At 38.9% G+C, this 115343-nt stretch carries 102 protein-coding genes and 1 tRNA gene (2 of these 103 running past the window's edge); 71 read left to right on the top strand and 32 right to left on the bottom strand.

All coding sequences use genetic code 11. The features are described 5' to 3' along the window. Window positions 1-2135, bottom strand: partial view of an aminomethyl-transferring glycine dehydrogenase gene (gene gcvP / locus V7S75_RS05490; protein WP_459512040.1) — the 5' portion only. The gene continues 742 nt to the left of window position 1, outside the view; 2135 of the gene's 2877 nt are visible here — the first part of the coding sequence; the start codon lies at window positions 2133-2135; its stop codon lies beyond the left edge, outside the window. 105 nt (window positions 2136-2240) lie between these two features. On the opposite strand from gcvP, the gene V7S75_RS05485 reads away from it, so the two are divergent. Further along, entirely contained in the window at window positions 2241-3839 is a 1599-nt protein-coding gene (locus tag V7S75_RS05485; protein WP_459512038.1) for a M28 family peptidase, read from the top strand. A gap of 397 nt (window positions 3840-4236) precedes the next feature. Here V7S75_RS05485 and V7S75_RS05480 read toward each other — a convergent pair whose 3' ends face one another. The 9 genes from V7S75_RS05480 to V7S75_RS05440 all read right to left on the bottom strand — a co-directional run bounded on the left by V7S75_RS05480 (window position 4237) and on the right by V7S75_RS05440 (window position 13665). Continuing rightward, the gene (locus V7S75_RS05480) at window positions 4237-6384 is read right to left on the bottom strand and encodes a DUF4954 family protein (RefSeq protein WP_459512037.1); all 2148 of its coding nucleotides are present in this window, start codon (window positions 6382-6384) and stop codon (window positions 4237-4239) included. Then, entirely contained in the window at window positions 6381-6764 is a 384-nt protein-coding gene (gene gloA2 / locus V7S75_RS05475; protein ID WP_459512334.1) for an SMU1112c/YaeR family gloxylase I-like metalloprotein, read from the bottom strand. Before gloA2 ends, V7S75_RS05480 begins: the two co-directional genes overlap by 4 nt. Before the next feature lie 211 nt (window positions 6765-6975). After that, the gene (locus V7S75_RS05470) at window positions 6976-8031 is read right to left on the bottom strand and encodes a glycoside hydrolase family 130 protein (protein ID WP_459512035.1); all 1056 of its coding nucleotides are present in this window, start codon (window positions 8029-8031) and stop codon (window positions 6976-6978) included. Between the two features lie 294 nt (window positions 8032-8325). Then, a complete protein-coding gene (locus tag V7S75_RS05465) occupies window positions 8326-8616 on the bottom strand; it encodes an MmcQ/YjbR family DNA-binding protein (RefSeq protein WP_459512033.1) in 291 nt (96 codons plus the stop codon). A 44-nt stretch (window positions 8617-8660) separates the two neighbouring features. Then, window positions 8661-9611: a phytanoyl-CoA dioxygenase family protein gene (locus V7S75_RS05460; protein ID WP_459512031.1), complete on the bottom strand. Its 951-nt coding sequence runs from the start codon at window positions 9609-9611 to the stop codon at window positions 8661-8663. 61 nt (window positions 9612-9672) lie between these two features. Beyond that, window positions 9673-10305 carry a hypothetical protein gene (locus V7S75_RS05455; RefSeq protein WP_459512029.1) on the bottom strand — a complete coding sequence of 211 codons (633 nt, stop codon included), beginning with the start codon at window positions 10303-10305 and terminating at the stop codon, window positions 9673-9675. Then, window positions 10305-11150 carry an ABC transporter permease gene (locus V7S75_RS05450; RefSeq protein ID WP_459512027.1) on the bottom strand — a complete coding sequence of 282 codons (846 nt, stop codon included), beginning with the start codon at window positions 11148-11150 and terminating at the stop codon, window positions 10305-10307. Before V7S75_RS05450 ends, V7S75_RS05455 begins: the two co-directional genes overlap by 1 nt. Beyond that, window positions 11147-12055, bottom strand: coding sequence for an ABC transporter ATP-binding protein (locus V7S75_RS05445; protein WP_459512025.1), 909 nt, complete (start codon window positions 12053-12055; stop codon window positions 11147-11149). Before V7S75_RS05445 ends, V7S75_RS05450 begins: the two co-directional genes overlap by 4 nt. A gap of 35 nt (window positions 12056-12090) precedes the next feature. Next, complete coding sequence (locus tag V7S75_RS05440; RefSeq protein WP_459512023.1) at window positions 12091-13665, bottom strand: hypothetical protein; 1575 nt, start codon at window positions 13663-13665, stop codon at window positions 12091-12093. 128 nt (window positions 13666-13793) lie between these two features. On the opposite strand from V7S75_RS05440, the gene V7S75_RS05435 reads away from it, so the two are divergent. The 19 genes from V7S75_RS05435 (at window position 13794) to V7S75_RS05345 (ending at window position 31442) form a co-directional block, all read left to right on the top strand. Continuing rightward, window positions 13794-14360 (top strand): ArsR family transcriptional regulator, encoded by a 567-nt coding sequence (locus V7S75_RS05435; RefSeq protein ID WP_459512021.1) that lies wholly within the window; start codon window positions 13794-13796, stop codon window positions 14358-14360. A 10-nt stretch (window positions 14361-14370) separates the two neighbouring features. Next, the gene (locus V7S75_RS05430) at window positions 14371-14793 is read left to right on the top strand and encodes a sugar 3,4-ketoisomerase (protein ID WP_459512020.1); all 423 of its coding nucleotides are present in this window, start codon (window positions 14371-14373) and stop codon (window positions 14791-14793) included. Next, window positions 14793-15209 carry a sugar 3,4-ketoisomerase gene (locus V7S75_RS05425; RefSeq protein ID WP_459512018.1) on the top strand — a complete coding sequence of 139 codons (417 nt, stop codon included), beginning with the start codon at window positions 14793-14795 and terminating at the stop codon, window positions 15207-15209. The genes V7S75_RS05430 and V7S75_RS05425 overlap by 1 nt, the downstream gene beginning before the upstream one ends. Further along, on the top strand, window positions 15202-15675 hold the full coding sequence (locus V7S75_RS05420) for an acyltransferase (protein ID WP_459512016.1): 474 nt from the start codon (window positions 15202-15204) through the stop codon (window positions 15673-15675). The genes V7S75_RS05425 and V7S75_RS05420 overlap by 8 nt, the downstream gene beginning before the upstream one ends. Then, window positions 15668-16768, top strand: a complete 1101-nt coding sequence (locus V7S75_RS05415; RefSeq protein ID WP_459512014.1) for a DegT/DnrJ/EryC1/StrS family aminotransferase — start codon at window positions 15668-15670, stop codon at window positions 16766-16768. The genes V7S75_RS05420 and V7S75_RS05415 overlap by 8 nt, the downstream gene beginning before the upstream one ends. A gap of 126 nt (window positions 16769-16894) precedes the next feature. After that, complete coding sequence (locus V7S75_RS05410) at window positions 16895-18340, top strand: lipopolysaccharide biosynthesis protein (protein WP_459512012.1); 1446 nt, start codon at window positions 16895-16897, stop codon at window positions 18338-18340. A 40-nt stretch (window positions 18341-18380) separates the two neighbouring features. Further along, entirely contained in the window at window positions 18381-19373 is a 993-nt protein-coding gene (locus V7S75_RS05405) for a methyltransferase domain-containing protein (RefSeq protein ID WP_459512010.1), read from the top strand. A 19-nt stretch (window positions 19374-19392) separates the two neighbouring features. Further along, window positions 19393-20433 carry a hypothetical protein gene (locus tag V7S75_RS05400; RefSeq protein WP_459512009.1) on the top strand — a complete coding sequence of 347 codons (1041 nt, stop codon included), beginning with the start codon at window positions 19393-19395 and terminating at the stop codon, window positions 20431-20433. A 7-nt stretch (window positions 20434-20440) separates the two neighbouring features. Further along, complete coding sequence (locus V7S75_RS05395) at window positions 20441-21694, top strand: glycosyltransferase (RefSeq protein ID WP_459512007.1); 1254 nt, start codon at window positions 20441-20443, stop codon at window positions 21692-21694. A gap of 6 nt (window positions 21695-21700) precedes the next feature. Continuing rightward, the gene (locus V7S75_RS05390; RefSeq protein WP_459512005.1) at window positions 21701-22819 is read left to right on the top strand and encodes a DegT/DnrJ/EryC1/StrS family aminotransferase; all 1119 of its coding nucleotides are present in this window, start codon (window positions 21701-21703) and stop codon (window positions 22817-22819) included. A 1-nt stretch (window position 22820) separates the two neighbouring features. After that, entirely contained in the window at window positions 22821-23594 is a 774-nt protein-coding gene (gene rfbF, locus V7S75_RS05385) for a glucose-1-phosphate cytidylyltransferase (protein ID WP_459512004.1), read from the top strand. 3 nt (window positions 23595-23597) lie between these two features. Further along, a complete protein-coding gene (gene rfbG, locus V7S75_RS05380; protein WP_459512003.1) occupies window positions 23598-24698 on the top strand; it encodes a CDP-glucose 4,6-dehydratase in 1101 nt (366 codons plus the stop codon). Beyond that, window positions 24649-25146 (top strand): dTDP-4-dehydrorhamnose 3,5-epimerase family protein, encoded by a 498-nt coding sequence (locus tag V7S75_RS05375; protein ID WP_459512001.1) that lies wholly within the window; start codon window positions 24649-24651, stop codon window positions 25144-25146. The genes rfbG and V7S75_RS05375 overlap by 50 nt, the downstream gene beginning before the upstream one ends. After that, a complete protein-coding gene (locus V7S75_RS05370; RefSeq protein ID WP_459511999.1) occupies window positions 25137-26021 on the top strand; it encodes a glycosyltransferase family 2 protein in 885 nt (294 codons plus the stop codon). The genes V7S75_RS05375 and V7S75_RS05370 overlap by 10 nt, the downstream gene beginning before the upstream one ends. Before the next feature lie 38 nt (window positions 26022-26059). After that, entirely contained in the window at window positions 26060-27004 is a 945-nt protein-coding gene (locus tag V7S75_RS05365) for a class I SAM-dependent methyltransferase (RefSeq protein WP_459511998.1), read from the top strand. A gap of 58 nt (window positions 27005-27062) precedes the next feature. Next, complete coding sequence (locus V7S75_RS05360; protein WP_459511996.1) at window positions 27063-28295, top strand: hypothetical protein; 1233 nt, start codon at window positions 27063-27065, stop codon at window positions 28293-28295. Window positions 28296-28323: 28 nt separating this feature from the next. Next, window positions 28324-29370, top strand: coding sequence for a glycosyltransferase family 4 protein (locus V7S75_RS05355; protein ID WP_459511994.1), 1047 nt, complete (start codon window positions 28324-28326; stop codon window positions 29368-29370). Window positions 29371-29379: 9 nt separating this feature from the next. Then, a complete protein-coding gene (locus tag V7S75_RS05350) occupies window positions 29380-30555 on the top strand; it encodes a glycosyltransferase (protein WP_459511992.1) in 1176 nt (391 codons plus the stop codon). Beyond that, window positions 30555-31442, top strand: a complete 888-nt coding sequence (locus tag V7S75_RS05345; RefSeq protein WP_459511991.1) for an NAD-dependent epimerase/dehydratase family protein — start codon at window positions 30555-30557, stop codon at window positions 31440-31442. Before V7S75_RS05350 ends, V7S75_RS05345 begins: the two co-directional genes overlap by 1 nt. Here V7S75_RS05345 and glmS read toward each other — a convergent pair whose 3' ends face one another. Next, entirely contained in the window at window positions 31443-33278 is a 1836-nt protein-coding gene (glmS, locus tag V7S75_RS05340; protein ID WP_459511989.1) for a glutamine--fructose-6-phosphate transaminase (isomerizing), read from the bottom strand. Window positions 33279-33546: 268 nt separating this feature from the next. Between glmS and V7S75_RS05335 the strand changes: the two genes are divergently transcribed. From V7S75_RS05335 to V7S75_RS05310, 6 genes are all read left to right on the top strand, one after another. Beyond that, complete coding sequence (locus V7S75_RS05335) at window positions 33547-35391, top strand: glycoside hydrolase family 13 protein (protein WP_459511987.1); 1845 nt, start codon at window positions 33547-33549, stop codon at window positions 35389-35391. A gap of 86 nt (window positions 35392-35477) precedes the next feature. Next, window positions 35478-36134 (top strand): hypothetical protein, encoded by a 657-nt coding sequence (locus tag V7S75_RS05330; RefSeq protein WP_459511985.1) that lies wholly within the window; start codon window positions 35478-35480, stop codon window positions 36132-36134. 12 nt (window positions 36135-36146) lie between these two features. Further along, complete coding sequence (locus V7S75_RS05325; protein WP_459511983.1) at window positions 36147-37133, top strand: hypothetical protein; 987 nt, start codon at window positions 36147-36149, stop codon at window positions 37131-37133. A gap of 3 nt (window positions 37134-37136) precedes the next feature. Beyond that, the gene (locus V7S75_RS05320; protein WP_459511981.1) at window positions 37137-38147 is read left to right on the top strand and encodes a LamG domain-containing protein; all 1011 of its coding nucleotides are present in this window, start codon (window positions 37137-37139) and stop codon (window positions 38145-38147) included. A 76-nt stretch (window positions 38148-38223) separates the two neighbouring features. After that, the gene (locus V7S75_RS05315; protein WP_459511979.1) at window positions 38224-40143 is read left to right on the top strand and encodes a sensor histidine kinase; all 1920 of its coding nucleotides are present in this window, start codon (window positions 38224-38226) and stop codon (window positions 40141-40143) included. Window positions 40144-40145: 2 nt separating this feature from the next. Next, complete coding sequence (locus tag V7S75_RS05310; protein WP_459511977.1) at window positions 40146-40751, top strand: response regulator transcription factor; 606 nt, start codon at window positions 40146-40148, stop codon at window positions 40749-40751. A gap of 565 nt (window positions 40752-41316) precedes the next feature. On the opposite strand, the gene V7S75_RS05305 is transcribed toward V7S75_RS05310, so the two are convergent. From V7S75_RS05305 to V7S75_RS05295, 3 genes are read right to left on the bottom strand one after another with little or no spacing between them, the layout of a single operon-like run. Beyond that, the gene (locus tag V7S75_RS05305) at window positions 41317-41523 is read right to left on the bottom strand and encodes a GDCCVxC domain-containing (seleno)protein (protein ID WP_262899966.1); all 207 of its coding nucleotides are present in this window, start codon (window positions 41521-41523) and stop codon (window positions 41317-41319) included. Window positions 41524-41525: 2 nt separating this feature from the next. Next, complete coding sequence (gene merTP, locus V7S75_RS05300; protein WP_223143226.1) at window positions 41526-42125, bottom strand: mercuric transport protein MerTP; 600 nt, start codon at window positions 42123-42125, stop codon at window positions 41526-41528. Beyond that, complete coding sequence (locus V7S75_RS05295) at window positions 42122-42496, bottom strand: ArsR/SmtB family transcription factor (protein WP_223143227.1); 375 nt, start codon at window positions 42494-42496, stop codon at window positions 42122-42124. The genes merTP and V7S75_RS05295 overlap by 4 nt, the downstream gene beginning before the upstream one ends. Before the next feature lie 1025 nt (window positions 42497-43521). On the opposite strand from V7S75_RS05295, the gene V7S75_RS05290 reads away from it, so the two are divergent. From V7S75_RS05290 to V7S75_RS05245, 10 genes are all read left to right on the top strand, one after another. Beyond that, window positions 43522-44121, top strand: coding sequence for a DUF3347 domain-containing protein (locus V7S75_RS05290; RefSeq protein ID WP_459511975.1), 600 nt, complete (start codon window positions 43522-43524; stop codon window positions 44119-44121). Next, the gene (locus V7S75_RS05285) at window positions 44118-44681 is read left to right on the top strand and encodes a helix-turn-helix domain-containing protein (protein ID WP_127804766.1); all 564 of its coding nucleotides are present in this window, start codon (window positions 44118-44120) and stop codon (window positions 44679-44681) included. Before V7S75_RS05290 ends, V7S75_RS05285 begins: the two co-directional genes overlap by 4 nt. A gap of 109 nt (window positions 44682-44790) precedes the next feature. Continuing rightward, on the top strand, window positions 44791-45228 hold the full coding sequence (locus V7S75_RS05280; RefSeq protein ID WP_223143228.1) for a hypothetical protein: 438 nt from the start codon (window positions 44791-44793) through the stop codon (window positions 45226-45228). A 69-nt stretch (window positions 45229-45297) separates the two neighbouring features. After that, window positions 45298-46011 carry a heavy-metal-associated domain-containing protein gene (locus V7S75_RS05275; protein WP_127804762.1) on the top strand — a complete coding sequence of 238 codons (714 nt, stop codon included), beginning with the start codon at window positions 45298-45300 and terminating at the stop codon, window positions 46009-46011. 18 nt (window positions 46012-46029) lie between these two features. Continuing rightward, entirely contained in the window at window positions 46030-48285 is a 2256-nt protein-coding gene (locus V7S75_RS05270; protein ID WP_459511972.1) for a multicopper oxidase domain-containing protein, read from the top strand. Window positions 48286-48349: 64 nt separating this feature from the next. Then, window positions 48350-48910, top strand: a complete 561-nt coding sequence (locus V7S75_RS05265; protein ID WP_109323757.1) for a DUF2911 domain-containing protein — start codon at window positions 48350-48352, stop codon at window positions 48908-48910. Window positions 48911-49023: 113 nt separating this feature from the next. Continuing rightward, a complete protein-coding gene (locus V7S75_RS05260; protein WP_377975375.1) occupies window positions 49024-49341 on the top strand; it encodes a DUF6660 family protein in 318 nt (105 codons plus the stop codon). Window positions 49342-49574: 233 nt separating this feature from the next. Continuing rightward, entirely contained in the window at window positions 49575-53972 is a 4398-nt protein-coding gene (locus V7S75_RS05255; protein ID WP_109323756.1) for a CusA/CzcA family heavy metal efflux RND transporter, read from the top strand. A gap of 1 nt (window position 53973) precedes the next feature. Next, complete coding sequence (locus tag V7S75_RS05250) at window positions 53974-55215, top strand: efflux RND transporter periplasmic adaptor subunit (RefSeq protein ID WP_459511970.1); 1242 nt, start codon at window positions 53974-53976, stop codon at window positions 55213-55215. Between the two features lie 311 nt (window positions 55216-55526). Then, window positions 55527-57560, top strand: a complete 2034-nt coding sequence (locus tag V7S75_RS05245; RefSeq protein ID WP_109323750.1) for a heavy metal translocating P-type ATPase — start codon at window positions 55527-55529, stop codon at window positions 57558-57560. An 18-nt stretch (window positions 57561-57578) separates the two neighbouring features. Here the strand turns inward: V7S75_RS05245 and V7S75_RS05240 are convergent, their stop codons facing one another. The 3 genes from V7S75_RS05240 to V7S75_RS05230 form a co-directional block, all read right to left on the bottom strand. Next, entirely contained in the window at window positions 57579-57992 is a 414-nt protein-coding gene (locus V7S75_RS05240; RefSeq protein WP_459511968.1) for a hypothetical protein, read from the bottom strand. Between the two features lie 432 nt (window positions 57993-58424). Continuing rightward, a complete protein-coding gene (locus V7S75_RS05235) occupies window positions 58425-59042 on the bottom strand; it encodes a recombinase family protein (RefSeq protein WP_223143233.1) in 618 nt (205 codons plus the stop codon). Window positions 59043-59157: 115 nt separating this feature from the next. Continuing rightward, complete coding sequence (locus V7S75_RS05230; RefSeq protein ID WP_459511966.1) at window positions 59158-59403, bottom strand: hypothetical protein; 246 nt, start codon at window positions 59401-59403, stop codon at window positions 59158-59160. A gap of 346 nt (window positions 59404-59749) precedes the next feature. Here V7S75_RS05230 and V7S75_RS05225 point away from each other — a divergent pair, with 346 nt between their 5' ends. From V7S75_RS05225 to V7S75_RS05195, 7 genes are all read left to right on the top strand, one after another. Then, window positions 59750-60991, top strand: coding sequence for a BT4734/BF3469 family protein (locus V7S75_RS05225; protein ID WP_459511964.1), 1242 nt, complete (start codon window positions 59750-59752; stop codon window positions 60989-60991). Between the two features lie 128 nt (window positions 60992-61119). Further along, on the top strand, window positions 61120-61869 hold the full coding sequence (locus tag V7S75_RS05220; RefSeq protein WP_269014319.1) for a hypothetical protein: 750 nt from the start codon (window positions 61120-61122) through the stop codon (window positions 61867-61869). Window positions 61870-61972: 103 nt separating this feature from the next. Next, window positions 61973-63496, top strand: a complete 1524-nt coding sequence (locus tag V7S75_RS05215) for a DNA methyltransferase (RefSeq protein WP_223143237.1) — start codon at window positions 61973-61975, stop codon at window positions 63494-63496. Between the two features lie 63 nt (window positions 63497-63559). Continuing rightward, the gene (locus V7S75_RS05210; RefSeq protein ID WP_459511962.1) at window positions 63560-63787 is read left to right on the top strand and encodes a hypothetical protein; all 228 of its coding nucleotides are present in this window, start codon (window positions 63560-63562) and stop codon (window positions 63785-63787) included. Window positions 63788-63864: 77 nt separating this feature from the next. Continuing rightward, window positions 63865-64122: a hypothetical protein gene (locus V7S75_RS05205; RefSeq protein ID WP_459511959.1), complete on the top strand. Its 258-nt coding sequence runs from the start codon at window positions 63865-63867 to the stop codon at window positions 64120-64122. A 149-nt stretch (window positions 64123-64271) separates the two neighbouring features. Then, window positions 64272-64640 carry a hypothetical protein gene (locus tag V7S75_RS05200; protein ID WP_459511957.1) on the top strand — a complete coding sequence of 123 codons (369 nt, stop codon included), beginning with the start codon at window positions 64272-64274 and terminating at the stop codon, window positions 64638-64640. Window positions 64641-64645: 5 nt separating this feature from the next. Further along, window positions 64646-66172: a tyrosine-type recombinase/integrase gene (locus V7S75_RS05195; RefSeq protein ID WP_459511955.1), complete on the top strand. Its 1527-nt coding sequence runs from the start codon at window positions 64646-64648 to the stop codon at window positions 66170-66172. A 106-nt stretch (window positions 66173-66278) separates the two neighbouring features. Here V7S75_RS05195 and V7S75_RS05190 read toward each other — a convergent pair. The 3 genes from V7S75_RS05190 to V7S75_RS05180 all read right to left on the bottom strand — a co-directional run bounded on the left by V7S75_RS05190 (window position 66279) and on the right by V7S75_RS05180 (window position 68700). Next, window positions 66279-66350: transfer RNA gene (locus tag V7S75_RS05190), tRNA-Arg, on the bottom strand. A 12-nt stretch (window positions 66351-66362) separates the two neighbouring features. Then, window positions 66363-67079, bottom strand: coding sequence for an RluA family pseudouridine synthase (locus tag V7S75_RS05185; RefSeq protein WP_377975361.1), 717 nt, complete (start codon window positions 67077-67079; stop codon window positions 66363-66365). Between the two features lie 328 nt (window positions 67080-67407). Beyond that, complete coding sequence (locus V7S75_RS05180; protein ID WP_459511953.1) at window positions 67408-68700, bottom strand: anhydro-N-acetylmuramic acid kinase; 1293 nt, start codon at window positions 68698-68700, stop codon at window positions 67408-67410. A gap of 75 nt (window positions 68701-68775) precedes the next feature. On the opposite strand from V7S75_RS05180, the gene lhgO reads away from it, so the two are divergent. The 12 genes from lhgO (at window position 68776) to V7S75_RS05120 (ending at window position 83225) form a co-directional block, all read left to right on the top strand. Further along, complete coding sequence (gene lhgO, locus V7S75_RS05175) at window positions 68776-69975, top strand: L-2-hydroxyglutarate oxidase (protein ID WP_459511952.1); 1200 nt, start codon at window positions 68776-68778, stop codon at window positions 69973-69975. A 211-nt stretch (window positions 69976-70186) separates the two neighbouring features. Continuing rightward, window positions 70187-71935, top strand: coding sequence for an ABC transporter ATP-binding protein (locus tag V7S75_RS05170; RefSeq protein ID WP_459511951.1), 1749 nt, complete (start codon window positions 70187-70189; stop codon window positions 71933-71935). Window positions 71936-72035: 100 nt separating this feature from the next. Then, window positions 72036-73712 carry a dihydroxy-acid dehydratase gene (gene ilvD / locus V7S75_RS05165; RefSeq protein WP_459511949.1) on the top strand — a complete coding sequence of 559 codons (1677 nt, stop codon included), beginning with the start codon at window positions 72036-72038 and terminating at the stop codon, window positions 73710-73712. An 85-nt stretch (window positions 73713-73797) separates the two neighbouring features. Continuing rightward, on the top strand, window positions 73798-75540 hold the full coding sequence (gene ilvB, locus V7S75_RS05160; protein ID WP_459511947.1) for a biosynthetic-type acetolactate synthase large subunit: 1743 nt from the start codon (window positions 73798-73800) through the stop codon (window positions 75538-75540). Between the two features lie 4 nt (window positions 75541-75544). Next, window positions 75545-76075 (top strand): acetolactate synthase small subunit, encoded by a 531-nt coding sequence (gene ilvN / locus V7S75_RS05155; RefSeq protein WP_459512332.1) that lies wholly within the window; start codon window positions 75545-75547, stop codon window positions 76073-76075. Window positions 76076-76107: 32 nt separating this feature from the next. Then, entirely contained in the window at window positions 76108-77151 is a 1044-nt protein-coding gene (gene ilvC, locus V7S75_RS05150; protein WP_459511946.1) for a ketol-acid reductoisomerase, read from the top strand. A gap of 89 nt (window positions 77152-77240) precedes the next feature. Next, window positions 77241-78239 (top strand): threonine ammonia-lyase IlvA, encoded by a 999-nt coding sequence (gene ilvA / locus V7S75_RS05145; protein WP_459511944.1) that lies wholly within the window; start codon window positions 77241-77243, stop codon window positions 78237-78239. A 60-nt stretch (window positions 78240-78299) separates the two neighbouring features. After that, window positions 78300-79406: an SGNH/GDSL hydrolase family protein gene (locus tag V7S75_RS05140; protein ID WP_459511943.1), complete on the top strand. Its 1107-nt coding sequence runs from the start codon at window positions 78300-78302 to the stop codon at window positions 79404-79406. A 59-nt stretch (window positions 79407-79465) separates the two neighbouring features. Further along, complete coding sequence (locus V7S75_RS05135) at window positions 79466-81331, top strand: carbamoyltransferase family protein (protein ID WP_459511942.1); 1866 nt, start codon at window positions 79466-79468, stop codon at window positions 81329-81331. Between the two features lie 14 nt (window positions 81332-81345). After that, on the top strand, window positions 81346-81495 hold the full coding sequence (locus tag V7S75_RS05130) for a DUF5989 family protein (protein ID WP_459511940.1): 150 nt from the start codon (window positions 81346-81348) through the stop codon (window positions 81493-81495). A gap of 3 nt (window positions 81496-81498) precedes the next feature. After that, window positions 81499-81864 (top strand): SxtJ family membrane protein, encoded by a 366-nt coding sequence (locus tag V7S75_RS05125; protein WP_459511938.1) that lies wholly within the window; start codon window positions 81499-81501, stop codon window positions 81862-81864. A gap of 221 nt (window positions 81865-82085) precedes the next feature. After that, the gene (locus V7S75_RS05120) at window positions 82086-83225 is read left to right on the top strand and encodes a 2-isopropylmalate synthase (RefSeq protein WP_459511937.1); all 1140 of its coding nucleotides are present in this window, start codon (window positions 82086-82088) and stop codon (window positions 83223-83225) included. On the opposite strand, the gene V7S75_RS05115 is transcribed toward V7S75_RS05120, so the two are convergent. Both V7S75_RS05115 and V7S75_RS05110 read right to left on the bottom strand, forming a co-directional pair. Continuing rightward, entirely contained in the window at window positions 83226-84704 is a 1479-nt protein-coding gene (locus tag V7S75_RS05115; protein WP_459511935.1) for a hypothetical protein, read from the bottom strand. Beyond that, complete coding sequence (locus tag V7S75_RS05110; protein WP_459511933.1) at window positions 84701-85774, bottom strand: mechanosensitive ion channel family protein; 1074 nt, start codon at window positions 85772-85774, stop codon at window positions 84701-84703. Before V7S75_RS05110 ends, V7S75_RS05115 begins: the two co-directional genes overlap by 4 nt. A 50-nt stretch (window positions 85775-85824) precedes the next feature. Between V7S75_RS05110 and V7S75_RS05105 the strand changes: the two genes are divergently transcribed. Together V7S75_RS05105 and lptC are read left to right on the top strand one after the other, a co-directional pair. Continuing rightward, the gene (locus tag V7S75_RS05105) at window positions 85825-87198 is read left to right on the top strand and encodes a hypothetical protein (protein ID WP_459511931.1); all 1374 of its coding nucleotides are present in this window, start codon (window positions 85825-85827) and stop codon (window positions 87196-87198) included. Window positions 87199-87202: 4 nt separating this feature from the next. Beyond that, on the top strand, window positions 87203-87748 hold the full coding sequence (gene lptC, locus V7S75_RS05100; RefSeq protein ID WP_459511929.1) for an LPS export ABC transporter periplasmic protein LptC: 546 nt from the start codon (window positions 87203-87205) through the stop codon (window positions 87746-87748). On the opposite strand, the gene V7S75_RS05095 is transcribed toward lptC, so the two are convergent. From V7S75_RS05095 to recN, 4 genes are read right to left on the bottom strand one after another with little or no spacing between them, the layout of a single operon-like run. After that, window positions 87745-88152, bottom strand: a complete 408-nt coding sequence (locus V7S75_RS05095) for a c-type cytochrome (protein ID WP_459511928.1) — start codon at window positions 88150-88152, stop codon at window positions 87745-87747. The two genes, lptC and V7S75_RS05095, sit on opposite strands and share 4 nt — an antisense overlap. Further along, window positions 88152-88781 (bottom strand): SCO family protein, encoded by a 630-nt coding sequence (locus tag V7S75_RS05090; protein ID WP_459511926.1) that lies wholly within the window; start codon window positions 88779-88781, stop codon window positions 88152-88154. Before V7S75_RS05090 ends, V7S75_RS05095 begins: the two co-directional genes overlap by 1 nt. Next, window positions 88756-89145, bottom strand: coding sequence for a hypothetical protein (locus V7S75_RS05085; protein WP_459511925.1), 390 nt, complete (start codon window positions 89143-89145; stop codon window positions 88756-88758). The genes V7S75_RS05090 and V7S75_RS05085 overlap by 26 nt, the downstream gene beginning before the upstream one ends. Continuing rightward, window positions 89135-90802, bottom strand: a complete 1668-nt coding sequence (gene recN, locus V7S75_RS05080) for a DNA repair protein RecN (protein ID WP_459511923.1) — start codon at window positions 90800-90802, stop codon at window positions 89135-89137. The genes V7S75_RS05085 and recN overlap by 11 nt, the downstream gene beginning before the upstream one ends. A gap of 141 nt (window positions 90803-90943) precedes the next feature. Between recN and sucD the strand changes: the two genes are divergently transcribed. The 12 genes from sucD to priA all read left to right on the top strand — a co-directional run bounded on the left by sucD (window position 90944) and on the right by priA (window position 105199). After that, window positions 90944-91822, top strand: coding sequence for a succinate--CoA ligase subunit alpha (gene sucD / locus V7S75_RS05075; RefSeq protein WP_377975330.1), 879 nt, complete (start codon window positions 90944-90946; stop codon window positions 91820-91822). 10 nt (window positions 91823-91832) lie between these two features. Then, a complete protein-coding gene (locus V7S75_RS05070) occupies window positions 91833-93023 on the top strand; it encodes a hypothetical protein (protein ID WP_459511921.1) in 1191 nt (396 codons plus the stop codon). A gap of 91 nt (window positions 93024-93114) precedes the next feature. Then, on the top strand, window positions 93115-93906 hold the full coding sequence (locus V7S75_RS05065; RefSeq protein WP_459511919.1) for a uroporphyrinogen-III synthase: 792 nt from the start codon (window positions 93115-93117) through the stop codon (window positions 93904-93906). 96 nt (window positions 93907-94002) lie between these two features. Next, complete coding sequence (locus V7S75_RS05060; protein WP_459511917.1) at window positions 94003-94971, top strand: PorP/SprF family type IX secretion system membrane protein; 969 nt, start codon at window positions 94003-94005, stop codon at window positions 94969-94971. A 161-nt stretch (window positions 94972-95132) separates the two neighbouring features. After that, entirely contained in the window at window positions 95133-96260 is a 1128-nt protein-coding gene (porK, locus tag V7S75_RS05055) for a T9SS ring complex lipoprotein PorK/GldK (RefSeq protein ID WP_459511915.1), read from the top strand. A 27-nt stretch (window positions 96261-96287) separates the two neighbouring features. After that, window positions 96288-97046, top strand: coding sequence for a type IX secretion system motor protein PorL/GldL (porL, locus tag V7S75_RS05050; RefSeq protein WP_459511914.1), 759 nt, complete (start codon window positions 96288-96290; stop codon window positions 97044-97046). A gap of 28 nt (window positions 97047-97074) precedes the next feature. Next, a complete protein-coding gene (porM, locus tag V7S75_RS05045) occupies window positions 97075-98664 on the top strand; it encodes a type IX secretion system motor protein PorM/GldM (protein ID WP_459511912.1) in 1590 nt (529 codons plus the stop codon). Between the two features lie 10 nt (window positions 98665-98674). Further along, window positions 98675-99577: a type IX secretion system ring subunit PorN/GldN gene (gene porN / locus V7S75_RS05040; protein WP_459511910.1), complete on the top strand. Its 903-nt coding sequence runs from the start codon at window positions 98675-98677 to the stop codon at window positions 99575-99577. Between the two features lie 211 nt (window positions 99578-99788). After that, window positions 99789-101258, top strand: a complete 1470-nt coding sequence (gene pyk, locus V7S75_RS05035) for a pyruvate kinase (RefSeq protein WP_459511908.1) — start codon at window positions 99789-99791, stop codon at window positions 101256-101258. 16 nt (window positions 101259-101274) lie between these two features. Next, a complete protein-coding gene (locus tag V7S75_RS05030; RefSeq protein WP_459511907.1) occupies window positions 101275-102045 on the top strand; it encodes a lysophospholipid acyltransferase family protein in 771 nt (256 codons plus the stop codon). A 2-nt stretch (window positions 102046-102047) separates the two neighbouring features. Next, window positions 102048-102653, top strand: coding sequence for a gliding motility lipoprotein GldD (gene gldD / locus V7S75_RS05025; RefSeq protein ID WP_459511905.1), 606 nt, complete (start codon window positions 102048-102050; stop codon window positions 102651-102653). 44 nt (window positions 102654-102697) lie between these two features. Continuing rightward, window positions 102698-105199, top strand: coding sequence for a replication restart helicase PriA (gene priA / locus V7S75_RS05020; protein WP_459511902.1), 2502 nt, complete (start codon window positions 102698-102700; stop codon window positions 105197-105199). Here the strand turns inward: priA and V7S75_RS05015 are convergent. The 3 genes from V7S75_RS05015 to V7S75_RS05005 all read right to left on the bottom strand — a co-directional run bounded on the left by V7S75_RS05015 (window position 105196) and on the right by V7S75_RS05005 (window position 111087). Further along, window positions 105196-105921, bottom strand: a complete 726-nt coding sequence (locus tag V7S75_RS05015; protein ID WP_459511901.1) for a nitroreductase family protein — start codon at window positions 105919-105921, stop codon at window positions 105196-105198. The two genes, priA and V7S75_RS05015, sit on opposite strands and share 4 nt — an antisense overlap. A 97-nt stretch (window positions 105922-106018) precedes the next feature. After that, window positions 106019-107797 carry a RagB/SusD family nutrient uptake outer membrane protein gene (locus V7S75_RS05010; protein WP_459511899.1) on the bottom strand — a complete coding sequence of 593 codons (1779 nt, stop codon included), beginning with the start codon at window positions 107795-107797 and terminating at the stop codon, window positions 106019-106021. Window positions 107798-107832: 35 nt separating this feature from the next. Next, window positions 107833-111087 (bottom strand): SusC/RagA family TonB-linked outer membrane protein, encoded by a 3255-nt coding sequence (locus V7S75_RS05005; RefSeq protein WP_459511897.1) that lies wholly within the window; start codon window positions 111085-111087, stop codon window positions 107833-107835. Window positions 111088-111322: 235 nt separating this feature from the next. Here V7S75_RS05005 and V7S75_RS05000 point away from each other — a divergent pair, with 235 nt between their 5' ends. Beyond that, window positions 111323-111895, top strand: a complete 573-nt coding sequence (locus V7S75_RS05000; protein ID WP_459511895.1) for an adenylate kinase — start codon at window positions 111323-111325, stop codon at window positions 111893-111895. 112 nt (window positions 111896-112007) lie between these two features. Further along, window positions 112008-113093, top strand: a complete 1086-nt coding sequence (obgE, locus tag V7S75_RS04995) for a GTPase ObgE (RefSeq protein WP_459512330.1) — start codon at window positions 112008-112010, stop codon at window positions 113091-113093. Window positions 113094-113127: 34 nt separating this feature from the next. Here the strand turns inward: obgE and V7S75_RS04990 are convergent, their stop codons facing one another. The 3 genes in view from V7S75_RS04990 to V7S75_RS04980 are tightly spaced (each overlapping or abutting the next) and all read right to left on the bottom strand, a layout consistent with a single transcriptional unit that may run on beyond the window. After that, window positions 113128-114030: an SDR family oxidoreductase gene (locus tag V7S75_RS04990; RefSeq protein WP_459511894.1), complete on the bottom strand. Its 903-nt coding sequence runs from the start codon at window positions 114028-114030 to the stop codon at window positions 113128-113130. Next, window positions 114027-114962 (bottom strand): hydroxymethylbilane synthase, encoded by a 936-nt coding sequence (hemC, locus tag V7S75_RS04985; protein ID WP_459511892.1) that lies wholly within the window; start codon window positions 114960-114962, stop codon window positions 114027-114029. Before hemC ends, V7S75_RS04990 begins: the two co-directional genes overlap by 4 nt. Next, window positions 114949-115343, bottom strand: the end of a protein-coding gene (locus tag V7S75_RS04980; protein WP_459511890.1) for a DNA polymerase III subunit. 733 nt of this gene lie beyond the right edge of the window; only the last 395 of its 1128 coding nucleotides appear in the window; its start codon lies off the right edge, out of view — the gene reads right to left on this strand; it ends in the stop codon at window positions 114949-114951. Before V7S75_RS04980 ends, hemC begins: the two co-directional genes overlap by 14 nt.

The following is a 115343-nucleotide window of genomic DNA, read 5'->3' as shown; positions in this document are numbered from 1 at the left end:
GGAATACAGAAGGTTTTATGCAGGTTCAAGTGACATACGTCGGCGCCAATGCGTGCCGGCGAAGTTAATCCTACCTGCGCATTCATATTGGCACCATCCATGTAAACTTGTCCACCAAATTCATGAATCATCGCACAGATATCAATGATGCTTTCCTCAAACACGCCATGTGTACTTGGATACGTCACCATTAAACATGCCAAATCATCTTTATGCTCCTCGGCTTTAGCGCGTAATGCTGCTACATCGATATTCCCATTTTCATCACATGGAGTCACAATCACTTTCATGCCTGCCATTACAGCTGATGCAGGGTTTGTGCCATGCGCAGAGGAAGGGATTAGGGCAATGTTACGATGTGAATTTCCACGCGAAGCATGGTAAGCACGAATCACCATCAAGCCAGCATATTCGCCTTGAGCTCCCGAATTAGGTTGCATCGACATCGCCGCGAAGCCTGTGATTTCACATAACCAAGCACTTAATTCCGTAATCATTTGTTGGTACCCACGTGTCTGGAACGCAGGCGCAAATGGGTGCATTTTGCCCATTTCTGGCCAAGTTACCGGAATCATTTCCGTTGTTGCATTCAATTTCATCGTACATGATCCCAATGAAATCATCGAGTGTACCATAGATAAATCTTTGGATTCCAAAGACTTCAAATAACGCAACATGCCATGCTCCGAATGGTAGCGATTGAACACGTTATGTGACATGAAGTTGGACGTACGTGTCAAGGAGCTAGGAAGATTCCAAGCAACGGTCAACTCATCTCCTAAGATGCGCTGGCCTTGAGCTCTTTGGAAAAATGCCAAAATCTCAATCACATCGTCTTCCGAAGTTGTCTCATCTAAAGCGATGCTTAATTTCGTTGCATCGTTTTTGTAGTATCTAAAATTGCGCTCCGACTCCTCTGCATATTCACGAATTTCTTCTGTTTGAGAACCCGTAAGAACCGTTAAGGTGTCAAAGTGTTGTGTGTTTTCTAAGCTATAACCCAGTTTTTTCAAACCAGCGGCCAATAATTCTGTAAGGCCGTACACGCGTGAAGCGATTTTTTTCAAGCCTTCCGGTCCGTGGTAGATTGCGTAAGCCGCAGCCATGATCGACAACAATACTTGTGCCGTACAGATGTTGGACGTTGCTTTTTCCCGACGAATATGTTGCTCACGTGTTTGAAGCGCCATACGCAAAGCACGGTTTCCTTCAGCATCAACGGATACCCCGATGATACGACCTGGGATGCTACGCTTGTATTTTTCTTTCGTAGCAAAGAAAGCTGCGTGTGGACCACCGAATCCCATTGGTACACCAAAACGTTGCGAACTCCCTACCACGACATCCGCACCCCATTCACCTGGAGGCGTTAACAACGTCAAGGCTAATAAATCAGCCGCGACAACGATTTGTAGATTTTGTTCTTTGGCTGCGCCAACAAATGCTGCATAATCAAATACCTCGCCATTGGCTGCCGGGTATTGTAAAACGATTCCGTAATATTTCGGATCTGTTAAGTCGATTTTGGTATGATCTCCTACTTCGATTTCGATACCGATCGGCTCTGCACGTGTCATCAATAAATCGATGGTTTGTGGCAAGCAAAGGGAAGATACGAATAATGTTTCCGCATTTGCACGCTCTGCAGGACGTTGGCCATATAACATCGTCATAGCTTCAGCAGCTGCAGTTCCCTCATCTAAAAGAGATGCATTTGCTAATTCCATGCCCGTTAGGTCGATGATCATCGTTTGGTAGTTCAATAACATTTCCAAACGACCTTGCGCGATTTCAGCTTGGTAAGGCGTATAGGCCGTGTACCAAGATGGATTTTCCAAAATATTACGCAAAATCACATTCGGTGTGAACGTATCAAAATATCCTAAACCAATATGGCTTTTGAAGATTTTGTTTTGACCCATTACTTGTTTGAAATCACGAAGGAATTCAAATTCCGTTTTCGGTGCAGGTAGGCGAAGGCCTTGTGCCAAACGAATTTTTTCAGGTACAGTTTGATTGATGAGTGTATTTAAATCAGCTACGCCGATTTCCTTCAACATGGCGGATACATCGGCAGGTTCAACATTGTTGTGACGCAATGCAAAATCTTCCCGGTATTTGAAATTTGGGGTCATAAAATTCGTCTGAATTTGGATTGAAAAATCGCCACAAAAGTAAGCTTTTTTTAGCGATTTATTTTTGATTCCTTAACTTCGCTTTCTTTAAATTTGTTTTACTACATGAAAAAATCAACAATCTATGTTTTAGCGCTGATTTTACTCGCTAAAATTATTCCTTTTGGAGCTTTGGCTCAATCAAATCCCGTCCCGTATGCCTATACGATTAAGGCGGAGGATTTGAAAAAACACCTCACCTTTATTGCTTCTGATAGTTTGAAGGGCCGTAATACGGGTTCAGCGGAACAGAAAGTGGCAGCGAATTACATCGCTGACCATTTTAAGAAATCGGGCTTAGCGCCAGTGAATGGTTCCTATTTTCAAAAAGTGGATTTAGTGAATCGTTCTTGGACGAAAGTAGCCTTGTCAATCAAAGGGAAATCCTACGATTATTTAGGCCAATTTATGGCCAATGCTTTGGCACCCGTTGTTGCTAATTCAAAATTACCTGTGGTGTTTGCGGGATACGGGGTCCAACAAGCTGGATTTGTGGATTTCGACAAATTAGCTGCTAAAGGAAAATATGTGTTGGCATTTGAAGGAGAGGCCAAAGATGCGCAAGGAAATTATGTGTTATCTGGGACAAAAGATCCTTCAGTTTTCGGAAAAGGCGATGGCTGGAAAGAGAAATTAAAGCGTTCGCAGGCCTTGGGCGCGAAGGGCTTGATTTTGATTTCGGATAAGTCGGAGAAAGATTTCGGAAATCAATTACGCCAACGCCAAGTGATGATGCAGCGTTTTGGAAATGAGCGCATGGTTTTTGCTGATGTTGCGGCTTCTCCTAATGAAGCACCTGTCTTATTGATTTCATCTGCAATGGCGGCTGAAATTTTAGGTACGACGGAAGCAGATTTGTTGGCTTATAAAGCTGCGGTAGCCGTTGCGAAAAAGTCGGTACCGGCTAAATTCAAAACTTCGCCAATTAGCTTGACGATCGAACGTACGGAGAAACCTGTCGATACGTATAATGTTGTGGGTTATTTGGAAGGGACAGACAAAAAAGATGAAGTTGTTATTTTGACAGCCCATTATGATCACATTGGTATTTCGTTTGATGGAAAGATTAATAACGGAGCGAATGATGATGGTTCGGGAACGGTGACGGTGATGGAATTAGCGGAGGCGTTTGGTAAGGCTGCAGCGGAAGGAAAGAGACCTCGTCGGAGTATTTTGTTTATGACGGTAACTGGAGAAGAAAAAGGCCTATTGGGTTCTGAGTGGTATTCAAACCATCCTTTGTTTCCTTTGGCGAATACCGTTTGTGATATCAATACAGACATGACGGGTCGCTACGATGAGGAGCACATGGGCAAGCCGGATTACATTTATGAAATTGGTTCCGACAAATTATCATCGTCTTTGCGCGAGGTGTTGGTGGAGCAAAACAAGAAGCACGTAGGCTTGGAATTGGATTTTCGTTTCAATGATCCGAACGATCCGAACCGTTTCTACTATCGTTCCGACCACTATAATTTTGCCAAACATGGTATTCCCGTAGCATTCTTCTTTAATGGTGTGCATGAGGATTATCACCAACCAGGCGATGATGTGGAGAAAATTGAATTTGATCAAGTACAGAAAGTTGGCCGTTTAGTTTTCTACATGGCTTGGGAGATTTCGAATCGTGAGGAAAGATTGAAGGTGGATTCGAATAAACCCTAAGATTTTTTCTTTGGCAAAGCTTTGAGCATTGCCAAAGTTAGGCCCCAGGCGATGCTTGGGGCTTTTTTTGTGGTGGCGGGATTATCGTGGATGATATTATTAGAGACGCGATACTTCGCGTCTTAATCCCCAGACTAAAGTCTGGGGTTATAAATGATGTCTTTAACCCTAGGCTTTAGCCTAGGGAACAGCCGCAGGCAGAAAGGTGCGATCCTAATCCCCAGGTTAAAACCTGGGGTTATAAATGATGTATCTAGCCCTGGGCTTCAACCTAGGGAACAGCCGCAGGCTGAGAGGTGCGATCCTAATCCCCAGACTAAAGTCTGGGGTTATAAACTCTCAGGTTTGCCAAAGAAACTTATAACCCCAGGTTTTAACCTGGGGATTGCCCAAGGACCTACACCAAGTTTTTTATTTTCTCTTCGAACAACTGTTGATTCACCTTCGACTGCTGAATGAACTCGTTATCATCCAAATCCCCTATCACCGCTTCGAGTTCTTGGGCATTGCCGAACATCGCTAAACGGAATGGGTCTTGGTAATCTTTGGCACGGGATTTTTCGATGCCTTCGGTTAAGAAACGCGAGGTTTCTACGGCCTTGTGTAACCAGGCTGGAATGTTTTCTATCGCGTTTGGATTTACCTTTAATAGGCCATTTAATGCATTTTCGAATTTTTGGTCTGGATATAATACTGCTTGTTTTTCGTAGAATTCGTGTACCTCCGACCAGGCCTTGATGCTGCCCAATTTAATTTTATTTTTCAAGTCGGCAACTGCGCCCGAAGGAATCAATTGGCCTCCTAAATTGTCCCAAGTCTGAATTGCTGTAGCATTCGCTAAGGTTTTGTTCAATAGCTCAATGGGCTTTTGGTTAGGATTTCGTTGGCATGTCGCAACCCATTCTTTGGCAGCGTGGTATTGCAATAAATCCCCAAAAATCTGATACGCGCGGTGTATTTTAGCCACGCGTGTCTTGCGTTTCGAGTTCTCGATTCCGGTCGCCCAAACGGCTAAATTGTTTTGAGCATTCGTTGAGTTTTCCAACCACTCTTTCCCGGCTTGGCTGTCTTTTTCAAGCGCATCGCCGACCCACTGGCAGAATAAGTCGCGTGCCTTCAGCATCTCGCTAACCGTATCAGGTGCCAAATAATCGAATTCCAAGAGCATGTTTTTCTCTACACGTTGGTCACGTGCCGCAAATTTCCATGCATTTCGTGCGATGGCATACATGTTGTATTGGAACCAATAGCCAGCAATAATCAATAAGCCGCCTGATTCGTCGTCGTTCCCTAATAAAGAAAAGGGGATAGGATTATGAATTTCGGCCGGATAATTTCCTTTGGAGATCAAATTGAAGGCCGCGAATTTCGAATTATGTTTGAGTGCCACAGATAGTCCTGGCCAAAAACCGCGTCCCGCCTGCAACTCGCCATCGGCTCCGCGGGAATTGTGATTCGACCCGAGCGTCGCGCCGGCAGCCATATTACTTTGGCCTTGTATCATCGCCGCGCACAAAAAGGAATTGTTGTGATGTTGTTCGTGCGCCGGGAAAATCAGGGCATTCAAAACCTCGCAACATGAAATTGTCGAATTACTTCCCAAAAAGGAGTTGATCAAACGCGCTCCATATTTCAATTGACTATGTGCTGCCAAAATAAAACGCACGGCTTTGACGCCATAAAATATCCGACAGCCCTCATGAATAATACCATTCACGATTTCACAGCCTTCTCCAATTTGCGTGGAGGCGTGCGGATAGGATATGATGGTCAGGTTTTTCAATTTGTTTGCACCCTTGATGTAGGTGTCAGAACCCATGTTGACATCTTTGATGATGCCTGTATTTTTAATGACGGTGCGATCCCCGATTTGACCATAATAGCCTCGGTGTGTCGAAAATTCTTGTTGGGTCAGGTTAAAATAGCCTTCTTGGAGTGTCTTATCATCCCGATCCTGTGTCCATAGATAGGCATCAGAAGGGCGCATCCCGATGAACGGAATGACCTTCCGGCCGCCATTTTCGTTTCCTAATTCTAACCAAATTCGAATGCGTTCTGCTTCACCATCTTTCACAATTCCATTTCCGAATTTGGCTGTCGGGGTGGTAGCTAATTCATTGACTTGCAGGATCATGACCTCGTTCCCGATTTGAAAATGAGAGAGGAGATTGACGCGGTCGATGGCTACATTGTCCCCAAAATCACTGGAAATAATGGTTGAGTTGTATAAGCCTACGGGCATGCGCAGGTTTTTGAATTCAAGGTAGCAAGATTCCAAGATTCCGATACGAATCAACCCGAAAAAACGGCAGTTTTTGACGAGGTAAGGGTTGAATCCGTCTTTGACCCAGATGTCTTTCCAGTTTTCTGCTTCGTTAAGGTTCGCCTCCATAATGCTGATTTCGCGCGACGTCAGTTGGCGATAGGCAGCAGTTTGTATCGTTGAATTGCGGTATAGGTATTCATTCGTGCCCGCCTGCAGGAATTCGGAAGTGACAAAGCCATAGCCTAAATCTGCAAGGGGTTTCTTATCGATTCGATTCATTTCTCGTAAAATTCAATGGGTAGATCATCGGGATCTGCTATAAAAGTAAAGCGTTTTCCTGTAAATTCATCGATTCGAATGGGTTCAGATGCAATATTTTGCCGATTTAATTCCTGGACCATCGCGTCTAAATCGTTGACTGAAAATGCCAAATGGCGTAGCCCTGCAGCTTCTGGTCGGGAAGTTCTAGTTGGCGGATTCGGAAACGAAAAGATTTCGATTTGATATAAACCATTGACCTCTAGGTCTAATTTATAGGAGTCGCGCGCTTCGCGATAAACTTCACGGAGGATTTTGAAACCTAGTTTTTGCGTGTAGAAGTGTTTGGAGACTTCGTAGTTTGAGCAGATTATTGCGATGTGGTGTATGCCTGTTATCATGTTTTTCCCCCTTAGCTTTGCCAATCCTCCAAGGTTTGGCAAAGCTAGGGTTGTGGGAGTGGATATGCAAGAGGTAATTGAGCAGTGGAAATAAATTATCAGAATTGTGATAACTCTAGGCTTTAGCCTAGGGAATAGCCGAAGGCCGATGGGCAATATCCTAAACCCCAGGTTAAAACCTGGGGCTATAAATATGCCAAACGTCTATCGACTAACGTCCAATAGCCACTGCAATTTTTGAATCAGCCGTGCCGTAATACATGAACCATTTGCCTTTGAAATGCACAAGTCCTTCTACGAAACAAACTTCGTTGACTTCCCCTATTCGTTCATAATCTTTGTCGGGCCAAATAAAGGCTTGTTTGCTTCGCTCGATGAGTCGATAGGGCTTATTCGCATCAAAAAGTGCTTGTCCCGCCGCGTAGGTAAATTTAGGAAATTTAGGGTCATTAAAATTTGCGGCATTGCTGCTGTTATAGATTAATAGAATTCCTTCTGGGCGGATGAGCGCGTATGGTCCAGGTTCTACTAGCCTTGAATCGAAATAGCCGCTGCGCGGTTGTAAGACAGATATTTTGACTTGATTTTCTGCATTCTCACAGACTTCCCAATTTCTTAAATCGCTGGATTTTGCCATGAACAAATCGGTGTCACCAAAATACATCCAATAATAACCATCGATTTTTTGGGCGATGACCCGACTGTTTGATTCTTTTCCCACAATGGCACCTGATTTAGACCACATATTCACGTATTTGGCGCTCGCGAGCATGGGTCCTAATTTTTCCCAATGTTGCAAATCTTTTGAAATCGCGGAACAAAGCCGTGCGGTTTTGCCGTCATATGATGTGTAAGTGAGAAAAAATTGTCCATCTTCGGTTTCGATAACGCGTGGGTCCTCAATGCCACCGGGCCATTCGTAAGCCTTAAAAGCATCGTCGGCAGGTGCTAAAATAGGTTTTGCTTGTTTGGTAAAGTGTATTCCGTCTTCGGAAATCGCCATGCCAATGCGTGAGGTGCCCAGGGAATCTTGGGCGCGATAGAGTAAATGGATTTTGCCCTGATTGACTAAAGCGGTAGGGTTTAGCACATTCTTATTTTCCCAGCCTACCATTTTCTTTTGTATCGGGCAGTAAAAGGTCGCCCGTACATCAGGTTTCATGATGGGGTTTTCTGTGTCGGCCTTTTTGAATCCGCTTAATTCCCAGTTCGTGTTTTGAGCGAAACTGAGGATAGGAATTAGCAGAAATAGGATAATTTTTTTCATATTCAAGGTCTTAGCTTTGGCAATCCTTTGAGGTTTGCCAAAGCTAGCGCGGAGGGGGCGAAATTGCAAGGGTTTAAAGGGAGGAGGGAGAAATTATCAGAAATCTGATAACCCTAGGCTTTAGCCTAGGGAACAGCCGAAGGCTGAACGGGTATACCCTAAACCCCAGGTTAAAACCTGGGGCTATAAAATACTAGGTCGAGTTCATAACCCTAGGCTTCAGCCTAGGGAAAGCCGAAGGCTGGAGGCGTATATCCTAAATCCCAGGTTAAAACCTGAGGCTATAAATTATGGTTATTTCGCCACCAAGGCATACGAATGTCGGATCATTTCCTCACATTGGGCCCGACTAAGCCCTTCTCCCATCACAATTGTGTTCCAATGTTTTTTGTTCATGTGATAGCCAGGAAATACGGCATGTGGGAATTCTTCTCGAAGCTGTATGGCGCGTTCCGGGTTGCATTTGACATTAAAACGAATAGGCGATTCTTCGATACCCACAAGCAGAAACATTTTGCCATGTACCTTGTAAACAATATGATCAGGGCCAAAAGGTTGTGTTTCAGCCACGAAGGGCAGCGCCATACAAAAGTCGCAAATTTCGTCTAGGTACATGCAGCAACCAGTTTTTAGTTTAATTTGGCCGCAATCCAACGCAAATATTTGTTCAAATTCAGATGATTATTGATGTGATACAATTGATTTCGGGTACGCATCAATTTCGTTTGTAAACCATTCCAAGAATTTTTGACTGCTTCACCATTGCGGATGTTCACTAAAAACCGACGGATGTAGAGTTCCTGCGTAACCATGTTAGACAGCATCGGTGTATAATAAACGCAATCTTTGAAATAGTAGTGGGTTACTTGTGAGAATCGCGTTGAATTAGGGTCATTTACCTCACTTCCTCCGTGAATAATATTGGAAGACCAAATCAAAGCATCTCCTTTTTTGGCCAAAAATTTCGTCTTTTGGAAGGGAGAAGCGTCCATTAAATTCTCCATGAACGTTTCATATTCCGGGTAATTATCGTAGGTCGTATCTTCGACGGTATTTTTGAAATGACTAAAATTATATTCGGGCGTGCGATGTGAGCCTGGGTAATAAAATAAGGGTCCATTGTCCTCCGTAATGTCTTCTAAGGCTACCCAAACCCCACACATATAGCGAGCAGGCAAGGAACTAAAATGCATCGTATCTGAATGCGCTTTTTGCTGTGACCCTACTTTGAAGTTTAAGGTTTGGAAAGGAATCACCTCACGGTCATAAAGCATTTCCAACGTTTTGATAATTTCCGGATGCGCCGCCATTTGTTGAACGGGAGTCGAATATTGCCAAAGATCTTGAATTCGAATATCATTGCGGAACGATTCGATAGGATACTCCGGGTTAAACCCTTTTTCCTTCATATCGTGAATGATTTGATCAATCAATTCCTCACTGAAAACATTTTTTACAACAACATATCCTTTTTCATGATACTCCGTGGCTAAGGCAGCATCCGCGGCACTTAATTTTTTTGATTGAAGTATTTGATGGAAGAATGGGCTTTCTACCCATGGTAAATTCATTGATTGCATAGAATTGCTAGTTTGGACCAAACAAGCAACAAGTTAATAAAAGCTAGACGAATTGTCCAATTTAATTCACGTTGTATTTGTTAAAATACACATCAATGCTCCCCTTTTTGGATTTTCCTTCCGTTTCCACAGGGCGATTCGTCCGGTTAATATCCGTGGCTAAACCTTTGGGAATTTTAAACTTATTGACATCCATCACAAATTTCATGTGCGATGGGAGTCCCCAAGTTTTCTCCTGATTGTAGTCAAATTCACAGGTGATGGTTCCGTTGCTCCGACTGGTTATCTGTGATTTCATGACGAGTAATTCACTCGCATCTACCCATATTTTTGCCAATATGATGTTGGAGTCATTCTGATTAGGCAGGAGGGTAATGATTTCTAGGTTGTTTTCCGTACCGGATGCGATGGGAGTGAAATCATTTGGCCTACTAAATAAAATGGGAAGCTCGGAAAATCCATTTTTGGGAAGAATGGAAATACCTGCCGATTTCACTTGGAATGTGTTTGGGTAGCCGAAATGGATGTTGGCCTTCACCGGTAATATTCGAATTAAGGGTATTTGAGGTTTAATGGTGGCGACTACGTCATAGCTTTTGACTTGGTTGAATTTTTGAACCAAACGTTTAAACGTGATTTCAGGTTTTTGGGCGTTCAGCGCAAAAGAAAAAAGGAGTAAAAGTGCGTACTTCATTAGACGGTGATATCTTTTCGGTTAAAAGCAAATAGGGCAACAGACACAAATAAGACATGGTGTAATGTCAAAATAATCAAGGAATTTCGAATGGAATCCCAGGGTAAAGGGTCCTCAAAAAAGGAACGCCAAGAAGCCATGTGTGTCGTAAATAAGTAAGGTCGTATTGGATCAAAAACGGGAACATCCAGGGTGCCGATGATGGTAAATAATAGAATAATTGCCATCGTTGATACAATCGGACCAATCGAATTATCGGAGAAACAGGATAGGCAAATCGAAAGATTACTAATCGTTAATAATGCGAAAAAGGCCACACAAAATGCGCCTGCATAGCGCCAAAGGACATCATTTTCCTGTAAAATAACGAGCCCATCCGAATTCAATACCATTAAATCTCCCGGGCCAAAGAGCCAGCGACCTACCACAACAGCGAGGACTCCAAGCCAGATGACGATTAATAAGGTATAGATTCCTCCAGCTAAGAATTTGGAACCCAATAATTGCCTGCGCGATATGGGTTTTGTTGCCAACATACGTAACGTGCCCATCGCGGCTTCTCCGGAAATCAAATCGCCCGTTACGAGTGCGACAAGTAAAGGGATATGTACGATCAACATTTGTAAAATGATAAAGGCAACTAAATTTCCATTGAGCACTTCTCCCTCAAAGCGCAAGGTTTGTTCGAAAGAAGCTGTGACAAATGAAATCATGGACATCCCATCCGCTTTCAATGCGAATAGAATAATGCCTACCAAGCCGGTGATGGCAGCAAGTCCCAAATAGCTGCGTGGTTTTAGCGCTATTTTGATTAGTTCGTTGTATGTGCTGTAGAGAAATATCATGAGGCGAGTAAATTAATGAAGTAGTCTTCTAATTTGCGTTTTGCCTCAATGGCAAAAATCGGAATTCCCGCCTGAACGAGTTGGGCGTTTAGTTGAGGGATTTTCTCCTTCGAAATGTTCATCTCTACGGAATTGTCATTGATCTGAAGGGCTGTGCCATGGTTTTGTAAAAAAGCGAGTAATGCCTCCATGGAATCTGAAGAGGTTTGCAAGCGAATGATTTGTTCCTCCTCGTTCAGCAAGGCGTGTACTTCCCCTTCAACGATGCTTTTCCCTTTGTGAATGATGACCATCCGATTGCAAATCAATTCTACTTCGCTCAGATTGTGCGAGGACAAAATGATCGTTTTTTTCTGCTCATTTTTCAGGCGCAAAATTAAATTTCGCATATCGATAATTCCCTGAGGATCCAGGCCGGTGGTAGGTTCGTCCAGAACAATTAATTCAGGTTGATGAAGTAGGGTTTGGGCAATGCCAAGACGCTGGCGCATGCCATGTGAAAAGCCACTGACATGATCTTTTTCTCGACCCTGCAGGCCAACAAACTCCAACATATCAAGAATTTCTTTTCTGGACGAAGGTTTTCCCGAGATGCGTGAGAAGATTTGCAGGTTTTGAAATGCGCTAAGGTATTTGTAGAAGTCGGGTTTTTCGATTAAACAGCCAACTTGCGATAGGATTTCGCTCCGGTGGTGATTGATCGATTTTCCAAACAGTTCGATGGATCCTTTATCCGCTTGAATAAGAGAAAGCATGCATCGCATGGTGGTACTTTTTCCGGCTCCATTGGGGCCTAGGAAGCCATATACATCACCCGAGTTGACGGTAATGTTGACATCTTGAACGGCATGAAAATTTCCAAAATGTTTGGAGAGATGTTTTATGCTGACGATTGGATTGGACATATCCTTGTAACGCTTGTGCGCGTATTTTGTTTTGTCTAGCGCTTAAAAGTCTTATTTGTTTTCCAATATTGCTGTTGACTGGGGTCAAACACAAATATTTGATAGTTCCCTTTCGGTATTTGTGATTGCTGCAGGTTGATCGTTCCTTCGTTTGTCAGCCAGCGGCCTTGTAAAAGGATGTTTTTCTTGCTATTGGGTCTAAATTCAATGTTTTTGACGTATGCTTTTGAAGGCGATAGCGTATCCATGAAAATAAGAAAATAGGGCAGTTGAAGTCCCGTTTCGAATGGAAATTGATGGATGTTCAACATTTGGTTTTCCTCGTACATGTTTAAGGAGAGCGGCTTGGCTTGAAGACAAGTCTTGATTTGCGGCTCATTTAAGATGCTGTTTTCACTATGCCAAAGTCCTTGATTGAAGCTAGGAATTAGAATTTCTGCGGCATTGGATTGAAATCGTTCGGTCGCGTAGGTCCAAGACCGATTGCGGGACCAATTCACCGCTTCAGCGGTCGCCTGGTGTTTTTGTTGGTACATCACAGGCAAATATTGGGCGTATGAACCTGCCCAAAATGCACCGGCCAGGATGAGAATTGCCGTTGAAATTTTATTCGAAATTCGTGGCAGGTAAAGGAGGTATAAGCACATAGCGATGAGTGGGCTTAGTGTGGCAAAGCGACTCACCATGTAGATTCCGAGGCCGTCCCGACTGCTAACAATGAGTAGGCAGTTGGCTAGGAGCATCAGCAGGAGCGTTGAAATTTTGGACTTGTAATTGATGCTGCATAGGCCCAAAATTGTTAAACCGAGCATGATTGTTCCTAAAATCCAAGCAGCTTCTGAGGCATGCGAAGAAATGACCATTGCGATGGTTCCGATCAGATTTAGGAAAAAGGGAATGGCGTGACTTAGTTGGATATCTGTGGAATTTGCGACACTCCCTAGTTGTTTCATATATAGGTAGGAGCCTAATAAGATGAGAGGAAGTGGAATTAACCAAGCGATTTCTCGGTAGCGTTTATTGACCAAAAGATAATAACCGATGCCTACAAAGGCGAGCACCCCACTTCCGAAGGAATAAAAGGCAAGCGCGGCGGAAAAGTTGGCCAAAATAAAATATTTTTTCCCCGGTTTTTCGATGCACTCAAGCGCCAAAATACTAAATAAGATGACCGAACTTTGTTGGATTCCGGTCATAGCCCAGTTGGAAATCTCATAGTACTGCGGTTGGAACCAACAAAACAGCAGGGGCAGTGCCATCCAAAAGGGTTTTTGGGTTAGTTTGAATTGCCAAACGAACCAGGCGCCGATGAGGCTTAATTGGAAGGCGCTGATGAGCAGGATTCGTTTGAAGTTGATATCGTGAAACAGCAGGTATTGCAGGCTTAGGCCTAATTTGGGAATGACAGCCATGTGGTTATTATCGACCATGAATAGGCGGGTCAGGAAGTCGCTGATGCGTTGATTTGGATTTGCGAAATGTAGGATGAAGTCGATGAAATTGACATCATCGAGGTAGGGGGTATTGTTGCTGACGAGGACAATTTGCGATAAAAATAGCAAGGCGATGCCAAGGCAAAGGCTGGTACTTAATTTTGGTTCGCTATTCATGGCTGCAAGGTAAATAGAAAAGCGCGACCGATGGATAATTGCTGATTGAAAAACTTGTTGCTTATTCAATAATTAATAATTTTGTTACTCAATATTGTATCAGTCTGCCTTGGGTTCATGTGACTCAGGTGGGCGAAGCCGTTTCAGGCAGTTTAGATTTGGTATTAGATCAGTTGTTTTCGGGGAAGATTCGGGTAGCTTTGCTAACCAAATTGTTGTTGAATCCGGTGAGTAAGGTTTACTTGCGGGGTTTGGAGCGTGATTTGGGGGTGAGTAGTAATACGGTGCGTTTGGAGTTGAACAAATTGCAGGAGATGCATTTGATTCAGGTGCAGGCGGATGAGGAGAATGCCAAAGTGAAGCATTATGTGGTAAATCAGGCGCATCCGATGTTTCAGACCTTGCGGGGGATTATTATGCAGTTTGTGGGATTGGATCAGATTGTGGACCAGATCATTAAGAAATTGGGGAATGTGGATCAGGTGTATTTGACCGGGGAGCTGGCAGAGGGGAAGAATTCTCCCTTTGTGGATTTGGTGCTGGTGGGGAATGTGGACCGACCTTATTTATATCAGTTGATAGAGAAGGTGGAGCCTTTGATTCAGAAAAAGGTTCGGGTGGGGGTGTTTGGGAGAGAGGAGTTTTCGGAGGGGGTGATTGCGGGGGGAGGGAAGTGGATGAAAATGATGGAATGAGATTTATTCAATGGAAAATAACAAAAATATAGTTCAATTAATTACGCTTCCTAAGATAGAAGATGAACGTGGTAATCTCACATTTATCCAAAATCAATCTCAAATACCATTTGACATCGCACGTGTATTTTGGATTCATGATGTACCAGGAGGTGAGTTTAGAGGAGGGCATGCCTTTGAGACTCAACATGAGTTCATTATTGCTTTATCAGGAAGTTTCGATATTGTCATCAAAGATGGATTCGGTAAAATTGATAAAATCACATTAAATCGTTCTTACATGGGTCTTTATTTGCCACCTATGACATGGAGGCATATGGAAAATTTTTCAACAAATGCGTTATCCTTACATTTCTCAAGTAGCGTATACGATGCGTCCGATTATGTAAGAGATTTTAATGAGTTTTCAGAAAGAGTTAAAAAGGAAGTATAATGAAAAATTCTTCTTTAGTAGATTGTAGAATAATAGATGTCGAGAAGGTTCTTAATAGAAGTGGAAATATTTCATTTTTGAACAATGATGGTCATTTACCATTTCAAATTCAACGCGTGTTCTATCTATACGATATTCCTGGTGGGGAATCTCGTGGAGCACATGCACATAAAAATTGCCATCAATTTTTGGTTGCAGCTTCAGGCTCTTTTGACGTTCTAGTAAATGATGGTGTAGAACAAAAAGTATTTCAGTTAAATAGGTCGAATGTAGGCCTTTATATTCCGCCTGGAATATGGGCTTCTGAGATTAATTTCTCAAGTGGATCTGTTTGCCTTGTATTAGCGTCCGACTTGTATGATGCTTCAGATTATATTAGAGATTATAATGAATTATTAAACTATAAAAATGGCTAAAATTCACCCATTATCTGATGTACAGTCAATCACGATAGGACAGGAAACTAAAGTTTGGCAATTTGTTGTCATTTTGCCTCATGCAGTTATTGGCGAAAATTGTAATATATGTGCCCACACATTCATCGAGAATGATGTAATAATCGGTGATGAAGTCACAATTAAAAACGGTGTTTATTTGTGGGATGGGCTTAGGGTTGAGGATAAAGTTTTCATCGGTCCCAATGTAACATTTACTAATGATAAATATCCAAGGTCCAAATCTTACCCTAAACAATTTCAAAATACATTAATAAAAAAAGGTGCAAGTATAGGCGCTGGAAGTATCATTCTTGGTGGCGTTGAAATTGGCCAAAATGCAATGATTGGCGCTGGTAGTTTGGTCACGCAGAATATCCCGCCAAATGAACTTTGGTATGGTTCCCCAGCTAAATTTGTCCGCAAAATAAATTCCAACAATGATTAAGTTTCTTGATTTAAAGGCAATCAATATGCAATATCGAGAAGAAATACTCGATGCATTTACGCGTGTTTTGGATTCGGGCTGGTATATCTTGGGTGAAGAAGTGAAAAGTTTTGAGGAGGAATTTGCTGCTTATTGTGGTTGTAACCATGTAATTGGAGTAGCTAATGGTCTAGATGCTTTAACATTGATTATTCGTGCGTACAAGGAGCTAGGTATCTTTAACGAGGGGGATGAAATTATTGTACCTGCAAATACCTATATCGCAAGTATATTGTCAATCACTGAAAACAATTTAGTGCCGATACTCGTGGATTGCGAATTGTCGACCTATACAATAGATGCTAGCCTAATTGAGTCAAAAATTACCGAAAAAACAGTGGCCATCTTACCCGTGCATTTGTATGGTCAATTGTCTAATATGGACGCAATTTCTAAAATTGCCCAAAAATATCAATTGAAAGTCATAGAAGATTGTGCTCAGTCGCATGGTGCCGAAGATCAAAATGGTAAATTGGCAGGAAATTTAGGAGATGCTGCAGGGTTTAGTTTTTATCCGGGTAAGAATTTAGGCTCTTTAGGTGATGCAGGTGCAGTGACTACAAATGACCCACTATTGGCAAATTGTATTCGTGCCTTGATGAATTATGGTTCAAAGGTGAAATATGAAAACCAATTCAAGGGTGTTAATAGTAGATTGGATGAGGTACAAGCTGCAGTTCTTAGCGTTAAATTGAAATACCTAAACGAAGAAACTGCTCACAGAAGATTATTAGCCTCACGCTATTTAGCTGGTATAAAAAACGATAAATTAGTCTTACCCAATCTTCAAAATGATCAATCGCATGTGTGGCATGTATTTGTCCTAAGAACGAATGAGCGAGAGAAATTGCGCGTTTATCTGGAAAAAAATGGTGTTCAGACAGTCATTCACTATCCGATTCCTCCGCATAAACAAGTTGCTTTTAAGGAGTTGAACGATTGTCAATATCCGATTTCGGAACTTATACATAAGTCGATTATCAGTATTCCTTTAAGTCCCGTATTAACTTTGGAAGAAGTCGATTCCATCATCGAAATATTGAATAATTACTGATTGATGTTTTTAAGTGTATCATATTTGATCATTTCAAATAGTTGTTTGCAATTCTTTATTTAACTCAGTTATTCTACATTCTAAAATTTACATATTCGGGAAAAGAGAAACCTCTGAAATCATAAAATGAACCCAAATAAAAAGTCGAAATTTAAATCATTGTTTAATCAATCTGTATTTTATGGTATTGGTAATGCTATTCAAAGTTTTGCGGGTTTCTTGTTTTTACCACTATTTACAAAGTACTACAGTACAGAAGAATTCGGAATATATTCGTTGATTTTAACAATATCGTCAATTGCAAATGCAATTTTTTTTCTGGGTGCATCTAGTGCATTGACGAGGTATTATTATGAAGAAGATTCAATTGAGCATCAGAATAGTGTCGTTACAAATAGTTTTATTTTAGGTTTGATTGGTTCAATCTTGTTAATATTATTTGGATTGGGATTTTCATCTTATTTCTCTTTTTTAATTTCAGGGAATTTGAAATTTGAGAGTCATATTCAATTAATAATTTTCTCTACGGCCTTTAATATAATAGTAAATTTCAACCTTGTAGTATTGCGTTTAGATGAAAAGAAAACGCATTATTTGTTATGTAGTTTAGGTGTTTTTTTTGTTAATATTTTCATACTCTATTTGACGCTAATTATTTTTGGACTTAAAGTTTTTGCTCCGATTATTTCCGCTTTTATTGCCAATTTTGTTTTTTTAACAGCTTCTGTTTATTTCGTCAGAACAAAAATTGATTTTAAATTATTCAATAGAGAATATTTAATCCAGTATTTCAAATTTGGAATTGTAATCATAGGAATTGGCATGTTATTTTCTATACTTGATTCTGAGGATAGATTCATACTAAAAGGATTCTCAAGTCTGAAAAATGTTGGAATTTATTCTTTCGGATTAAGATTAAGTAGTATAATAAATGTGTTTTTTATTCTTCCTGCAGGTCTTGTTTGGTCTGTCTACAGAATGCAATTTTACAAGGATCCAACTTTCAATGATTTAACTGCAAAGATTTTTACCTATTTTTTTAACGTTGGGTTGGCAATTATCTTTTTTTCTGAGTTATTTATTTATCACATTGCTTCGATTTTTAACATTAATTCGAATTATATAGATTCTTTCAAATTAATGCCAGTATTGATGCTTGCATTGTTGTTGTATGGTTGTACAACTTATCTGGAGTTTGGTCTTATTATTAAGAATAAATTATATTATTATCTCCTTTTTTATTGCCTCGGTTTAGTATGCTTTTGGGTGATATCAAATTTGTTAGTGCCATATTTTGGTGTCACCGGTATCGCATATTCGAAGGTAATAGTCTTTGCACTTATTTTATTCGTATTGGCTAGCTTTTCAACTAATTATTACAATGTACCTATTCAAAAAAAGAAAATTTTTATACCAGTTATATTTATCTTCTTAAGTTTTGTGATAGTTGATAAAATTTCAGGATTTCATATAATTTACAAATTAATATTTTTCTTGGTTTACCTTGTTCTGAATTTTGTTTTTATAGTCTCTCCAGGTGATAAAATGAAACTTAAAAGGCAGTTTAATTAAATAGATATTTTTAATATTTCTCTTTCAAACCTTTACTTTAATGGCCATTTCAAATAGATTTCAGTTAAAAAATATTAATCAAAATTCATTTTCAAGAATTCAACATTTGAATTCTTTAAATATTAAACAAATAGAAATTGATTTAAAAGAAAGAGGCAAGTCGATTTTTCAGTCACTAAATGATCCGATAAGTTCTATTCATGACGACATCGAATTATTGGAATTTGAAAGATATAAATTACCATTCAAAACAGTATTGAACAAGAATAGTGGGCTAGTTAGAACTGATCCTTATGTTACTCCTGAATATTTGAATGAATTTTACACGAAACATTATAGGAATTTATATCGAATGGAAAATGATTCAAGCTTAGAAGTTTCAGCAAACGAGGCATTAAAGTTTGGTTATAGAGTTTTCTCTTTTGTTAGTAATCACATTAGTAAAGAGGCTAAGATTTTAGATTACGGTTGTGGTTTAGGGCTGTTTTCAATTCCATTTGTATTAAATGGATTTACTAATTACAAGGGTGTGGATTTAGGCGAAGATTATATTAATCATGGAAAAAATCTCGGGTTTAATGTTTATCAAAATTCAATTGATGACTTGATTGCTAAAAACGAAAAATTTGATTTGGTTATCACGCATCATGTTTTAGAACATATTCCTGATATTAATGAATTTTTGTCTAAAGTAAAATTAGTTCTGAATGATGGTGGGAAGTTTTTTATTGCAGTACCAGGTTTAATTAATCTTCCTTTGGCATATGATTTGCTTGATTTTTTTCAATTTCCTCACTGTTGGTCTTTCACTAGATCCTCGCTAAATAAGCTATTGTGTAAACATGGATTTAGTGAAATAATTGGAAATGAAGATATTTATTCTTTATTCGTATTAAATGGCGAGTTAGGGGCTATGAATAGCTATAACGAGAGCAATAAAATTATATCATACCTTTCGAAAATAGAACGAAGTTACAGATTTAGGTATGTTGTAAATTTAGTGAAGAAAATTAAAGGGATTTTTGTTAGTTGATTTTAATTAATTTAGATATATGAAACTAGTTGATGTGACAGGTTATGGGAATTCTGGCAAAACAGCGATCTCTGATTATCTGAAGGATTTTAATAATGTTTCTAGTTTTCCCAATTATGTAGAATTCGAACTTTTTAGAGCAAAGAATGGATTAGTTGATTTATATTTTTCTAATTATGATAATTGGGGATTGATTAGATCAAATTATTCAATTATTGAATTTAAGAAATTAGTTAATAGAATAGGTCAGGACTCGAGTCGAATGCCATTCTTCCTTGGGAACCTTACCTCTTCGGGGCATAATTATGAGAAACTCTTTTTAAATAATTTTATAAAATTATCGAATGAATATATAGATAGCATAAGTTTATTCAAATATAAATCATTCTGGCCATATCAATATTTTTATCACAATTCTATCAAAATGTTTATCCTCAAAGTGTTGAGAAAGGTTCAGCTTTTTGATGATTCTGCATTAATAACTATTACCTCAAAAAGTGAATTCAGACAGTTAACAAATAATTATATAAATAAGCTCTTTGAAACAGTAATTGATTCTAACAGTAATATTTTTCTTTTAAATAACTCTTTTGATTTTAATCCTATACCTAGTTTAGATATGCTAGAAAATGGTTACTCAATAATTGTTGATCGAGATCCTAGAGATATTTATGCTTCTACAATCAATTCAAATGACGGCTACATTCCGTTAATTGAGAGGTCATTGAAAAATAATTTAATGACGAAAAGGTTTTTTTTAGGGACAAATAATATTGATCAATTTATATATAGGTACAAATTATTAAGATCAAATGAAAATCTAGAAGCACACAGTAGAATATTTAGGTTACGATTCGAAGATTTTGTCCTTAGTCATGAAGAGTTTTCGGAAAAATTGAATGTATTTCTAAACTTAAATTCATCGGATAAAAAAACTGGAAATTTATTGTTTGATCCTGCTTTATCAGTAAAAAATATAGGTATTTGGAAAAAATATCGGGATTTGCCTGAAATAGCCAAAATAGAAAAAGAATTAGCGGAATTTTGCTATCAATCGTAGGTAATTCATGAGGGAATCTCTTTGCTTTTTTTTTCCTTATCATGAGGATTCTGGCGTTCCAGTTTTATTTTATCGAATAGCCAATGCAATTGCTGCTTCCAATCCTGATATTCAAGTTTCTGTAATAGATTTTGAAAATGGGTCAATGTGGCGGAATTTGCATGATTTGCCGAATATTAATAAAGTAAAGTTTGAGATTAATGTGTCTGTTTCTCCACCGGATGGTAGTATATTGATTTTACAATCACTTGTGCCATATTATTGGCCTAAGGAACTATTTTTAAAACCAGATCAACGTTTGTTTTTTTGGAATTTGCATCCATATAATCTAATTCCATCTCTCTTACCAATACCACTTTTAAGAGATTTGACGATGAGTAATTATGATTTATATAAAATTGTCGCTAAGCTTTATCCTAAATTACTTCGCAAGCTTAAGCAGTTTGTAGAAGTCCTTTTATCCAATAATGGGCTTTATTTTATGGATAAGTCTAATCTAGAGCTTACAGAGAAGTATTTGTATTTGAACATTACAAATAGGCAATTTCTTCCTGTGCCAGCAGACTTTGTAAGCAAGGAAGTAAATTATAAAGGTAAAACAAAACTCAATGAAAGAATCAAATTTGGTTGGATAGGTCGACTTTGTGATTTCAAAAGCCATATCCTAATTTATGCAATACAGTGTCTGAATAAAATTGCATCAAATTTTGAAGATAGAAAATTTCACTTTCATATCGTAGGGTCAGGTCCAATGGAATCCTACATTAAGAGAGAGGTTTCAAAATGCGATTCAATTGAAATTGTTTACCATGGTTACTTACCACATAAACAAATCGATAATTTTTTGAAGGATGTGGATATTTTATTTGCCATGGGGACTTCTGCATTGGAAGGAGCAAAATTTGGTATACCTACAATTTTGTTAGATCCAACATTGAAAAAGGTTAATGATGATTATGTCTTTAGAATGCTTCATGATACTGAAGAATACGATTTAGGGCATTTTATTACAAATAATGACTTTATTCAAAAAAACACTTCTTTAAATGACTTATTGGTTAATATTATTCAAAATTATGAGTCCGTTTCAAATGATGTATTAACCTATTTTATGTCAAATCACCATTTGGAAAAAGTGAAAGATACTTTTTTGGAAAAAACTGCCAATACAACACTCACTTTTTCAAAGTTGAGAGCTGATTTTTTTGAGAAGCCTAAATTGTTGCAAATTTATAATTTAGTTAGAGGTTTAAAATCTTAAAGTAGGATGAGGTTATCAAAATCAGTACTTAATCACTTAGAGGCAGAAGCTGTTACTAGAGTTCTATTAGAGGATGGATATTTAGGAATGGGTGCAGAAGTAGGAAAATTTGAAGAGGACATTGCCAATTATTTAAAAATCCCTTCATCAAATGTTGTCTGTGTAAACTCAGGAACTGCAGCGCTTCATTTGGCTGTTGACTCGATATTAAAACCAGGAGAAGAAATATTGGTCCCATCTTTAACGTTTTTGTCCTCTTATCAGGCAATTTCAGCTGCTGGTGTAGTTCCTATTTCATGTGAAGTCAATGAGGAGACACTTTCGATTGATTTAAAGGATGCTGTAAATCGGATTTCATCTAAAACAAAGGCAATCATGTGTGTTCATTATGCAAGTAATCCCGCTTGCCTAATTGAATTATATTCCTTTGCTAATTTGCATGGTTTGCGAGTAATTGAAGATGCAGCACATGCATTTGGTTGCTCGAAAGATCAAAAGAAAATAGGCTCTTTTGGCGATATAGTTTGTTTCTCATTTGATGGTATAAAAAATATAACCTCTGGTGAGGGCGGGGCAATTATTACAAGTGATACGAATGTTTTGTCTATCGTTAAGGATTCTCGGTTGTTAGCAATAGAGAAAGATTCAGATAAAAGATATGTTGGTCAGAGAAGTTGGGATTTTGATGTGTATAGGCAAGGGTACCGATATCATATGAGTAATATTTTCGCGGCTATCGGAAGAGTTCAATTGTCTAAATTTGAATTAGAATTTGCCCCCAAGCGAAAAGCGCTTGCTAAAAAGTATTTTGAGTTATTAAACTCCAACAAATACGTGAAATTCCAGTCTGTTGAAAATGATGTTGATATCGTTCCACATATAATGCCAATAAGAGTGTTGAATGGGGAAAGAGATTTTTTAAAAATTGAGTTAGAAAAGGCAGGTATACCAACTGGTATTCATTATAAACCTAATCATTTACTAAGTTATTACGGTGGAGGGAAAACTTCACTGCCTGTTACTGAAAAGGTATATTCTCAACTTCTCACATTACCGCTTCACCCCGAAATTACTTTTTCAGAAGTTGAAAAGATTTGTGAACTTATTAACAATTTACTGCGATAGAATGAAAACAATATTATTAGCTGGTGGACTTGGGACAAGACTCAGTGAAGAGACCGTTGTTAAGCCTAAACCAATGGTTGAAATTGGAGGAATGCCTATTTTATGGCACATTATGAAGACTTATGCTAGCCATGGGTTTTCTGATTTTGTGGTTGCTCTAGGTTATAAAGGCGAGGTAATTAAAAACTTCTTTTTAAACTACAAACTTCATAAAAGTGACTTAATAGTGAGTTTGAAATCAGGAAATGTGAAGTTTGAGAACGATTCCTCTGAAGACTGGACAGTTGCGTTACATGAGACGGGTTTAACAAGTCTAACTGGCGGTAGATTGTATAATTTAAAAAGGCTTTTTAAGCCCGGAGATACATTTATGTTGACATATGGAGACGGAGTAGCTGATATTGATATAAATAAACTAGTTGATTTTCATAAATCACATGGAAAAATTGCGACATTAACTGCTGTTCGTCCACCAGCTCGTTTTGGTTCAATTGAAATGACTCAAGATGGTACTATCACGGAATTTAAGGAAAAGCCACAATTAGGAGAGGGGTGGATAAATGGTGGGTACTTTGTATTTAATTACGATGTCTTTAATTATTTAGAAGATGAGTCAACAATTTTAGAAAGAGAGCCACTTGAAAATTTAGCGAAAGACAATGAACTTGTTGCTTATAGGCATGATGGTTTTTGGCATTGTATGGATACGATTCGCGATAGAGATAATTTAAATGAGTTATGGGCAACAAATAAGGCGCCATGGCAAAAATGTTAAGATATGTTTAAAAGTATTTATAAGAATAAACGGGTTTTAGTTACAGGTCATACAGGTTTTAAAGGATCATGGCTAACTACTTGGTTATTGAATTTAGGGGCGGAGGTTGCAGGATATTCCATTAGCATCCCAACTACACCATCTCACTTCGAAGAGTTGGGTTTAGAAAATAGAATTCAACACTTTATAGGGGATATACGAGATTATGCACACTTACTACGTGTTTGCGAAGAGTTTAAACCCGAATTTATATTTCATCTGGCGGCACAACCATTAGTTCGGTATTCATATGAAAACCCTAAGGAGACGTTTGAAGTGAATATGCTTGGAACGTTGAATATTTTAGAAGTTATTCGACAATTAAATGACGTAATTAAAGTAGGTGTAATTATTACAAGTGATAAATGTTACGATAATGTAGAATGGGTTTATGGATATCGTGAAGATGACAAATTAGGAGGTGAGGATCCATATAGTGGCTCAAAAGGAGCTGCTGAGCTGGTAGCTAAGTCCTATATGAAATCATTTTTCACCAATGGTTATCCCAATGTTTGTACAACCAGAGCAGGAAATGTAATAGGAGGGGGAGATTGGGCAAAAGATCGGATTGTACCAGATATTGTTAGGTCATGGTCAAATAATAAATCTGTTGAAATTCGAAATCCAAATAGTACAAGACCTTGGCAACATGTTTTGGAGCCATTGAGTGGCTATTTATGTGTTGGTGCAGAATTATATGAAGAGCATTCAACACATAAAAATCAAGCATTTAACTTTGGACCAGATTCAAATGTCAATAAAAATGTAGGTGAACTAATTGATGAAATGAAAATTTTGTGGGCTGATTCACCTGGCTGGCAAAACATTCAAATTAGCGATGAAAAAAAAGAGGCTAATTTATTGAAGCTTTCTTGTGATAAAGCCAATATACAATTGTCTTGGTATCCTATAATGGACTTCAGCGAAACGATTGAATTTACCATGAAGTGGTATTCGCATTTTTATTTTGAAGAAAAAGCTGTATTTGAATTTACCCAAAATCAAATTGGTCTATATGCAGAGAAAGCTAAAAAGAAAGGGATTAAATGGGCAGTTGATGAATAAGGAAATTGTAATTTCGGGTTTAGAGAAGGTTCCATTAAAGCAAATCATTGATGAACGAGGAGCTGTATTTCATTATTTAAAATCAAGTGATTCCACATTTAAAGGCTTTGGAGAAGCCTATTATTCTAAAGTAAATCCTGGTATTATCAAAGGGTGGAAAAAACATAACAATATTCATCAACATTTTTGCGTACCAGTTGGAGCGGTAAAAATAGTTATTTATGATAATCGTGAAAACTCTCCAACTAATGGACATTTTAATGAAATCGTTTTAGATGAACTTAATAATTATGTTCGCTTAAGTATTCCCCCTGGATTATGGTACAGTTTTAAGTGTATTTCAGAAAGTTTTGCATTACTGGCAAATATAATTGATACACCTCATGACCCAAATGAGTCTGAAGTGTTGCCATTAGAAACTAATAAAATAAACTACCTGTGGAAATAGAAGGCGGAGCTCCATTTGTAAGCGTAATCATGAACTGCTACAATAGTTCCGAATTTCTCCGTGAGGCAATTGATTCTGTAATTAACCAATCGTACTCTAATTGGGAATTAATCTTTTGGGATAATCAATCAACAGATGAAAGTGCTTCAATATTTAAAAGTTATAAGGATACACGCCTAAAGTATTTTTATTCCCCCTCTCATACATCTTTGGGTGAGGCGAGGAATCTCGCTGTAATAAATGCGAAAGGTAGTTGGCTTGGATTTTTAGATTGTGATGATATTTGGATAAGTAGCAAACTTGAAAATCAAGTTGAGTTAATTAAGGAATCTAAAGATGAAAAATTGGCATTGGTATATGGGAAAGTACTTAACTTTTCAGATAATGGTTTGACTTACCATATTTTGACAAAGAATAATTTACCTAATGGGGATATTTTTGGCGAGCTTGCAAGAGATAATTTTATTCCTGTCAGCTCTGCACTAGTTAGAATTGATCGGTATTGGAAGGTAGGAGGGATTAATTCATTCTTTCGACAAGCAGAGGATTATGATTTATTTGTTAAAATTTCTCATCAATTTAATGCAGTTGCAGTTGATGGACTCGTTTCGAAATATAGAATCCATGCAAATAACCTTTCCGCGTTCCAAAAAGACCTTTGTTATACTGAGTCAATTGAAATTTTAATGTCATTTTTGCCAGATAAACGAGCTATTAAGGGATTGAGATTTTGGTCCTCTTTGTATTTTCTCTTTTCAATTAAAAGGCTGAAAATTAACAAGGTATCTATTTGGTATTTTTGGAAATTTGGTTCATTTTCTGAGTTAATAATATTAATATATCGTTACTCCAAAGCCATTTTTTTAAAATCATGAAATTGGATATGTTTACAACCTTTAGCTAAGAATTTAGAATGGAAAAATTACATAATTTGCTTGCCTGTCCAAATTGCAAGAATGATTTGAAAATTAAAAATGATAAGGCCTTTTGTTCAAATGAGGCATGTCAACATCATTCATTTCCATTCTCTAAATCCCAAAACAAATTTGTTTTGGTTGATTTTAATAAATCAATTCTGAAATCTAATTCAATTTCTGAAGATGACAAATTAGAACTTGTTCATAGAAATCAAACTTCTAATACTTTAAGAAAAGCACTAAGAAGGGTTTTGAACGGTTCTCCCAATACCTCCAAATGTAACTTTCAAAAAGCGTTATCAGTTGTTAAGCTTGAACATACCTTAAGGATATTGATTATAGGAGGAGGTACAATAGGAGAAGGCCTTGATGAATTTTATTCAAATTATAAAGATTCAATAATCTCTTTTGATGTATATAATTCAATAAATGTTGATTTTATAGCAGATGCGCATTCAATCCCATTGAAAACAAATTCGATTGATTTAATAATCATTCAAGCAGTTCTGGAACATGTGTTTAATCCAAAGGAAGTTGTTGGTGAATGTTACCGTGTTTTAAAAAATGACGGTGTTATATATGCAGAAACTCCCTTTTTACAAGGTGTACATGAAGGAGCATACGATTTTACTCGTTATTCCGTTTTAGGTCATCGAATTCTATTCAAAAAGTTCTTTGCGATTGAAATGGGAATTATTGGTGGCGCTGGTGTTTCCCTGTTATGGTCAATAGAATATTTTTTTAGAGGTATATTTAGGAGTGTACTAGTTGGGAAATTTTTCAAAGTCATATTTATTTGGATTCGGTGGCTGGAGAAATTGATTCCAGAAAAATATAATATTGATAGTGCTTGTGGATGTTATTTTATGGGTAAGAAAATTGATAATCTCACTGAGCTAAATCCCTGGGAGTATATCACAGAATATAAAGGTGCACAATAAATGAATATTTCTCTTGTGAGTAATAGGATTTCTGTAATAAGTTACTGAATTTATTTTGATGACGATTCTCAAAAGTAAAACCAATAATTTTGTTTATTTTTTGGTGGCATGTGCAATTATTGCACCTAAAATAAGTGGCATTGATTTTTCAATTTTGACATTATTAATTGTTGACTTTTATTTGATATTAAAAATAAAAAGACAACATAAATTCCCTCCAAACTATTTTTTTATAGTGGTTATTTGGTTGATATTAATGGCTTTATCATTCCTTTCTTTTATTATACTTGGAACAATTGATTTGCAATTTATCCTAAAACCTTGTCGACAGATTGTTTTACTTGCCTTATTATTGATCGCAGCTGATCGACTTCAACTAAAAATTGACGATGTTTTTAAAATTATAATAATAGCAGCAGTGATTAATTTTTTATTCATTGCATTGCAATTGTTTGGGCACAATTTTTGGGGAATACCAGGATTTTTATTGCCCCCTACATTTAATGAAGAAGTTGATGCACCTTTTAGAAAGCCAGGACTAATGTCAGGTTATCCACATGCAGGATTGCTGGGATTATTAGCCTTACAATGTCTAATTTATTTTAATAGACGAATGAGTCGAATCTTCTTTGTTCTATTATTTAGCATTTTAACGCTAACATTGATAGTAACTTCTAGAACTGCGTTGATGTTAGCAATTATACCATTCAGTATGTTAATTTTACTTAGTTTTAAAAGTAAAAAGGCACTTAGCGGAATTTTACTTTTTTTATTTTTTGGTGTTATCCTCATTGCCAATATTATTAAAATGCTCCCAGAGGATACTTTTACTCATTCATTTGAGATATTTTTGAATTATAATGAAAGTAAGTCCTTGAATACGCTAAGTACAGATGCTACTTTAGAAAGTTATGTGTTTCCATTAAAAACATCTACTTGGTTAATTGGAAACGGGAAATATATGACTAATGATTATAATTTAAATGTCGATGATGGATTTCAAATTCCATTATTTGGAGGAGGTGTAATTTATCTAATCATAACCGTTTGCTTGTATTTTTATTATTTTTTTAAATCTACTTATAGACTAAAATCTACCTTCAAAAAATACACAATCAGCTGTATATTTTTGATTGTATTTATTGCAAATTTTAAATTGGACACCATATTTACTAGGGTATTAAGTGACATTTTAACCCTATTTTTTGCAATTGGTTTACAATCGAAATATAATCTTGAAGATTTTATGCTAAACCCTTTAAGGGGCAAGTTGAATGAAGTTGCTAATTGAAGTTATTAGTTACCAAAATTAATAAAGATTGAAAGAAATTAAAGTTTTACATGTTTTGCCAACACACAAGATTGGAGGTGTAGAATTGGCTGCATTATCGTCTTTAAACTATCTAGATGATTTTTTTGACTTTAATCTTGTTTATATTTTTAATAATGAATCCCAAAATTCACTAATTGGAAGAATTAAAGGAGTTGTAAATACAATTAAATGCCTTTTAATAAATACTCCTGATATATTAATTACCTCACTTTGGTTATCAGTACTTGTTGGTTTTCCTCTCAAGCTGATTTTTAAAAAGAAGATTACTTGGGTACACTTTGTTCACAATACCAAGTTCTTTCATTTTCTAGATCAATTATTTAATAAAATTGGTCTGGTGAAATGTGATTATGTTTTTGCGGATTCCCAATCTACGGAGGCATTTATAGTCAAATATTCCTCAAAGCCAAGTTATGTCATATCATTTCTGCTTTCAAATGGAGGCTTTTCAAAAACAGGCAAGTCTATTAGTTTAGAAGAAGTTTCATTTATTTACATTGGCAGAATTGCAAAGCAGAAAAATTTAGAATTAGCTTTTCGTGTTATTTCAGGCCTTAAAAAAGAAGGATATTCTGTTTTGTTTGATATTTATGGCCCGATAGAGATGAATTTGGATGATTTGCAAATGAAAATAAATAAATTAGATATTAACAGTAACGTTGAATTTAAGGGGGTCGTAGCGCCAAATGAGATTAATGATTTAATGAAAAAATATAATTTTTATCTTCAAACAAGTGCGGTAGAAGGTATGGCAATGAGTGTTGTACAAGCTATGCAAAATGGCTTAGTATGCTTGGTTACTCCTTGTGGGGAAATCGCCAATTACTCTCAAGATATGATTTCTGCTATCCATTTACATGATGGAATTGAAAATGGATTTTTAGATTTTATTAATAAAATCAAGTCGGTAATTGTTGATCCTATTCTATATGATAAAATATCCCAATCAGCATTTCAAAGCTTCTCAGATAATTTGTCTTATCAAGAGTCAATGAAAAATACCTTAGAGCATATTTTGAATAAGTATGAATAATTCAAATCTATGAAGTTATTATTCGTAATTACGGATTTAGGTAGCTTTAATAATTTTCTAATTGAGCTCGCTTTATTATTTTCCGAAAATACGGAAAATGAATTGCATGTGATTTGCTCTAAAGAAAAGGTGATTAATGTAGAAGGCAATAATTATTCATTTAAACAAAACTTGTTTTTTCATTTTGTAGACATTCCGCGTGGATTCAACTTTATAAGGCTTATCAATGCATCACATAAAATAAGGAAAATAATAAACAGAGTAAATCCTGACTTAGTACATATTCATTTTACAACTTCTGCTTTCCCGACTTTGATTTTTAAATCTTCTAAAGTTACTTATTGGTCAACATTTCACGGTTTAGGCATGAATTCAACCTCAGGTTTGAAGAGGTTAGTTTTTTCTATTGTTGAAATGTTTTGTTTCATTAAATCTGATAAAATATTCGTATTAAATTCGGTTGATTTAAATCTTGTGGATTCATATAGCTTTTTGAAATCGAAGGTCGTTAAACTCAAAAGTTTAGGTGTAGGCTGCAATATTGAAAAATTTGATCCAATTAAAAGCAGACAAGCTTTTATCGAGAATTTTCAAAACACTCACTCAATTTCTGACTCTCATACAATAATAACATATACTGGAAGGTTTGTTTCCTTTAAAGGATTCGATTTAGTTATCAGAATTTTCAAAAATCTAGTAAAAACATATCCCAATAAGTACAAACTACTTTTAATTGGCGGTGAGGATCTAATACATCCAACGGGCTTAACTCCTGATGAGAATATATTTCTTGAAACAAGTCCAGATATTATAAACGTAGGATTTATATCTGAAGTACAAAATTATTTAGCAATAACCGATTTATTCGTATTCCCAAGCAAGAAAGAGGGACTACCAGTATGTATACTTGAATCCCTAGCCATGGGTGTCCCCGTAGTTTCTTTCAATACAAGGGGTAGTAATGAAATAGTCGCAAATGATTATAATGGAAAACTTATAATGCCCATATCAAATACTTGTTTAGAAGTGAATGAATTTGTCAAACAAATTGATATTATTGTAAATGACAAATCTTTATATAATCAATTGAAGTTAAATGCATTAAAAGATCGATTACTGTATTCAAGAAACAATTTTATTAACGAGTCTTTTCGAGAATATATGATTTTCCAAGAACAGCATTAATGGCAGAAAAATTAATCACAATTTCTGGCTCTTCAGGATTCTTAGGCAAAAATCTAATCCATTATTTATCGCCAAATCGCTTCAATTTACTGAAGCGTGATGAAGCCTCAATTTGTAGTTCCCACGCCGTCATCAACCTCGCCGGACTCGCACACGACCTGAAATCAGTTGCTGATCCAAGTAGTTATTACCAAGTTAATACCGAATATAGCAATCGCCTTTTTGATGCCTTCCTAGCATCAGATGCAGAGGTGTTCATTACCATCAGTTCTGTGAAAGCCATTGCAGATACGACCGATGAAATACTCGTCGAAGAAGTCAGCCCTAATCCCGAAACACACTATGGGAAAAGTAAGTTAATGGCTGAATATTATATTAATTCCAAACAAATTCCTACCGGGAAACGAGTATACATTTTGCGCCCTTGTATGATTCATGGACCTGGGAATAAGGGTAACTTGAATTTGCTTTATCAGGTGGTAAAAAGGGGATTCCCCTGGCCTTTAGCCGCATTTTCTAATAAACGTTCCTATTGTAGCGTGGAAAACATTTGCTTCGTCATTAAAGAATTAATCGAACGAAAAGATATTTCAACAGGGACTTATCACATTGCCGATGATGATGCGCTTGATACCAATCAAGTCATTCAGTTGATAGGGGAGTCTTTAAATCAAAAAGTTTACTTAATCCCAATTCCTAAACGTTTCATAACATTTATTGCCCGATTAGGAGATTTGCTGCATTTGCCTTTAAACTCTGAACGATTGAGTAAATTGACTGAAAACTACCAGGTTTCTAATCAGAAATTGAAAAATGCACTCGGCAAAGAATTGCCCGTCCAAGCAAGGGAAGGGCTATTGGCCACTTTGGCAAGCTTCAAATCTTGATTATTCCACCGTCACCGACTTCGCCAAATTACGTGGTTTATCCACATCCAATCCGCGTAATACACCGATGTAATAAGACAATAATTGAGTAGGTAGGACGCTAATCAGCGGAGCCAACAACTCATCCACCTCCGGCACAACCATCACATGGTCGGCCATATCGCGAATCAGCGAATCTCCCTCCGAAATCACCGCAATCACCATACCTTTGCGAGCCTTGATTTCCTGGATATTACTCACAATCTTCTCATAATATGCATCTTTGGTCGCGATGAACAAGACCGGCAGGTTTTCGTCTACCAAAGCGATCGGACCGTGCTTCATCTCCGCAGCCGGATATCCTTCTGCATGGATATAGGAAATCTCTTTCAATTTCAAAGCGCCCTCTAAGGCAACCGGGAAGTTGTATCCACGACCCAAGAATAAGAAATCACGCGCATTTGCGTAATGTTTGGCAACTTCTTTAATGGCTTCATGTGTTGCCAAAGTCGTTTTGACCTTTTCGGGAATCAATGCCAATTCTGCAATCAAACGATCATATTCTGCTTTGGCTAGGGTGCCTTTGGCTTTACCTATTTTCATCGCCATCATGGCTAGAACGGTCAATTGGGCCGTAAAGGCTTTCGTACTCGCTACGCCAATTTCCGGACCGGCATGCGTATAGGCACCCGCGTGTGAAATACGTGCAATCGAAGATCCCACAGCATTTACCACCCCAAAAATAAAGGCTCCTTGTTCTTTCGCGCGTTCGATGGCTACCAAGGTGTCCGCCGTTTCCCCACTTTGGGAGATTGCTATGATGATATCCCCCGGCCCAATCACCGGATTGCGGTATCGGAATTCCGAGGCATATTCCACTTCCACCGGAATGCGGCAAAGGGTCTCAATCATGTATTCGGCGACTAAACCGGCGTGCCAACTGGTTCCGCAGGCTACAATCACGATTCTTTTGGCCTGAGAAAAAACAGATAAATGTTGTTCTACACCCGCCAAAGTCAACGTCATGTTTTCGCTATCCAAACGGCCGCGTAAACAGTCAGTCAATGAGGCTGGTTGGTCAAAAATTTCCTTCAACATGAAATGGTCATAGCCACCCTTTTCGATTTGGGCTAATTCCATGTCTAATTGTTGGATATATGGCGTAATCGGCTCATTTCCCAAATTCTTCAAGATGATTTCATCTTGGGAAATAATGGCCAATTCATAATCATTGACGTAGATTACTTTCTTCGTGTATTCGATAATCGGCGAGGCATCAGATGCCAAAAAGTGTTCGCCATCACCCACACCAATCACCAAGGGACTTCCTTTGCGCGCCGCGATCAGTCGGTCTGGGAATCCTTCTTCCATCACAATGATGACATAAGCTCCTACTACACGTTTCAAAGCGATACGCATCGCTTCTTCCAAGGAATAATTATTGCTTTGTTGGATTTCCTCAATAAAATTCACCAATACCTCCGTATCCGTCGCACTCTCAAACGTATAACCCTTCTGAATCAACTCCTGCTTCAAAGATGCATAGTTTTCGATGATCCCATTATGGACCAAAGTCAATTTGCCTGAATTCGATTTGTGTGGGTGTGCATTCACATCGGACGGTTCTCCGTGCGTCGCCCAACGCGTGTGTCCGATCCCCACTGACGCCGTCAGGGTGATTTCGTCAGTCCACGCTTCCAGCTCAGCAACGCGTCCTTTTTTCTTGAAATTGGTGATGTTTTTACCGTAAAGTGCAATTCCTGCGCTGTCGTAACCGCGGTATTCTAAACGCTTAAGACCTTTTAAAATGATGGGATAAGCGGCTTGAGAGCCGATGTAGGCGACGATTCCACACATAGGATAATTGTTTTAGGGCTTTAATTAGTACAAATATCTCGAAATCTACGTGGAAAAGCAAGATGTCCGGGGGTAAACGCTGCCGGGGTCTCTGACCCCGGCAGCGTTACGCAAACAACCACTTTTTCGTCCGTTTCACTACCTAAAACATGATAATTTTTACATTTTTAGGCCATTTTTCGCACTTTTTTGAGTCTTTTCAGCTAAATTTAACCCACAGGTTGTTAGGGTCTTGACCCTGACAACCTGAACAAAACCCTCCAGATTCATGAAGAAACTTATATTATTCCTATTTGCGGCAATTAGCCTACATGCACTTCAAGCACAAGATTTACGCATCGAACCGCTCAACTGGTGGGTGGGCATGAAAAACCCCAAATTACAGCTGCTAATCCATGGAAAGGACCTAAAGGGAGCCGAGGTAATCGCGAAAAAACCGGGTTTAAATATCGTGAAAGTGCATACTGCAGATAGCCCGAATTACCTTTTCGTAGACTGTGAAATATCGAAAAACGCGCTGGCAGGGTCTTATCCAATTGATATCAAAAAGGGGGGTAAAATCCTCCACCACATCGACTATAAACTCGATTCCCGTACACCTAATTCCGCGAATCGTCCGTCGTACTCAACGAAAGACGTTATCTACCTCATCACACCCGATCGTTTTGCAAATGGCGACCCGAGCAATGATGCTGCTCCAGGCTACCGTGAACCAAATCCCGCGCGTAACGAAATGTACGGTCGGCATGGGGGTGACTTAAAAGGCATCATTGACCGTTTACCTTACATTCACGACATGGGATTTACGGCGATTTGGAACATGCCGGTTTTGGCCAATGATCAGGCGAAAGAAAGTTATCATGGTTATGCGATCACGGACCATTATTTGATCGACCCGCGTTTTGGGACGAATGCGCAATACAAGGAATTAGCGGAAAAGGCAGGCCAAAAAGGCATTAAGCTCGTGATGGATGTCGTGTTGAATCACTGTGGCGATGGCCACTGGTGGATGAAAGATTTTCCGTTTAAAGATTGGATTAATTTTGATGGAAAATTTGTGTCGACGACACACCGCAGGGAAACGGTTCAAGATCCCCATGTGTCACAATACGATGCCAAAATGCAGACAGAAGGTTGGTTCGTTCCTGCCATGCCGGATTTGAATCAAAAGAATCCATTTATGGCTAATTATTTGATTCAGAACACAATTTGGTGGATTGAATATGCGCATTTGGGAGGTATTCGGATTGATACATATCCCTATTCTGAAAAGCATTTCGAGGCACGCTGGTCGGATGCGGTATTAGCGGAATATCCCAATTTGAACATGGTAGGTGAGGAGTGGTCATCGAATCCAATCATTACGTCTTATTGGCAAAAAGGTAAAATCAACCGTGATGGTTTCAAATCATCCTTGCCTGCCTTGATGGATTTTCCTTTGCAAAACGCCATTTCGGAGGCAATGAATGAGAATGATCAAGATTGGGGTAAGGGCTTGAATAAGATTTATTCTGTGATTTCGAATGATTTGGTTTATGCGAATCCGGATAATTTGGTGGTTTTTGGTGATAACCATGACATGTCACGTTTCTATTCACAGGTCAAACATGACCAAGCTTTATTCCGTATGGGAATGACATATTTGTTGACGACACGGGGTATTCCACAAATTTTTTACGGAACCGAAATCTTGATGTCGAATCCCAAAAGCAACGAACATGGCGAAATTCGGGGCGATTTTTATGGCGGTTGGCCTGGAGATGCCAAAGATGCGGTAACTCAGCGCGGCTTTACGGCAGATGAGAAGAGCACGCAAGATTTCTTTAAGAAATTGTTGAATTGGCGGAAGCATGCTGAAGTCATTCATACAGGGAAATTGACGCATTTTGGCCCAGAAAATGGGGTATATGTATATTTCCGTTATTCGGAAAAAGGCAAAGTGATGGTCGTGATGAATAAGAACGCCACGGCGAAGACACTCAGTATGGGAAATTATGCGGAATTGATTAAGCCAGGCGCTCAATTGACCGATGTCTTAAATGACAAAACACAAGTTTTGGGAGCGAGCTTGGAGGTTCCTGCGAAAACGGCATTGGTGTTTGAGGTGCGATAAATTATTGACCGTTAAATAATTAATGTTTCAGGTAATCCTGCGGGCTTTCTATTTTTGAACGATTCTTAGTTTTAAAAATAGATAAAATGTTAAACGCGCGCAAGTTATTGCATGGGGCACTCGCATCCATTGTATTCATATCATCTTTATTTCTGTCTACTAGTTGTAGTCATCAGATCAAAACCGGAATGGGTGGTTTTGCGGATATTTCCTTGAATCGGAATTCATCCGAGTATGATATCAAGCGATTACCTGAAGTTTCTGGTACAGGTAATGCAATCATGGGTATTCCATACACAAGCAGTAACGCTGCTAAAAATAAAACTGGTTTTGTTTTTCGATTAAACGGTGTTACAATTGGACGCGCCCCTCGAATATTTCCCATCTTGACCTTATTAGCTTTAACCTATGGAACAGGTGATTACATTCAAACTTTTGTAGGGCTTAATGATAGGCCAAAGTCTTGGGATGACTATAAATTAAGTCTAGGTGTATCCTGTTTGATCGCTTTACCTGTAACAGGTTTTGCAAATAATTTATTGTGGAAAAATGTGGCTGTAACGAATTTATTGCACGAAATGAATTACCAATTAGTTGATCAAAATCCCGATATCGATGTATTCGCAAGTCCAAAATATTTAGTGAATAATAAATGGGGAATTTGGACGCAAAATGCTGATGCGAAAGTTAATGTCTTAGGTGCTCGCATCCGTACCGAACGTGTCGTGGTTCCAAAACCGTAAGTTCAGGTCAGCATGCTCAAGCGTCTAAAATATTTATTAAGAAGCGCATTTCTGATACTCGGATGTGTTTTTGCTGTACAAGCACAGGAAATTTCCAACGTGCAAATTGGCTACGTGCCTGAAATTAAGCGTTTTGAGGTATATTTTGATTTAGACGGGAAGTCTAATCAAGGGGTAGATTTGAATGTCTACGTGCAAGAATTTCCGAATGGTGCTCGCAAACAAATTGAAGCAACTGCTATTCATGGTTTGAATCTGAAAGGTGTTTTGCCTGGGTTTAATTATTATTTTCAGGTTGATTCGAAGGGCTTGAATTTGCCGCCATCTGAATATGTTTTTGAAATTACTTCTAGCGTTTTACAAGCGAAAGGGGAATTTAAACCTGCTGACACCACTCGAACCGTTATTCCTCAGGAACCCAAAAAGAAAATTCAACTTATTCAGCTCTTTGATCAATCGTTTAGCTTTGCATCGGTGGGAATTAGTCCAATTGCTTTGGGGGGTGAGCAATCAAATTTAACGCTCGCAGGAAATTTTGGATTTATTCGTGGTGGATATGGGTATAGTTTGACCGTGTTGTATGGTTTAGCGAGTGCTCCTTCAACAAATTATGTAGCTTCAAATTCACAAATAACCAATTATACTACGGCAAATTCTATCTACAAATTTACCAATGAGGTGAAGGCTACTCGCTTATCGATCGTTCCTTCTTTCCTGCTTGGAATTAAAGAATATTTTTATCTACGAGCTGGTTTGGGTTATGGCTCTCGCTCTTTGTATTGGGCTGCAGATGAATTTAATTATGCAGGGACAAAAACCGCATCGATATGGGCGAAAAATGCTTTTGCGAGCCAATCTGGTCTAGAAGTTGAAGGAGGAATAAATTTGATGTTTAAGCGAATTCATATAGCGACAGGAATAAACTATTTAGGTTTGTTTAAGTCGGCCGACACGAAAGCGTTCTCAGATGTGTGGATATCATTTGGTTTAAATTTTTAATACATGAAATACTGTTTTTGGGTCTTTATTGTTTGTATCCTTTTTTCATGTGAAAAAGATCCCGCGATTCCGGAGGGGAAAGGTAACTTTATCGATATAAGTACTTCTGAAATTTCCAATGTGCAAGATACAAGAGCAGTTTCTGGTATTTTAATTTCAAATTTAACGAGTCAATATGTAGTTCAAGAACGTGGAATTTGTTGGGGCTTAACGAATAATCCAACAATTTCCGATGCATCGATTTTGACAAGTTCAAATTCCACTACGCTTCCTATTCGGGATTTAATCCCAAGTCAAAAATATTATGTTCGTTCATTCGCAAAAATTAACGGCATTTACACATATGGGAATCAGCGCGAATTTATAACCACAGCTGCGAATACAGCACTCAATTCAGGATTGATAACCTATCTTCCTCTAAACGGGGATTCTAGAGATTATTCAAGCTCAGGGAATCATTTGTCGGGAAATGCAACCAAAACAGCGGGTCGATTTGGTTCCGCAAACTCAGCCTATTTTTTCAACGGATCTAGCAATTTTTTAACAACGTTACTTCCCAAAAATATCCCAACCAATAATGCTGCTTATTCCATATCTGTTTGGTTTAATGCAAGTATATGGAATCGAGAGATGGCTATTATGGGCTATGGCCCATCAAGTAACTCCGCTGCGAGTAATTATTTGAAGACGATGCCTACTGGAGGCTTGCTTCATTACCATTGGAACTTGGATTTTTTAGTAACTAAATCCGTTTTTACGAATTCATGGATTCATCTTGTGATAACATATGACGGTGGTACAGAGCGTTATTACCTCAATGGGCAATCTTTTGGATCTTGGTCGCATCCGGCAAGTCCTTTGTTTGTGAATCCTAGTGTGCTTTCCATAGGTGCCCGTGTTGTAAATGCTGCATCGAATGATGTTAAAGAATACTTCAATGGTTCTGTAGATGAATTGAGAATTTATAATCGTGCCTTAAGTGCTTCGGAGGCTTTGGCATTGTATAATCTATAATTTTTGATTTTTAATTAGAAGCCCTTATCTTGCTCTTGATAAGCCCTGAAAAGGCCCTAGTTCTAATAAAAATCGAATGAAATTAAGCCTATTCAAGGCCTTACTATGTTTGTTGCTGCTCGTTTCTTTCCGAAGCTGGTCAAACGATTCCTATAATCCCCTTAAGTTTAAAAAAGACCTGCGTTTTCAAGATCCCCAGTATATGTGGAAAATCTGGGATCGAGTTTTCAAACAAGATGGAGGTTTTTTTTCGAATGCTAATGTGGGAGATTTGGAACGAATTTTAGAATCTCAATGGGCAGCTGCTCGAAAAAAAAGTAATCTCGATTTAATGGTGAAGGCCGCGATTCCACTCGCCATGGTCTATCATAATCAAGCCAAATTTACCCACGGCTTACCTTTTTTAGAATTCTTATTCCAGCATCAAAAACAAGTCCCCGTCTATTATTGGCGGCATATTCTAATTAAACTCGAAGAGGAATATCGGGGAAAAAACGAAATCGAAAAAGCTATCCCCATTCGGAGATTACGAATAAAATTAGGTTACATCAAAACCTTTTGGGAAATCTATCGTGAATGCGGTTTGTTTGAAGATGCTTTACGTGACTTTAAACAATTTCAGCCTGTCCCTCCTCGTGGGGATTATAGAAGACTCTTTTATTTGGAACGATTAGGTTGGTTGTATTCCGATTTGAAAAATTATAAAAAGGCCCGCGAAATATATGAGCAAGGCTTTAAGGAGGTTTCCGAAGTTCGTTCTGCCGCTAAGGAATATTATCTTCCGCGCGAATTGCTGTACTGGGAAGGGTTGTTTAAAGGCCTAATTGCTCAATGCAATATGGAAATGGGCGATTACCGGATGGCAATTCCCATGTTAAAATATGATATTCAGGCAAGTGGCGACAACCCGGACAATCAAATAGCTAAGGAAATTTTATTGGCTCGAGCCTATTTGCATTATAAACGATGGGAATTAGCAAAGTACTACATGGATCATGCTCGAGTGTTGATGGCTCAAAAAGTCATTCGACCCGTAAAGATTATGTTGCTCAGTGCTTATGCAGATTATTATGCGGCCCAAAATCAATTTGATTCTGCGTATTTTTATAATACTGCGTTACATGCTTACCAAGATACGGTGAATGCGCACATCAATCGGAATAAGTCTATTTTGCTTTTGGGTCAATTAGAGCTGGTTAAACACCGTGCGGAGTCACTCAAAAATTTGCACCAGGTAGAAGTGTATTCGGAGGCGGCAAAGTTGCAGGATTTCAAAATTAAGTTGTTAAGTATAATTCTCGGAACCATTTTATTTGGCTCAGTACTTCTCTATGTTAATTTTCGCCAAAAAGGTTTGCTGACGCAAAATCGTATTCAATTGGATTTGGAGCATGAACGAAATGCAGTACTGCTCAAAGAATTGCATCATCGGGTGAAGAATAATTTACAAGTGATTTATAGTTTATTGAATCTTCAGAAACGGCGAACTAAAAATGAGGAATCCGTTGATTTGATATTAGCACTTCAAAATCGTATCCAAACGATTGCGTTGGTGCATAATAATCTGTTTCAATCTGATGAGATGGAATTTGTCCAATTAGATAGTTATGTGCGCACATTGGTTGAACATTTGCAGCAAATGTATGCGCAAGATGAAATGCACCCTGTACATATCGACTTCCACATCGAGGATTCGATCAAGTTGCGGTTTGAACGGATTGGGACCTTAGGTTTGATTATTAATGAAATTGTTTCCAATGCGTTTAAATATGCATTTGTAGGTGAATCTACCGGTAAATTAATGATTGATATACAGCAGAAAGGCCTTCAGGTCTTTGTATCCATCGAGGATAATGGACCTGGTTTAGTCGAGGAGATTAATCAAAATTCAAATTTAGGGATGCGGCTCATTCGCATATTGAGTGAGCAAATGGGGGCGACCTATACCCTGCATCAAAGCCAAGGTATCAAGCATTTATTACAATTTATGATTTAACGATGGAAGAAAAGCGAATTATCATTTTGGAAGATGAGATTATTGTGGCCTTGGATATTAAAGAGATTCTGGAAAATCTAGGCTATGTTTGTCAGGTATTTCATGACTTTAATGCGGCTTTATTGGCCCTCGATACGTTTAATCCACACTTAGCCATCTGCGATATAAATATTGGCGAAGGTCCAAGTGGAATTGATTTTGTGCGACAGGCGCAGCAATTGAGGCCGCAATTAGCTATTATTTATTTGACTGCATTTAGTGACCGAAAGATCGTTGAATTGGCGGGGAAGACGCATCCGGTTAATTATATATTGAAACCTTGGAGCGACCATCAGATACGCGTTTCTGTGGAAATGGCATTTGATCAATTACAGGAGTTTGATTTGCAGAGCCAGAAACTGGGAGATCTGACTCATGCGGAATTGAGAATCTTGGAACTGATTGCGCAAAATAAGAAAACCAAAGAAATCGCAGATTTGCTTTTCATCTCCGAAAAAACGGTTAAAAACCACCGTTATCATATTAGTAAGAAGTTGAATTTGTCAACGGAAAACAACAGCTTACTAACTTTTGCTCTGAGTCATTTTGGGTATAAAAATGAGGCCTAGGTCTCATTGTGGGAATCGCGGGAACGATGTTCCTTTGTATTGTAAATAATTCTAGTTCTAATACACATCACGCGATTACCTAACCCTAATACCTTAAATTTATGCGAAGCCCTCTGCTAGGAATAGTGGGGGGCTTTATTTTTGGTTACAAGCAAAAAGGACATCTCTTTCGAAATGTCCTTCTTTATTATCCGATCATTAAGTAGCCCCGGAAGGAATCGAACCTTCATCTTAGGTACCGGAAACCTACATTATCACAAAACATGTGTTTATTTGATTTAAAGACCATATTTGGGTCTTTTTGTGAAGCAAAATGTGTGTTTTTGGGAGGTTTGCTACACAAGTGCTGCACAAATATTAAAGTTTAAAACTTCGTTTAAATTGAAGGAAGTAAACTATTACCTCTTTTTGATTTGTGCTCCCCTTACAGACGAAAGATGCAGCTTCGGGGAACTTTATAAGTTCATAACCATTAGAAAACTAATGAGTTACGTTTAAGTCTCAATACAAAGATAACACTTTTTGAAAAATTAACCATTTTCTAATTTTTCTTAATTGGATTCGATTAGCAACATTTTTTGTCCTGTTGTATTGGTGGACATGGTACGCTTCCATAACTACAATAAACACAACAATCACCTTGTAAAGGTTTTAATTTTGTTTTACAGCTTTCACATTCATAAAAATACTGACATGCATCTGTTGGCATTGTTTCCTCTTTTTGGTGTCCACAGTTTGGGCAAGTTATTACTGATTGTAATTTAATATCCATTATTATTTAATTTTACTTTTTAGTGATTTATACCCTGTGGAATTGATAGCTTTTTCGATTTCTGTTATACTCGTTTGTTTATTGTCAAACTTAACAATTGCGTTGCCGTTCTCATAGGAAACCAAAACTTCAGCAATTCCTTTTAGTTTACTAATCTCTGTTTTGACATGATGTTCGCAACTTGAACAAGTCATCCCTTTAATTGTAAACTCAACTTTTTGAGTTTTATACTCCTGTGTAATAATTGAACTATTATTAACTTTTGGGAAAAAAACACTAGCATAAATTGGAAATGATAAGAGCAGAATTGCAATAACTGAAACAATTCCTAAAAATGATTTTGTTTGCATAAAATTTTGTTTTTCGTCTATTTCACATTTACAATCAATTTGCTTTTTCGGTTTTAGTTTTTGATACCAAGCAAATCCTAACACAAAAATTGTTAAACCAATTAAATATGGTCTAAATGGTTCAACCCAAGAAAAGGTTGAAGCTAGTCCGCTAGTTCCTGCGATGAGAGCCAATACAGGGGTGATACAACATAATGAAGCCGCAAACGCTGTCAAAAGACCTGTACCAATTAGTTTTTTGTCGGTTTTCATATTGTTTCTAAAATTTTGTTATCGTAGATTATTTTAAAAAATGGTTTAAAGAAAAGGTCATATTCTTTAGTCATTGAGTAATAAATCGTTTGTGCTTCTCTTTCGGTTTTAATAAGATTCTTGTCTTTGAGTTTTCGCAAGTGTTGAGAAACTGCCGAAATAGTCATCCCTAAAATATCACTTAAATCACATACACAAAGTCGATTTTCTTCATAAAGTAGAAACAAGATTTTAAATCTTACACTATTCCCAGCCAATTCAAGTCCGTTGGACAAATAATCAAACGACCCTTGGAGTTCTGAAACACGTTCTTTACAGCGAAGAATTTGTCTAATGTCTGCTTGTTGTCTTATACAAGAAGGTTTATCCATAATGCGAATATAGTGAACATTTCTTATTTAAGTAATTGCTAAAATAAGCAAAAATAGGTCTGAAATAAAAATTCTTATTGAAAGTGGTTAAACAAATCACTAAACCTGCTACTTGACTTGAAACAAAAAAATCGATGAATAGATGAAATAGAGGTGGATTTTAAAAAAAATAAGTCACCATTTCTGATGACTTTTCTGTTTGCTCCCCTTAGATACGAAAGATGCAACTGTAATGCGATGATTGAGTATGTGACAATCAGGAAATTGAAGGGTTGAAATTTGTGTAATTCCGTAAATTGGAGGAAGTTTATGACCCCTTCCAACGATGAAAATTAACAATTTATCCCGCAAAGAACTCTATGACATTGTGTGGTCAAAACCGTAATTAAATTATCATTAAGTTTGAGTAAATCTGAGTCGGATACCACAATCCTTCTCTTCTTTCATAAATATTACTAATTAATAGGAAATCCAAATCTGTAATAATTTGACGATTGAATCAAAATAATATTGAATAATTAAACAAATTCGTACTTTTAAGTGTTTTTAATTTTATGACAAGTAAAGTGTACATATTGCTAATGATTTCATTTTTTGTGTGTCTTATGGCACCTAAAAATGGGTATGCATGTGGAACTAATTCAAAAAAAACGGATAAATCTTGCTGTATTCAGGATAAATCAAACAATAGTAAGAAAAATAATTGTTGTGAAAGTCATAAAATGACAAGTGAAAGTAAAGATAAAAGTTGTGGCGGAAACTGTAATAATCCAAAATGTAGTTGTCCAACTTCAATTGGCCTCTTTGCCTTACAGAATAGGGTTGAATTAAATAGAGAAAACAGATTCTCTGAGATTAATAGATTAAAATCTTATTACAATGAAACCTATAGTTCTTCGGGTTTCGGCTACATTTGGATTCCTCCCAATATAGTATAATTCAATACTTTGTAGGGATAGGTATGTCCCATCGAAAGCAATCCTTGCTTAATTGTAAAGTATTTTTAAAATCTAAATTTTTGAAAAATGAAATCAATAAAATTATTGATGGCAATGTCATTATTGCTGTCTATCACATCGTGTTATGCGAAAATAGGAAATGTTAGACTACCTGAATTTAATTCGTTTATCAATGTTGGGTCTCCGCAATTGGTTTATCAGGAGATGTCATCGCAAATTGATAAATCAAGTGAAGTGTCACAACTCAAAGCCCTTCTTGACAATTATTTTGAATTAAAAGATGCATTGGTTAAAACCGATGGAAACACGGCATCCCTAAAAGCTGAAGCATTGCTAAAAGCTATTAACTCCATTAACAAGGAATCATTAGCAAAAAACGAATATGATGAATGGATAAAGGTTATGAAAGAATTAGCATTTGATGCTGAGCATATTTCAGAAACTAAGGATGCAGGACATCAAAGGGACCATTTTATTAGTCTCTCTAAAAACATGTACTCTATAGCAAAGGTTACTAAACAGGAAGAACCGGTATATTATCAATTTTGCCCAATGGCGAATAAAGGAAAGGGTGCAAATTGGTTAAGTAAGGAAAGCTCAGTTAAGAATCCATATTATGGAGCTAAAATGTTAGGATGCGGTAAAACGGTTGAAACAATTAAATGATGAAGCTATATATTAAAAATATGGTTTGTCGACGCTGTGAAATAGTGGTGAAGTCTGAGCTGGAGAAGCTTGGGCTACACCCTCTTTCGGTAAATTTGGGAGAAGTGGAGTTGGAAGAAGACAATATAAAATATCTAAAAAATGAATTAAATGCAGTTTTAAATTCATTTGGCTTTGAGTTAATTGATGACAAAAATAGTCGATTAATTGAACGGGTTAAGACCCTAATAATTGATTTGATTCATCAGAAAAACAATGACCTACATATCAATCTTTCAAGTTACCTATCTCAAAATCTAAAGCATGATTACAATTCATTAAGTAGTCTTTTTTCTTCTTTTGAGCAAATAACAATTGAGCATTTTTTTATAAAACAGAAAATAGAAAAAGTGAAAGAATTGTTGATGTACGAAGAAATGACATTAAGTCAAATTGCCGACCAACTTAATTACAGTAGTGTCGCATATTTAAGCAATCAATTTAAAAAGGAAACGGGTTTTACACCCTCAAACTTTAAAAGATTAAAAACAATTAAACGGAATGGGATAGATAGGATTTGAAATCCAAAATTTTACAATTTTTCCTTAAAATAAAGTAATACGATAATGGTTTTTAAAGTAGAACTTTCCATTACAAATAATTCAGTTAAACTATTTAAACAATATAAGGATGAAAAATTTATTAATTGCCTTGATGCTATTTACTTCGTTTTGTTCCTTAGCACAAACTAAAGTGCCTTATGTTGATTACAAGGGGCATATTTATTATCAAAATAAACAAATTGGTAATTTAACAAAAGAGGGCAGCCTTGATAATAATGGAAAGGTTGTTACGAAAGTTAATGGTAATGGAGAGATTATCGATTCAAATGGAAAACAGCTTGGCAAACTGGCTAAAGGTAGTTCATTTGTGTATTATTTTAATGATAAAACCGAAAAGTATACAATCGGCAAGCCTTCTCATAATGGCATGTGTGAAGTAAAAAATAGTGATGGGCAAACAGTTATGCTTCTACACAATAATTATAAACAACAAGTCGCGTGTGCGATACATTGTTTACATGAAAATCATTGTATGCCTTCGGATGCCGAGCATAAGCATAAATAATTTTTTTGATGCATGTCTATTAAATGAGCGTAACCATTTTCGGTTACGCTTATTTCAATTTTTTAAATAATGAAACACACATATCAAATAACAGGTATGACCTGTAGTAGTTGTGAAACTAAAGTGAAATCAGCGCTGCAAATGATTGAAAATGTGACTGAGGTAGTAGTTACTAAGGCTGATAATTCAGCCACAATTACGATGAATAAACACATTCCATTATCAGATTTACAGCAAGCATTAGACCCCAAGTATACGATTTCTGCCATTCAATTTAATGAAACAGAGGAACTAGCAAAATCATGGTTTGAGACCTATAAACCTATTTTGTTGATTTTCTTTTATATAAGTTTGGTTGTTGTATTGGTACAAATTAATAGTGAACGATTTAATATTATGATGGCTATGCAATATTTCATGGCAGGCTTCTTTTTGGTTTTCTCGTTCTTTAAATTTTTGAATCTTAAAGGATTCGCAGAAAGTTATGTGATGTACGATGTATTAGCAAAGCGAATACCAATTTGGGCTTATTTGTATGCTTTTATAGAAGTTAGTTTAGGGATGGCTTATCTAATTAATTTTAATCCGCTAGTGACTAACATATTCACCTTTACTGTGATGAGTTTAAGTATCATTGGAGTTTTGCAGTCAGTTTTTAATAAAAGGAAAATACAATGTGCTTGTTTGGGAGCAGTTTTTAATCTGCCAATGAGTACAATTACAATAATCGAGGATGCATTGATGATAGTCATGAGTGGCTACATGATTATTAATATACTTTAAAATTAATATACTTTAAACATGAAATGGAACCCATTATTCGTTTTTTATAAATCGAATTCAATAGTTATCATATTACTTTTATTTTCATTTAATCTTTATTCTCAAAAAACGGTTCGCTACGACTTATACGTAAAAGACACGTTAGTGAATTTTGCAGGTAAAGAAAAAAGAGCGATTGCAGTTAATGGTCAAATACCAATGCCTACCTTAACATTTACCGAAGGTGATACTGCTGAAATACACGTTCATAACCTACTTAAGGAGGAAACCTCATTGCACTGGCACGGGCTATTTTTACCAAATAAGGAAGATGGAGTTCCCAATCTTACACAAATGCCCATTCGGCCTAATACAACTCATATCTATCGTTTTCCAATTATCCAAAATGGCACACATTGGTACCATTCGCATTCAGGATTACAGGAACAAATAGGAATGTATGGCAATTTTGTCATGTTAAAAAGACCAAATGACCCAACGTTTAGAAAAGGGATAGACGATTTACCTACCTTGCCAATTGTTTTGAGTGAATGGACCAATCTCAAACCCGAGAACATTCACAGGATGCTACATAATGCAAACGATTATCCTGCATTGAAAAAAAATTCCGTTCAAAGTTATGGCGAAGCCATCTCCGCTGGACATTTTAAGACCAAGTTGCAAAATGAATGGAAGCGGATGTTAGCGATGGACGTGAGTGACGTCTATTATGAAAAAATATTCATGAATGGTCAACCAAGTTCTGAACTTAAAAGTATCTCAGGAAAAGAATTAAAAGCAGGAGATAAGGTTAGGTTAAGGATTTCAAATGGGGGCGCATCATCCTATTTTTGGCTGACTTATGCCGGTGGCAAAATTACAGTTGTCGCAAACGATGGCAACGATGTTGAACCCGTAGAGGTCGACAGATTGATTATTGCAGTTTCTGAAACGTATGACATTTTGGTCGATATTCCTTCAGAAAACAAAGCTTTTGAGTTTTTAGCAACTACTGAAGACCGAACAAATTCTGCTTCTATTTTTATTGGGAACGGTGTAAAACAATTAAAATCACCATTACCTCGATTAAAATATTTTGAAGGTATGAAGATGATGAATGATATGATGAAGATGAATGGCGAACTTGATGATATGGGTATGGCTATGAGTTTAAATCAAATGGATATGAATGTGGTGATGTATCCCGAAATAACAGGTGATGCTGATGCTAAACAAGATGATAATAACCCAAATCGTTATAATGCTAATGCGCTAGGAGATATTATTACATTGAATTATGCGATGTTGAAGTCTCCGATTATCACAGCTTTACCCAAGGAAGCTCCAGTCAAAGAATTGTTCTTCAAACTCTCAGGTAATATGAATCGATATGTTTGGAGTATAGATAATAAAGTCGTTTCAGAAGCAGATAAAATCTTAATTAAAAAAGGAGAAAATGTTAGAATTATTCTCTACAATGGCTCAATGATGCGCCATCCAATGCACCTACATGGTCATGACTTTAGATTGCTCAATGGTCAAGGAGAAAATGCTCCTTTGAAAAACATCGTAGATGTAATGCCCATGGAGACAGATACATTAGAATTTAATGCCAATGTTGAAGGAGATTGGTTTTTCCATTGTCATATCTTATATCACATGATGAGCGGAATGGGAAGAGTATTAAGTTATGAAAATCAAAAGCCAAATCCTTTGATTCCCAATCCTAAACTTGCCCAACGTAAATTATTCGCAGACGACCGTAAATTTCATTTTATGGTAGAAAATGATGTTGCCACCAGTGGGAATGATGGAATGGCAATGTTACAAAGTACTCGTTGGAGTATTGGGTCAGAATGGCGATTAGGCTATCATGATTTTCATGGATACGAAGTAGAAACACATATCGGTCGATACATTGGTAAAATGCAATGGTTAATGCCATTTATTGGTTTTGATTGGCGTTATAGAAAGTTTGGAATAGATAAACAAGAAACAAATCTATTTGGTCAGTCAAATAGTAAGGACCAAAGAAGTCTTTTTACTGTCGGTGTGAATTACACGCTGCCATTGCTTATAATTGGTCAAGCTGAAATCTATCAAGATGGAAATGTTCGTTTTCAACTTATGAGGGAAGATATGCCTATTACGAAACGACTTAGAATGAGTTTTATGCTTAACACAGATAAGGAATACATGGCAGGATTTCGTTACATCGTAAACAAAAACATGGGCATTTCATCTCATTATGATAGCGATATGGGATTTGGTGCTGGAATAACTTTTTCTTACTAAAATTTAATAAAAGTCTGTTGAGAGAATTCAAAATGAAAGTTTAAATTAAACGAAAAACAAAATCATGAAAAAAATCATCGTTTTAACGCTTTTGGGGGCACTACCAACGGGTGTTTTTGCCCAACACGAAAACCACCAACCCAAAGTCGATACTAGTATGACAGCAGTAAAACCCAAAAGTCCTAAAATGACAGCAATGGCTATGATTGGGACAAATCACATACATATAGAATATGGTTCACCGAGTGTGAGAGGACGGAATATTTGGAATGGATTAGTTGCCTACAATCAAGTGTGGTCATCGGGAGCGCACAAAGCTACATGGATAGATTTTGGTCAGGATATAATGGTTGAAGGTAAAGTTATTCCAAAAGGCAAATATGGATTTTTTACTATTCCTGATAAAGAAACGTGGACTTTGATTTTGAGTAAAGCATGGGATATGCATCTGGCTGATGATTATAAACAAGAAAATGACATCATTCGAATTAAGGTAAAACCCATCAAAAGCGATAAGTTAGTTGAAGCACTTATGTATGAAGTATTGCCGACCATGGCAAACGAAGGCAAGATAAAATTGAGCTGGGAGTTTTTGAGCGTTGAGTTTCCGTTTAAGAATAGGTAATTGAATTTATGGAAAAAAATGACGAAAATTTAAATGTTTTCGTCATTAAAAATACTTTCATAACTATTATGATATTGTTGGTTTTTTCCATTTAAAAGTTTAATATTGCCATAATGAAAATTTCTACATTAGCATTAAGTTTTTATCTATTGACGTTGTCATGTTTCGCATGCAACGAGTTAAATCTGTCTTTTTATAGTAGTTTTCAGGTAGTGAGTGCGGAAAATAATCATAACCATAATGAACAAAATTCAGAGGCATGTACGCCATTTTGTAACTGTTCATGCTGCCCGTCATCGGCATTTTATCAACCCATACAGCACTTCAATTGGGTTATAATATCATTTCAGTCGGTAAAATACCCTATTTACAATTCCTCTTTTCATATAGAGGTTTTCTATTCAATTTGGCAACCGCCTAAATTAGCTTAATTACTCCTTTTATTGAAATTGTAGAATAGCCATAGAAATGTCATGTATGGCATTTTTAATTAATCTTTTTCCATTATATAATGGCAAAAAGAAAAAAATCCAATAGGCAAAACGGTCGTTGGGTTTAAGAGTATTTAAGTACAATTTTATAACCCTTTTATTGTATCATTTTTTTAGCAGCTTTTGCCAAAAGGAGTATGCATAAATACAGTCATATTACTAAATAGAAAAAAATGTTTCAAAATATAATTCAGTTTTCAATAAAGAACAAACTTATAATTGGTGCATTCACGTTGGTACTCATTATTTGGGGCGTTATATCCGCTATGCTGTTGCCAATTGATGCTGTGCCTGACATCACAAATAATCAGGTACAGATAATTACACAAGCCCCAACATTAGGCGCAGAGGAAGTAGAACAGTTCATAACTACTCCTATTGAGCTCGCGATGGCCAACATTCCCAATGTAATTGAAAAGCGGAGTATTAGTCGTAGTGGTATTTCGGTAATCACTATTGTGTTTAAAGACAATGCCGACATCTATTGGGCAAGACAGCAGATAAGCGAACGCCTCAAAGAAGCAGAAGCACAAATTCCACAGGGATTGGGTGAACCCACCTTAGCACCCATCACAACAGGTTTAGGCGAGATTTATCAATATATCATTCATGCTAAAAAAGGTTATGAAAACAAATATACTGCTACCGATTTGCGTACTATGCAGGATTGGATTGTCCGCAGGCAGTTAGCTGGTACAGAGGGTTTAGCAGAAGTGAGCGGCTGGGGTGGCTATGTAAAGCAGTATGAAATTGCTTTGGATAACGAAAAGCTCAATGCAATGAATATTACCATTCCTGAAATTTATAAAGCCTTAGAAAGCAACAACGAAAACACCGGAGGCAGCTATATAGAGCAACGAAGCAATTCCTACTTTATTCGTGGTTTAGGCTTAGTAAAATCGTTGAGTGATATTGAAAAAATTATTGTGAAGACTATAAACGGAATACCCGTTTTAATCCGTGATGTAGCAACAGTACAGTTTGGTACTGCCACCCGTTACGGAGCAGTTACAAGAAACGGTGAGGGCGAAGTAGTGGCAGGAATTACACTCATGCTCAAAGGTGAAAACTTTGCACAGGTAATCGCCAACGTTAAACAGCGAATGGTACAAATACAAAAATCATTGCCTGAAGGTGTAGTAATAGAACCATTCATTGATAGAACCGAATTAGTGAACAGGGCAATGGGTACAGTAGAAAAAAATCTAATTGAAGGTGGTTTAATTGTAATATTCCTATTGGTTTTGCTCTTAGGTAATTTAAGGGCGGGTCTTATTGTAGCTTCTGTAATTCCTTTAGCGATGCTCTTCGCCATAATACTGATGAACCTGTTTGGCGTAAGCGGCAACCTGATGAGTTTAGGAGCTATTGACTTCGGGCTTATTGTAGATGGTGCGGTAATCATAGTAGAAGCAATTGTACACAGAATTTACATGAGCAAGCATCATCATATTGGTTTGAATAAACTTTCACAATCACAAATGGATGATGAAGTGTTTCAAGCTGCGTCAAAAATCAGGAGCAGTGCAGCATTTGGCGAAATCATCATCTTAATTGTTTACCTGCCGCTTTTTGCGTTAGTAGGCATCGAGGGGAAAATGTTTAAGCCAATGGCTCAAACTGTGGCTTTTGCAATATTGGGTGCCTTCATACTTTCATTAACCTATGTGCCAATGATGAGTGCTCTTTTTCTAAGTAAAAAAACTACGCATAAAAAGAATATTTCCGATAGAATAATTGGCTTTTGTCAAAAACTTTATGAACCTATACTGAGTTGGGCTTTACGCTGGAAAAAAACCGTTGTGTTTACAATGGCAGTATTGTTTACTGGCAGCATAATATTGTTCAACAGCTTAGGTGGTGAGTTTATCCCTACACTGGAAGAAGGCGACCTCACAGTTGAAATAAGGATGGAACAAGGCACATCATTAACACAGGTGGTAGAAACATTCAGCAAGGCAGAAAAAATATTAAAAGATAAATTCCCCGAAATAAGACAGGCGGTAACAAGAATAGGCAGTGCTGAAATACCTACCGACCCTATGCCCATCGAAAGAGGCGATATGATGCTTTCCATGAAGCCGAAAGAAGAATGGACATCGGCAAATACCCGTGAAGCCATGATGGAAAAAATGGAAGAGGCACTAAGTATTTTACCCGGTGTAAGTTTTGAAATTACACAACCCATGCAGATGCGGTTTAATGAACTCATTACAGGCATCAAACAGGATGTGGCAATAAAAATTTATGGTTCCGATTTGGAAATCCTGAATGCACAGGCAAATAAAGTGGCAGAGCTTATCAAAAATGTAAAAGGAGTAAGTGAGCCCTTCGTAGAAAAAGTAAGTGGACTGCCTCAAATACAGGTGGTATACAACCGTGATAAAATTGCCCAATACGGGTTAACCATCAGTGACGTAAACATGGTGCTGAAAACTGCTTTTGCAGGTAATGTTGCAGGTGTGGTGTTTGAAGGGGATAAACGGTTTGACATGGTGGTGCGGTTACAAAAAGATTTGCGTAAAGATTTCAGTAACATTGAAAATCTATATGTGCCATTACCATCTGGAAATAAGGTGCCTATTAACCAGGTAGCGGATATTTCATTTAAAACAGCACCCGCACAAATTAGTCATGAAGATGGCCAACGCAGAATTTTTGTAGGCTTTAATGTGCATGGTCGTGATGTGGAAAGCACGGTGGAAGAAATACAACCCATTTTAGATGCAAATCTTAAACTTCCGGCTGGTTATTATTACACCTATGGCGGTCAGTTTCAAAACCTTCAAGAAGCAAAGGCAAGATTAGGAATTGCAGTTCCTGTAGCGTTATTGCTCATTATAATATTGCTTTACATCACCTTCAAAAGTCTAAAACAATCCTTTCTCATATTTACTGCCGTACCGTTATCAGCCATTGGAGGCATCATCGCATTATGGTTAAGAGGTATGCCATTCAGCATTTCGGCAGGTGTAGGTTTCATTGCCTTGTTTGGTGTAGCAGTATTAAATGGTATTGTATTGATAGGTTATTTCAACCAGTTAAAAGACGAAGGCATTACCGACATATATGAGAGAGTTAGAAAAGGAACAGCAGTAAGATTAAGACCCGTAATAATGACAGCTATGGTAGCATCATTAGGTTTTCTGCCAATGGCACTTTCTACAGGTGCAGGTGGTGAAGTACAAAAACCATTAGCAACCGTTGTGATCGGTGGTTTAATTACCGCTACCATATTAACCCTGCTGGTGCTTCCGGCACTTTATATTTTATTCAACACTAAAATCAATTTCAAACCAAATAAAATGAATAAAGCAAAGCCACCTGTCAATACTACGGTTGTGTTAGTGCTGTTTACATTTATCGGTTTATTTGCAGGAAAAACTTATGCACAAAGCAATCAAAAAACGTTGCAGGAGTGCATTGATATAGCACTTAAAAATAATCTGCAACTGAAAGTAGCAGACTTAAACATTCAGCAATCGCAGGTAATGCAAAAGACCGGCTTTAGTCCTGATAAAACAAACATACAACTCACCCAGGACCCTACCAGTGGCGGAAATATTGATAACAGTATTGGTATTACTCAAACGTTTTCTTTTCCAACAGTGTATGCCAATCAAAATAAACTATTGAAACAGGAAACTATGCTGGCTCAAAAATCAAAGCTGCTATCGCAAAATGAAATTATCAAAGAAGTAACCACAGCCTATTACAATTTGTTGTATGGCTTGCAAAGAGTAAAACTTTTGCAGCAGCAGGATAGCATATACAGCAATTTTCTAAAAAGGGCTACCCTTCGTTATAATACAGGTGAAACTAATCAGTTGGAGAAAATGCAAGCCGAAAGCAAATACAAAGAAAACCTTTTACAATTGAAACAGGCAAATACTACTGTAAGCAGTTATCAGTTGGCTTTGCAAAAGTGGTTGAACTCAGCCGAGCCAATTATGCCAAAAGAAAATGAGTTGGCAAAATTGCCCGATATTTTTATGGCTGATACTGCATCTATACAATCAAACCCATTAATTCAGTATTACAATCAAAAGTTGAATGTAAATACAGCACAGGTAAAGGTTGAAAAAAGCAAATTGTTACCGGATTTGAATGCAGGCTACTACCATCAAATGGTTGTTAGTGGTTTTGATCCTGCAAAAACTAACCGTAATTATTTCCCTGGCACAAGGATAGCAGGTTTACAGGTAGGCATAGGTATTCCTTTATTTTTCGGCTCACAAAAAGCAAAAATTAAGGCTGCTCAAATAAATACTACTTTAATTGAAACAGAGAAGCAGCAAACACTGCTATTTCTGCAAAGCAGTTATCTTCTTCAGTACAACGAATACCTGAAAGCAAAGGAAGGTTTACAATACTACGAAACCACAGGTTTAAAACAGGCGGATGATATTATCCGTATTTCAAACACGGCATATACCAAAGGTGAAATTGGTTACATGGAGTATATCCAAAATCTGCAAACCGCTATCAATACAAAACTGCAATATACCGATGCAGTAAACCAGTTCAATCAGTCCATTATATTGTTAAACTATTTAAAAGGGAACAAATAAAATGAAGTCAATTAATATAAAGTCAATCGGTGCAATTACATTTTTTGCAAGTGCAATTATTTTTTCTTCCTGCAAGCAAAGCAATAAAACGGAAACAAAAGAAGTGCCTAAAGCAAAAGAAGAAAATACAGCAGCAATAGAAGTGTCCGCAGAACAAATGAAGGCCGTGGGCATTGAGTTAGGTACAATAGAAATGAAAAACCTCAACAGTGTGGTAAAATCAAGCGGTCAGCTGGAAGTTCCCCCTCAAAACAAAGCCGATGTAAATTCACTGGTTTCCGGCATTATTAAAAAAGTGCTGGTATTAGAAGGCAGTTTTGTTCACCAGGGCCAAACAGTAGCGATTTTAGAAAATACAGACATAGTGAAGCTGCAGCAGGATTACCTGATGCTCAAAAAGGAATTAGTTTATACCGGCCAGGAGTACCAACGACAAAAGGAACTCAATACCGAAAGTGCAGGAACGGGCAAGATATTTCAACAAGCAGCAGCAAAATACGAAACAGATAAAGCAAGGATGCAGGGAATGGAAACACAATTACAGCAGTTAAATATCAGCCCTGCATCCGTAGCCAATGGTAAATTTGTAAGCCAAATTCCAATTATTGCACCCATCAGCGGTGTCATAGGGCATATACGAATTAAGACCGGCAGCTATGTAGATATGCAAACATCCCTGATGGATATTGTAGATAATTCGCAGGTGCATTGCGATTTGCAGGTGTACGAGAAAGATTTGTTCAAGGTGAAGAGCGGGCAAAAAGTGGTGTTCATTCTTACCAATCAAAACAATAAGCAAATCACTGGTACAATTTTCGGCATCAATCAGTCCTTCGAAAATGAAAACAAATCCGTAATTGTTCATGCCAAAATAAACAATACAGGTAGCATCAGGTTATTGCCTGGTATGTATGTATCTGCATTGATTAATGTAGGCAATCAAACGGTGCAGGCTGTTCCTGTTGATGCAGTCGTAAATGCAGAAGGGAAAACGTTCATTTTTATAGTAAGTGGGGAGGAAGAAAACACAGAAGAAAAAGGGCCTAAAGAAAAGAGTGAAAAAGCTATCGGTGCCAATCCTGAAAAAAGTATCCGGTTTAAAAAGGTTGAAGTAATTACAGGCGTAACAGAATTAGGCTATGTAGAAATAACACCGCTTGAAGAAATGCCTAAAGATGCGATGATAGTTACCAAAGGTGCTTTCTATGTTCTATCAAAAGCAGCAGGGGGCGAAGAAGAATAATAAAAGTATATTATGACAAACACAACACAATTCTCCGATGTTCAAAGAATACCGAAAAATGAAGTTTTAAACATGAAAAAATAAAAATCAATGAAAAATGTAAATCAACTTATGCAAGAAATAATCTCAATCTCTTCAACGATTGAATCAGATTATCCTGAACTATACAAATATTTGGATGAAACTCCCTTCAAGATTTGTGAAACCAATAAAAATGAAATCTGTATCTTATATTTAGAAGAATACCTTAAAACCCTGAAGGAACAACTTAAGGATTACATTTCCTCGCATAATAAATTAAACGGAAAAAAATGATAAATACAGATCCAAATCACGTTCATACCTACGATGCAGAAGGAAAGATTAGTTGCTGTACTTTAGAAGATAGAGTGTACGGTAAAGCTGGTGCAGATAATTTGCTACATGACATAAAAGCAAATGACAGTAAGCCTGTTCAAAAAACGGAAATAGCTGAAAGTAGTATACTCAAACAATATCTTCCGGCTATCATCAGTTTTAGTATGCTGCTTATTGGCATTGCCGCAGATAATTATTTTAAGCCTGCTTTTTTTACACAATATATTCGCTTTGCATGGTATGCAATGGCCTACCTGCCAGTTGGCTTTCCTGTAATAAAAGAAGGTTGGGAAGCTATTCTTAAAAAGGAGTTCTTTACAGAGTTCACATTAATGGTTTTGGCAACTTCAGGGGCCTTTGCCATAGGGCAATATCCAGAAGGCGTAGCCGTGATGTTATTCTATGCCATAGGAGAATTGTTTCAAAGTGCAGCAGTCAGTAAAGCAAAGAATAACATTAAAGCCTTATTGGATGTTCGTCCATCCTCTGCCAGTGTTTTTAGAAATAATAGGTACGAAGATGTAAAACCCGAAGAAGTTCAAATAAACGAAACTATTCAAATAAAGGCGGGTGAAAAAGTGCCGCTGGATGGCGAAATGCTAAGTGATGGCAGTAGCTTCAATACAGCAGCCCTTACAGGCGAAAGCAAACCAAAATCAATTTACAAAGGAGGCCCGGTATTGGCGGGTATGCTAAACCTTGATAAAGTAATTGAACTAAAAGTAACCAAAAAATTTGCCGACAGTTCACTGGCACGCATTTTAGACATGGTGCAAAATGCAACAGCCCGCAAAGCAAAAACAGAATTATTGATAAGAAAGTTTGCAAAAATCTATACACCCATTGTATTCTTTTTAGCCGTTGCGTTGGTTGTAATTCCCTACTTCGTTGTAAGCGATTATGTATTTGCACAATGGCTGTACAGGGCATTAATTTTCTTGGTTATCAGTTGTCCTTGTGCCTTGGTCATTTCCATTCCTTTAGGCTATTTTGGCGGCATTGGTGCAGCCAGCAAAAACGGTATTCTTTTCAAAGGCTCAAATTACCTGGAGCTTATAACCAAACTAAATACCGTGGTGATGGATAAAACAGGAACATTAACAGCAGGTGTTTTTAAAGTACAGGAAATTGTAACCAATGGAATGGACAAAAGTGAGTTCATCAAAACATTGGCAGCATTGGAAGCAAAATCAACACACCCTATTGCCAAAGCCATAGCCGAATATGAAAAGAACCAAACAAAGATGTATCAGGCAGAGGAGGTAGTAGAAATTCCCGGGCATGGTTTAAAAGGAAAAGTAAATGGCAACGATGTGTTGGCCGGCAATACCAGGCTGTTAAATAAATTCGGTATTAGGTACGATACGAAATTGGATGAAATTATAGAAAGCATAGTGGTAGTCGCCATAAATAATCAATATACAGGTTATGTGCTCATTGCCGATGAAGTAAAAGAAGATGCACAGGAAGCCATTAAGCAATTGCACCAAAATGGTATTACTCAAATTGTAATGCTTAGTGGCGACAAAAATTCTATTACGCAAAAAGTAGCAAAGCACATAGGTATAGAGTCTGCCTTTGGTGATTTATTGCCCGAAAGCAAAGTACAAAAGGTAGAAGAATTAAAACAAGACAAATCCAAAATAATTGCCTTCGTTGGTGATGGGATTAATGATGCCCCTGTTTTAGCATTAAGTGATGTTGGTATTTCAATGGGGGCAATGGGAAGTGATGCAGCAATAGAAACAGCAAATGTAGTAATACAGACAGATCAGCCTTCAAAAATTGTAACTGCTATAAAAATAGGAAGAGCAACCCATCGTATTGTTATTCAGAATATTGTATTGGCATTTGCTGTAAAAATTATTGTAATGTCACTTGGCGCAGGTGGTTTAGCTACTATGTGGGAGGCAGTATTTGCTGATGTTGGAGTTGCACTATTGGCAATACTAAATGCAGTTAGAATTCAAAGAATGAAGTTTTACTGAATTAAAGCACAAATTAATTTACCTATTCAAGTGTCGACTTTCATCCAAATTGTCTAAGTCGTAGTCCTCGAGATTGAATTCGAAGTCTTCATCACTTAAATGAATATTCCTTCTTAGCGGACCGGTATAGAACATGTTTTCATTAACAAATTCAATGTTTTGATTTTGGATTGATGAAATTATCGATAGATTAAAAATAAGTTCTTTCAACGAGGTACTTGTAATTGCTACCATGTCATTTTCTTCCAGTTTTAGTTCTTCCAATACTTTGTAGAATAACGCTTGATAGAACTTAACCTCCTTTAGAAGTTCAAGGTTTCCAATTGTATGCGAGGCATCAGGGTTAGTAAATGTTATATTCAAGACCTTTAATTTTGACAAATTCTCGCTATCAAAATTGTCTTCTATCTGAGTAAATCCTTGTAATCTCATTTTCGTGTATTCTTTACTTTCAATTCGTTTATTATGTTCTGAGATAAACGCTCAAATTGGGATTCTGAGAGAATGATTTTCTTCGAAATAGTCTTATTCTTGATGGTATTTTTCATAAATGTTCTTTACTATAAATACCGGAAAAAATGCCAAAATTTTTAAAATGGGTTTTCACCTTAAAAGGTGTTTGTAAGGTTTTAGCGGGTAGACATTTCCAATTTCCACTAAAATTTGGGCCGGATTTTAAACGGGGAATTGACCGGGGTCTAAAAACGAAGGTATTTCATATATAAGGGAGGGCCGGTTTAGGGACTTCCTCCAGGACCTCCAGCAGGGACTCCGTATGGGCACCCCTTTTATAGTTCATGTTACCAGGATAGGTACAAATATCCTTTGGGTCTCGGCAACCACACCACATATGATTCATTTCATTTACATTACCAACATCAATTTTTTGACCTTTGTAATCGTATTGATATGAAGACCAGTAATCTTTGATATTTCAACAGATTTGTAGTTCTTCTTAAGTAATTCCATTGCACGTCTATTTTTTGACTTGGATAAGAATTTTAGCGGGTCTTCGCTGGTACCATGTTTTCTTCCTAAAAATACGTTGCCTTTCAGTTTTGCCAATTCAATTCCTTCTTTCTGTGCCGACTTAATCATGTTACGATTCATTTCCGCTATTACAGACATCATGGCAATACACATCTTTGAAATTGGATTCTCAGTTCCATCATGGTTAAGAGTTGATAGACCTTGCTCAATAAAATGAACTGGTATTTTCCTCTCGACCATAAAATGAAGAAAATCAACAATTCCCTTCAGGTCACGACCGCAGCGGTCGATTTGCCAAAAGGATACAGAACCTACCAAATCCATTGAGATTAGTTTGAATAGTTCCTTTCCACCGGGTCTTTCAAATAATGCAACCGCTCCTGAGATTTTGTCCTCTATTACCTTATCGTAGTTGGCCTCTTGAACTCGTTGTCTATCTAAGTTTTGGTCAATCGAACTGGTACGAACATATAGAATACTTAGTTTTTTCATAATATTAGACTTATGGTGTTATAACCCTAAAATTATGCCTTAATACGCTAGAATGCTGCATCTTTTGTTCAATTTCTACATGTGAGAGCTTCACATTTCAAGGTATACTCTAATATTATGTGTTTGAGTTATGATTGAAGAAGTCGTTAAGGGATTGGTAAGACTTCATCCTGTAATCGAACTCCTTCTTTGCATAATCCCGGTATTTCTTTGCCGATGGATGGTCACTTGACAACAGGTCATGAAACTGTTCCTTGGTTAATTGGGACAATGAAGTAATTGTACCTTTTGCCGGTGAATATTCATCTGAGGAAATGTCATTTTCTGTCATTTTTTCTAAAATGGTTTGAGTTTCGAACATGGGTCAATTCCCACTATACCAAATTACGACGAAATTTGTTCTAAAATAGACCTTGAATTGTGGCTGGTGATACCAACATCCCAAATTTCATTTTTTTCACTTGTTGGAAGTTACACCTATGGCCGGTACGACAAAAACCTCCTTTAAATTACAGGAAGTGGGGTTAGATTTCTTAGCAATTCCTTAGCATTGGAGCCTTCCCTTTTTTATTCATTTTCGATATATTTATTAAAAAGGTAAGAATTAGTTTGTAGTGGAGCTGATTTATACCATAAAGATTTAGAGTACTCCCCCTCATTAAAGTAACCGTCCACTACCGGTGAAATAGTGAGGGATTTTTATTTACATGTTTTCTTATTTCAATGGTGGTATTAAAAACATTTACCCAAAAAGACATATCGACTTATCTACACTGGTAAGGTTGATAAAGAATAATCCTGAGAAATTTAAAATCGAAAAGGTTCGAGAACTTAGAAGAACCGGAATGGATTATTCAACCCCTAAGAGTTACCTACCTTACATTACACCCAATTGTTTGGTAAGGATTCGGAATCTAAAAGAATCGGACTATAATCTGATTGCACCATCATCGTACATCTACTTTGATATTGATGATTATCCCAATTCTCAAAAACTAAAAGACCGGTTCATCGATGAATACGGTCACCTAGCTTCTCTTATATGTATATCATGTAGTGGAGGTGGGATTTCTATCTTCTTCAAGGTGACCAATATTCTCAAGAACGAGAATGATTTTCTTATTGCTCGGCAATACATAATTGATAACATATTGGTTAATGAGAAAATAGATACCAATGCTGGTGGTATTGCACGTGCTATGTTTATATCCTCAGACCCTGATTTATTCTATAACTACGAGAATGAAATCGAGATACCGATGGAATCATTTAAAAAGGGCAGGAATAAGGTAGTTAACTGCCGGTTGAAAGATAAAATATATAATGGTGATATGATACGTATCCATTGTGCACCTCAAGAACTTTTTATACCTATTCCAATCAAGGAAGTTTTAGAGCAATTGATACTGGAAACACCAGTAAATGTAAAGAATCCAGTAGTAGATTATAATGAAGTTAATTACGTTGAGATACGTTTTCAATATCTAATAAAGGATGATTTGAAACATAAGACGTTTACCAGTATGATTCATAAGTTAATATTCCTTAATCCGGTTGCCGATAAACATTTACTCCTATCATATCTATATCATGTGAATGAGGAATATACAGGTAATAAGAAGATGGAGCTACGTGAACTGATGGGTTTATTTGATACCGTATATAATGGTGCAACATTCCTTGGAAACTCTAAGGTCAAGCCGGTCTTAAAGCGTATCCATTACAATAAGAACTGTGATGCTACATTTAACAAACGTAAGGTGTCCGGTAAGATTGGAGGGGTATTAAAAGAGAACGAAAGCAAGCTGAAAATTAGGGCCACAATTGAGGAGATGGAAGCCAAAGGTATCCCCATTTCCAAGTCAAGTATATCCAAATATTCAGGAATTCACCGGGGAACTATCATAAAACACATGGATACGGACCTTCATGACATAAAAAAATTATAGACGAAATCAACGATTCAATTGAATAGTGGCACATTTGGTCTTCGTTTAAATTACAAGAAGAAAAAAGTTGACAAAATAATTTGTATGAAAATAAAACTTCATATACATTTGTAAAAAATTACAAGGGAATGAAAAATAAGGATTCGGATAATAAGGAGGTAAAGAATAAAAACCTTAAGATGTTGACAGAGGATTTGGCAACATTAGACTTCATTAATGGGAAGTCATTCATGGCATTTCCCGCTGATGAAATTGAAGGTATGACATTACCTCAAATGATTTCTGCATACGAGTCAGGTAAGTTCTCCGCTAATATTTTAGATGGGTTCAGAAAGAAGGTGTTTGCTGAACGTGATAGACTGGTTCAAGATGTTTTGAATTTTTACACATCGAAACTTGAATTCAAAGATTCTGAGTCTTCGATGTCACCGGAAGAAATATTTCAAGTAATTGAAGAAAAGAAGATTCGCGTAAGACGACTAACAATGGTTCTTAAACCTGATTGCTATCAAACGATTACCAAGAAGGCTAACGGTGATGAATATGACTTGGTCAAACTAAACTGGATTGATGATGACGGTAACAAGTTCATCAAGGTCTCGAAGACTTTTGGCTTGAAAGGAAAATTGGGTTTAGAGTTTTCCATGAAAAAAGTACTTAAAGACTACCTCATGACTGAAGCTGAACAAGTAACGGATTGGAAACAATTACAAAAGTTTGCCAGAGCAGTTAGAGCTGACCATGTTGCATCAATTGATGGTAAGGCGTGGGTTTTTGAGTTCAAACTTAGTGACAAGAACGAGTTCATCAAAACAGCGTTAAGGTTTGAGTTGTGGGATAACTACTATCAAACATATCTTAACACAGGAAAGAATTAAAAAAAACGAGACGGATGAAAGTCCGTTTTTTAAGACCCAAATATGGTTGACAAAATATTTTACCAACTTTTAATCAGATTTATTAACAATTAAATTTTAACGCATGAAAAATGTAATTAATGTTGAAGTTATCGAAGTCGATAATATCAAAATTCACCCTTTGCTTGAGCAATTTGTGAAACCAAAAAAGAAGGACCACATCGAATACACCATGAATCGATTGGGTCAGTTTACACCACTACTTGGTAATCTTGTTGGAGATACCTTTTATGTTACAGACGGAATCGTCAGATTGGAAGTTGCGAAATCCTTAGGATTGAAAACTTTGCAATGTCTGCACATTAACATTCCTGATGAGGATGTGGTAAAAATCAGATTAACCAGTAATCAGCGAACCAAAATGTCATACAGTGAGATGATGCATTATGGAGAGCATATGTTAGGACTTATCGGGAAATCTCAAGGTAAGAAAAGAGATTTAATGGGTTTTGATTTTATCGACAAGGATGAACATTATGGACTTATTGGTAAAGGGAGATGGGAGTTGGTTTGCCACTTGCTAGACCTTTCAATTTGTGCATCAACATTAAGAAAGTTAATGGAAATCAAATGGTTTGAAGATGAGAATCCAGGGAATAAGGTAGGAATTATGGCTGGATTGGAAAATGGACTATTTACCATCTCAAAAGCACATGATTTACTTGAAGATAAGATTAAGAAAGAATCTAAAATCGAGGAGAGAAAACGTAGAGACTATGAAGGAAAAGTAAATGACGTCAGCTTTCATTTGTTCAACACTTCGTCATTTGACCTATCAAATATCCCTGATGGAAGTATGAGAATGTTCATCCAATCACCACCATATTTTCAGCTTCGTGAATACAGAAATCAACCTGATTATTTTATCCATGGTCAGGAAGAAACCTTGGCTGATTACATTAAGAACGAGGTTAAGTTTTATCAAGGAGCTAAAAGAAAGTTGCTTCCAAATGGAGTGATTGTGATTATCATTGGTGAGACTTACAGAGATGGTTATCAAGGTGTTTGTACCAAATTAGAAACTGCACTTGCTGAGGATGGGTGGTATATCCATGATGTAAACACATTTGTGAAGACAAATCAAAAGGCTACACCTCACGTGGCAAGATTTCTGAATTCAAAAGAAACCATCATCGTAGCAGGTTTAAAACCAGCAAATGAAACGTTATTTAATGACGTTACAAGACCCTCTTCAATTGGTGAGTTCAAAGTGATTCCTGGTTCATCAAGAACAACGGGAGGTAAAGGTTATTCAATGGCATCTCCTGAGTCATCAATTACTAATGTCTTTATTGAGTCAGTATTTCAAAAGTCAGAATACGCAGATGTGGAAGATGAATTTTATCACCAAGCTCCTACATCAGTTAACATTTATGAGAAATTCATCCTTGGGTATAGTAATCCGGGTGAAAATGTAGGGGATTTATTCGTAGGCAGTGGCTCAGGACTGGAATCGGCAATTTTAAATGGTAGAAATGGGTTCGGGTGGGACGTTGACCATGAGTCAATTGATTTTTGTAATAAACGTCTTACAAAGCGTCTTGAAGAAAGAGAACAAGCGAAAATCGAATTATCGATTGCCGCATAAAGATAGTGCCAACCTTGGAGTGTATAAATTTCAAACTCCGCTAAACAATTTAAATTTTATATTATGAAAAAAGTTACCGCTGTGTGCTCATTTTCCATTTTTTGTTACACACAAGTTGATGTATCGGATGATTTTGAGTTTGAATCTTCTGACCCCTCTGAGAGAATTGATGAATTGGAGTCTCTTTTGGGTGTAAGATTTGATGAACTTATTCCTGAGCCTCAAGTGAAAGCACATGAATCTATTAATGATTTGACTTTTGATATGTGGTATGATGTCTCCCTGGACTAATTATTAACGGCAGATTAAAGAGAAAAATTGGGATTTACAGGTGTTGAATCTCTCATTAAAGTTTCAAAAAATAGTATATGAAATCACAAAATTTTAACAAAGACAAACGATTAGTCAAAGAACAACTTGAGAAAAGAGGATTTGATTTTAAGTTAAAAATCTTTTTAGAAACAAATAGAGGATTTTTGGAGAAACGAGGTCGATTCTTTAGTGATGAAGATTGGGAGAAACAAATGAAATTATATGATAGGATGGTACTTGAATACAGAAATCACCCTGTGTACTATGTTATCAAAAAATCTCCCAATATGGTACATCACAAAAAAGTTAAATGACAATTTGAAGTACCAATATGAAATTAAAGGGACTTGAAATGTAATCGTTATTTATTGAGTTTTAATTAAGAAAAGCTGGTAAAACCCAATGCAGTTGAAAATACAGAAAAGGCTTATAATTGCACTGAATGTCCTTTTTGTATTAAATATTGCTTCCAATTAAAGGACATAAAGTGAAAACAAATAATGAAGTTTTTGTGGATTTGAAGGAGGCTATCCAACCAAGAGGCTTCCATTCAAACCTTGGTTACAACCAAGGTACTACAAGAATTTCTATTAAAGAGTTACACGTTAAAAAAGGATACCACTGCAAGCTAAATGACATTCTTTTTTTCTGTCAAAAAATAGAAAATGGAGAAGTATTAGAACCAATTGAAGTCAATCAAAATAACCTGATTGTAGATGGGGTAAAACGATACTTTGCCTACAAAAGGTTGAAGTATAGCTTCGTTCAAATTAAGGGAAGTAATGTGTTCATTGAGGAGTTCATAGTCGAAGGATTTAAAATTATTAAGTAAGAGTCATGTACCAGTTTTTTTCATTAAGAAAGTCTCAAAAAGACAAGAACACAGGAACCATCATTGAAAGTATTTTCGATGATAGAACACCTTTATCAAGAAAGTCTATTGGTTATAAAATACCGGTTAAACTTTGGGATGGGAACAATGAAAAAGTTAAGGTGAACGAAGAGGTGGATTACATTCTAATCAACAGTAGGATTCAAATGTTAAAAAACCAATTCAGTCAAAAAATTAAAACGCAGAAGAAATTTGACTACCAAACACCTACGTTAGTTGCTGAGAAAGAGATATGTTTTATTGAGTTCTGCAGGGAGATACTGGTAAAGGATTACGATTCTATCGCAACCCAAAACAAGTACACCACCATCGTCAATTCTGTGGTTCTCTTCATCAAGGACCGCTACAACTTAGATAGACTTCCAATTGAAATTTTGCGTCGGTTTGACTTTATATATGAGTATGCGATATTCATAGCAAAGCAAACCAATCGAATTAAGGACCCAACCGCTACAAAGAAAAACAACACGAGGTTCAATTACATTGTGGTAATCCAAACTCTTGTGAGGAAGTTTAATCAACACCATCCACATCTTGAAACGATAAAGACAGACCATTACATTATCCAAGTACCCAAAAAGAACTTGGAGAAGATTAAGTCTCGCATGTTGAAAAAGGATGAAATAGATAAGATTATCAACTATCAAGAAATGGATGGTAAAAAGAGAATCAAGACAATGGAAGGTAAGTACCAGTTCCTTTTTCAATTTTTTACCTCAGGTCTTCGTGTATCAGATATTCTGCTAATGAACTTTAAACATTTCGTAGATGGACGACTTGAATTGATTATTCAAAAGAACGATGATTTGTTATCCGTTCCATTCTCCTTCAAATCTGCGAAACTACTGTCTTACTTTTATCCAATGGAATTTCAACGAGCCTTGGAATTAAATCCAATTGGTCAGTTAAATCTTAGCGTGAGAGAATTGGAAACATTACTCAATATCCATACCGAGAAGAATTTCGGTTCCTTGACGGTTTTGGACGTTGTCAATCTTAACAACCATCTTAAAAGAAACAAGTTTGATGATTACAGTGAGGAGGTAATGATTATAGAAGGTTTAATCCGTAGAATGGAGTCAATGGTTGCCTACTCAATGTGTGAAATTATGGGGGAGAAAGAACCGGGACATGTGTTTGATTATCTCCCATATGAGGAATTTAAAGATTTGAAGATTTTTGACAAGAAAAGGTTGAACAGAGACCAAATAAAATTACTGACAAGAGGTCGTTCCCGATATAACTCAAAATTGCGAAGAATCGGAAGAGATTTGGGTATTAAGGAACTTTCAAGTCATGTTAGTCGCCATTCATTTGCTTACCACATGTTAGAGAGTGGTGCTTCAATTGAGCAGATTTCATTCGCCCTTGGTCACGCAACGGTTCAACAAACACAAGGGTATTTGAAGCAATTTCCACAGAAATTTGCTGATAAGGCAATCAAAGTTTTCGAGGACAGTTTTGAATTATAATTCACACTTGCTACACAAATCTGCTACACAAGTTCCCTTTTAACCTAAAATGCAAAAGGACATCTCATTACGAAATGTCCTTTTTTGTTGACCTGAGGTCATTTTGTAGCCCCGGCAGGAATCGAACCTGCATCTTAGGTACCGGAAACCTACATTCTATCCATTGAACTACGGAGCCAGGGTTGCAAATTTACGAATACTTCTCCAATTGTCTTACCAAGACATTGAAATCTTTTGGGTAGGGAGCCTCTACCGTAATCGGGCTTCCATCCATTAAGTTGAAACTCAAACTATGTGCATGCAAGGCCACGCGACGCATCAATGGACGCTCCTCTGTATCTTTTTTCAAATGAAAATTTCGTTTCAAATCCGAGAGATAAACATCCTTTCCGCCATACATTTCATCCGCCACAATGGGCGCATGTAAACAAGTTAGGTGAATGCGGATTTGGTGCATTCGTCCCGTAATGGGCATGCATTCCACTAAGGTATATCCTTTGTAAACTTTTAAGGAACGAAACCATGTTTCTGCGTGCTTGCCGTTGGATCGCGCGATGATTACTTTCCCATCTTTGAGGGGGAGGATGGGTAAATTCACCAACATGCCATCCCAGTCGTGCATGCCTTCCACCACCGCATGATAACGTTTCGCGGTTTCCCGATGTTCAAATTGCATGGAAATATGTCGGTAAGCCTCCGGGTTTTTGGCAATGACCAATGCGCCAGTGGTTTCCTTATCCAAACGATGTCCCACCTGTGCATCCTCCGAATAAACTTTCGCCATCCGTAGGATACTCGGCGCATAATCATCCTTCCGCTCATCCAAGGTCGCAATGCCTGAGGGCTTGTTGATGACAATGAAGTCCTCGTTTTCAAAAAGGATGTAATCTTGTAATTTGTATTTCATATATCAGTTGCTAGTCGCCAGTCACTAGTCGCTAGTGTTTAGTCCGAAGTCACTAGTCCGGAGGCAAATAAATTTGTAATCGTTTAATCAAAATTTGTAGCCCCAGACTTCAGTCTGGGGTCCCTAGGCTAAAGCCTAGGGTTTTAAATGTAGTCGCTAGTCTTTAGTCCGAAGTCCGAAGTCAATACTCCGGAGGATAATTTATTAATCTGTCGTCAGTCACTAGTCGCTAGTCCGTAGTCAATAGTCCAGAGGATAAATTCACCTCAAACATCTTTCTTTTAAACACTAAATTCTTATCCAACGTCTAATGTCTAATGTCCAACGTCTAATTAGGTAAACTAATCTTCCCCATCGTCATCCAAGGCGAATCTCCCAAACGTCGGTCGCGCGCCACACCCGGATCTAGCAAGGTTTCATTGGCCAACAAAGCAAATAAAACCGCCTCTTTGGCCGCAGATTCAATTCCCAAAACCGAGGAATCTTGTACAATAAAACCGGGTAATAATGCGCGCAAATGCTCCATGATTAAGGGATTTCTTGCTCCACCACCACTCGCAAATATGTTACCTGTCGTAATTTTGGTATAAGTTTGAATGGCCAATGCAATGCTTTCTGCCGTAAACCGAGTTAATGTCGCCATAACGTCTTCCGAAGAAATACCTGCCGGCGCTAATGATTTCACTTGTGCTAAATTAAAATATTCTGGCCCCGTACTCTTTGGGAAGGCTTCTTTGAAAAAAGATAAATCCATCAATGCGCTTAAGAATTCCGTATTTACTTTTCCCGATCGCGCTATCTGCGCATCTTCATCAAAACTTTTTCCCGGATAATGCGCCCGCACCCACGCATCAATTAAGGTGTTTCCTGGACCCGTATCTGTTACTAATATACCTTTGGGGTCTTGATTCGCGGGCAAAAAGGTGAAATTCCCAATGCCACCCATGTTCAGTAAAATCCGATCTTCTCCGGCTTTGGTAAACAAAAAATAATCCCCAAACATTGCCAAAGGAGCACCTTCTCCACCTGCCGCAACATGTTTTTGACGAAAATCAGAAAGGGTAATAATTCCTGTTAAATGTGCCAAATGATCCCCATCCCCAATTTGCAATGTTGAATGCGGAAAATGGCCCGAGCGGTCCGGTCGGTGCATAACAGTTTGTCCATGTGAGGCCAAAGCATCCACATCCGAGGGCTGAATTCCCCAGCGTTGCAATGTTTGCAAAATAATGTCGGCATGTGTCCGCGCGATTTGCGCGTTCAAGGTGCATAAACTCGGGAAATGAATGTTTTCCTTCGCAAATACCGCTCGAATGGCCGCTTTAAAATCTTCCTCAAACGGAACCGAGTCAAAATGCAATACCTCGCATTGTGTCTGTAAGCCTTGACCGCTGAAACGACATAAAGCCAAATCCAGGCCGTCGAGGGAGGTCCCCGACATCAATCCCAAAATAATTCGGGATGGCTTTTGCGCCATGCGATACAATTGTTCAATCTGTGGATTCAAGGCTTTTGTGCTTATCCCCTCAGCTTCGCCAATCCTCGAAGGTTTGGCGAAGCTACAAATGAGGGAGCACAAAGCTACAAAAAAATCACCCATGCTATTTCGAATATTCGTCATTACCTGATAATTAATTGATAATTCCCCGCCTCGATTTCGTATCTTTGAGGCTTAGTTATTTCACTCATCCACTTTATGGCATTAGATGTAATTATCGTCGGCGGAGGCATCGTGGGCCTCGCGACAGCTCACCGCTTATTGGAATCAAATCCCGCATTGAAAATCGCCCTTTTCGAAAAAGAGAAAATGGTGTCCATGCATCAAACCGGAAATAATTCCGGCGTTATCCACTCAGGTTTATACTACAAGCCGGGTTCTTTAAAGGCCAAAAATTGCATTGAAGGGTATCACCAATTAATCGATTATTGCCAAAAAGAAGAAATTCCTTTCGAATTGACCGGGAAAATTGTTGTGGCTAGCACGCAAGACCAACGAGTTCAATTGGAGAATTTATTTCAACGAGGCCAACAAAATGGATTGGATGGATTGAAGAAGTTAAGTTTAGAGGAAATGCGCGAGCACGAACCGCATGTCATCGGAGTCGAGGGGATGTGGGTGCCACAAACAGGTATCGTGGATTACCGTGCCGTAGCTGCCAAATTAGCGCAAGGCATTCAGGCGAAAGGCTGCGAACTACACCTAGGAGAAAAAGTAACCGATATTACCAAAGGGCTTAGTTATTCCATCGTGGAAACGGATAAAGCTGTTTATGAAGCGAAATTGATTATCAATTGCGCCGGTTTGTATTCGGATCAAGTGGCTCAATGGACACAAAAAGAGCCTTTGGATGTGCGCATTGTGCCGTTCCGTGGTGAATATTTCAAATTGAGAAAAGATAAAGAGTCCTTGGTGAAGAACTTGATTTACCCGGTGCCTGATCCGAATTTCCCATTCTTAGGCGTTCATTTTACCCGCATGATGCGTGGTGGGGTAGAGGCTGGACCGAATGCCGTATTGGCCTTTAAAAAAGAAGGATACAAGAAATTAGGAATCAATGCCAAAGAACTTTGGGATACCCTAACATGGCCTGGCTTCCAAAAAGTAGCGGCTAAATATTGGGAAACGGGCCTCGGAGAAATGTACCGAAGCTTCTCCAAAGAAGCGTTTACCAAAGCACTTCAAGGGTTAATTCCCGAAATTCAAATTGACGATTTAGTTGAGGGAGGTGCCGGTGTACGTGCCCAAGCTTGTGATCGAAATGGCGGTTTGCTCGATGATTTCTCCATCGTGCAAGACGAAAAAGTAATTAATATATTAAATGCGCCTAGTCCCGCGGCTACTTCGTCTTTGTCGATAGGTAAAACGGTGGCGGAAATGGCGTTGGGAAGGTTTTAGTAACCAAAATGTAGAGACGCGATACTTCGCGTCTTAAAAAATAAATAGACGCAAGGTGTCGCGTCTCTACGCTAAATAGACGCGAGGTATCGCGTCTCTACGCAAACCAGACGCGAAGTATCGCGTCTCTACGCAAACCAGACGCGAAGTATCGCGTCTCTACAATTATTATACGTGCCCTGTCGCGTATTTAAAATGATTTGTCAACAACATGAAACTATTACTAAAATACCTCTCTCAATACCGCTGGCGCGTTTTCGCGGCATTAGGTCTTGCGGCTACCAATCAGATTTTCTCTTTGATGGATCCATACATCTTCCGGAAAATCATCGATGATGTAGCGGCGGTCTATCACGCAGAAACGCATACGATGTCCCAATTCGTGGATGCGATTTGGCCTTTAGCCTTAGCATCCGTGGGCGTTGCCTTCGTGAGTCGAGTGGCCAAAAACTTCCAAGACTACATGATCAATACCGTAACTCAAAAGGTCGGTGCGAATCTGTATTCAGATGGAATTAGACACTCTTTGGAATTGCCTTATGAAACATTTGAAGACCAACGTTCCGGTGAAACTTTGGGGAAATTGCAAAAGGTACGTGTCGACGTTGAAAAATTGATCACCTTAGGTATCAACATCCTTTTTCAATCGGTCATTGCCTTGGTATTCATCTCCGTTTATGCCTTTTCTGTGCATTGGATGGTCATGCCCTTGTTTCTCGTTACGGGTCCATTGATTGCCTGGGTTTCTTCTGTATTAAGTAAGAAAATCAAAGTCATTCAAATTGAGATCGTTAAGGAATCAACAGGCCTAGCGGGTTCTACGACCGAATCTTTGCGCAACATCGAATTGGTGAAATCACTCGGTTTGGCCGAGCAAGAAATTGCCCATTTGAATGCGACTACAGAGAAAATTCTCAAGTTGGAGCTGAAAAAAGTACGTTACGTGCGCTCGATGGCTTTTGTGCAAGGGACATGTGTGAACTTACTTCGCATGCTCATGGTGGTTGTCTTGATTTATTTAATCTACAAGGGTCAAATCACGATCGGTCAATTTTATTCGTTGAACATCTATTCCTTCTTCCTTTTCAATCCTTTACAGGAAATTGGGAATGTGGTAAATACCTTCCGCGAGGCCGAGGTGTCACTACAGAATTTTGAAACCATCTTGTCGATTCCTGGTGAGAAGAAGCCGGAAAATCCAAAGGCAATTACGCACATTCAGGATTTGACATTTGATCATGTTTCGTTCCAACATCAATCCGCGACCCAAGAAGCATTATCCGATATCTCCTTCCAAGTCAAAGGTGGAGAGACGATTGCTTTTGTGGGACCTTCGGGTGCTGGTAAATCGACCTTGGTGAAATTGTTGGTAGGTCTTTACCGACCGAAAAAAGGACAGGTATTCTACAATGGCGAAGCGGGCGATGCGATTGATTTTGATCAATTGCGCAAGAAAATTGGCTTTGTAACCCAAGATACACAATTGTTTTCCGGCTCTATTCGTGAAAATTTATTGTTCGTCAATCCCAATGCGACCGATGCACAATGCATGGAGGTGTTGGAAAAAGCAGCCTGCCAAAGTTTATTAGCCCGTGCCGATAAAGGTTTGGATTCATTAATTGGTGAAGGAGGGGTAAAAGTGTCCGGCGGTGAAAAGCAACGACTAAGTATCGCTCGAGCCTTATTGCGTGATCCTAACTTATTGGTTTTCGACGAAGCGACTTCTGCTTTGGATTCCTTAACGGAAGAAGAGATTTCGGAAACGATTCGTGCGGTTTCGCAGGCATCAGAACATTTGACTATCTTGATTGCGCACCGTTTATCGACCATCATGCATGCAACACGTATTTATGTGTTGGAGAAAGGTAAGGTAGTCGAATCAGGGAATCATGATAGTTTGCTGGCCGACAAAGGTTTATACTATGCCATGTGGCGTCAGCAAGTAGGGGAAAACAAATAATTTATTTTGTATTTCCTTGATTGGCCATATATTGTTTGGCAATCCTTTGGCTTGAACAAATAGGATTGCGTATATTTGTTGTTTGTAAAAATTTACTCGTATGTCATTAAATAAATTCTCAAGAACACTTACACAAGAAGTGACAAATCCGGCGGCGAAAGCGATGCTTTATGGCATTGGATTGACTCCAGAGGATATGAACAAGGCTCAAATCGGTATCGCAAGTACAGGTTATGAGGGTAATCCGTGTAATATGCACTTGAATGGTTTATCTGTTCACGTGAAGAAAGGGATTCAAGAGAATGGCATGGTGGGTTTGATTTTTCACACCATTGGAGTATCGGATGGTATGACAAACGGGAATGATGGGATGAGTTATTCCTTGCCCTCTCGTGATATTATCGCAGATTCTATTGAAAATGTTGTGGGTGCGCAATGGTATGATGGCGTGATCGCTGTCGTAGGTTGCGACAAAAATATGCCTGGTGCTATGATGGCTTTGGCACGTGTGAACCGACCAGGTATGTTGGTTTACGGCGGAACCATTCGTTCCGGTTCTTACAAAGGAGAAAAATTAGACATTGTTTCAGCTTTTGAAGCTTTAGGGAAGAAATATGCAGGAAACATTTCCGATGAAGATTATGAAGGTGTAATTCGTAATTCGATTCCGGGTCCTGGGGCTTGTGGTGGTATGTACACAGCGAATACGATGGCTTCTTCCATGGAGGCTATGGGTTTGGTTTTGCCAAATTCATCTACGTATCCAGCGACGCACGAAGGCAAAAAAGCCGAGTGTTTGGCAATTGGTGCAGCGATGAAGGTGTTATTGGAGAAAAATATTTGTCCACGTGACATCATGACACGCAAAGCATTCGAAAATGCGATGACTGTCGTAATGGCCTTGGGCGGAAGTACGAATGCTGTTTTACACTATTTGGCGATTGCGCATTCGGCTGGTGTTGAATTTAGTTTGAAAGATATTCAAGCGATTTCTGATCGTACGCCGTTATTGGCAGATTTGAAACCGTCTGGTAAATACTACATGGAAGATGTGTTGGCAATCGGAGGAATGCCAGCTATTTTGAAATATTTATTGAAAGAAGGATTCTTGCATGGGGAGTGTTTAACCGTTACGGGAAAGACAATGGCGGAGAATCTTGCTGATGCGCCGGATTTGAATTTTGAGACACAAAAAATTGTGTACCCGATCTCGAATCCAATGAAGCCAACGGGTCACTTGCAAATTTTATATGGCAATTTGGCCACAGAAGGAGCGGTAGCTAAGATCACAGGAAAAGAGGGTGAGCGTTTTGAGGGAATTGCCAAAGTTTGTGAGCGTGAGGAAGAGGTGATGGAATTCTTATCAAAAGGAGAAATTAAAGCGGGTCATGTTGTCGTTATTCGTAACGAAGGCCCAAAAGGGGGGCCAGGAATGCCAGAAATGTTGAAGCCAACTTCTGCTTTGATGGGAGCTGGATTAGGTAATTCAGTTGCGATGATCACAGATGGTCGTTTCTCGGGAGGTACCCATGGATTTGTGGTAGGCCACGTCACGCCGGAAGCACAAGAAGGTGGAAATATCGGTTTGGTAAAAGATGGGGACAAGATTACCATTGATGCGGTCGATAACAAAATCATCTTGCATGTATCTGATGAAGAATTAGCAGAACGCCGGAAAGCTTGGAAACCACGTGTTTCACCGCATACATCCGGAGTTTTGCGTAAGTATATAAAGAATGTTGCCTCAGCCAGCCAAGGTTGTGTAACAGATTTGTAAAAAATCAACAATTCAATTTTTTTCTAAAGCACGAAGGCTTAAATTAGCTATTCGTTTTAGAATTGAGACAAAATAGTAAAAGACCATGGGACAAACCCAAACCCAACCCGCTGATTCAAAACAACCCGAGCAGAAGAAATTCTTGACGGGGGCACAGGCTATTATGGAGTCGTTGGTCGCGCAAGGGGTTACAACTATTTTCGGATACCCAGGTGGGGCTATTATGCCTACTTATGATGCTTTATATGATTATCAAGATCGTTTAAAGCATATTTTGGTGCGCCATGAACAAGGTGCAGGACATGCTGCCCAAGGGTATGCTCGTATGCTCAATAAGGCGGGTGTTTGCATGGTGACTTCAGGTCCGGGTGCAACCAATTTAATTACGCCGATTGCCGATGCGATGTTGGATTCAACACCTTTGGTATGTATCGTAGGCCAAGTAAAAGGAAATTTATTAGGAACGGATGCTTTTCAAGAATGTGATTTGATTGGTATTTCCATGCCGGTAACCAAATGGAATTACCAGGTGATGGATCCGAATGAGATTCCTGAAATCATTGCAAAAGCATTTTACATTGCGGAATCTGGCCGACCAGGTCCTGTCTTAATTGATATTACGCGTACGGCACAGTCGGAAATGATGACTGAACCATTTGAATATAAACCATGTACGTCGATTATTTCGTACAAACCTCGTGTGGAGCCGAAACAAGAACATGTGGAGGCTGCTGCCAAACTGATTAATTCTGCCAAGAAACCGTATATTTTAGCGGGTCATGGTGTGTTAATTGCTGGCGCGGAGGCGGAATTGAATGCCTTGGTTGACAAGGCGGGTATTCCCGTTGCGACGACCCTTTTGGGCATGTCGGCGATGGATGCAGATCACCCCATGTATGTGGGCTGGCCAGGTATGCACGGAAATTACGGTGCGAATGTCTTGACAAATTCTTGTGACGTATTGATTGCGATCGGGATGCGTTTTGATGACCGTATTACGGGAGATTTATCAACTTATGCGAAACAAGCTAAAGTTGTTCATATTGAAATTGACCCGGCTGAAATCGATAAAAATGTGAAAGCAGATGCTCCCGTTGTGGGTGATGCCAAAGCAGCTTTACAAGCTTTGTTGCCTTTGATTAAGCCAGCGGAGCATTTAGAATGGCGCGCGGAGTTTGATCATTATTTCAAAGAAGAACACGAGAAAATCACGCTGAAAGATGTTTTCCATGAAGGAGATCAAATTAAAATGGGCGAGGCGATTGCGATGATGTCCGACAAGACGAAAGGTGAGGCGGTTGTGGTGACGGATGTAGGCCAACATCAGATGGTGACGAATCGTTACTATCGATTTAAGAAAAGAAATTCGATTGTTACTTCAGGTGGTGCCGGTACGATGGGCTTTGCCTTGCCAGCGGCTTTCGGTGCGAAAGTTGCCGTGCCAGAACGTGAGGTTGTGGCGGTGATCGGTGATGGTGGTTTCCAAATGACCTTACAGGAGTTAGGAACCATTGCGCAGAGTAAACTTCCAGTGAAGATTATCATTTTGAATAATAACTTCTTAGGGATGGTTCGCCAGTGGCAAGAGCTATTCCATGCGCGTCGTTATTCATTTGTTGAGTTAGAAAATCCAGATTTCATTACGATTGCCAAAGGTTTTGGAATTCCAGGACATACGGTAACGGATCGTAATTTATTGAGTGAGTCCTTGGATACCTTATTGAATTCAGAGACTCCTTATTTATTGGAAATTGTTTGTGAAAAAGAAGGGAATGTATTCCCGATGGTGCCTGCGGGCAGTACTGTAACCAACGTAAGGCTCGAGTAATATGTTGACAAATTATACATTATCCGTATTTACCACAAATACAGTCGGTTTGCTGAATCGAATTACAATCATCTTCACGCGTCGTCGCTTGAATATTGAGAGTTTAACGGTTTCGGAAACAGAACGGCGTGGGGTTTCACGTTTCACGATTGTGATTCGGAGTGAAAATCGTGATGTCGTGGAAAAGTTAGTGCGCCAAATCCGTAAGGTAACGGACGTATTAGCGGTGTATGGCTATTTGGATGATGAGATTATCTTCAATGAGGTAGCTTTGTTCAAGTTAGCTACTCCATTAGGAGGTGAGCCGATTGACGTGAAAACGATCAATTTGGATTGGAATGCCAAAGTGGTTCATTGGGGATTGGAATATGTTGTGGTGGAGAAAAATGGAACCGAAGAAGAATTAGGAGAATTTTATAACTACTTGAAAAAGTGGGAAATTTTAGAGTACATCAAATCCGGTCGGATTGCCGTAGGTAAAACGGAAAAAGGATTAGTTGAATTTCTTCCCGAGGGTAATTGGGAAATAGTATAATCGAAATAGTATATAAATTAAAAAACAAAAAAATGGCAAAGATTAATTTCGGTGGAGTTGTTGAAGACATCGTAACAAGAGAAGAGTTCCCATTAGAGAAAGCTAGACAAGTATTAGCTGATCAAACAATCGCAGTAATTGGTTACGGCGTGCAAGGTCCAGGACAAGCATTGAACATGAAAGACAATGGTCTGAATGTGATTGTAGGTCAACGTAAAGGAAAAACATATGACAAAGCTGTCGCTGATGGTTGGGTTCCAGGTGTGACTTTATTTGAAATTGAAGAGGCTTTGGAAAAAGGAACAATCATTTGTTACTTACTTTCAGATGCGGCTCAAATCGAATTATGGCCTACGGTTAAGAAATATTTGACTGCTGGTAAGTCACTTTATTTCTCTCATGGATTCGGAATCACGTACAAAGAGAAAACAGGTATTGTTCCTCCAGCTGATGTGGACGTTTTCTTAGCTGCTCCAAAAGGATCAGGTACGTCATTACGTCGTTTGTTCGTAGCTGGTAAAGGCTTAAACTCTTCTTTCGCAGTATATCAAGATGCGTCTGGAAAAGCACGTGAGAAATGTATCGCCATGGCAATCGGTGTAGGTTCAGGATATTTATTCGAAACTGATTTCTACAAAGAAGTTACCTCTGACTTAACAGGTGAGCGTGGTACTTTGATGGGTGCTATCCAAGGTATCTTTGCAGCACAATACGAAGTATTGCGTGAGAATGGTCACTCACCTTCAGAAGCTTTCAACGAAACAGTAGAAGAATTGACGCAGTCATTGATGCCATTAGTTGCTGAAAATGGAATGGATTGGATGTATGCCAACTGCTCTACAACAGCTCAACGTGGTGCTTTGGATTGGTGGAAGCCATTCCGTGATGCATCGAAGCCTGTATTCGAGAAATTATACAACTCTGTAAAAACACAAGCGGAGGCGGCTCGTTCAATCGATTTGAACTCGCAACCGGATTACCGTGTGAAATTAGAAGCTGAATTACAAGAAATGCGTGATTCAGAAATGTGGAGAGCGGGAGCTGCTGTACGTAGCTTACGTCCTGAAAACAACTAAATTTTATTTAGTTTTGATTGAGTCGCCCGGGTCTAACCTGGGCGACTTTTTTATTGCTCGCATAGCAGTTTTTTGTACATTTGTAGGGCATGGAATTCAACAAATTAACAGACGTTCCAAGCCTTCATCAAATCAAACAAGTAGCACAACAAATTCAGGACGTCGTTCTGAAAACGCCTTTGTTGTATGCTCCCAGATTGTCCGAAAGCTTTGGTGCCAATATATTTCTAAAACGGGAAGACCTTCAAGGGGTTCGCTCGTATAAGATACGTGGTGCCTTTCACAAAATCGCAAACATTCCTGCTGATCTTCGTACCCATGGAGTTGTAGCCGCATCTGCGGGAAATCATGCGCAAGGTGTTGCCCTTTCTTGTGCCCTGCTTGGTATTCAAGCTTATATTTTTATGCCGAAAACAACTCCCTTACAAAAGGTCGAAGCGGTTCGTTTTCATGGCAAAGAAAAGGTTCGAATCAAATTGGTAGGCAATACCTATGACGAGGCATTTGCAGCGGCACAAACATTTTGCCAACAAAATCAGTCCATTTTTATTCCGCCTTTTGATGATTATGATATCATAGCGGGTCAAGCAACGGTTGCATTGGAAATCGTAGATCAATTACCCAGCCCTGCTGATTTTATGCTGGTGGCGATTGGTGGAGGCGGGCTTGCTGCAGGTTCAGGTTTGGTATTAAAAGCCCTTTCACCGGGAACTAAATTAATCGGTGTGGAACCTGCTTTGGCGCCTTCCATGTCGGAAAGTCTCGCCGCTCACCAGGTGGTCACGTTAGATTCCATCGATTCCTTTGTAGATGGAGCCTCCGTTAAGCGGGTAGGAGCAAAGACCTTTGGTATATGTGAAAAAGTACTGGATCGTATGTTGGTCGTAGAAAAGCAAGTGCTCTGTCAAACCATGTTGGATTTGTATCAATACTACGGCATGATCGTGGAACCTGCTGGTGCATTATCTGTGGCTGCACTAGAGCAAATGCGTTCAGAAATTCAAGGCAAAACGGTTGTTTGTGTCATTTCAGGAGGCAATTTTGATACCAAACGTTTTCCGGAAATTAAGGCCATAGCTCATAATTAAACCTATACGTTTTGATTTTCGTGCTTGACAGGCTAGCTTTGTTGTTTAATCTCAAAATCAATGCGTAAAATCTGGAAATCAACGCTCTACGTAGGCTATTTGCTCGTATTCATTGCGTTCGCACTTGAAGTTTTGTTGCGCATTTACAATCCCATTCCGTTCCGAATCAAGGGGGACAAAATCGTTTTGCCCATCAATCAATCGTATCAGTTTACGAACACCTATCCTTGTTTTGATTCGGTCATCGTGCATAAAAAAAATTCGATGGGATTTCGTGGGGAAGAGATGCCTCGAGATAGGTCATTTCTTAAAATTATTACAGTAGGTGGAAGTACAACTGAATGCTTCTTCATTTCTGAAGATAAGGCCTGGCCTCAGGTGATGCAGTCTGAATTAAGAAAGAAGCAAGCCAAAATTTGGGTAAATAATGCAGGCCTTAATGGCCATTCCAGTTTTGGCCATTTGTTGTTATTGAAGGATGTTGTGTTAAAATATAAGCCGGATTACATTTACTTTTTGGTGGGGGTGAATGACATGGACCGACAAGATTTGAACCAATTTGATAATCGGATGGTGCTGGGGAAATCGGTTCAAATGGAACAAAATGGTTGGTTTAAAAATGCGTTTTTGACTTTGTCGAATCATTCAGAGGTTGCCAATTTAATTTATAACCTATCAAAGGCGCTCAAGGCTCGAAATCAAAAGATTTTTGTTGATAAGATTGAAAAACTTAATCCGCGAAACACGTTGTTGCTGGCTGATACCCTGCGAAATACAGTCGTAATGAAGCAAAAGCAGCTCATTCCTGCCTATCGCAAACGGATTGAACAATTGGTTAACTTATGTAAATCTAACGGCGTAAAGCCCGTTTTGATTACGCAGCCCTTATTGTTAGGAGAAGGCATTGATCCTGTCACGGGTACAAATTTGGCAACCTATAAGGTTTCCAATGAGATGAATGGTGCTTTGTATTGGGAAAAGCTTGAGCTTTATAATGAGGAGCTTCGTCATATTGCACTGGAACAAGGGATTGCATGCATTGATTTGGCTCATTTGTTGCCTAAAGATTCGCGATATTTTTACGATCCGATGCATTTTACGAATGCGGGGTCGATTCGAGTAGGTCAGATCATCGCGGAATCTAGTACCCGCTTCCTAAATAGATAAGACGAAAGCCATATTTTTGATTATTTTTGTCTTTTCGTTGACATTAAAAGCTTTTTGATTTGAAGATTTTAGGTATTTCAGCTTTCTATCACGATTCGGCTGCGGCTTACATTGAAAATGGTGTGATTGTTGCTGCGGCACAGGAAGAGCGTTTTACTCGGATCAAGCATGATCCAGCTTTCCCTACGCATGCCGTTCGTTACTGTTTGTCGGAGGCAGGTATCCAATTGAGTGATTTGGATGCGATTGTCTTTTACGACAAACCATTATTGAAAATGGAGCGGCTGCTTGAGACCTATTATGCATTCTCACCCAAAGGCCTTTATTCTTTTTTGACAGCCATTCCTGTATGGTTAAAGGAAAAAATGTTTTTAAAGCGGATGCTTTATGATGAGCTTTTTGCCATTCAAAAGTTTGATAAAAAGCAGGTCAAATTATTGTTTCCTGAGCATCACCTGTCACACGCGGCAAGTGCATTTTATCCTTCTCCTTTTGAGGATGCAGCCATTTTAACACTGGATGGTGTAGGTGAGTGGGCCACAGCTTCCATCGGTCACGGAAAAGGGAAACAATTGTCGATTCTAAAAGAGTTGAAGTTCCCCCATTCTTTGGGATTATTGTATTCTGCATTTACTTATTTCTTGGGTTTCAAAGTAAACTCTGGTGAATATAAATTGATGGGGTTGGCGCCATATGGTCGCCATGGTTCTCCGGAGGTTGAAAAGTATAAAACGCTCATTCGAGAAGTATTGGTTAAAATTAAGCCGGATGGTTCTATCTGGCTAAACCAAGATTATTTCAACTACGCAACGGGTTTACGCATGATTCATGATGCAAAATGGGAGGTCTTATTCGGATTTCCGACGCGTGAATCAGAGTCTAATTTAGAGCAAAAGCATTGTGATTTAGGATTGGCCATTCAGGAAATCACGGAAGAAATTGTCATCTTAATGGCACAAGAAGCGAAGCGCTTGACAGGTTCCAAAGCTTGTGTGTTAGCCGGAGGAGTAGCCCTTAATTGCGTGGCGAATGGCAAGCTGAAGGACGCTGGGATTTTTGATGAGGTATTTATTCAGCCAGCCGCAGGTGATGCAGGTGGAGCTTTAGGTGCGGCTTTGGCTGCCCATTATATTTATTTTGGTCAGGAAAGAATCATTGATTCCTCGAAGATGGATGCGATGGCCGGTTCCTATTTGGGACCCTCGTACTCCGACAAAGAAATTGAGCAGATGGCTAAGCAACATCAAGCTGTTTTTACCTATCATGCGGATTTCGCAAATGTATCTGCCCAAACCGCGGAGCTGATTGCACAAGGAAATGTCATTGGTTGGTTTCAGGGGCGTATGGAGTTTGGTCCGCGCGCATTAGGTGGCAGAAGTATTTTGGGAGATCCTAGAAACCCTGAGATGCAAAAGAAATTGAATCTAAAGATTAAGTACCGCGAAGGCTTCAGACCTTTTGCGCCTTCCGTATTGGCTGAAGACGTGTCCGAATATTTTGAATGCGATACAATTTCGCCATATATGTTGTTGGTTCATGGGGTATTACCAAGCCGTCGGAATACCATGCCCGATAATTATGAGCAATTGGATATGATGGATAAGTTATATTTCCTGCGTTCAGATTTGCCTTCGATCACGCATATTGATTACTCTGCGCGTATTCAAACCGTTCATGAAGAAACGAATCCCCGCTATCATCAGTTGATTTCGGACTTTAAGGCGAAAACGGGTGTTGGGGTTGTTGTGAATACGAGTTTCAATGTACGTGGTGAGCCGATCGTTTGTACGCCTGCAGATGCTTATCGCTGTTTAATGCGAACAGAGATGGATTATTTAGTTGTGGGAAATTACATTTTTGACAAAAAAATGCAGCCGCTTTGGAAAGAAACGGACGATTGGAAAACAGAATTTGTGTTAGATTAATAAATTGGAAACATATGGATTTTTTAAGTGATTTGTGGAATTTCATGAAAGAGCGCAAAAAATGGTGGTTAACTCCTGTTATCATCGTGCTCTTGCTGATAGGTCTTTTGATTGTTGTAGGTGGTGGCTCCGCGCTAGCGCCATTTATTTACACATTGTTTTAACCAATGAAAAAACAAAATCCTGCTCAAACCATCCTGTCGATCGTGGTAGGCCTTGTGGCATTTAGCCTACTTTTTCATGTGAATTTGTTGGCCCAAATCGCATTTGGAATTGGTTTGCTCGCTTTATTGTCAGATGCCTTTGCTGAATTGCTTGCGCGGTTCTGGTTGAAATTTGCTCAAATTTTGGGACGTGTCAACGGTTATGTATTATTGACAATCATCTTCTTTGTCTTTTTGACTCCCATTGCTTTGTTAATGCGCTTTCTTCAAAAGGCTGACAACTTGAAATTGAAGCCTCAGGCTGGGGATTCCATTTATGAGACAAGGAATCATACCTATGAAGCGAAGGATTTGAAGGATATTTGGTAAAAAATTAGATTTATTTAATAAAATTGTTTTCTCTCTATTTTGGATTGAATAGATTATTTTTCTTAAATAAGCTTAATATTTAGACTCATATTCTTTGTGAGTCTATTTTTTTATGTTTTAGTGGATTATTAGTCTAAAACTCACATTTCTGTAAGCCTGAAATTGTTGTTTGCTATATGTATTTAATTTAGTTTTGTGTTCGATTTAGCAAACAAAACAATATGAGCAACCGCATTCAAATCTTTGATACTACGTTACGTGATGGGGAACAGGTTCCCGGCTGTCAATTAAACCGAGAGGAAAAAGTTGAAGTTGCCTTGGAACTTGAGAAGTTGGGCGTTGATATTATTGAAGCGGGTTTTCCTATTTCATCTCCAGGTGATTTTGCCTCAGTAAAAGCGATTGCTGAAGCGGTAAAAGAACCTACCGTTTGCGCTTTGACCCGTGCTAAAAAAGAAGATATTGATGCGGCCGTTGAAGCGTTGAAACCTGCGCGTCACCCGCGTATTCATACGGGAATCGGAGCATCCGATGTACATATTAAGCATAAGTTCAACTCGACACGCGAAGAAATTATTGAGCGTGGTGTTTGGGCTGTCAAGTATGCGAAATCTTTCGTAGAGGATGTGGAGTTTTTTGCTGAAGATGCCGGTCGGGCAGATTTACCTTTCCTAGCTAAATTGACATCTGAAGTAATCAAAGCGGGTGCAACGGTTGTGAACTTGCCAGATACGACAGGTTATTTATTGCCTAATCAAATGTATGATCGTATTTCTTATTTGTACGAGCATGTTGATAATATTCACCAGGCGACGATTTCGATGCATAACCACAACGATTTAGGTTTGGCTACGGCAAATACGATTGCAGGGATTCAGGCAGGAGCTCGCCAGGTAGAGGTGACCATTAATGGAATCGGAGAACGTGCTGGTAATACTTCTTTGGAAGAAGTTGCCATGATTTTAAATGTACATAAGGATTTGGGTTATTCGACAGGTATTAATCCCAAGTATCTATATCCTACAAGTTGTTTAGTTTCCAATTTAATGGGAATGCCTGTGCAGGCTAATAAGGCTGTTGTAGGTGCGAATGCATTTGCTCACTCGTCTGGAATTCACCAAGATGGTTTCTTGAAGCACGCGCAAAATTATGAAATTATGAATCCAGAGGATGTAGGAGTTCCTTCTTCTGCGATTGTTTTAACATCGCGTTCAGGTCGTGCGGCTTTACGTCACCGTTTAAGCTTACTAGGTTTTGATTTTGAAAAACCCGAATTAGACAAGATTTATACGCGTTTCCTCTTAATGGCGGATGCACGTAAAATGATTCACGACGAAGATTTGAAAGAGTTGATTGGATAATTAATTCGCTGGAATCAATACATAGCGAGACATCTTCTGATCAAAGGGGATGTCTTTTTTTATTTTAATGCTGTGGCTCAGGGAATTGATAGGTAAAAATAAAATAGGTTTGTTTGCTCGCTCGACCAAAACTATACCTGTTGCAGCTATTCCATATTCTTGAATGCCCACTTCATAAGCCGGCAAAGGCTTTAATTGCATGGCTTGCGGATTCCTTTGAACTGATGCCAACCTAATAACTTCAGTAGGGAAGGTGTAGTGTCCTGATTTTTTCAGTAAGTTGATTTCTTTTTCCTCTAGGCGATAAAGCGTATTGGTATTGAAATAATACGCATTACTTGCATCTGCGACTAGTCGAGTATGTAGATTATGTAATTTGGGTTCAGCCACCAGCATAGAAACTCCCGCCCAACTCAATGCGGGAATTAGCAGCCATAATCTTGTTGATGAAAAGTTGAACAAGGCTGGTTGAATGGCTGCGAAATAGCTAATGAGGATAAACACGATTCCATAACTAGAAAAGCGTTCAGAAAATAAAGCTCCTAAATCTCCTGCTTGTGCGTTCCCGCGGCCTAAGGTAATCATAGCCCCCACGGCCATGATTTGGATGAGGATTAAGCCTGAAAAAAGCAGGGCACTGTTCTTTGTTTGATGATATTTCCAGATAATGTATGCACTATAGCCCGCAAATAAACTCCCAAAGATCAGACTTAAGGTCATGTCTTTCTTGATTGCCCCACCCACAAAGACGATTGTACCTTTGATGGTAAAGAGTAGTTTTTCGACGAGTGATCCCGAAGATGGAATAGTTTCTGGAGATGCATATCCCAGGAAGTAGCAATAAAAAACAATCGCCCCACCTACACCGTATAGCCAAACGCGGGAGTCCCGTAAATAAATCAATAATAAAATCGTGCAAGGGATAAAGGCCAAGCCTTCTGTGCTGAACATCGGATACAATAAGGAAAGCCAAATTCCCCATGATCGCTGCTTCTCATCGATGAGCCCGTAGGAAATCCAAATGAGAAAAACGAGCGAGCTCATGTGTTGCAAAACACCTATTAGTGCAAAGTTGTCCAAGTTTCCATTGGGCGCATATAGCAAGGCTACAAGTGCAACTAGATGCCAAAGGTTGATATGATAACGGATTAATAGCTTGGTTAAGGGATATAAAATGGTCAGGGTGAGCAGATTTGCCCCGATTGTTAATTCTTTAAAATCAAATACCGGTTGAAAAGTGGCATAGACTGCCGTAATTAATCTTGCCATCGGAATGCGATGGATGTAACTATGAAATTCAAATGTTCTCTTCCAAAACTCCTGGAATGTGAAACTAGGCAAGTCGTTATAATAGGATAGAAAGATAAAGTCATCTCCCCAATTAGGGAAGTTGATTAGATAGGCCGATAAGTGGTAAAAATGTAGCAATACGATGCAGCAACAAATGGCCACTATAAAGCTCAATTGGATTTTATTCATGCGCTCACGCTACTCGCTAAATTGATTTTTTCTTGTTGGAGTATCTCCAAAATTTGAATATTGATTCGTTGCTTGGTTTGTTGGTACACGGATAAATCCTTTGTCTCAACATAAAACATGACCGAGATATCCAGCGAATAAGGACCAAAGCCTTCAAAGACAACCTTAGGTTCTTTTTTCTTGCATAAATTTTCTTGCATAATGCCCGCGGTGATGGATTGAATAGCGGCATTGATTTGTGCTGGACTCGTTTTCAAGTCGCAAGTCAGGTTAAATTTCGCACGGCGATAATCTCGTTCGCTTAAATTTTCGAGGGACTGCGATGTTAAAAGCCGATTAGGTATAACAATCAAGTTGCCATCATTGCCCCGTAATCGAGTGCTGCGGAAACCAATTTTTTCAATATCGCCTGTGATGGCTCCAACCTGAATACTGTCGCCTACCACAAATGGAAGGTCTAGGAATATCGTAAATGAGGCAAATAAATTTTCAAGTGTTTCCCGGGCAGCTAATGCCAATGCCAATCCTCCAAGTCCCAATCCCGTAATCAACGCCACCACATCCACCTCAAAAACACGACCCAATAAAACAAAGCCCGCACCGGCAATAATAAAGACGAGCGATAAGTCGTTTAAAAAGGGAATGAATTGCTGTTTGGATTTTTGCTCCACGCCTTGCCATTTGACTTGGGCAACGAGTATCCCAACTTTCATCAAGCGGATGATAATCCAAGTGATCGTTAAGATTAATGCGGTTTCAAAAGCTTTGGAAATCAAGAATCGAATCCCAAAATTTTCAATGGATACCCAATGCCAAGATTCCGGGATATGTAGGTTTTGAGCGGCTAGGTAAAGGAATATCCAAAAAACTAATAATTCAAAAGGCTTTCTCAGTAACTGAATGCAATCTTGAATTGTAATAGATGAATCGGGGAAAAATCGCAATACGATTTTTGAGAATGAATTGGAAATAACACGTTTGAATGCTAAACCAATTAACAGAATGGAAGCGAATAAAAGTAAATCAATCGCTGAGTTTTCTAAAAAATACCAATTGCTTAAGCGCTCCATGCGGGATTCTTAAATTATGATTTCAAATATAGCTAATATCTTACTCGATTATGAAAAAAATTACGACCTTTGCAGACTTGAAAGATATAAAAGGGAGGAATTTTAACCGCATGATTTACAATCAATTGACTCATTTGAATAAAAAGGTTTTGGCATCGTTCGGGCTTATGCTCGCATTTATTGTGACTTGTTTGTCAAGCACAAGCGCTCAAACGATTGTTAATTCTCCACTTTCTTACATCGGAATGGGGGAATTGTACACGCCTGAAACTCCTTCAAATTCGATGATGGGTGGCATAGGTGTTTCCAATACAAATGGTATTTACTCAAATCAAATAAATCCTGCTTTATTAGTTCGTAATCATTACACCATGTTCGAAGCGGGTGTGAATGTTGAGCTAAAAGACATGCAAGATTACCGTCAGCGCCAACAAGTTTTGGGGGGTAATTACCAGTCGGTGAACCTAACAGTACCCGTTATTCCAAGCCGTTGGACGATGTCGTTTGGCGTTCGTCCCTATTCATCAGTGAATTACGAAACACGATCATACCGCCGACTAAATGTATTAGGCGTTGACAGCCTTTTGTACACCTACAAAGGTGATGGGGGTGTTAGTAAACTTAGCATTTCCAATGGTGTTCGTATCGGAAAAGAACTTTATGTAGGCCTAGAAATGGGTTTTTTGTTTGGGGCTGTAAATCGCAATGTGGGTACTCAAAACCTATCTGATGGCCAGTATTATAAAATTCAACTGGAGAATCAAGCGCACTATAGTGATATAACCTTTAAGGCGGGAGCAGCTTGGAGAAAAGTGTTGAAGGATGATATTGTGCTTAATTTAGGTGCCACGATGGATCTAAGTCCTTCGCTGAATTCGAAAGTATTAAAACGATTTGTGACCTATGATTTAGGGGGCTTGAATGTAATCAACTCGGATACACTGGCGAAAGCACAATCTTTTACGCAGCAATTACCTGTTTCGTCTCGCGTTGGTTTCAGCGTCGAAAGACTTGCGCACTGGATGGTTGGTGTCGATTATGTTCGGACGGATTGGACGAAAGTTGACAATAATTTAGGTCGCAGTGCCGTGTTGCCTGTAAGCCAACAAGTTTCGATTGGTGCTGAGTATACACCTGACTTTGAATCGATTTCGAATTTCTTTAAGCGTGTTACCTATCGGGTCGGGGTGTCTCAAACCACAACGCCTTATGATTTTGTAGGGAACGGTAAATATGCGAAAGACCAAAGTGTTTCCTTTGGCGTAGCGTTACCTTTGCGTAATTTTTTGAATTACATCAACGTATCCTATCAAATCGGGAAACGAGGAACACTTGCGGATAATATGTTGGAGGAGCAATACCAGCGTTTAGTTATTGGCTTAACCTTAGGTGATATCTGGTTCCGTAAAGTTAAAATTGATTAATCCCATGCTTAGTCGTTTGAGATTCCTGCTATTGGTAGTGATTTCTCTATTGATTTGGTCTTGTCAAAAAGAACAAGCTGAGGATAAACGCGTCTATCGCGGCCCGAAATCGGAACTTTTGGGCATTGATATGGTCTATTCAGATTCCGGTCGGACAGTAGTGCATATGATTACGGACCAGCAAATAACATCCCCCACTGAAGATCGAATTTATCCCAAAGAAATGAAACTCTGGTTTTATGATAAATTGGGAAATGTAAGCTCGCAAATTCGTGGAGATTCTGCACACTTCTTTCGTACCGACAATTCCTATAAATTAATGGGCCACGTGGTCATTAACAATGTGCTGAAAGGGGAGGTCATGAAAACGGATGAGTTTACTTGGTTGCCCGATGAAAAACGGATCTTTACGACAAAACCCGTGTCGATTAAAACCCGCACTGATATCGTCCATGGAGTGGGTTTTGATGCCGCACAGGATTTTTCCACGTACTCTTTACGCCGAGTTAGTAATTCGGTCTTAACGGTGGATGAGTTGCCTACAAACTAAGGGCAATTTTTTAAGGCAGCTCTTGCCTCATCAAACGTATAGATTTTTTTATCTCCCCAGCTGTCTTTCATAAACGTAACAAGTTCGGCCATATCGATCGCTTCTAGTTTCGTGTTTGCTGGCATATATCCCGAATAGGCTTTCCCATTTACTTTGATTTCGCCTTTTTGTCCTTGCTTGATGATGCAAACGAGTTGTTGTGCATTTACTCTTTTCCAAAGATCCGTTTTGGCTAATGCCGGATATAAATCGCGTAATCCGCTTCCATCGCTTTGATGACAATTCGCGCAGTTTTTTTCATAGATAGACCTTCCTTCCACGACGTATTGTTGGTACATGATTTCCTCTTTGCTTTGGCAAGATGCGAACAATACAACCAGGCTGATAAATAGAATCGACTTCATTATTTTTCTTGTAAAAGGATTTCAATGTCTTCAATTAAATGATTGACTTCTGTTTCTTGTGTGCCGTCATAGATACCGCGAACATGTCGGTTTTTATCAACCAAAATAAAGGCTCCACTATGCACAAAACCACCGGCTTCGTTTTTGTCTTCTTGGGCAGTTACCATGTACGATTTTTCTCCCAGTTTGTAAATGGCAGCTTTGTCACCGGTCAACATATTCCAACGGGGTGCTTTCACCTGTAATCGTTCAGCGTATTGTCTCAAGACGCTCGGTGTATCAAAAGTTGGGTCAATGCTGTGTGATAGTATACGAATTTGGTCATTTGCCGAGTACCGTTCATAAATACGCAACAACTGCGTTTTCATTTTGGGGCAAATGGTTGGGCAGGACGTAAAAAAGAAATCGGCTATGTAAATTTTACCTGCCATATCCTTTTCGCTAACCCAAGTTGAATCTTGATTCAAAAACCGGAACGGTGGAATTTGATGATAGATTGTATCCACTTTTCCATCAACAAGATGTGTATCCTTGGGTCCTAAAAAAGGCAAGGTTTTCTTTTCTTGGCAACTTGCTATGAATAAGCTTAAAACCAATAAAACATTAAGGGCGATAGGCTTTAGCTGCATGTAAGGTAGAATCAGTGAGTTTTTGTAAATCCTTTAATTGTGTGTATTGCTTGCCTAAGTATTCGACTTTAGATTTAACATCCATCTTACTCAAGCTATCTATTGAAAATTGATGCATCCAATCCATCATGGCTTGATCTGATTTGGCTAATGCCTTTTTCAGTTTGTTGACATGAACAGAATCCTTGCCTGTGGACAGACTATCCAGTTGTGCTTGTAACGAAACAATTTCCTCTGTCTTGGGCATCAACTCATCATGTAAGCCCAATACTTTTTCCTGTAATTCCTCGCTTAATTTTTCTTCAGCCTGAGAACAAGAAACAAGGCACAATATGACTCCAAATATGAATAGCTTATTCAACATGATTTGCTTGAATTAATTTTCTGACATTATCTTTTAGTTCGACATAGCCATGTTGGCCTCCGATCATCTTGGCGATTTCATCCACGCGCTCTTCCCCTTTCAATTCTCTCAGACTTGAAACCGTTTTTTCCCCCGCGTGATCTTTGTAAACATACCAATGTGTCGTACCGGCTGCGGCAATTTGGGGTAAATGGGTGATTGCAATGAGCTGGTGCCCTTGACTCATTTGGGTCAACATCTGCCCAATTTTAATCGCAATTTCCCCTGAAACACCCGTGTCAATCTCATCTAAAATTAAGGTAGGTAGTGCGCGTTTCTGTGCTAATAAATGTTTGATCGAAAGCATCAAACGACTTAATTCTCCACCAGATGCAACTTGTTTAAATGGTTTTGGACTTAGGCCTTTATTTGCGGAAAATAGCAATTGGATTTTATCAATTCCGTTTGAACGCATTTCGCGTTGCGTATTTTCCCAGGCCAATGTTGCATTGGGAATGCCCAAAGCAGCCAGCGAATTTGTTAGCTGCAAGACAATCGAATCTAAAACCTGATTCCTGCTTTTGCTAAGTTGAGCTGCGGCTTTTTCTGCCTGATCTTGTGCTTTTACTAAATGATCTTTTGCCTTGGCAATCGATTCATCCATGTTAGCGAAGCTCGCAATTTGATCATCCAATTGGTTGCGCAATTCAATGAGTGATGCAATATCAGCAACTTGATATTTTTGTAAAAGTCGATTAAGTAAATCCAAACGCTGCTGTTGACGTTGTAAGCTCGCTGGATCAGATTGAAAATCCTCCGCTTCACGCTCTACCTCATTGCTGAGATCTTTGAGTTCGATCCAGATACTATCCAAACGTGCCTTCCAAGCCTCATAGGTGGGATCCCATTTGCTCAATGCCTGCATATGCTGTAGTGCCATGCGCATTTGTTGGCCAATCGATATCTCATCTAAACTCAATAGATTAGCTAATCCTGCTAATTTTTCGTGGATTTGCTCCGCATTTTCACCTTTTTCTACCGCAATTTCTAAGCCTTCATATTCATCGCTTTGTAATTGGGCCGTTTCTAGTTCTTGAAATTGGAATTGCATAAAATCAAGCCCTTGCATCCCAGATGCGGCTTGTTTGACTAAGTCCTCAACGCGTTCTTGTGCTTGTGAGAATGCTTGAAAGGCTTGGGAATATTCGTTTTTGAGGGCTTGGTTTTGGGCAAAACTGTCCACGAATTCCAGACTAAAGTCTGCATGTGACATCCACCATGTATCTTGCTGTGAATGTACATCGATTAATTCTTGGCCGATTTTCCGCAAGGAGTCCAAGGTCACTGGACTGTCATTTACGAAGGTGCGTGATTTTCCTTGGGGGTTAATTTCCCGACGAATAATGCAAGGATCTTCGAAATCCAAGCCTTCTTCTTCAAAGAGTTCTCGAATATGTGGATAGTTTGCTAAAGAAAAACTGCCTTCGATGATGCATTTTTTTTCAGGATCGTACAGCGATTTCCCGTCGGCACGAGCACCCATCAACAAAGCAATTGCACCTAGTAATATCGATTTTCCGGCACCTGTTTCGCCGGTAATGACGCTCAAGCCATCAGAAAGGCTCAAATTGACGGAGTCAATGAGGGCATAGTTCTGTATGTGTAATTGTTTGAGCATGCGAATATTTTGGAATTCGAATTTACATAAAAAAATCTGTTCGAATTTTTATTTCATCCGATTAAAGGATTTCGATGAATATTATCAATAATTTGTACCTTTGGAAAAATTTTACGCCTACGTTTATTTAACCCCTACGAAATGAGTGTTTTAGTTAACAAGAATTCGAAAATTATAGTACAAGGTTTTACAGGAACTGAAGGTACCTTTCATGCAGAGCAAATGATTGCATATGGTACGCAAGTGGTAGGAGGGGTGACCCCAGGAAAAGGAGGAGGATCTCACTTAGAACGCCCTATTTTTAATACAGTTGCTGAGGCTGTCGCAAAAACAGGTGCTGATACATCGATTATTTTTGTTCCGCCTGCATTTGCTGCGGATGCGATCATGGAAGCTGCGGACGCAGGTATCAAAGTGATTATTTGTATTACAGAAGGTATCCCTACGAAGGACATGATTGTTGCGAAGGAATATATTGCAAATCATGACTGTCGTTTAATCGGGCCAAACTGCCCAGGTGTTATGACGGCTGACGAATGTAAAGTGGGTATCATGCCAGGCTTTATCTTCCAAAAAGGTCGCGTGGGTATTGTTTCGAAGTCGGGAACTTTGACTTACGAAGCAGTAGATCAATTAACAAAAGCAGGTTTAGGTCAAACAACGGCAATCGGTATTGGTGGTGATCCAATCATTGGAACAACAACAAAAGAAGCGGTTGAATTGTTGATGAATGACCCAGAAACAGAAGGTATCGTGATGATTGGTGAGATTGGTGGAGGCATGGAAGCTGAAGCAGCTCGTTGGATCAAAGCAGACGGAAATCGTAAACCTGTTGTAGGTTTCATCGCAGGCCAAACAGCACCGAAAGGTCGTCGTATGGGTCATGCTGGTGCCATCATTGGTGGTGCAGATGATACAGCAGAAGCGAAAATGAAGATCATGCAAGAGTGTGGTATTCACGTAGTTTACTCTCCAGCGGATATCGGCGAAACAATGATCAAAGCATTAGCTGGAAAATAATTAGATAAGGATGATTCCTTTTAGTTCAAAATCTGCTAGTCATCTCCCATTGTGGAAGATTAGCAGATTTTTTTTGTTGTTTATCTTATTGCTTTCGCCAAAATTGAAAGCTGACAAATGGCAGCATGTTCAACCTTTGGATAAGGCATGGCTTGTCTATCAGCCTAACTTGAAATCTTTCCTTCCGTACATTCCAGGAAAGCATTATAATTTTAAGTCTAAATCGCTTGCGTTCCCATTAAGTGAATTTCCACATACTTTTCTTCGCTTAGAATTGGATGGCGATTATGTGTTGTTTGTCCAAGGAAGCTTCCATAGCCACCTGGAAAAGGGTAAACTTTATCGTTGGTCTGTCGATAGTCTGCAAAAAATATATTCGCAATCGACTCCGCTTTATCTTAGTTTTTATCAAGCTAATATGGCAGGGCTTCCCAAAACGGTCTTGGTGGAACGTAAAGTGGAGGAAGATAATGCAGCATTCTCTGACATGATGAATCTACGGCAGCGTAATGCATATTTGTTTAATCAATTTTTTGGGTCTGCCTTTTTGATAATCTTATTTTTCTTAGGTGTATTATATGCAGCATTCCCACGTTACTTTGCCGCCTATTTCCGATTTTCCGATTGGATTCATTGGGAGATTAAAGAAGAGGTATTGTTAAAGAATGCGTTTGCATTTCCCAATTTGTTGGTCATCTGCTTGTTGAGTTTAATAACGGCCTGTTTCTCCTTTTTTAATGGACTTTTGAATCAATCAAATGATGCTTTTTTTGAGTCTCAAGAAAATTTGCAACGCTTTTTGCCGGCCATGGGATTTATTCTTTCGCGTAGCTTATTGGGGTTCATATTGTTTGTAAGTCGGTACTTTGTTTACCATTTATTTACGAACTTGTTTCGCTTGCCCCACATCGCGGAGGCGCATTATTTTAAATCGATTCAAGCGAATCTGCAATTCTTTATTGTTTTGTTTAGCTTGTTGAGTTTGTTTTCGGTATACATGGGGCCTATGTATCCAGTGAATTTAACTTACATATCTTACGTAATTACGGCTTATTTTGTGATTCGTGCCATTTACTTTTTTCAGGTATTCAGGCGGACATACCAAGTGAATCAATTGTCCTTACTTGCCTATTTGATTTTGATGGAAGGCCAGGTTATGGTATTTGGTCTTAGGGAGTTGATTTTTCCCGAATACATGTAAAGGCAGATAATTATTTGATTAAATTTGTCGTATATTTGCAGGCATTTTCAGTTTGAGTCCAATCGGAAGTGCTTAATTAGAATATTTTATTATGAGTGAAGTTGCAAATGTTGCTCAGCCTGATGTGAATCGGTTGAAAAAAGTAAAAAGTATCCTTGTTACCCAAGCTGCGCCAGCAGATGCGGCAAAATCTCCTTATTCAGAGATTGAGCGTAAATATAATGTTAAGGTAGATTTTCGTTCGTTTATTGACGTGAAAGGGATTTCTTTCAAGGATTTCAGAAAGCAAAAAATTGATATTTTATCGCATACTGCGATCATATTTACGAGTCGTAATGCGATTGACCATTTTTTCCGCATTTGCAAAGAGGCGAAGATTGAGGTTCCGGCTGATATGAAGTATTTCTGTATTACGGAGCAAACGGCTAATTATCTACATAAATACATTGTTATTCGTAAGCGTAAGATTTTTACAGGTACGAAAACGGCACTTGATTTATTGGAGGTGATTAAAAAGCACAAGACAGAGAAATTTATGTTTCCTTGCTCAAATAAGCGCCAAAAAGATTTGCCTGATTACATGGGAACGAATGATTTTCAATTAACGGAGGCTGTGATGTACGAAACGGTTTCTGCGGATCTTTCGGATCTGGAGAATGTGTTCTACGATGTAATTGCGTTTTTTAGCCCGTCGGGAATTACTTCTTTGTTCGAAAATTTCCCTGATTTCAAGCAGAATAACACGAGATTGGCAGCTTTTGGTCCCACGACAGCACAGGCAGTACATGATGCGGGACTTATTTTAGACATTCAGGCGCCGATGCCCAATGCTCCTTCGATGACCGGAGCCTTGGAACATTATATCAAGCAGGCCAACAAATAATAGAAAAGCTCCAGCGATGGAGCTTTTTTTTGTTAGATGCTATCCCGCTTAGCTTATTTTGTTTATTTTTAGCTCAGCTTTTGCTAATTCATCACAATGCAGGGATTTAAATACGTTTTGGGCTTACTTCTACTTAGCTGCATCAGCTCAGGAGTCATTGCACAACAAAGCCCAGGTTTGAGTTTATATCACCTCAATTCCCTTTATTTTAATCCTTCCGCCGCGGGTGCTGGTCGGGATGCTTATGTGCAAGCCCAATACCGAAATCAATGGACCTCGTATGAAACCACACAAGATGGAGGTGGCAATTTGGGTACGAGTATTGTAGGCTTATCGTTGCCGCTGAATTTTCAACATTTGGGTATGGGAATGATTGTGATGAATGATAAAACACCCTCCGGAGTAGGTCAGCAAATTATTCGCTTACAAGTAGCTTATCATCATCCGTTGACTAATGGAGCACAGTTATCAATGGGATTGGGATTTGGAATGCAGAGTAAATCTTTCGACGGTCGAGTTTTTCGTGTTCGAGACATCAATGACCCATTAGCAGTTGAATTTTCTGGAAAGCAAGTATCACAAGCCGTTCCTGATTTTAGTGCAGGACTTATGTATGCGAGTGATGTATTCGAAATAGGAATGGGTGTATCACATATTAATCAAGCTTCATATGATTTTGGTAGCACCAATTTAATGTTGAAGAATGAGTTGACTGCGAATGCGCATGTCAAAGCAACGCTTCCAATTACTGATCGATTTGAGTGGAGCCCCTTTGCGCAAGTAAATTATTATAATGGTGTTTTATTGCCTCAAGGTGGGGTGAAGGTTGCATTCCAACAACAGCTATGGGTAGGAGGAGGGTATCGTTGGGACGATGCGGCAACGTTCATGGCAGGAGTGTCGATTTTGAATAATCGATTAGATCTTGCCTACGCGCTTGATTTGTCGGTCATCAACTCCGCAACGAAGTCGAATCTTTCTCATGAACTTATGTTGCGATTTGTATTGCCTAGTTTTCAGACCTCATCTCGTTTTGTTCCCATCAAGACACCAAGATTTAATTAAGGAATCTTGAAAATGTCACAAAAAAATGGGGATATAGTACATGTATTATTAGAAATTCCCTTAATTTTGAGGAATTTGATTTAATTGTGTATGCTGTATAAGTTGAACACAATTTTTTGAGATTGATCTCGTTTAAAAAAAAGATATAATAATTCGTCTTTATGAATTTTAAATTTGTTGGAAAGCCTTTGACACTCATGTTGTCAGCCCTTGCCTTAACTGCAGTCCTTGCGGGTTGTGGAGGTTCTAAAGGAGGCTCAAGTAGTTCTAAAACCCTGAGTAGCGCGAAAGGTTCATCATCCTCGAAAAAGGGAGGCTTGAAGCTAGGTAAGTCTGCTAAAGATGCTCCAGGCATTGAAAATGGGGAAATCGTTGCAAGTTCTCGTAAGGGCTGGAGCCAACCTACACCGTATGGTATGGTTCTCGTACCCTCTGGAAGTTACATGATGGGTCAGGCTGATGAAGATGTGTCTCGTTCTGGGATCAGCTTTAATAAGCGTGTGACGGTGGCGGCATTTTATATGGATGATACGGAAATCACGAATCACGAGTATCGTCAATTCACCAATTCATTATTGAAAGACTCAGTCTCTGTTTTAGGAGAGGATAAAATCATGGCAGAATTCTACCCGGATACTACGGTATGGAAGAGCGATTTTACGTACCACAACGGCGATCCGATGTTGGAGTATTATTTCTCAAGTCCAGCTTTTGATCAATATCCTGTGGTAGGGGTTAGTTGGGAAGCAGCTAAATATTTCTGTTTGTGGCGTTCAAAAATGATGAACGAATATCGCAAGAAACAAGGAATGTACATTTTGCCTCGTTTTGAGTTGCCATCTGAATCAGAATGGGAATGGGCAGCACGTGGTGGTCGTGCATCTGCTAAATACCCATGGGGAAATCCTTATGTGGCGAATGCGAAAGGATGTTTGATGGCCAACTTCAAGCCTCATCGTGGTAATTATGATGCGGATGGTTATGCGTATACAGCACCAGCAAATGCTTATGACCCCAATGATTTTGGTTTATATAATATGTCAGGAAACGTAGCCGAATGGTGTGAAGATGCTTATTCGGATAATGCATCTGCAGTAACTTGGGATTTAAACACAGTGAATAAAGATGCAGATGAGCCGCGTAAAGTGGTTCGTGGAGGATCTTGGAAAGATATTGCTTACTACTTGGAAACAGGTACTCGTGCATATGAATTGCAAAACAAGAAGCGTTCATATATCGGATTTAGATCGATGATGCGTTACCTAGGACGTCCAGCTTTAAAGAAATAATTCAAAAAGAAATAAAAGATTAAACAAATGAAAGGATTAGAAAAATCAATCAATGTGGTGGCGAGTTTTGGTGCTGCTGTGGTAATTATTGGCGCATTGTTTAAAATTGTTCACTGGGAAGGTGCTAATGAGATGTTGATGGTCGGTATGTTCACAGAAGCTGCCATTTTTATTTTGTTTGGTGTGTTATACATTCAAGCGAAACCGGAAAAAGAATATAACTGGGAAAATGTTTACCCAGAATTAGTAGGTGGCGAAGCTACTCCTCGTCCTGCTGGAAATGGTTTAGCGAATTTAGCTAACCAATCAGGTTTAGGAGCGGATGTGGTTGAGAACTTGACGAAGAGCTTGAAAGGCTTGACTGAGACGGCTAATAGCTTGCAAGAAATTACGAAGGCGACAGGTGCGGCGAACGATTTTGTGCAATCATTAAATGCATCGTCAGCTTCATTAGGTTCATTGAACAAAACAGTTTCTGATGCGAACGCTTCGTTGGGATCTATCTCGATTTCTTCGACGGAGGCTGCGAAATATGCGCAACAATATGCGAAGGCTGGTGATCAATTAGCTGCCTTGAATGCGATTTATGAGACTGAAATTCAAGAGTCAAGCAAGCATTTGAAAGCAATTAATGGATATTACGGAAACGTGAATACAACGGTTGAGCAGATTGCTTCGACTTCGAAAGATGCAGAGCAATTCAAAGCAGAATTAGCTAAGTTGAATGCCAACATACAGGCATTAAATCAAGTGTATGGCAGCATGTTGACTGCTATGAAAGGATAATTATTGATTTTATTACAGCTTAGATAATATGGCTAGTTTAAAAGAAACACCCCGGCAGAAAATGATCGGGATGATGTATTTAGTACTGACGGCATTACTTGCTTTACAGGTATCAGATGCATTATTACAAAAGTTTACGATTCTGAATTCGAGTTTGGAAATCGCCAATCAATCGGCGACATCCAAAAATAAAGGCATGGTTCAGGGAATTGAGGAGCGAATCAAAGATTTACCTAATCCAGGTGCTTATGCGGATGTGGTAAAACGCGCGAATGAGGTTCGTCGTTTGGCTGATGCTTTAGTGAATCACTTGGATGCGTTGAAGGGACAAATTCTCGAAGCCGGTGGCGGGATTGACCCTGAAACAGGTAATATCAAAAACCCAAAAGAAGAGGAAAAAGTATTTACCTTGATGGTAGGTGCAAATAAATCTGGGGAAGCTTATAAACTACAATCTATGTTCACAAAGTATGTGCAGGATTTGGAGAAATTAGCAGATCCAGGTACAAAATTCCCATCTTTAGCCAATGATGCAAAATCGGATCCGATTGCGAGCAAGGACGCGAACCAAGCGAATAAGGATTTTGCTGAATTGAATTTTGCTCAAACACCCGTGCCGGCTGCGATGGCGACGATTTCTCAAAAGCAAGCAGAAGTTCGCCGTTATGAAAGTGATGTATTAGCGCAATTAGCTGCGAAGGTAGGAGCCAAGGAGATTAAGTTTGATAAAGTATTTGCGCAAGTGTCTGCGAATGCCAATACCGTAGTAGCAGGGATGGAATACCAAGCTGAAGTGTTTATTGCGGCAACTTCGAGTGGTTTTACTCCTCGTATGAGTTTCAATGGATCATCCATTCCGGTCATTGATGGCCGTGGTCAAATCAAATTTAAGACTTCAGGTGGCGGATTCGATGCGAATGGCCTGTCGAAGAAGACTTACACCGCTTCAGTTTCTTATATGAGTCCATTAGGACCTAAGACAGAAACAATTCAGAAAGAATATTTCGTATTAAAGCCAACCTATAACATTGAAACGGCGACATTGCCAGCACTTTATTTAGGCTGTGCGAATCGTTTAAGTGTTGCAAGTCCAGGTTTGGGAGCTTTGTGGAATCCTTCTTTTTCTGCTGATGGTGGAGAAGCGATCGGAGGACAGAATCGGGGTAAAGTTACAATTGTTCCTTCTGCGGCAACTGTTACCTTGAACATTGCGAATGGCGGGACCTTGTTAGGAAAAGAAACTTTCCGTGTGCGACGTGTCCCAAGACCTGAAGTTCGTGTTTTTGGAAATGGGGGCGAATTGGATGAGAAGCGTGGAGCAAGTGCATCGGGATTACGTAGCATTGATGCGCGTGCAATAGCGGATGAATCATTTAAGTCGACGAATCCAGAAGATGCTAATTTCCGTGTTTCGGAATTGTATGTAGCTTTAGCACGTGGCCAACGGAAAATTGATGATATTACCTTGCAAGGTTCTGGCTCAATTGCCAAGTTAGCTGCACAGGCGCAAGCAGGTGACCGCTATTACATTGAAATTAAAGGAGTTCAACGGAAGAATTTTAAAGGAGCTGTTGAAACCATTCCATTTACCATGGCGAAAAACATTCCTTTGAATTAACATGAATCGTATGAAATTAGTAAATAAGTATTTGTTGTTATTGGTCTTGACTGTTTTGGGTTATGTTGCTCAAGCACAAGAAAAGCCATTGCCACCAAATCAAAATTCAGTTCGTCCTATCGATGAATCTAGCATTCATTACAAAGCACGTCTTTGGCGTCGGATGGATTTGAATGAGAAAATCAATCAACCTTTTTTCTCGGTGAATAATGAGATCTCAAAGTTCATTTTGGACTGGGTGAAAGCAGGTGTTTTAACTCCTTATGCAAACGATTCTTTGTTGACGAAATTGACGCCTGAGCAATTTCAAGATAACTTGAAAATGGAAGAGCAATCGGAGCAAGCTGCGCTATCTGATGCAGAAAAAGCGGCAGGTTTTGGTGCTGAGGGTGCTGCGCCAAAGACTGCAGGAACTGATGACGGTTGGGGTGGAGCTGCAAAACCTGCAGGGGCACCGGCAAAAGATGCATTCGAGCAAAAGCCAGCTGTTGCAGCGGTTTCATACTACTTTCCGAAGGAATTGTCGATTTTAGAAATTCGTGAAGATGCGATTATCGATCGTCGTCGTTCTCGTTTGTATTTTGATATTCAGTCAATTAGTTTGATTATCCCAGCTTCTAAAACAAAAGCTGGTTTTGATAAGCCTGTTGCTTCATTCCGTTACAAGGATTTATATAAATTGTTCCGTTCGAATCCAAATTGCATTTGGTATAACTCGGAAAATGAAATGCAACATAAGAACATGGCAGATGCGTTTGATTTACGCATGTTTCAAGCTCGTATCATCAAAAAAGGCAACGTAGAGAATAAATTCTTGACTGACCTATATGGGGGAGAAAAAGAAGGTTTGATGATGTCGCAATTGCTCGAGTATAAGTTACTTGAAATGGAGCATGATATGTGGGAAAACTAGTCCTACGAATTATAATTGAAAGGAGCTCAAACGAGCTCCTTTTTTTATGCCCATAATTGCATAGGATAAAACGGATAAAAAATTAGATACAAGGAGTGGTATGGCATTGAATTCTTAAATTTTTACAAAAAATCGGGTTTATTATCTTGATTTAATTCCATTTTTTGCCGACTTAAATGTAAATTGCAGAGTAATTTGACTAAACTAATCTATGTCGTACCAACGCAAAACAAAAATTGTTGCCACAGTAGGCCCAGCATCTGAAACAAGAGAAGCTTTAATCCAATTAGCTCAAGCAGGAGTGAATATCTTCCGTCTAAATTTTTCTCATGGAACACATGCGGATCATTTGGCACGTTTGGAAACGATTCGTTCGATCAGCGATGAGTTAGGTTTGAATCTAACTGTATTACAAGACTTACAAGGTCCCAAAATTCGTACACAATTAGTGGAGAACAATGGTGTGCCTTTAGAGGCTGGAAAGCAATTGATCTTTGCGATGGATGAAAACCTTTTGGGAACATCTGAAAAGGTTGGAACGACATATACTTCCATGTACTTAGACGTTAACGTAGGTGAGCGTATTTTGATGGATGATGGTAACTTAGAAGTTAAAGTCCTTTCGATAGATAAAGAGAAAAAAGAAGTTGTAACGGAAGTTGTTTATGGGGGAATTTTAAAGTCGAAGAAAGGTATTAACCTTCCTGGAACGAAGGTTTCATTGCCATGTTTGACTGAAAAAGATACGGCTGATTTATATTTTGGTTTAGATCATGGTGTTGATTGGATCGCATTGTCATTTGTTCGCAAGGCATCTGATATTTGGGATATCAAAGATAAAATCAAAGCTTATGGCAAAACGGCGAAAGTTATTGCTAAGATTGAAAAGCCAGAGGCGATCGATAATTTAGATGAAATCATTGAGGCTACGGATGCAATCATGGTTGCGCGTGGTGACCTAGGTGTGGAAATGGACGGTGCTGTTGTTCCTTATCTTCAAAAAGTAATGGTTGAGAAATGTACGGCAGCTGGTAAGCCTGTTATTGTGGCTACACAGATGTTGGAGTCCATGATCACAAACCCAGTTCCTACACGTGCGGAGACATCTGACGTTGCGAATGCGGTATTGCAAGGTGCATCAGCGACGATGTTGTCTGGCGAATCTGCTTCGGGTGCTTATCCAATTAAAGCCGTTGAGACAATGGCTCACATTCATGAGGTTGTAGAACAACAACAGAATGCGATTGAAATCGTTCGTGGAGATGAAGCAGCGATTTATTTTAAGAATCACGCATTAGCAAACACGCCTAATGTAACGTTAACAGATCGCTTGATCTCGGGAGCATGTCGTTTAGCACGTGACTCGAAAGCCAAAGCAATCCTTTGCATTACGAACTCGGGTCAAACTGCATTTAAATTATCTGCACACCGTCCCAAAGCTGATTTGTACGTATTTACGAACAATAAGCAGTTGATGTCAACGATGGGCTTGTTATGGGGTGTGAAAGTATTCTATTATGATGCTGCATCAGAAAGTGCTGAGAAAACAGTTCAAGGCATGGTTGATCGCTTGAAAAAAGAACAATTATTATCGGTAGGCGACGTTTTCGTAACAACGCTTTCCATCCCTGCGCATACTACAAAGAAAACCAATACGGTTCAATTGGGTATCGTAGAATAAATTTCAGGGTTTACCCATGAAGAAAAAAAATCCTTATTTATCAAATCCGCTAATCGGTCTATACTCTGTATGGACCGGTTTTTGGTTTATTGGCTGGTTTCTTGCTCTTTATCCATTTATGGTAATTTGCTTGCAGCATAAGGATACGAAGCGATATGCGCACAAATTAGTTCGAATTTGGTCTCGCTTATTTTTTGCATTTGGCTTCTTACGTTTTGAAGTTATCTCTGAACAGAAATTAGATCCCAAGCAGGTCTATGTTTTTTGTGCGAACCATTTTTCCTATTTAGATATTCCTGCATTTGTTAAAATTCTGCCTAATTATTTTTCATTTGTAGGGAAGAGTTCGATTCAGAAGGTGCCATTATTTGGCTATTTATATGCTCGTCTGAATATTTTGGTCGATCGGAGCGACCGAAAGAGTAGAACGGCAACGCTCGCAAAATCAATCAGAGCTTTACAATCAAAACGTAGTATCATTATTTTCCCCGAAGGAGGAATTACGTCCAAAACGTTTCCATTCATGTCTACGCCCTTAAAGGATGGCGCATTCGCAATGGCAATTCAGCAACAAGTTCCCATTTTGCCCATAACGTTTTTGAATAATTATCAATTGTTAGATGATGAGAACTTTGCTTTAAGGCCAGGAATCATCCGGGTGCGGATACATGCACCCATTGAAACACAAGGATTAACTCAAGAAGATTTACCGGTTTTACGTGAGCAAGTGTTTCAAAAAATCCAACAGCCTTTGCTGGACTACCATGGGGTAGATTTACCTCAATAGTTATGATGAAATATCTATACTTGATGGGGATTGTATGTGCATTGCTCGCTTGTGAGCAAAAGCAGACGGGTGATGTTCCCCGACCAAAGGGTTACAATCGCATCGATCTTCCGAAGGCCCAATACGTTTCTTTGGAGGCTGGCCATCCTTATCAATTTGAAGTTTCCAAGTTCGCCAAGGTAATACCTGATACCGTTACCATTGGTAATAAAAGAGAAGTCTTTAAGGCCGAACCCCATTGGATTTATTTGTACTATCCGCGCTGGGATGCATTTATTCAAATCACTTACAAACCACTGGGAGGCGATAAGCAAAAAATGAAGGCGCTGATTAACGATGCATTTGCATTAGCATATAAGCATCAAGGAAAGGCTGCCGGGATTCATGATTATGTCATGACAACCTCAGATGGTAGAAAAGCAGGATTGATTGAATTGAATGGGGAAGTGGCAACGTCCTTGCAGTTTTTTACTACGGATAGCACAAAACATTTTTTACGTGGAGCAATCTATGTAAAAACAGCGACCCAAAACGATTCTTTAGCCCCAATTATCCGGTTTCTGAAGCAGGATGCCTTGCATTTAATTCAAACGCTATCTTGGAAATAACGACTTGTTCAGTTCCTGAACTTTCTGTTTATTTGTAGCTTATTATGGGGGAATCCAAAGTGCTTTTTGAGTCAGAAGAATCAACAGTTTTTGTTGATGCACTTCTCCCTTTGCCCATTCCTCGCTATTTTACTTATCGGGTGCCCCGACAATGGGCTACCTGGGTTGAGGCGGGCCTCCGCATCGTTGTTCCTTTTGGGAGCACTAAAGTATTGACCGCTGTTATTGTCAGTGTTCATCACCAGCCGCCGAAACAATACCAAGCGAAATATATCTTGGAGATTCTCGACGAATCCCCTTTGGTGACGGCTTCTCAAATCGCTTTGTTTCAATGGGTGGCTAATTACTACATGTGCTACCCAGGTGAGGTATTCCAAGTGGCGTTGCCGGCAGGACTTAAGATATCCAGTCAATCGAAAGTACAAATTCATCCAGAGTTTCAAGCAATGGAAGAATTGACGGATAAAGAAACTGTCATCTATCAAGCGATTCAAGAAAAAGGGTCCCTTTCCTACGATGAAGTAGCGCGGGTCGCCGAAGTAAAAAGTCCCTATCATCACATCAAAGCAATGGTGGGTAAAGGGGCGATTTTGATTTTTGATGAATTGAAAGACCGATATACGCCAAAGGTTCAGCGGCGAATTAGACTCGTTCAAAATTATGCGAATAAAGATGCTATTACGACGCTGATAGGTGAATTAGAATCCAAGACTAAGCAAATCAGTGTTCTTTTGCATTACTTACAGTTTATCCCGGTCATGCGTGAAGCGGAATCGAACCTGCGTGGGCTGGAGAAATCGAGTTTCACCCAAGCAGGCTTGTCGGAAAGTGCTTTGCAAACACTCATAAAACATGGAATTTTTGAATCCTTTGAGACCATCGTTTCTCGATTTGGGACTGATTCCGATGATTTTGTTCCCGCGAGTTTTGATTTGAGTGGACCCCAAGAGAAGGCGTATCAGTCGATTCTCCAGCAGTTTCAAGAAAAAGAGACTGTGTTATTGCATGGTATCACAGGGAGTGGTAAAACGGAAATATATATACGATTAATACAAGAAGCCTTGGCCAATGGCGATCAGGTGCTATATCTATTGCCTGAGATTGCTTTAACGACTCAAATTGTAGCTCGATTAAAGAAAATATTTGGAGAGCAGGTGGGGATTTACCATTCGAAATTCTCCGATAATGAGCGGGTGGAGGTCTGGAAATCAATCGTGGAAGGAAAATATCCTTTTGTGGTGGGGGTTCGTTCAGCGGTTTTCTTGCCATTTTCTCACTTGGGTCTGATCATTGTGGATGAGGAACACGAATCTTCATTTAAACAGGTTGATCCAGCCCCGCGCTACCATGCGCGTGATGTTGCGATGGTATTAGCGGGCCAACAAAAAGCGAAGGTGCTCTTGGGCTCCGCAACTCCTTCCATCGAATCGTATTATCAAGCTAAGCAGGGGAAATATGGTTTAGTGAGTTTGATGGAACGTTTTGGGAAGGCTTCCCTACCAGAAATGACTTTGATTGATACCAAATACGCCACCAAAATGAAGCAGATGAAGGGCGGATTTTCGGTGGATTTGGTCACGATGTTGGATGAGAATTTTCAGAAAGGAAAACAAAGCCTTTTATTCCAAAATCGCAGAGGCTATTCCCCTTATATTCAATGTCAGGATTGCGATTGGATTGCTGAGTGTAATCAATGTGATGTGAGTTTGACCTATCATGCTAAAGATCAAGAATTGCGCTGTCATTATTGTGGCTATCGCGAGGGTTTATTACGTCGCTGTGGAGCATGTGGGGGTACGAATCTAAAAACGATGGGCTATGGGACCGAAAAGTTAGAAGAAGAGCTTCAGTTGCTTATTCCTGATGCGCGAATCGGTCGGATGGACTTAGACACCACACGCTCCAAAACGGCTTTTAACAGTTTATTGGCTGAGATTCAGTCGGGGAATATTGATATATTAGTCGGGACCCAAATGGTGGCCAAAGGGCTCGATTTTGAAGGACTTTCTACCGTGGCCATTTTTGACGCGGATAGAATCATCAACTTCCCTGATTTCAGAGCACATGAGCGTGCGTTTCAATTAATCACGCAGGTGGCTGGAAGAGCTGGTCGGCGAGATGAGCAAGGCCAGGTATTTATTCAAACGAATCAACCTAGTCACCGCTTATTTCAATACATTCAATCAGGTGATTATGCTGCCTTGTATGCGGATGAAATTGTAGAACGGGAGGGATATCATTATCCTCCCTTTGTTCGCTTAATCAAGTTGACGCTACGTCACATGGAATCCAATCAAGTGGAGAAAGCTGCATTTGAATTAGGCTCGATGTTAAAGGCTAAATATGGTCATGGACGGATTTTGGGTCCGGAGCGTCCCTTAATTGAACGTGTTAGGAATCAATTCGTCATGGAAATTCTAATCAAATTGGAAAAAGGAGTATCCTTAGCCCAATTTAAAGTGGATCTTCGCTTGGTCCTAGATGAATTGCCTAGTAAACCCGTTTTCAAAGGGGTTCAAGTGATTCCCGATGTAGATTGTCTTTAGTGTTTGATAACAACTTCGTCATAAGGTAATCGGAAACGTTCACCCCAAACTCCATCTTGCGTACCTTTACCCACGGAAATAATCATATTGATTTCTGCCCCAGAAGGTAAATTCAACGCTTTTTTAACTCGAACGGCATCGAATCCTTCCATAGGACACGTATCAAAACCCTCAGCGGCAATTGATAACATGAATGTTTGTGCGGCTAAAGCACATGATTTATGCACCATGACGCGTTGGTCTGCTTTTCCACCAAATCGCATAAATGGTTTACGGATACCCATGAAAAAACACATAGATTTCCGGATGAGTGTGAATATTCCAAAAATATCTTGTCGGTAAAGCAAAGGCATCAGTTGGCCATAATATTGCAATCCTCTTTTCTCCCTTTTACCAGGTTCATTGCCTTTTAATGCATTTTTGATTTGATCTAAATTCCACTGAGCATGTTGTTTCCAATGGTCTTGACGTGTAACGAAAACAACTAAGTGAGCAGGATTTTTAGCTGCTGATTGCCCTAAACATAGCGCATGGAATTCAGCTTTCTTTTCTGGACTTTGAATCCAATGAAATTCCCATAATTGCATATTGCTACTATTGGGCGATAATATGGCACGTTCTAAACTACGCTGAATAACGGAATCGTCTACGGGAATATTTTCGTCGAAGAGACGATTTGATCTTCTTTTTTGAATGATTTGTTCAAATTGTTCAGCTAGCATAGGGGTATATTTTTTTCAAATATAGGTTAATTCTTGACGAGATTAAATAAAAAAAAGTCAGGACCGAAGTCCTGACTTTTGAACAAAAAAAAACAAATTAATATCCAGGATTTTGCTTCAAGGTAGCAGCACCTGCTTTTTGTGAATTTAGGATTTCATCGTTTGGCAATGGGAAATATTCATTTCTTCCTGCTTTGAATGATTTTCCTACCAAGTATCCACGCTTGTTGTAGGTTCTACCTGCAGCATCCGTACCATTAACGGATTCTTCTTTCAAGTATTTGTTCAAGTAAGGTTCAGCAATGCCCCAACGAACTAAGTCGAAGAAACGGTGACCTTCCATGGCAAACTCTAAGCGATTTTCCATGCGAACGGCATTTTGTGCAAATTCTTTTCCTTTAGCTGCAAATGTACCAGTTGGGTAAGGATTGACTACATAATTAACGGATGCATCTTGCACGGAACCAGTTTTCGCGCGGTTTCGAATCAAGTTTACATATTTTTCTGCTTCACCTAAGTTGCCCAATTCAACCTCGCACTCTGCCAACCACAAGATAACAGAAGATAATTTCAACAAGCGGTAGTTATTGTTAACAGCACGCTTGTTTGTTGAGTGCGTTGAGCTACCTTCGTCAGCTAGGTAATACATCCATTTTTTACCGATGAATGGTCCTGAATAACTTTGGTTACGAATCCAAGAGAAACCTGGCATTTGACCCCAATCTAAGAAGTTTACGCCACGACGGCCAACTGTCCAATCTAAACGAGGATCTACAGGTACATCTTTCTTCAATGTGAAAGCTTGGTCAGATTTTAAGCCTTGATCATTAGGTACATCCACTGCATTGTATGTATCAGCAGTACCATCCGCTTTTGCGCCAATCATTGGCAAACCATCAGCATCTGTTTTAAATGCATTCACTAAATTATGTGAAGGCAAATAAAATCCGCAACATCCACGACCTGGTGAGTTGGCTGAATATGGCCAGTTCAAGTTATCCCCTACGTTACCATTGTTACCCGTTGAACCATCATTCACAGAAAATTCCACTTCGAAAATAGATTCTGCATTGTTGTTTGTGATGTTACGGTAGTTGTCATGGTAATTCGGCATTAATTTTTTGCCTGAATTGTTGTAGACATCCAATAACAAATCTTTAGCTGCTTGGTATTTCTTTTGGAAAAGTAAAGCTTTTGCTAAATACGTCTTTGCAGCCCATTTTGTTGCACGACCTTTTTGAGCTTGTGTAGCTGGAAGGTTATCTGCTGCAAATTTGAAATCCGCCTCAATGTTAGCCCAAATGTCTTTATCATTCGGAACTTTCGTTGAATTTGGATCATCACGCTTGTAGATGTTCTCATCAATGTAAGGAACCATGTTCCACATTTTCTTTGCTTCAAAATGGAAGTGTCCACGTAAAAAACGAGCTTCTGCAACAACTTGTGTTTTTTCTGCATCCGTCATATCCTTTACATCAGCACTTTTTGCCAACATCAATGCTTCGTTTGCACGAGCAACTCCATCATAAGAATGTTGCCATTTTCCTAAGAAATATGTGTTATCCGAAAGCCAGTTGAATTGCTCAATGTACTCTTGCTCTGGCTGGTCACCAATATCCGTTCCTTTCACAGCATCACCAGAAGTAATACCGCCAAAAACGTAATTTGAAATCGTAGACTGACGTCCTGTATTTCCAGCACCTACACCATCCATCAAGGAGTAGGCTCCAATTAATAAGGCGTTTACACCATTCTTATTACTCAATGAAGTCAACGACGCGGCACCTTGTGGTTCAATTGCGAAGAAACTATCTGAACAAGAAAAGTTGACACCTACTGTCGCGACTAATGAAGCGATTATGATTAACTTTTTCATTTTATATCTGATTTATTTTCAAATGATATATCTAATTAAAATCCTACTCTTAAACCAACATTGTATGATTTAGCAACAGGGAATGCACCTTCATCAATACCCATGTGGATATCTTGGTTATCGTTACCTGAAGTTCTCAAGTTGACATCTGGATCTAAGCCTTTGTATTTCGTAAATGTGAACAAGTTTTGACCTTGAACATACACTTGTAAAGAGCTCAATTTGATTTTGCTTAAGAATACTTTAGGAACCGTGTAGGTTAATTGAATATTCTTGATGCGCATGTAAGATCCGTCTTCTACGAAGTAAGAAGAAATTTGCTGACTTGTACCATCTTGTGAATTCAAGCGAGGTAATAAAGCTACGTCACCTTGTTTCTTCCAAGAGTTATACAACATGTCTTTTGAACGGTTACCTTGGAACGTGTTGAAGTCAGTCCAATATTTTTGGTAGTTGAACAATTCATTACCTTGAACACCTTGCGCAAATACCGTTAAATCCCAGTTTTTGTAACCAAGATTCAAGTTGATACCATACGTGAAATCTGGATGAGGATTACCAATAATTGTTTTATCAGCAGCAGTGATCACACCATCGCCATTTACATCACGGAATTTGAATACACCAGCACGCGTATAAGATCCAAATTTAGGAGCCGCTGCTGCTTCTGCATCGTCTTTGATTACACCATCAATGATATAACCATAGAAACTAGCGATTGGTAAACCTGCCTTCGTTACTGAGATGGCTGGAAGACGCGTAGAGAATCCAAATACGGTTGCATTCGGGTCATCGTTCAATTTAACCACATTGTTTTTGTATTGGCTATATTGACCTGTGATGCTATAGCGTAAATCACCAATTTGATCGCGATACGTTACATTGATGTCAATACCAGTATTGTTTACTTCACCAATATTTACAAAAGGAATCGTTGCTGTACCCGCTGTTTTTGGAATAGGTACTTGCGTTAACATGTCTGAAGTTGTACGTGTGTACCAGTCTAAGTTTACGTCTAATTTGTTATTCCAGAAACTAGCGTCAACCCCGATGTTCGTAGAGGTATTTGTCTCCCAACGACCTGATGTATTTCCGAACTGAGCAATGTCAAAACCAGTTGCGATTGAGTTTCCTGAACCAGAGATGTCATATGCATTGTTATTAGGATCTGGAGTATACAATGTATATGCATTATATACGTTTGGAATTAATTGGTTACCCGTTTTACCCCAACCACCACGTACTTTTAATTCATTAACGAATGTTAAGTCTTTCATGAAAGCTAGTTCTGTTAAACGAGCTCCCAAAGAGAACGCAGGGAAGATACCATAACGATAATCTGGTGAGAAACGTGATGAACCATCACGACGTAAAGTAAAGTCGGCTAGCAATAAATCCTTGTAAGCATAGTTCACTTTTCCAAATTGTGAGAATAAGGCTGTAATAGTAGCACCTGATCCAGCATTCGATAAACCTGCCGCTGATCCGTTGTTCAAATAACGATAAGATAAATCATCAAATGCGAAGTTTGAACGTGCCGCATTGAAACCAAATCCATAGGTTGAAACAGATTCAGTACCTACTAAAACGTTCACAGTATGATCACCGATGGTTTTGTTGTAATTCAACGTATTAAACCAAGTTACCGTACGGTCGTAGCTATTTGAAACCGTTAAGCTGTTCGAAGAACGAGGCTCAGCTGCTTCAATATCACGGTTCAAATACACAGACTGGTTAAAGTTGTTGTATTCAAAACCTAAACTTGTACGAGCTTTTAAATCTTTAATCAATTCGATTTCAGTAAATACGTTACCAAAAATGTGAGAACCTTTGATCGGGTTATCTTTCTCTCTCCATTGACGAGCTAATGGGTTTGGCGCATTACCTAAGTTAGATCCTCTAGAACCTGCGAATCCATTTAAATCAGATGTATTCGTTCCGCCTAAGCCACGTGGACCACCCGTGATATCAAAGATTGGAATGATTGGTTGAACACGAATCGCAAATGAAATAGGATTCGATTCGTTGTTATTACCTGATGGAACACCAATTCTCTCATCATAGGTAACTGTGAAGTTTTCGCCAAAAGTTAATTTACCTTTCTTGAATTCTGTGTTAGCACGAACCGAATAACGAGAATATCCCGTGTATTTCATGATACCATCTTGATTAAAGTAACTTGCAGAAATAGCATATTTGCCATTTTTTGATCCACCCGTTGCTCCTAATTGATAGTTGGAGATTTTAGCCGGGCCAAAAATCGCACGTTGCCAATCTGTTCCTTCTTTATTTGCTTTCGTGATATTGAAAGCAGTTTTCCCTAAGTTAGGATCTGCAATATCGTTTGTATACGTATAGTTCGCAGGAAGTTCCCCGAAAACGTTTGGATAGATATAATCCGCAATCGTTTGAGAACCATCTGCTCCGAAACGGTATTGTGCTGATGGAGATGTTCCAGCAGGCTTTCCAGCACCGATTTCAGACTCATAGTAATATTGACCTAATTCTTTTGTGTTCAACAAATCAAGTGTTTTGCCAACATCCTGAGTTCCCGTGTACATGTCGAAATTAATTTTCGGCTCACCTTCACCACCACGTTTTGTTGTGATGATTACAACCCCGTTCGCAGCACGAGCACCGTAAATTGACGCTGCAGATGCATCTTTCAATACCTGCATCGACTCGATGTCTGCTGGGTTAATCTGGTTCAATGTACCTTGCGTAGGAACGCCATCAATAACATACAAAGGAGAGTTATTATTGATTGAACCAAATCCACGAATACGAACCATTGTTCCACCACCTGGTGAATTATCGTTACCAACAGTTACACCCGAAGCACGACCTTGTAACATTTGAGTCACAGAGGCAGTAGGAACCGCATTCAGTTCTTTCGCTCCTACAACGGATACCGCCCCCGTAATATCTTTCTTACGTTGGGATGAGTAACCTGTTACGACTACTTCGCTCAATTGGCTAACGTCCTCATCTAGTTTGACTGTGATGCTTGAACGATTGCCAACGGCAACAGTTTTGGAAACATAGCCAACCGAAGTGATGACTAATTCAGCGTTTCCGCTTTTTACATTAATGGAGAAAGCTCCATTTCCATCTGTTGTTGTTCCGGTTGTAGAACCTTTAACAGCTACAGAAACACCGGGAATACCGCTGCCTTGGGCATCTTGGATACTACCCGTAACTTTTCGGTCTTGACCAAAGGCAACCCAGGAAAGGGTTAGCATGAATGCCATTAGAAAGACCACTCTGCTTACGTAGAAATTGTTTTTCATAAAAGATTAGGTTTGAGTGATAGTCGTTATAATACAGATTACTTCGACGTTAGTTAGCAATATATAAAACATTTTAATCCATGCTATGTTGTTTTGTAATTATTTATTGAAATTGTTGTAAAATTTACGGAACGGTTATGATTTCTTAATAATCAGGTAATTAGCCTTTAGTTCATAGGTAAATCACAGAGCTTTCGTTACCTTTGTCTTTTGCATTTATTATAATAATTCGATTATGTTAAACTTGGTTTTATTTGGCCCTCCAGGTGCCGGAAAAGGAACTCAATCTGCAAAATTGATTGAGAAATATGGACTGATTCATTTGTCTACAGGTGATTTGTTGCGTGCAGAAATTGCAGCAGGAACAACCTTAGGTTTAGAGGCCAAAAAATTAATGGATCAAGGAATATTAGTTCCTGATGCCGTTGTTATCGGAATGATCGATAATAAGTTGAACGAAAATAAATCCGCAGCCGGCTTTATCTTTGATGGATTTCCGCGTACTGTGGCTCAAGCTGCTGCATTGGATGATTTGTTAACGCAACATGGTGTAGAAATTTCTCAAATGATTGCCTTAGAAGTTGAACAAGAAGAGTTAACCCAGCGTCTATTAGAAAGAGGTAAAACCTCCGGGAGACCTGATGACCAAAACGAAGATTTAATTCGTAAACGCGTTCAAGAATATACGGAGAAAACAGCTCCTGTAGCTGATTTTTATGCCAACCAAGGTAAATTTACAGGCATCAATGGGGTAGGGGAAATTGAGCAAATTTTCGCTCAAATTGTTTCCATTGTTGAAAAGAACTAAGAACTAAGAGTTAAGAGGTGTTTGAAATGATTCCGGACTAATTGACTTCGGACTGATTAAAGCATCCGACTAAAGATTGACTAGTGACTAGCGACTAGCGACTAACGACTACATTATGACATCAAATTTCATTGATTACGTTAAAATTAATCTGCGCTCTGGACGCGGAGGAAGTGGCTCATCTCACTTTAGAAGAGAAAAACACGTTCCTAAAGGTGGTCCAGACGGAGGTGATGGTGGTCGGGGAGGTCATGTCTATATTGTCGGCAATAGTCAGCACTGGACTTTACTTCACCTGAAATTTCAAAAACACATCATTGCCGACAATGGCAAAGGGGGTGAGGGCGGACGCCGTTCAGGTATGGAAGGAGACGATGTCTTCATCGAAGTGCCTTTAGGAACAATTGTTAAAGACGCAGAAACGAATGAATTTCTGGCTGAAGTTACTGAAGAAGGGCAGAAAGTTTTGTTGCTTCCAGGTGGTCGGGGTGGTTTAGGAAATACCCATTTTAAGTCTTCTACGAATCAATCCCCACGTCATGCCCAACCGGGTGAAGCGGGTTTGGAGCGTTGGGTGATTATGGAATTAAAAGTCTTAGCGGATGTCGGTCTAGTTGGATTCCCGAATGCAGGTAAATCAACCTTGCTTTCTGTTCTATCAGCTGCGAAGCCTGAAATCGCCGACTATCCATTCACGACCTTGGTTCCTAATCTAGGCGTGGTAGCTTACCGTGATTATAAATCTTTTGTCGTTGCTGATATTCCTGGAATTATCGAAGGTGCTGCGGAAGGAAAAGGACTTGGTTTACGCTTTTTGCGTCATATCGAGCGAAATTCCATCCTTTGCTTTTTGATTCCTTCGGATGCAGAAAACTGGGGAGATGAATACAAGATTTTAGTAGGGGAACTTGAAAAATACAACCCTGAATTGTTGCATAAACGCCGCGTACTCGTTGTTTCAAAAATGGACTTATCCATCCCAGAAATGGAGGAGGAGATGCGTGAAAGTTTACCTAAAGACCTTCCTTTGGTATTCATTTCATCCGTTACAAATACCGGAATTCAAGAGTTGAAAGATTTACTTTGGGAAACTTTACAAGAAGAAAATAAGGATGTAGCCAAACAAGTAGAAAGCTCCATCGATATTCCGCAGACGCAAGCAGATTTTGACCGACTGGTCGAAGAAGATGTAGAATAAATTAAAAAAGGTCGTCCAATTGGACGACCTTTTTTTAGTTTATCTGTGAGGCCATAAGTGCAATTCCTTCGCTAAAGGTTTTAGGTTGATATCCCAAAATGTTTTTAGCTTTGGTGAGAATAAATCCCGTCCTTGGAGGTCGCTTCGCAGGTTGTGAGAATGTCGAAGAATCAGCTGGTTTTATCAATTCCTTGGGTAAATCAAAGAATTCAGCTGTTTTGATTGCCATTTCATAGGGGGTCAATAATTCTTCTCCGGAGATATTAAAAATACCCTCCGCTTCTTTTTGGGCGATGAGCCAACAGCCCATTGCGAGGTCTTCAGCAAGGGTAGGTGTTCTGAATTGATCGGTAACCACGTTGATTTGCTTTCCGTCCTCCAACGATTTTTTGACCCAAAGAACAATATTGGTTCGACTCATGTCCGGTACAATTCCAAACACCAATACGGTGCGAGCAATGGCCCAACGAATCGATGAAGCTTGAACAATTTGTTCGGCTTTCAATTTACTCTCTCCATAAACGGAAATCGGGTTTGGCTTTGCATCTTCTGCATAAGGACCAGCCTCTCCATCAAAAATAAAGTCGGTCGACAAATGGCAAAGAAATGTATTGTATTTTGAGCATGCTTGAACAATGTATTCAACCGCCTTCACATTCAAAGCTTCGCAACCCGCTAAATCTGTTTCACATGTATCCACATTCGTCATTGCTGCCGTATGGATAACTATTTGTGGTTGGTATGCAGAAAAGACCTCTTCTACAGCCTTTGGATCCGTGATATCGAGCGTTTGATACGTGTAACCACTCCGATTGGGTAAACGGTTTTCTCCGCGGGCTGATGCAATCAAATTTACGCCAGCCTCTTTACTAAGTAGGTCGACTAATTTTTGCCCGAGTAGGCCATTCGATCCTGTGATAAGAATGGTTTTTTTCATGATGCTAATTGTGTCCTAATTTCTTGTAATAGTGTTTGTGCTCCTTGATCAATTAATTCTTGTGCTACGGTTTTGCCAAGCATTTCTGGATCTGCCCCCAGGCCATTTGATTTGATATCCACCTCGCCTCGTAATCCTAGCACGCCCGCTTGTAAAAATATTCCTTCTGCTTGATGATATGCATGTCCATACACCGGCACACTGCATCCGCCATCCAATTGCGCTAACAAATGTCGCTCAGCGAGTAAACAGGCTTCTGTTTTTTCATCATTACAAAGTTGGCGAATAGCAGCTCTCAATGCAGAATCTAATCTGCTTGAGCATTGAATTGCAACAGAACCTTGACCTACAGCAGGGGTAAATGTCTCAATAGGCAAATGCTCAACGATATAAGATTCCATCCCCATGCGATGTACGCCAGCATAAGCCAAAATCATCGCATCACACGCGCCACTTTTTAATTTTTCTAATCTTGTTTGGAGATTTCCCCGCATTTCCACCAAGCTATGATGTGGGAATTCCTTCGCCATCATCGCACGCCGACGTGTGCTCGAAGTTCCAACCACCGCTCCTTCAAGTGAAGCTAAGCGGAAATCTGGATTTAGGCTGAGGACTACATCATGCGCGGCCTCCCGTTTGGTGAATGCAATTAATGGCAAATCTTCAGCTAATGTTGAAGGGAGATCCTTTGCGGAATGTTGGGCTATATCAATTTCCCCATTTCGCAACATGGTCTCTAATTCTTCCGTAAATACACCTTTGGCACCTATCTTCGAAAGAGAACGATCGAGGATTTTGTCTCCAATGGTAATAATATCAACAATTTCAACGCTGTATCCTGCTGATGCCAACATGTCTGCGATATGCCTCGCTTGCCACATGGCAAGGGCAGAATTTCGCGTCCCAATTCGGATGAGTTTATTTGTTGGCATTAGCAATTCGAATTATTTGTAAAGATAAATCCAAATGAATCATTTTTGCCCGACCATTTCTTTCCAAATGATAATGGGCAGTGGATACTTTTTCGCTTATTTTTTCAATGGCTGGACGGTTCAATGTTTTGGAGAAATTGGCAATGAATGCCTTTTCTTTTTCCAATGCTTTAATAAGCGATGGGGCGTCCGAAATTTGGTATAAACATTGTCTGAAAATGTGTAACGCGTATTCCAATAAGCTTTTTTGATCCTCTTTTGCGAGGCCATCAAACTGGTCGGCGAGGCCAACTAATTTGCTTAAATTCTTTTGATAAACGGCACGCATCCAGTCGGCAAACCAAGTAGAAGTGCTTAAATTCTCCGACTTGGCCTTGTCCA

The organism is Aquirufa sp. TARAVU-A1A (assembly GCF_054558675.1).
This window is presented reverse-complemented; position numbering and strand designations above follow the sequence as displayed.

Coding starts and splice junctions, on each gene's coding strand:
- V7S75_RS05335 (WP_459511987.1), top strand. CDS start 33,547: ATGAAGAAACTTATATTATTCCTATTTGCGGCAATTAGCCTACATGCA.
- ilvC (WP_459511946.1), top strand. CDS start 76,108: ATGGCAAAGATTAATTTCGGTGGAGTTGTTGAAGACATCGTAACAAGA.
- V7S75_RS05065 (WP_459511919.1), top strand. CDS start 93,115: ATGAGTGAAGTTGCAAATGTTGCTCAGCCTGATGTGAATCGGTTGAAA.
- V7S75_RS05260 (WP_377975375.1), top strand. CDS start 49,024: ATGAAAATTTCTACATTAGCATTAAGTTTTTATCTATTGACGTTGTCA.
- V7S75_RS05185 (WP_377975361.1), bottom strand. CDS start 67,079: ATGAAATACAAATTACAAGATTACATCCTTTTTGAAAACGAGGACTTC.
- V7S75_RS05085 (WP_459511925.1), bottom strand. CDS start 89,145: ATGTTGAATAAGCTATTCATATTTGGAGTCATATTGTGCCTTGTTTCT.
- V7S75_RS05250 (WP_459511970.1), top strand. CDS start 53,974: ATGAAGTCAATTAATATAAAGTCAATCGGTGCAATTACATTTTTTGCA.
- merTP (WP_223143226.1), bottom strand. CDS start 42,125: ATGAAAACCGACAAAAAACTAATTGGTACAGGTCTTTTGACAGCGTTT.
- V7S75_RS05400 (WP_459512009.1), top strand. CDS start 19,393: ATGAAACTAGTTGATGTGACAGGTTATGGGAATTCTGGCAAAACAGCG.
- V7S75_RS05320 (WP_459511981.1), top strand. CDS start 37,137: ATGAAATACTGTTTTTGGGTCTTTATTGTTTGTATCCTTTTTTCATGT.
- V7S75_RS05390 (WP_459512005.1), top strand. CDS start 21,701: ATGAGGTTATCAAAATCAGTACTTAATCACTTAGAGGCAGAAGCTGTT.
- hemC (WP_459511892.1), bottom strand. CDS start 114,962: ATGCCAACAAATAAACTCATCCGAATTGGGACGCGAAATTCTGCCCTT.
- porK (WP_459511915.1), top strand. CDS start 95,133: ATGAATTTTAAATTTGTTGGAAAGCCTTTGACACTCATGTTGTCAGCC.
- V7S75_RS05415 (WP_459512014.1), top strand. CDS start 15,668: ATGATTAAGTTTCTTGATTTAAAGGCAATCAATATGCAATATCGAGAA.
- V7S75_RS05015 (WP_459511901.1), bottom strand. CDS start 105,921: ATGCTAGCTGAACAATTTGAACAAATCATTCAAAAAAGAAGATCAAAT.
- lptC (WP_459511929.1), top strand. CDS start 87,203: ATGCTTAGTCGTTTGAGATTCCTGCTATTGGTAGTGATTTCTCTATTG.
- V7S75_RS05270 (WP_459511972.1), top strand. CDS start 46,030: ATGAAATGGAACCCATTATTCGTTTTTTATAAATCGAATTCAATAGTT.
- ilvB (WP_459511947.1), top strand. CDS start 73,798: ATGGGACAAACCCAAACCCAACCCGCTGATTCAAAACAACCCGAGCAG.
- porN (WP_459511910.1), top strand. CDS start 98,675: ATGAAATTAGTAAATAAGTATTTGTTGTTATTGGTCTTGACTGTTTTG.
- gldD (WP_459511905.1), top strand. CDS start 102,048: ATGATGAAATATCTATACTTGATGGGGATTGTATGTGCATTGCTCGCT.
- V7S75_RS05325 (WP_459511983.1), top strand. CDS start 36,147: ATGCTCAAGCGTCTAAAATATTTATTAAGAAGCGCATTTCTGATACTC.
- V7S75_RS05105 (WP_459511931.1), top strand. CDS start 85,825: ATGAAAAAAATTACGACCTTTGCAGACTTGAAAGATATAAAAGGGAGG.
- V7S75_RS05345 (WP_459511991.1), top strand. CDS start 30,555: ATGGCAGAAAAATTAATCACAATTTCTGGCTCTTCAGGATTCTTAGGC.
- V7S75_RS05360 (WP_459511996.1), top strand. CDS start 27,063: ATGACGATTCTCAAAAGTAAAACCAATAATTTTGTTTATTTTTTGGTG.
- pyk (WP_459511908.1), top strand. CDS start 99,789: ATGTCGTACCAACGCAAAACAAAAATTGTTGCCACAGTAGGCCCAGCA.
- V7S75_RS05425 (WP_459512018.1), top strand. CDS start 14,793: ATGAAAAATTCTTCTTTAGTAGATTGTAGAATAATAGATGTCGAGAAG.
- V7S75_RS05485 (WP_459512038.1), top strand. CDS start 2,241: ATGAAAAAATCAACAATCTATGTTTTAGCGCTGATTTTACTCGCTAAA.
- rfbF (WP_459512004.1), top strand. CDS start 22,821: ATGAAAACAATATTATTAGCTGGTGGACTTGGGACAAGACTCAGTGAA.
- V7S75_RS05215 (WP_223143237.1), top strand. CDS start 61,973: ATGAAAAATGTAATTAATGTTGAAGTTATCGAAGTCGATAATATCAAA.
- V7S75_RS05395 (WP_459512007.1), top strand. CDS start 20,441: ATGAGGGAATCTCTTTGCTTTTTTTTTCCTTATCATGAGGATTCTGGC.
- V7S75_RS05090 (WP_459511926.1), bottom strand. CDS start 88,781: ATGCAGCTAAAGCCTATCGCCCTTAATGTTTTATTGGTTTTAAGCTTA.
- recN (WP_459511923.1), bottom strand. CDS start 90,802: ATGCTCAAACAATTACACATACAGAACTATGCCCTCATTGACTCCGTC.
- V7S75_RS05120 (WP_459511937.1), top strand. CDS start 82,086: ATGAGCAACCGCATTCAAATCTTTGATACTACGTTACGTGATGGGGAA.
- V7S75_RS05070 (WP_459511921.1), top strand. CDS start 91,833: ATGATTCCTTTTAGTTCAAAATCTGCTAGTCATCTCCCATTGTGGAAG.
- V7S75_RS05110 (WP_459511933.1), bottom strand. CDS start 85,774: ATGGAGCGCTTAAGCAATTGGTATTTTTTAGAAAACTCAGCGATTGAT.
- rfbG (WP_459512003.1), top strand. CDS start 23,598: ATGTTTAAAAGTATTTATAAGAATAAACGGGTTTTAGTTACAGGTCAT.
- V7S75_RS05130 (WP_459511940.1), top strand. CDS start 81,346: ATGGATTTTTTAAGTGATTTGTGGAATTTCATGAAAGAGCGCAAAAAA.
- V7S75_RS05000 (WP_459511895.1), top strand. CDS start 111,323: ATGTTAAACTTGGTTTTATTTGGCCCTCCAGGTGCCGGAAAAGGAACT.
- ilvD (WP_459511949.1), top strand. CDS start 72,036: ATGTCATTAAATAAATTCTCAAGAACACTTACACAAGAAGTGACAAAT.
- V7S75_RS05095 (WP_459511928.1), bottom strand. CDS start 88,152: ATGAAGTCGATTCTATTTATCAGCCTGGTTGTATTGTTCGCATCTTGC.
- V7S75_RS05285 (WP_127804766.1), top strand. CDS start 44,118: ATGATGAAGCTATATATTAAAAATATGGTTTGTCGACGCTGTGAAATA.
- V7S75_RS05330 (WP_459511985.1), top strand. CDS start 35,478: ATGTTAAACGCGCGCAAGTTATTGCATGGGGCACTCGCATCCATTGTA.
- V7S75_RS05405 (WP_459512010.1), top strand. CDS start 18,381: ATGGCCATTTCAAATAGATTTCAGTTAAAAAATATTAATCAAAATTCA.
- V7S75_RS05440 (WP_459512023.1), bottom strand. CDS start 13,665: ATGAATAGCGAACCAAAATTAAGTACCAGCCTTTGCCTTGGCATCGCC.
- V7S75_RS05420 (WP_459512016.1), top strand. CDS start 15,202: ATGGCTAAAATTCACCCATTATCTGATGTACAGTCAATCACGATAGGA.
- V7S75_RS05235 (WP_223143233.1), bottom strand. CDS start 59,042: ATGAAAAAACTAAGTATTCTATATGTTCGTACCAGTTCGATTGACCAA.
- V7S75_RS05460 (WP_459512031.1), bottom strand. CDS start 9,611: ATGCAATCAATGAATTTACCATGGGTAGAAAGCCCATTCTTCCATCAA.
- V7S75_RS05220 (WP_269014319.1), top strand. CDS start 61,120: ATGAAAAATAAGGATTCGGATAATAAGGAGGTAAAGAATAAAAACCTT.
- V7S75_RS05375 (WP_459512001.1), top strand. CDS start 24,649: ATGCAGAGAAAGCTAAAAAGAAAGGGATTAAATGGGCAGTTGATGAAT.
- lhgO (WP_459511952.1), top strand. CDS start 68,776: ATGGCATTAGATGTAATTATCGTCGGCGGAGGCATCGTGGGCCTCGCG.
- sucD (WP_377975330.1), top strand. CDS start 90,944: ATGAGTGTTTTAGTTAACAAGAATTCGAAAATTATAGTACAAGGTTTT.
- V7S75_RS05305 (WP_262899966.1), bottom strand. CDS start 41,523: ATGGATATTAAATTACAATCAGTAATAACTTGCCCAAACTGTGGACAC.
- V7S75_RS05225 (WP_459511964.1), top strand. CDS start 59,750: ATGTTTTCTTATTTCAATGGTGGTATTAAAAACATTTACCCAAAAAGA.
- V7S75_RS05465 (WP_459512033.1), bottom strand. CDS start 8,616: ATGGCGCTGCCCTTCGTGGCTGAAACACAACCTTTTGGCCCTGATCAT.
- priA (WP_459511902.1), top strand. CDS start 102,698: ATGGGGGAATCCAAAGTGCTTTTTGAGTCAGAAGAATCAACAGTTTTT.
- V7S75_RS05480 (WP_459512037.1), bottom strand. CDS start 6,384: ATGAATCGAATCGATAAGAAACCCCTTGCAGATTTAGGCTATGGCTTT.
- V7S75_RS04990 (WP_459511894.1), bottom strand. CDS start 114,030: ATGAAAAAAACCATTCTTATCACAGGATCGAATGGCCTACTCGGGCAA.
- V7S75_RS05060 (WP_459511917.1), top strand. CDS start 94,003: ATGCAGGGATTTAAATACGTTTTGGGCTTACTTCTACTTAGCTGCATC.
- V7S75_RS05205 (WP_459511959.1), top strand. CDS start 63,865: ATGAAATCACAAAATTTTAACAAAGACAAACGATTAGTCAAAGAACAA.
- glmS (WP_459511989.1), bottom strand. CDS start 33,278: ATGTGTGGAATCGTCGCCTACATCGGCTCTCAAGCCGCTTATCCCATC.
- V7S75_RS05255 (WP_109323756.1), top strand. CDS start 49,575: ATGTTTCAAAATATAATTCAGTTTTCAATAAAGAACAAACTTATAATT.
- V7S75_RS05030 (WP_459511907.1), top strand. CDS start 101,275: ATGAAGAAAAAAAATCCTTATTTATCAAATCCGCTAATCGGTCTATAC.
- V7S75_RS05195 (WP_459511955.1), top strand. CDS start 64,646: ATGTACCAGTTTTTTTCATTAAGAAAGTCTCAAAAAGACAAGAACACA.
- V7S75_RS05280 (WP_223143228.1), top strand. CDS start 44,791: ATGAAAAATTTATTAATTGCCTTGATGCTATTTACTTCGTTTTGTTCC.
- V7S75_RS05275 (WP_127804762.1), top strand. CDS start 45,298: ATGAAACACACATATCAAATAACAGGTATGACCTGTAGTAGTTGTGAA.
- V7S75_RS05230 (WP_459511966.1), bottom strand. CDS start 59,403: ATGTTCGAAACTCAAACCATTTTAGAAAAAATGACAGAAAATGACATT.
- V7S75_RS05240 (WP_459511968.1), bottom strand. CDS start 57,992: ATGAGATTACAAGGATTTACTCAGATAGAAGACAATTTTGATAGCGAG.
- V7S75_RS05170 (WP_459511951.1), top strand. CDS start 70,187: ATGAAACTATTACTAAAATACCTCTCTCAATACCGCTGGCGCGTTTTC.
- porM (WP_459511912.1), top strand. CDS start 97,075: ATGGCTAGTTTAAAAGAAACACCCCGGCAGAAAATGATCGGGATGATG.
- V7S75_RS05350 (WP_459511992.1), top strand. CDS start 29,380: ATGAAGTTATTATTCGTAATTACGGATTTAGGTAGCTTTAATAATTTT.
- ilvA (WP_459511944.1), top strand. CDS start 77,241: ATGGAATTCAACAAATTAACAGACGTTCCAAGCCTTCATCAAATCAAA.
- V7S75_RS05115 (WP_459511935.1), bottom strand. CDS start 84,704: ATGAATAAAATCCAATTGAGCTTTATAGTGGCCATTTGTTGCTGCATC.
- V7S75_RS05180 (WP_459511953.1), bottom strand. CDS start 68,700: ATGACGAATATTCGAAATAGCATGGGTGATTTTTTTGTAGCTTTGTGC.
- V7S75_RS05005 (WP_459511897.1), bottom strand. CDS start 111,087: ATGAAAAACAATTTCTACGTAAGCAGAGTGGTCTTTCTAATGGCATTC.
- V7S75_RS05140 (WP_459511943.1), top strand. CDS start 78,300: ATGCGTAAAATCTGGAAATCAACGCTCTACGTAGGCTATTTGCTCGTA.
- V7S75_RS05290 (WP_459511975.1), top strand. CDS start 43,522: ATGAAATCAATAAAATTATTGATGGCAATGTCATTATTGCTGTCTATC.
- gloA2 (WP_459512334.1), bottom strand. CDS start 6,764: ATGATAACAGGCATACACCACATCGCAATAATCTGCTCAAACTACGAA.
- V7S75_RS05310 (WP_459511977.1), top strand. CDS start 40,146: ATGGAAGAAAAGCGAATTATCATTTTGGAAGATGAGATTATTGTGGCC.
- V7S75_RS05265 (WP_109323757.1), top strand. CDS start 48,350: ATGAAAAAAATCATCGTTTTAACGCTTTTGGGGGCACTACCAACGGGT.
- V7S75_RS05455 (WP_459512029.1), bottom strand. CDS start 10,305: ATGAAGTACGCACTTTTACTCCTTTTTTCTTTTGCGCTGAACGCCCAA.
- V7S75_RS05430 (WP_459512020.1), top strand. CDS start 14,371: ATGGAAAATAACAAAAATATAGTTCAATTAATTACGCTTCCTAAGATA.
- V7S75_RS05210 (WP_459511962.1), top strand. CDS start 63,560: ATGAAAAAAGTTACCGCTGTGTGCTCATTTTCCATTTTTTGTTACACA.
- V7S75_RS05315 (WP_459511979.1), top strand. CDS start 38,224: ATGAAATTAAGCCTATTCAAGGCCTTACTATGTTTGTTGCTGCTCGTT.
- porL (WP_459511914.1), top strand. CDS start 96,288: ATGAAAGGATTAGAAAAATCAATCAATGTGGTGGCGAGTTTTGGTGCT.
- V7S75_RS05295 (WP_223143227.1), bottom strand. CDS start 42,496: ATGGATAAACCTTCTTGTATAAGACAACAAGCAGACATTAGACAAATT.
- V7S75_RS05445 (WP_459512025.1), bottom strand. CDS start 12,055: ATGTCCAATCCAATCGTCAGCATAAAACATCTCTCCAAACATTTTGGA.
- V7S75_RS05365 (WP_459511998.1), top strand. CDS start 26,060: ATGGAAAAATTACATAATTTGCTTGCCTGTCCAAATTGCAAGAATGAT.
- V7S75_RS05410 (WP_459512012.1), top strand. CDS start 16,895: ATGAACCCAAATAAAAAGTCGAAATTTAAATCATTGTTTAATCAATCT.
- V7S75_RS05245 (WP_109323750.1), top strand. CDS start 55,527: ATGATAAATACAGATCCAAATCACGTTCATACCTACGATGCAGAAGGA.
- V7S75_RS05010 (WP_459511899.1), bottom strand. CDS start 107,797: ATGAAAAAGTTAATCATAATCGCTTCATTAGTCGCGACAGTAGGTGTC.
- V7S75_RS05470 (WP_459512035.1), bottom strand. CDS start 8,031: ATGAAAAAAATTATCCTATTTCTGCTAATTCCTATCCTCAGTTTCGCT.
- V7S75_RS05125 (WP_459511938.1), top strand. CDS start 81,499: ATGAAAAAACAAAATCCTGCTCAAACCATCCTGTCGATCGTGGTAGGC.
- V7S75_RS05450 (WP_459512027.1), bottom strand. CDS start 11,150: ATGATATTTCTCTACAGCACATACAACGAACTAATCAAAATAGCGCTA.